Origin of the sequence: Nostoc sp. EspVER01 (assembly GCF_034530635.1) — a bacterium.
Taxonomy (GTDB): domain Bacteria; phylum Cyanobacteriota; class Cyanobacteriia; order Cyanobacteriales; family Nostocaceae; genus Nostoc.
Genome location: NZ_JAVRCS010000002.1, coordinates 173,015 through 288,357, shown reverse-complemented (window position 1 = coordinate 288,357; position 115,343 = coordinate 173,015). Strand labels below are relative to the sequence as shown.

The window sequence follows — 115,343 nt, the reverse complement described above, 5'->3', positions numbered from 1 at the left end:
TACCCTATTCCCTTCTTCACTCCCGACTCCATAGCACATCCAAAATTGCAAAAGGTATCAGACCCTACTTGACAAGGTAGACGTTATAGCGTACCTTCATTCGCAAATAGCTATTTTGTAAAAGCTTATGTTTTAGTTAAGACAAACACACTTCCCTCATTACCTCTGCCGATCCGCAGATCGTTATCTATATAAGTGATATCTAACCAGCCTTGCTGTTTGTCACTGTTTATGGCAACATCAATTCCGGGAAATTTTCTACCTTCTTCAATTTGTTGGATAAAAGTTACCGGAGAATTGTATTCTATTAAACGTTGTAAGCCGATAATAGAACGCTCAAATTTTACTTGGACACGCCGACCTGAAACAGGCTCAAATTTAGCAGCAACGCTGACTAATCCTTCTAAATAAGGTAAGCCATAAATCTCAGCTATGTTGTAAACACTGGTAGTCTCTACCCGGATACACTGATAGATTTGACCCAGTTTGCATAAAGGTAGACGATCTAAGTTTAAAAGAGCCTTGCTAGTGGTGTATAGTAATCGCCAATTGCCATCTAGCAAATTACTAGCTTCCACCGGACGGGGTGTAGGATTAAAGTCTTCTAAATTGGCGATCGCTGCTAAGATAGCTTGTTTCTGTTCTTCGGTCGCCAGTAGACCGCGATTTGTACCAGCGATCGCATCGATAAGAGCCGCTTTTCCCATCATCGCCTGTCACCTCAAAAATCACTCACTTTCCATCAGCATAAACAAGATATTAATGACATATATGTAGAGCCATAAAAATTACTAAGAATCGCTTGACTTAAGCCTTATGCTTATTAAATAAAAAAATTTCTATCTGAATGCGGATTTATCAACTAAAGGGTTGAAAAGATAACTAAATTAATCCGTCTCAAGTGATAGACTCTAAATGTCAACTTACGTAAACCTTTTCTTGACCTGACTCGATATGTTGAACTCTCCATTACGTGAAGCGGCTCGTAACCAACGAGCCGATGTCATCCCCCTAAAACCAGAGTCCTCTTTGTTGGACTGGTTACAAAATAACGGTCGCATCATTGCCCGTGACGTTCACGAACCGGATTTTCGAGATAACGAAGAAGGAATAGACTCCCTAATGGGTGTAGATGATGGAATTGGCTACGACCTCGATGATGATGACGATGATGATATAGGAATCGCTGAGAATTAGCCTTTTCAGGCTAGGGACTTGGTAGTATCCCTAGTTACTGGTATTCAATTTTATAAGTGTGGAGTGAAGGGAAACTTCTGTGGACGCTAAATTATCTCCTGAGCAAGGATTAAACATTTCTGGAATAGCTCTAGCCTCTTTATTAGCCGTAGGGTTAGGTACAACAGCATTTTTCTTGGATTCGATTGCCAATCGGCTACCGTGGCAAAGTATGTCGCTAACTCTGCCACTACTATTGTGTGCGTTGGGTTCGGGTGTAGTGGGCTATTGGGTAATACCTTTACTTCAAGCACTTAAAACTGGACAAATAATTCGCGAAGATGGGCCTCAAGCTCATCTCAAAAAGGCAGGCACTCCCACAATGGGCGGTATATTTTTTATACCTGTATCTGTGTTGATTGCCTGTATATTGTCTAACTTTTCTAAAGAGGTGCTTGCAGTTTCGGCTTTGACAATCAGCTATGGATTGATTGGTTGGCTTGATGACTGGCAAATTCTGCGCCGGAAATCCAATAAAGGTATATCTCCCCGTACAAAACTAGCTTTGCAGGTGAGTTTTGCGGCTGTGTTTTGTTTATGGCTGATGTTTAATCAACCTTCTAATATTACAAATATTGCTTTGCCTTGGGTGGGCTTCACACTACCATTAGGATTCCTATTTTGGCCTTTAGCAGGTTTTGTACTAGTTGCAGAAAGTAATGCGACTAATTTAACAGATGGTATTGATGGCTTGGCAGCAGGAACAGTAGCGATCGCACTTTTAGCATTAGGTGCTTTAGTCGCACCAACAGTACCAGGATTGATGGTTTTCTGTGCTGCTTTAAGTGGCGGGTGTTTAGGTTTCTTAGCCCATAATCGCAACCCAGCACGCGTTTTCATGGGAGATACTGGTTCCCTGGCACTGGGAGGAGCTTTAGCTGCTGTAGCACTATTAACAAACACCTTAGTAGGTCTGTTTATTCTCAGTGGTATCTTCTTTGTAGAAACCCTTTCGGTGATGGCACAGGTAAGTTATTACAAAGCCACGAAGGGGCCCGATGGCAAAGGCAAACGTCTCTTCAAAATGGCACCCTTGCACCATCATTTAGAACTTACTGGCTGGTCAGAATTGCAAGTGGTTGGAGTGTTTTATATAATCGCAGCGATTTTGGCTACTATCTGTTTAGCGATCGCACCTTTCTAAATGTTTTAAAAACTGCTTGAATATAAAAAAACAACTCCCACATCTTCAGGGAGTTGTTTTTTTATAGGGTAAATTTATAAAGTCATGGAGTCAATCTAAAATCTAAAATCTAAAATTGTTTGACTGCTTGCGGTATTCTAAATTCTTTATTCTTCAATTATAGGTATTTATATATTCTCTAACTCGATTCTTCCCTGTTCGCTTTGCCTCAAGCATCGCTTGATTTGCTCGATTTAGCAAATCCTTAACCGTAATTCCTGGTTCTGATACAGCTATTCCAAAAGAAGCAGTGATCCTTTCGAGGATCTGATCGCCGTCTCTCAATTGCATTTGTTCAATATCTAGCCTTAATTGTTCTACTCGCTTCCTGAGCGTTTCCAGTGTCATATTAGGCATCACAATCACAAATTCTTCACCACCCCATCTGCAAGCAATATCAAAAGAGCGAATAGATTTTAACAGTAACTTTGCTAATCCCTGGAGAACAATGTTGGCAGTCACATGACCATAACGCGAGTTGTAAGACTTGAAGTTATCGATATCAAGGAAAATAATACTAAGAGGTTGTCCCGATCGTTCGGCTTCTGCTAGCCTTTGTTCCGTTATGCTTTGCATATAGCTTTGATTGAATAGTTGGGTCATCCCATCCCGCAAGTTCTCATGGGTTAGACGTTGTTTTATCGATAAATTATTCAGTGCAATGCCTAATGTTCTAGCAATAATCTCAGAAGTTTGTTGATCTTCTGGACTGATTTCTTCAAGTGCATCAATGTGTAATATCCCAACTACTTGGCCTTGTGTAAACAATGGAACACACAAATGTGTGCCGCTAACTGGCTCTATTAAGTGACTGCAAATTAATCCTGAATTCCGAGGCGATGAAAGATTTAACTTTCCTCTCCGCAATGCCCAACAATCAGATAGTGAAAATATTTGTTTACTGCTTTTTTCACCTCCCCAAAAACTATTCATCTGAACATAATTTTTGGAATTAGCAATTATATAAATAGAACCACTCATATTCGGAAACAGCTTGGAACACGTTAAAGCGACTACCTGATACACCTCATCTTCAGACTCGCAGGAATAAAGCATATCCGCCATATCTGAGAGATATATAAGTTCTCGTTTTTTTGCTTCCAATTCCAGTGTTTTTTCTTCTAGCTGCCGATTTAAATCAGTGAGCGATCGCTGTGCTTCTATAGATTCTGTGATATCAATACTGATTCCCCCAATACGGTAAGCGCCCGTTGCGTAATCGCTAAACGGAAACTTAAATGATAGCCAGTAGCACGGCTGATTGTTACCAGATACTTTTACCTCTTCAATTAGCTTCAAAGGACGTAGAGTCTTCAAAACGATTCGATCGTTTTCCATTACTCGCCGCCCCTCTTCTGGATCTGGCAAGAATTCACTATCCGTTTTTCCTAACCATTCTTGTGAATTTACAGAAAATCTAGACTGTATTTCCTGGTTGTAGTAAAGCACTCTAGATTGCTCATCTTTGATATATGCTGCAAATGGCCCCTGATCTAGGAATAGCCGTTGCATCTGCTGGCTGCGTTGAAGTTCACGAGTATCTTCTTGATATCTGGCGATCGCCTTTACAACTAGATAAGCGGTTGGCGTCAGGTAGAGTAAGGCAGACAAGGAAATAAACGCCATTACATCAAGTACGCATAAGTGCAGCAGGGACACTGCCGTATATGGCTCAAAGATCGCCAAAAAGTGATGAAATCCGCAAAATAGTACGAATCCACCTGATAACAAAAAAGCTAGCCAAAACTTAGAAGGGATAGTTGCCTTAGTTTTGGCAAAGAAAACCCCTATTACTATGGGGATACCAAAATATGAAAATGCAGTGATGCTGTGAGCAATTATGCAATTCCAGTAAATAGGTTCCATTACTGACCTGATATTAATATTTCATCCGTTTGACTATAATTCTGGGTAGCCTCAATATGTAAGTAGAGAAAGGATGATTTCAGTACATCATGCCTTATTTTTACAAAATTTATCATGGTAACTATCTGAACTCCTGCTCATTTCAACTCTTACAAACCTGACTTACCAAGTGAGTGAGTTCGGGTAAAATGAGTTTTTCCATCGCCAGTCGCACAGCATTACTGGAACCTGGAAGCGAGAAGATTAATTTATCTTGATAAACACCAGCAACGGCACGAGAAGCGATCGCCCGCGAACCAATTTCTTGATAACTTAAAAAACGAAATAATTCACCAAATCCCGGCAAAGTTTTCTCCAGTAACTTCTCAATGGCATCGTAGGTAGTATCTCTTGGTGCAATACCTGTACCACCATTGATAATTACAGCATCCAAATTTGAGCTTTTACCCAGATTTTCTATCTGCCCTTGAATTTGTGTTGCTTCATCTTTGATAATCGTGTAGGCTCCGACAGCATGGTTAGCACCAAGGAGTAACTGCTGAATTAGCTGACCACTTTTGTCTGTTTCTAAAGTGCGTGTATCGCTGACAGTAACTACAGCACAAGTTACTAGAACTCCAGGCGAGTCTGGGTGGGGTTGTGGCATTATATGTCACTAATGAACTTTTAATAATGGATAATTGGGCATGGTAAATGGCGCATTGACAATTACCGATGCCCCATGTTCTATGACGCCAGTTGCTTCAACGGATAGCCCAGCGTTAGCGAGTACTCGATCGTCGGGAACCTCCGCAATGCACTGGCTCCCCTATGCCTCGTTTTTGCTCAGTCCCAGATCGTTTTCTTCGGCATAACGCTCCATGAACCGCATAAAGCGCTCCCATTCTTGAGCAGATTTCATTACGTAAAGTGCTTCTAATTCTTCCGGTTTCCCGTTAATAAATTTAGCTTTAACTTCACGGGTAATTATCTCGCCTTCTTCGTCAATCAAGTACATCCCGGTAATATCTTCGGTAGTACCTTGATCTAAAATTTTCGGATTTGTAAAAATAAACGTCGCTGTACCACTGTCTCCAGTGCGCGATCGCGTCAAGCGCACATCTGGAGTTACCTCTTCGTCAAGACCTCTAGAAAACTGGATTTTCGCCATGATGAATGAATTTAAACTTTGGTAATGGTTAATTTAATATTCTCTCATCAATTAGAACACCACGGTCTAGAGGCTACTGTTATTCATTTTTTTGGTATATATACTTAAATTGCTTCTTTTTCAAGTAACAAAGTTACAGGTCCATCGTTTTCAATTGCAACTTGCATCATTGCACCAAATTTACCTGTTTCTACCTGCAATCCACTAGCTCTTAACTTAGCAACAAAACTATTATACAAATCTTCTGCCGATTGGGGAGCGGCTGAACGGTCAAAAGAAGGACGGCGACCTTTGCGACAGTCACCGTAAAGCGTAAACTGACTAACTACTAACAAATCGCCACCTATTTCTTGTATAGATTTTTGCCATCGGTCGTCTCCTTCTTCGTCAGGAAACAACCGCAATTCTAAGCACTTACGCACCATCCAGGCAATTTCAACACCAGTGTCGGTATTCGCAATACCCACGAGTAAATTTAGCCCCCGCCCAATTTTGCCGACAATTTCACCATTAACTGTAACTTGAGATGATTTGACTCGCTGAATAACAACGCGCATTTTAATCTAAAGGTTTATTAACGTTTCAATTTTAGAGCGATTGCATTCTTAAACTGCAAACTAAATATAGAAAGAATGAGCGCTTACCATCTGAATAAAATCTCTTAATGTTCGATAACGTTTGTAAGTTCCTTGCTGAAACTTTCTCCAGTGACTTTGCCACTTGGCTGTTAGGAGAATCTATCAACCTGACTGAATTAAGTCCTTCTGAACTTTCTCTTGAACCAATCCGTGCCGATGCGCTGATATTGCTTCAATCCGATAAAGTTGTGCTGCATTTGGAGTTCCAAACCCAGCCCAATGCTGATATTCCCTTTCGGATGATTGATTATCGGTTGCGAGTGCATCGCCGCTTTAAAAATAAGCGAATGCGTCAAGTCGTGATTTATCTGCAACAAACCACATTCACTTTGGAAGAAAACTCTCATAGGTTCGAGGTAATTCGTCTTTGGGAGCAACCAACAAGTGTATTTTTGGAGCATCCAGGATTATTACCATTTGCAGTGTTAAGTCAGACAAATGATCGCACTGCTACATTACAACAAGTTGCTCAGGAAATTTCAGAAATTACCAATCAACGTATCCAGAATAATGTTGCAGCCTCAGCGTTCATTCTGGCTGGGCTAGTATTAGAGAAGGAGATAATTCAGCAATTGCTGCGGAGGGAACTTATGCAGGAGTCAGTAACTTATCAAGCTATCCTTGCTGAGGGTTTAGCCGAAGGTCGGGCGGAAGGTCTTGCTCAAGGAGTACGGCGTGTAGCGATAAATTTGCTCAAAGAGGGAATCTCAGTGGAAATAGTTGCAAAAGTGATGGGGTTAACCGTAGAGCAGGTGCAGCAGTTGGGAAATGAAGAAGATGGTAATGCAGGAGAGTGAGGAAGCGATGTCTACGACGGGCTGCGCCTACGCTATTTTCTCATTTTCCATTGCTCAAAATCGATGGCAGAGCCATTAAGAATACATTCCCAGGTTCCACCTGGGAACGAGTATTAAACTTTTAACTCTTGTACAGACGGGATTAATCGCCTCTCTCCTAACTTTTATTTGCCAAAACCTTTACCGCGAGAGGTTGAAGGTAGACAAATGCAGTTTTCGAGTTGACTAATTAAAGCCTCACGATCTAAATTTTGACCAATCAGCACTAGCTGATTTTTCAATTTACCTTTCCATTCATCATCATCCAAGGTAAAGCGTTTACCGCAAAGGTGGAAAATATGACGCTTCGGACTTTCATCAAACCACATAATCCCCTTGGCTCGGAAGATATTTGAGGATAGCTGGTTATCTAAGAAATACTGAAACTTCTTAATAGAAAAAGGCTTGTCACTTTGGAAAGAGATGGAAGTAAAACCATCATTTTCTAAATGGTCAGAATGATGGTGATGATCGTGATGATCGTGGTCATGGTCGTGATGATCGTGACCGCATGTTGAGTGATCGTGATCATCATGACCATGATGATCGTGTTCATCCACCACTGTGTCAAAATATTTATCTGACTCAAACAGACCAACACTCAAAATTAAAGGAAGTGGCACTTGCGATCGCGTAGCGCGAATAATTCTTGCTCCTTCCTTAACTTCATTGATTTTTCTTTCTAACTCATTCAAAGTGGCTTCATCAACTAAATCAGTCTTGTTCAGCACAATTACATCGCCATAAGCAATCTGGCTGTATGCTGCCTCAGAGTTAAATAAATCTAGGCTGTAATTGGCCGCGTCTACTACGGTAATAATCGAATCCAAGCGGGTTAAATCCCGCAACTCTGTGCCCAAGAATGTTAACGCTACTGGTAGTGGATCTGCTAATCCAGTTGTTTCCACTACTAGATAATCTAGATTTTCTTGGCGTTCTAAAACTTTGTAAACTGCATCTACTAAATCATTATTAATAGTGCAGCAGATACAACCATTACTTAGCTCCACCATGTTTTCACCAGTGGAAACAATTAGCTCGTTGTCGATGCCAATTTCACCAAATTCATTCACTAGAACAGCGGTTTTTAAACCCTGTTGGTTGTTGAGGATATGATTAAGTAAAGTCGTCTTGCCACTACCGAGGAAACCCGTAATGATTGTTACTGGCATTCCTTGTTTGGGCGTATCCATTGCGGAAGAGTCGGGTGTAACTGCTGATTGCATAGCGCTGTTATCAAATAGTCAAAAAATAGTAATGTAGCGCAGATAGTCCAGAAAACACTAGCATAGGGATGCTGGACTGTCATCCCAGCTGCCTTACCCTATTATTACGTATCTCCTTATTTCAGCATTACTCTGTTATGACCCTAACCCTTTACAATACCCTCACCCGTCGTCAAGAACCGTTTGAAACAGTCGAACCAGGCAAGGTTAAGATGTATTACTGCGGCGTGACGGTATACGACTACTGCCATTTGGGTCATGCGAGAGCTTGCATTGTTTGGGACGTAGTACGCCGATATCTCCAGTTTATCGGTTATGAAGTCCGATATATCCAAAATTTTACTGATATTGATGACAAGATTCTAAATCGATCGCGGCAAGAACATTCATCAATGGAAGCTGTAGCCGATCGCTTTATCAAAGCATATTTTGAGGATATGGCGCGATTGGGAATCAAAGAAGCTGATGAATATCCCCGTGCTACCCATACGATGAATGGCATTCAGAGGTTAATTCATGAGTTGGAAAATAAAGGTTTTGCTTACCCTGCTGACGGCGATGTGTATTATGCAGTACGGCAGTTTGCTGAGTATGGCAAGCTTTCGGGACGCAAGTTAGAAGATATGCAAGCCGGGAAAAGCGAGCGCGTTAACGTAGAAGATCCAGAGTACCAGAAAAAGAAAGACCCCTTTGATTTTGCCTTGTGGAAGGCAGCAAAACCGGGAGAACCCGCTTGGGAATCACCTTGGGGCGCAGGTCGTCCAGGGTGGCATATAGAATGCTCGGCAATGGTACGCGATCGCTTGGGTGATACGATCGATATTCATGCTGGTGGTGCTGACTTAATTTTTCCCCACCACGAAAACGAAATTGCCCAATCTGAGGCTGTAACAGGAAAACCTCTAGCAAATTACTGGTTACATAATGGCATGGTGAAGGTAGATGGTGAAAAAATGTCCAAATCTTTGGGCAACTTTACCACTATTCGAGACTTGCTGGATCGAGGAGTTGACCCGATGGCAGTGCGGTTATTCGTGCTAACGGCTCAATATCGCACACCCATAGATTTTACCGATGAAGCGATCGCCGCAGCAACCAACGGTTGGCACACCATTAAGGAAGGTTTACTGTTCGGCTACCAATACGGTAAACAACTAGGTTGGGGAGTGGGAACCGCTTCACTGCTAGCTGAAACTGTTGAACGCTTTCAAGAAACCGTAAATAACGACTTTAATTTTCCTGGTGGGTTAACAGTGCTGTTTGAATTAGCCAAAGAACTGCGCCGTGAGGGAAATATTATTGTGCATGAAGGGAAAACCGAAACATCAGCACAGGAGTTACAACTTCAATGGCAAACTCTCGTCACATTAGCTGGAGTTTTGGGTTTAGAAGCCGAGATAGAAGCCGAAACTCAAACAAGTAATGGTTTAAGCGATGGGGAAATTGAGGCGAAAATTCAGCAAAGGCAAGAAGCACGTCAAACCAAGAATTTTGCCGAAAGCGATCGCATTCGTGACGAACTCCAGGCACAAAGTATTACGCTAATTGATAGCCGTGATGGCACACGCTGGCACCGGAATTAGAGAGAGTGCGGAGTGGGGAAGAAGCAAGGGAGCAGGGAGCAGAATTTCCCCTCTGCACCCTGCCCCCGCCCCTCTGCCTCTTTTCAATGCCCAATGCCCGATTCCTTATTCCCCTAAATTATGTGGTCTGAACTTAGAAAAGCGATCGCTAGTTTCGATATACCCGCTGATTGGATTGGTATTAGAGCCGTAAAGGAGACTTCTACTAACCGTTTAGTCCGTGACGCCTTACCCCAACTAAACGGCAAATCCTTCACTGTCGGAGCCATGCTGGAAGTTTTGGTTAATGGCTGTCTGGGTTATGCAGCTACTAACTCTCTAGAACTGTCTTCCCTGCAAACCGCTGCCCAAACAGCCTACAAACAGGCACTAGCAGCCAGTGAATGGTGGATACATCCTTTCCGTGAAAGTGAGCGCCCTAAAGTCGTTGGTGAATATAAATCTCCATTTCTTGAGCCATTGGATGCTCTGAGTCCAGGGGAAATCAACGATTTACTGGTTCGTATTTGCCAAACGCTCAAAGTTGACGACAAAATTGTGCAAACCATAGCCAGTGCCAGCACCACTGAGAGAGAATCTTGGTTTGTTAGCAGCAACGGCTCAGAAGTTTATCAAAAAGTTCTATCTATAGGCACTCATTATGGAGCCACTGCCCAAGATGGAGCAGTTGTACAGCAGCGCAGCAACAACGGCTCCCAAGCAAACTGTTACCAAGGCGGACTCGAACTGTTAAAACAAGAAAACTTATGGCATCGGGTGCGGCAAATAGGTGAACAAGCAATAGAACTCTTGACAGCAGAAGAATGCCCAACCACCCGTACCAATTTAGTTTTAGCCCCAGATCAAATGATGCTGCAAATCCATGAAAGTGTTGGGCATCCCCTAGAAATTGACCGAATTTTGGGAGATGAGCGTAATTATGCTGGGGGCAGCTTTGTTAATAAAAGCGATTTTGGCAACCTAGTATATGGTTCGCCATTAATGAACATTACCTTTAATCCTACCGTGCCTGGTGAATTTTCTAGCTACGGCTTTGATGATACTGGTGCTGTAGCGACACGGGAGTATTTGGTTAAAGAAGGTGTACTGCAACGGGGTTTAGGCAGTCTAGAGAGTCAAGCAAGAGCAGGTGTAGCAGGAGTTGCCTGTGCCCGTGCTTCCTCATGGAATCGACCAGCGATCGATCGCATGGGTAACTTGAATTTAGAGCCTTTAAACGGCACTTTTGAAGACATTATTGGCGAGATAGAACACGGCGTTTACATGGAATCTAACCGTTCTTGGTCAATTGACGATCGCCGCTACAAATTTCAATTTGGTTGTGAGTACGCTAAATTAATTGAAAACGGTAAACTTACCAAAACTCTTCGTAATCCCAACTACCGCGCCACAACACCAGAGTTTTGGCATAGTTTAATTAAAGTCGGAGATGCCACAAACTGGCAAATGTATGGTACTCCTTATTGTGGTAAAGGAGAACCAAATCAGGCCATTTGGGTAGGACACGGTTCACCTGTCTGTGTATTTGCTAATGTCGAAGTTTTTGGTGGAGGAACTTGAAAAATACAATAGTTAGGAGTTGGTAGTTAGGAGTTAGGAATTTTCAATTAAGTAGGTAGGCATAATTAAACATCAAATAAAATTCTAGCTCGTAGTGAGCGATTCATCGCTCAAAAAGGATTATCAGGACTAAAGTCCTTACTACAAACTTTAATTGATTTACGCCTAGCTACTTATAAAAATTCTTTTAACTCCTAACTCCTAACTCCTAACTTTCTCCCTATTCTCTATTAATATTTAATATCTATGAAAATTGAGGAATTATCTGCGTTAGAAGTCAGCTTTAATCGACTGATTGAAAATCTGCTGATTAAAAAAGCAGAAGATGAACAATTCACTGTGAGACTTAGTAGTGAAATAAGTCAATTTACTCGTTTTAATCATGCGAAAGTGCGACAAACTGGTTGTGTTGCTGATGGTTGGATAGAACTGACTTTGATGCAAAATCAGCGCAACAGTGTTCGGCAGTTTCCCTTTACTGGAAATTGGGAGGTAGACTGGCAGTTAGCATATACTGCTTTGCAAGAACTACGTGACGAACTTATTTTACTACCCGTCGATCCATATCTGGTTTTGCCATCAGGAAATAATATCAGTCGAGAAATACATTCTGGAAATTTATTAGAGGCTGAAGCAGTAGTACCAACTGTACTAGAACTAGTTGCTGAATTGGACTTTACAGGGATATACGCAGGGGGAGTGGTAATTAAGGCTTATGGTGATTCTAGCGGTCAAAAACACTGGTTTGCGACTGATTCTTTTACCTTAGATTATTCTCTATTTTCTCCATCTGGACAAGCAGTTAAGGGCACGTTTGCCGGGAGTGATTGGGATGAATCTAAATATATAGCCAAAATTAACGAAGCTAAAAAACAACTAGAATTGCTGGCTCACCCAACAAAAGAACTGCCACGGGGACAGTACAAAACTTATTTTGCACCTGCTGCTGTTGCAGATTTATTATTGATGCTTTCTTGGGGAGCGGTAAGCGAAGCTGATATCCAACAAGGAAACAGTGCTTTAGCTGCTTTATCACGTCAAGAAAAACAACTTTCTCTAAGATTTAATTTAAAAGAAAATTTTCAGCGGGGATTAGTGCCGCGATTTAATGAATTGGGAGAAATGGCAGCACCGGAGTTACCTGTAATAGAAAAAGGATATTTGGTAAATACTTTAGTGAATTCTCGCACTGCAAAAGAATATCAAAAGATTGCCAACGGTGCTAATGGTTCAGAGACTTTACGAGCGCCAGAAGTGAGTCCGGGAAATTTAGTATTTGAGCAGATTATTCCGAGTTTAGATACAGGATTATATGTATCAAATTTGCATTACTTGAATTGGAGCGATCGCCACACTGGTAGAATCACAGGTATGACCCGCTATGCTTGTTTTTGGGTAGAAAATGGAGAAATTATCGCACCAATTGAGAACTTACGTTTTGATGAAAGTCTCTATCGCTTCTGGGGAGAAAATCTAATAGATTTAACTACTTTTCAAGAATTTATTCCTGAAGTAGGTACTTATGAAAGTCGCCAGCTAGGAGGTAGTTTAGTTCCCGGTATGCTGGTAGAAGATTTTACATATACTCTGTAATCATGTGCTGAGAGGAAATCAAAAGACAACAGATAAAAATAGGCTTTATCGCTCCCTTTATGATTCCTAATTAATATTAAATCCATGCTTTTTTAAACCTATTATCCTTATGCAGAATGGCTTTTGCAGTTTTCCAGCTTGGTATTTAATAATAGCGTAAGTCACTTTAGGATCAGGGGAGCGATAAAACCAAGAAATTTACCCTAAGAGGATGTTTGAAAAGTATTGCGCGGACAGTAATCGCTACTACACAAAAATTCGCGTAGCGTCCTGTAGATAATGTAGATAAGGGGATTTCCCTATGAACAACTGGCGCACGACTTATAATCGCCAAGGCTAGTAATAAATTAGACTTTACAAACATCCTCTAACAGGGAGGTGACATTGGAGCTAGCTAATGACAAACAAACTATTAAGCTAGAGCGACATAGACATCAGCATTTCCAAAACCAACAATATCATTGCGACCATCGCCGTTGATATCGCCAAGTTGACGCGGATATTGGTTAAAGCTAGTCCATCCGCCATCAACCACAGTAAAATTATTGTCCTGAGCGACAAATATCGAACCGAAAGTGCCATCACTTTGACCTAGAGCGACGTAGACATTATCACTTCCAAAACCGACAATATCATCGCGACCATCGCCATTGACATCACCAAGCTGACGCGGATATTGGTTAAAGCTAGTCCATCCGCCATCAACCACAGTAAAATTATTGTCCTGAGCGACAAATATCGAACCGAAAGTGCCATCACTTTGACCTAGAGCGACGTAGACATTATCACTTCCAAAACCGACAATATCATCGCGACCATCGCCGTTGACATCACCAAGCTGACGTGGATATTGGTCAAAGCTAGTCCATCCGCCATCAACCACAGTAAAATTATTGTCCTGAGCGACAAATATCGAACCGAAAGTGCCATCACTTTGACCTAGAGCGACGTAGACATTATCACTTCCAAAACCGACAATATCATCGCGACCATCGCCATTGACATCACCAAGCTGACGCGGATATTGGTTAAAGCTAGTCCATCCGCCATCAACCACAGTAAAATTATTGTCCTGAGCGACAAATATCGAACCGAAAGTGCCATCACTTTGACCTAGAGCGACGTAGACATTATCACTTCCAAAACCGACAATATCATCGCGACCATCGCCGTTGACATCACCAAGCTGACGTGGATATTGGTCAAAGCTAGTCCATCCGCCATCAACCACAGTAAAATTATTGTCCTGAGCGACAAATATCGAACCGAAAGTGCCATCACTTTGACCTAGAGCGACGTAGACATTATCACTTCCAAAACCGACAATATCATCGCGACCATCGCCGTTGATATCACCAATCTGACGCGGATATAGGTCAAAGCTAGTCCATCCGCCATCAACCACAGTAAAATTATTGTCCTGAGCTACAAACAACGAACCGAAAGTACTCATTATAATGCTCCTTTAAGCAATAATATTGCGCGTAGTAAAACTACGTACCTATTTAAGATTCAGTTTTAGTTCCAGAAACTACGCTAATCATTTACAAACCTTTACACCGTAATATTTTTATTGCAGCTTCTAACTACCAAGCGATGACTGATGAAGAGTTACGGGACTGGGTTCGCTAGCATCCCAAAGATGTAGAAGCTTTCCACATTCTCATGGATAGATTAGAGTAACGTCCAAAAATGATTTGTACCACAGATGAAGAAATTGAAGCCAAATTGCAAAAGCGAATTAACCAATCGCGATCGCAGTGAAGCATATTGGAGATTAGGTACTTTTCCCATTACCCAGTACCCATTTTTCTGATTTTTCAATGCCAATATTATTAATTAAATTCTCTCAATACTAAAGTCATCTATCTCTGTAAACTGCATTAATTACAATATCTTTGATGCTCAGGTAAAGAATTAATAGCAACAATAAAAATTGCTCAAATTGAAGAACTGGATCTAAACGCCAACCTTGATAATACAAGATTACTCCACTTAACAACATTATAATTGGCGTAAATATAAGTTGGATAAGGTAAAGGGCTAAAGCCCAACCTCTAAGGCTGGTTCCACGCTGGGATAGCCAAGCTACTGTTAAAATTAAGTAAATAATTGCCCAAAGCAAATAAATAATTCCAATTAAACCAGCTATATTTAATCCAAAATTCACTTGAGCAAAAGTAAGCATTTATTAAAAATCCTGCTTAATTAAAAGCTAAAATTTTAAATTTATTAGTAGGTAGATTCCCTAAAATTACTCCTTCATGAAAATTGTTGGGTTAAGCAATAGCGAAACCCAACCGATAATTTTTCCTCATCTCTGGTTATAACCTCTATCTTTTTTTACCTGGAGGTGAATTACGCTGGGTGAGGTTATCAATTTGCAATTGTTGCCGTCCGTTGGTGATAACTCGCAACATCTCTTTGAGATCCTGCTCGATATTTCCCAAAATGCCATCGGCATAAGCATCGGCACCATCTTCAATTTCTTGAGCATGAGCGATCGCATTTTGTCGCATCAGTTCTAACTCTTGCTGACAAGCATACCGCTTGCGGTCAATCTCGGCGAGGGTTTCTTGCATTATTCCCTCACACTCTTGTTGCACTTGTCGCCGCAGTCGTTCAGCTTCCTGTTCAGCCTGGTGAATAATATCGCTTTCAGCTAAAATTTGCGCTCTTTTTGCTTGTGCAGCCTCAACAACCTGCTGTCCATACTCTTCCGCTTCTAACAGAATTTCGTTCTTTTGGTCAAGAACTGCTGCTGCTTCTTGAAAAAGTGATGGTAAAGCCAGCCGGATGTAATCAAGCTGATCTAGCAACTTTTCTTCATCTATGAGTGTGCGTCCCGTTAGCGGAATCCTGAGACTAGAGAGAACCATTTCCTCTAGGCGGTTGAGTTCCTGCTGAATATCTATGCTTCCCTCTCCACCGAGATATTCTTGAGGGGGGGGATTGCTTCCGTTGAGATTGGGTTCAACATTGGAGATTTCTGATTGTAGCATTGGTATATATCTAGGGCAATGTGTGGGGGAACGAGATGATCGATAGAGCCACCAAACCTTGCAATCTCTTTTACCACACTACTACTTAAAAAACTATACTCATTTGAGGTTGCGAGAAAAACTGTTTCTATTTGGGTAGAAAGAGTTTTATTGGTGTGAGCCATTTGCAGTTCCACTTCAAAATCTGACACAGCCCGTAAACCCCGGATCAAAACTTGTGCTTGTTGCATTTGAGCATAATTGACGGTAAGACCATCAAAGCTGTCTACTTTTACATTAGGTAGATGTTCTGTAGAAAGACGGATCTGATCTAGCCGTTGCTCCACACTAAAAAGTGGCATCTTGTTAGGGTTCCGTAGTACAGCGACAATCACCTGCTCAAACAGCCGACTACTGCGCTGGATGAGATCGAGGTGTCCCAAGGTGATGGGGTCGAAGCTACCAGGATAAATAGCAATCACAATTTTAAATATATCAAAGTTGTTTAGGTGATTATATCGAAACCATTTTGTGTAACTTACTCAAATCTACCATCTTGCGCTCTCGGTAAGGATGGTAAACTCAATTGTTTTAGTGGCACAAGTTATGCTCAACTAGGCGTTAGGAACTAGACTCCTAAATATGAATACTGAATTTTTACTTACGTCTCCACAATGTTGTGGAAGATTCAAGTGTAGTTACAGTATTCGAGACACAAGAAACTCCGTACTTAGCAAAGTGCGCGGGTAGTTAACAAACTTTTCTAGGTAATTTTTCATGGTACTGGATCTTTCCACCTTACCTTTGGCGTTTCAATTTACTTCTCCAGGGCCGATTTTGCTGAAAATAGGGCCACTAACTATCCGTTGGTATGGCTTATTGATTGCCACAGCAGTGTTAATTGGCGTCATCCTTTCCCAGAATTTGGCAAAGCGCCGCAATGTTAATCCTGAGTTGTTAGGTGATTTGTTCTTTTGGTTGTTGATTGGGGCAATTCCTGGCGCACGGCTATATTACGTTTTCTTTGAGTGGTCCAAATATGCTTCAACTCCAGAAAAAATCTTTGCGATCTGGGAAGGAGGTATTGCCATTCATGGAGCGATTCTTGGTGGCGTTGTGGCTGCGTTAATCTTTGCCAAAATCAAGCAGGTTTCTTTCTGGCAACTGGCAGATTTAGTAGCACCTTCGCTGATTTTAGGACAGGCGATCGGACGTTGGGGTAATTTCTTTAATTCTGAAGCTTTTGGCGATCCTACTAATTTACCCTGGAAACTCTATATTCCAGCAGACCATCGTCCTTTAGACTATGTTAATTTCGATTACTTTCATCCCACCTTCCTCTACGAATCTCTATGGGATTTAATGGTGTTTACGCTACTAATAACGTTGTTTTTCCGGTCTTTAGCCGGTAAACCGCGTCTGAAGGTAGGCACCCTGTTTTTAGTTTACTGGCCAGCTTATAGCTTAGGACGCTTGTGGATTGAAGGCTTTCGCACTGATAGCTTGATGCTGGGGCCATTACGGATGGCACAAGTAGTTAGTAGTCTAGGAATTCTATTGGGATTAGTTGGATTAGCTTGGCTTTACTTACTCAAACGCCCTTTACCCGATGTAGTTCCTACTGCTAAGGGAAATGGGGAGATGAGGGGATGAGGGAGCAGGGGAGGCAGGGGGAGCAGGGGAAGCAGAGGAAGAAAGAATAGTAACTAATGCCCAATGCCCAATTCCCGATATCCAAAAATAAAAAATGCCCCAGAGTATTCTCTAGGGCTTAACCAGGGTGCATCTACCATTACTCTCTACTAGGGAAAGAGGGTGAATCCGGAAAGATACTGAGAAAATATCAAAAAAGTTTTTTGAGGGATTGCCGTGTGTTCTTCTAAAAGTGAATATACAGAAAACCTGAGTTATAAAAAAACGCTATATGCAATAGAACCATCTGTGTACATTGTCGGAGCAGGCCCTGGAGATCCTGATTTATTAACGGTAAAAGCGCAGAAGCTACTAGCTGTTGCTGATGTGATTTTATTTGCTGATTCTTTGGTACCCGAACAGATTTTAGAACTTTGCCGAAAAGATGCGGAGATCATTAAAACTGCGAATCAGACTTTAGAAGAGATTTTGGCGGTCATGATTGATAGGGTGCGATCGCAGCACAAATCTCTAGTCCGTCTTCATTCTGGCGATCCTAGTCTCTACAGCGCTATCCACGAGCAAATGCACCTCCTCGCAGAGGCAAATATTCCTTTTGAAGTAATACCTGGTATCAGCGCCTTTCAAGCCGCTGCTGCCAAACTCAAACTAGAATTGACTGTCCCTGGTTTAGTCCAAACCATCATTTTGACTCGCATCAGCGGACGTACAGAAGTCCCCGTCGCCGAAGAATTAGCCACTCTTGCAGCACATCAGGCTAGCCTCTGCCTATATTTAAGTGCGCGTCACGTCGAAAATGCCCAAGCTAAATTACTCGAACACTATCCAGCCGAAACCCTGATTGCGATTTGCTTTCGCATCGGCTGGCCCGATGAAAAAATCAGGGTTGTCCCTCTGAATCAAATGGCAGATTGCACTCATCAAGAAAAACTAATTCGCACTACACTTTATATAATCAGTCCAGCACTCTCGACAACAACAGGGCGATCGCGTTTATATCATCCCGAACATAATCACCTATTTCGCTCATCTCATAACTAAATAGTGGGCATTGGGCATGGATTATTCTCCTCATATCCCTTGTCTCCCTCATTTTCCTTGTGTCCCCATTCCCTCATTTACTCTGCGTTTCGGTAAACTTAACAGTGTAATAAAATCCAAAATTCCAAATCAGTACTATGCCTTTAATTAAAGTGCAAACTTCTGCATCTACTCCTCAAAAAGCTGAAATTGAGTCAATGCTTTTAAACCTCTCAGCCAGGTTAGCGAAACATTTAGGAAAACCAGAATCTTATGTAATGACTGCTTTTGAACCAGAAATTCCCATGACTTTTGCCGGGAATACAGACCCAGTTTGCTACATTGAAATTAAGAGTGTTGGCACGATGAAGCCAGATCAAACCGCAGCAATGAGTCAGGACTTTTGCCAACAGATTAATCAAACTCTAGGTGTGCCAAAAAATCGAATTTATATAGAGTTTGCAGACGCTAAGGGTGCAATGTGGGGCTGGAACGGCACAACTTTTGGCTAGTTTCTCGTCATCTTTAGTCAAGACTAACTCGATCTAGCAGGTGTAGGATAGAGATCCAACATCAACTCGTGATTTTTTTTATGTCTGCTACGCCTCTTGTATCTCAGGTTGACTTCAACTCAGAAAAATCAGAATTAATCCCTCCCCTTCTAGGTGCTTCTCTGGCAGAGTTAACTACTTGGGTGCAGCAACAAGGACAACCTGCTTACAGAGGAAAGCAGCTGCATGAATGGATCTATGACAAGGGAGTGCGATCGCTAGCTGATATTTCTGTCTTCCCCAAGCAATGGCGTGCAGAATTAGCAGAAGTTCCCGTAGGACGCTCAATTTTACATTACCGCTCTGAGGCTCCCGATGGTACGGTCAAATATCTTTTACGATTAGCAGACGGGCAAATTATTGAAACTGTTGGCATCCCCACCTTCGCAGAAAGGGGAGAAGGCCCAAAAGCCCGTCTGACAGTTTGCGTTTCTACTCAGGTGGGTTGCCCAATGGCGTGTGATTTCTGCGCTACTGGTAAGGGAGGCTACAAGCGGAACCTTGCACGGCATGAAATTGTCGATCAGGTGTTAACTGTGCAAGAAGATTTTCGGCAACGGGTTAGCAATGTGGTGTTTATGGGACTGGGCGAACCGTTGTTGAATACTGAGAATGTCCTCGCAGCACTGAAATCCCTCAATCAAGATGTCGGTATTGGGCAGCGATCGCTTACAGTTTCTACAGTGGGAATTCGCGATCGCATCCGTCAGTTCGCGCAAAATAATTTGCAAATCACTCTCGCTGTAAGTCTCCACGCACCCAACCAAGCACTCCGAGAAAAACTCATCCCCAGCGCCCGCGCCTATCCTCTCGAAGATTTACTGGCTGAATGCCGAGAATATGTGGAAATCACTGGCCGCCGCGTTACTTTTGAATATGTTCTCCTGGCTGGTGTTAACGATTTACCAGAACACGCACTGGAACTTTCAAAATGTATGCGAGGATTTCAAAGTCATGTGAATTTGATTCCCTACAATCCCATCCAAGAAGTAGACTACAAACGCCCCAACCGCGATCGCATTGAAGCATTTGTCAACGTCCTTAAGCAACAAAATACTGCTGTGAGTGTGCGTTATTCCCGTGGTTTAGAAGCCGATGCTGCTTGCGGACAATTGAGAGCAAGTAAGAATTAAACTTGTTGTAGTCAATTTTATGTATGAATGAATATGAAACCGCAGATAAACACAGATATGTCTTCAGATACATCTGTGTTTATCTATGGCGTAAAACTGCTTGAGATCCCTTTGTTAACTTACCCACCGCAGGTAGATTTACGGTAATCCGGCAAACCATGTCAAACATTTAAATGTATAATTTAATTAAGATGAATATCTAAGAAGCGACAGTTCTATGAAAAATCAAGAGAATGCACTGGATATAACCTTGATTTAGAAATCTATTCTCAATGCACTAATATGTAGAACACGTCACTGACTGAAGAATGTTGGCGTAGTCAGCCCTAAGCCTATAACGGTAAATAAAACATTAGCTTTAGTTAACTATTCCAAGCCCCTGTATTTATATATTATATAGGGAAATTCTGTTGACATTTTAAGGGTTTAGCGATCGCTCAACCCAACTTATAACAATTGAGGAAATAATTGTATGTTGAATCGCTTATCGTTGGTTAAAGTATGGCTACCATTGATTGTGCTTGCCAAAGCTTTATCGATTAATTTTCCTGCATCTGCACAAATAATTCAGACGAATCCCCAGACGCCAGATTCGCCTCAAGAAAGAATCAGACAACAGCAAGAGCAGCAAAATCAGCAAACACAAGAACGAATGAACCAAACATGGCTACGGCAAAATTTTCAACAACCACAACAACAGATAATACAACAGCAAGAATTTACACGACAACGGCAAGAAATGCTCCGCCAGCAACAATTTAGACTACAACAGGAAGAAACAAGACTACAACAGCAAGACTTTTCACAACAGCAACAACTGAGAATACAACAGCAACAACTTAGACAAGATCAACAAATTAGACAACAGCAACAATTTAGGTTGCAACAACAGATCCGACAGCAACAACTCAGACAACAGAATAATCTGTAAAGTCTTTAAAATTTATGACAAGTAAATTTATTATTAGAAATTAGAGAATGTTTTCTCTAATTTTGAGTTTCTGTTATCTAGCGCTGTGCATAAATTCCTGGTGCATAAGCCTCAATTACTTTGCCAGTGCGAGTGCAACTAATCATCAAGTAGTCACAACTAGAGCATTGTGTTCGAGTTAATTGACTATCAGAAATATAATAACGTTCTGCTTGGCTGCCGCAATTTGGGCAGTAAATCTTTTGTACTGTCTGCATTTTAAAACCCCTGGTTGTAATTTATTTTTTATTTGAGAAAACTGCCAGTTAAAGTAGAAAAAATTTTGGTTTGACCCAACTTAACAAACGACTTTAATATTGGCTAATTATTTTAAACAAAATTTCAGATTTGAAAAAACTTCAATTTCTCTCTATACTATCCTATAATTTAAGTGATTTTACCCTCTTACTTTAGGTACATAAATTATTTTTTAATGAAATGACGCTTAGAGATTTACTGATCCCTATAACGAATGCCTTGAGAGAGACTTATTTATAGTCATCTTGGACAGATACAAAAAAAAGCCGTTCTTGTATTCAAAAATTAAACTACAGAAAATACTGTATATTTAGTAACAAAATATTTATCTTAAGGATTAGTTAATATTTGCTGGTAATATTTATGAGGTGAAATTCTGGTGTGAAAATTTAATCAAAATTACCATAGTTATGAAATACTTGTAAATTTACGGTATTTACACATCTTAAATTCTCGCAGATAAACTTAACAGAATCCTCTGCGAGAGTGGAACTAATACTTTTTCAAGCTAGTTTTAAGGGTGTGTAGTAAGGACTTTAGCCCTTACTACAAACTTGTTTATTCATATATAAATTGAAATTTTACAGATTACTAATCTTCTCAAGCAGGATGAAAATAATCGTAAATTTCTTGAGCCAAACGCGGTCCGATTCCTGGAACCTCTGCAAGTTGTGGGGTTGTTGCTTGGCGAATATAATCAACTGAGCGAAAATGCCCTAGTAGCTGCTTTTGTCGATGATGTCCTAAGCCAGGAATTTCATCTAAACGCGATCGCTTCAATTTATCATTGCGCTGTTGACGATGGAAACTCACTGCAAACCGATGCGCCTCATCCCGCAACCGCCGCAATAACTGTACCCCTGGTTGTTCTGCATCAGTTGTCAAGGGTTTAGATTCTCCTGGTAAAAAAATCTCTTCTCGCTGCTTTGCTAAACTTACCACTCGCAAGTCTTCTAATAAATTCATCTCTTGCAAAACGGCGACAACTGATGATAACTGACCTTTACCACCATCAATCATGATTAAATCAGGCCAGTCAGGATTACCTAAACGTGTTAATTGCGGATTTTCCCCATACTTGCGAAACCGCCGCTGGATGACTTCAGCAAGACTAGCAAAATCATCTGAATGTCCTGCTGTCACCGTGGGATTTTTAATTTTGTAGTGGCGATAATGTTGTTTGGCGGGTAATCCATCGATAAACACGACTTGGGAAGCTACTGCATTTGACCCTTGAATATGGGAAATATCATAACCTTCAATGCGGTGGGGTACATCGGGTAAATCGAGAATGGTAGCTAAATCTTGCATTGCTTGGTGATTGCGATCGCCCAATTTCTGCATTCTTTGCAATTCATACTGAGCATTTCGCTCTACCATCTCAATTAATTCTGCCTTAGTTTGCCGCAAAGGAGTCAATATTGTGACTTTTTTGCCTTTACGTTGAGTTAAGACATCCGCCAATATCTCCGCATCTGGTAAATCATGCTGTACCAAAATCTCTAAGGGTATTTCCACCGAGTCAGCAGTTTGGTAATGTTCTTCTAAAGCTCGTTGTAAAATAGCTCCTGGTTCTGCATGAGCATCCGCTACAAAGGCTAAACGCCCTACCAATTGCCCAGCCCGAATCTGGAATAGTTGAATACAGGCGTGTTGTTCATCGGCTGCTAGTGCGATCGCATCCCGCGAAACTGTATCATCTGGTAAGGAAACTTTTTGGTCGGCTGTCAGTGACTTTAGCCCAGAAATTTGATCGCGAATTCGCGCCGCTGACTCAAAATTCAAGTTCTCAGCGGCTGCGTTCATCTGTTGGGTCAAAATATCAATCAGTTCTTGGGTTCGACCTTGAAAAACCATCGCGATTTTTTGGACAATTTTACGATATTCTTCTGGTGAAATCATCTGTTGACACACACCAGGACAACGCCCTAAATCAAAATTCAAGCAAGGGCGGTCTTTAAAAAGTGGTTGAGGTCGTTGTCGCTGTGGAAAAATGCGCTTGCAGATGCGGACAATTTCTCGTAATAAACCAGCATCAGTATAAGGGCCGTAAAATTTATCCTTTTCTTTACCGAATTGCCGCTTACGGGTAATAAAAATTCGCGGATAATCTTCTGACCAAGTAATGCAGAGATAGGGATATTTTTTATCATCTTTGAGCAACACGTTAAAGTATGGCTGGTGTTGCTTGATCAAATTGGCTTCTAGCGCTAAAGCTTCGGCTTCAGTATCAGTAACGATGAATTCAATTTCTGTCACCAACTTGACCATCGTGGCGATACGTTCAGTCTTGTTGTAGCCATCCCGGAAATAGGAACGGACACGCGATCGCAACTTACGTGATTTACCTATATATATAATGCGATCGCTCCTGTCCCGCATGAAATAAACCCCCGGTTCCGGTGGAATTTCGGCTAGACGATTTTCCAGTCGTTCCGGCTCTTTAACCAGTGGTAATATTTGAGTAGATATTGTCACAATCAAAATTAAGTAATCTTTCTCTATTTTAAGAAAAATTCTTTTTTCGTGCCGATTTCATAAATTATTTATCAAGTAAATATAAAGTAGCCGCTTCTAAGCTAAAGGCTTGCCAAAAACTTACTCCAAGTATCACAACTTTCGAGCAGACTAGAGTTTGTTTCGCTGTCACCTTAGTTATCGGCTGCTGCTGTCAGAATAAAAACTTTGCTTTTTGAATCTATAGTTAACATTTTGAAATTGGTAATCATTTATTATCTAAAACTTTATATGTTAGATTATATGATAATATTTTTGTATTGCTCTATATTATTTATTAATAGTAACTAGGCTTATATATTGCTTGTATAAACATTAAATAAAATCTTAATTTATTGACACTATTTATGTTTATTTATTGAATTTATAATATTAAGCGAATTAACGGATTTAGTCAGTTAAATTTATGATTATGATTGAGAATATATTTATTATGATGATTTCAGGCGAGAGCTAAACTATGAATTTACAAGATTTTGAAATCCAGTATCGTGAGGCTATGGCTGAAACTCTCAATGAACTGCAAACAGCAGTTTTGTTATTAGCGCAAGTACAACAGAAAATTTCAACAATTGGCAGTTCTGTACAAACTCTTAGTCAGTGCGTTGAAGAATTTATTGCCGATCAAAAAGCGGAATAAATACACGCCTAGCAAAAAAGTTATCTGTGGCGACAAGTAAACTGTTCTTCAATTGCAAGGATGAGATCCTTGAGTTTTAAAGGTTTGACAAAATAGCAACATGCACCCAAGCTCAGAGCTAGTTCTTGATCTGCTTTAAAAGCAAAGGCTGAAACCACAATGATAGGTATTTTTGACAAATGAGGTTTTTGCTGGACTTGTTTTAAGAGTGAATAACCGTCAATATCTGGCAATTTCAAGTCCAATAACATTAAATCAGGCTCGAATTTCTCTATGGTTGAGAAAAAAGCAGAGCCTTCTGATAAACTTTGGACTTCATATCCCCAGTAACTTAGATAGTCACTAAGTAACATCCGATTGAGGTAATGGTCTTCAACTAGTAAAATTCGTCTAACTTTGTGTGACTGCAATGGCTGATTTATATTGAGTAATTCTACTGTCATTGCTACCTATTATCTGATTATCTTAATTAAAAGCCAACAATTATTACGATAAACTAAAACAGTAGTGCATTTCAAAAGTAAAACAAATAGAAATTGTACTTATGTAGTCTAATGAAATATCTGAAGAAATCAAATTTAGCTGCACTACAATAATAAAATGATAGTATAATCAAATCTAATTAAATCAAAAATTAATCTTTTTTTTACGAATTTTTTATAATTTAGAGTATTAAATTTACATATTTTTTACAAATTTAATTTCCTAAATTTTATGAGTAAAACTACTTCAGTAATACTGGAACTAATATTGTGGTAATTGTCCTCACTAAACCTGTGAGAGTAAGTAATACTATTGTACGAAATCCATATTACAAAAAAATCAAGTTGCTAGGTGCATAGAGATGTAAAATCTTGCAACCGATTTATTTGTTGCACGCATTTTTAGAAACAGTATAACCTATAAGATTAAATTATCTTTTGGGTGCAAGGAATTATTCATCAAAAAAGGGAGCTAACAGCTCCCTTACTTATTTGTAGTTTTGAACCTGCACTTTTAAATAGATGCTTTTTTCAATTTGCGTTGCGTTACAAAGACGCCAGCAACACCCAGTAAACCAAGCATTACTGATGATTCTGGGACTGGAGTAGGGGTATATCCAGGTGTGTTCCAAGTGTAATATGCGTTGTAGGATGAACGGTCATCGGAAGCTGTAATTCCTGACACAGTGGGGTTAAAACTGTAAGCGTAGTAGGTTTTGCCACCAGTAACTACCTTGGCAATTTCACTAGCTCCGATTCCACCTTGGAAAACATTTAATGTCGCTCTGAAGGTGAGGAGATCTTTAAATGAACTCAGTTTTTGCTTGGTTGATAGGGACAGTGATGGAAGTAATAGAACCTTGTCAACATCTGAAGCGGTGACACTTTCTAGTGTTTTGCCTGGAAATAGTGATTTCACTCCTGGAGTTGATCCCACTCCATTCCAGCCTAGGGTAAGGTTATTATTAACTGTAGCTGAGAGTTTAGTCTTGACATCCAAATGACCAACCAATGTCAGTTCTACACCTCCATTTTGACCGAATTGGAAGCTACCAATGTTAGGATCTCCTATCCCCAATGAAGGAAAAGAATTTGTTACTAATAATTTGGTGCTGTCTGAAAACCCACTCCACACTGACTTAAATGGAGTATAGGTATTCAACAAATCACCCAGCCATTGCGAACCAAAACTATTCCAGTCATTAGCAGTGACACTGCTAACGCTAGCACTGTATTTTCCTTGTGTGGCGGTGAAACCAACATTAGAACCTGGGGTTTCGCTACTATACCAAAGCTCGACGTTAGAAGTGGGGTCGTTATCTGTCAAAGCTTTGATGGCAGCGTTAGTACCACCTTGTGCATTCCCATTGATGAAGCTACCATTTGAGCCACCAGTGTAAGTGTTAATTTCTCCTGTATTATTGAAGTCAAAAGATGTAGCGTGTGCTGGGGCAGTGGCAAGAGCGCTCACACCAATAGCCATTGAAGCACCAATTACAAGTTTCTGAAAAGTCATTTTCATTGTTTTCAAGTCTCTGTCAGTTTGGAAGTTAAGTTTTAAACTACTGCCGTTTTTAGGCTTGGGCTGTCTTGACCACGGGCTTTTTGGCAATACGGCTGCTTAAAAGCACGACCTGTATTTTTTAGCCGTCTTTGGTATCTGAGCGTACAAACCCAGTTTAAGAAACGGAGAGACCTGATTGGGTAAAGTTACTGCCGATTGTCAATAAAAAGATGAAGAATGTTTTGAGAGTTTTATACGTTTAATTACATATTTTAAGTATTTAGCATAGTTATAAAAGTAACTCTAGAAAATTTCAAGTTCAGTAAAATACGTAGGGACACACAAATATGCGTCCCTACTGTATGTTCCATTAGTAAACTTTGCCACTAAAAATCCTTGGCGTTCAGCTTGAGAAGGAATTTAATGAAGAAACTCAGCCATTCTTTCTACAGCAATTTCTAACAAAGGTGGCTCATGCACCAAGGCAAAACGGACATACCCTTCTCCAGATTTTCCAAAGCCAGCACCTGGAGAAACTGCTACACCAGTTTGTTTGACTAGCTGGGTACAAAATTCTACGGAGTTTTCACTCCAAGGTGAGGGCAATTTTGCCCAGATGTACATTGTGGCTTGGGGAGTAGGAACATTCCAGCCAATGCGATGTAAAGCACTGATAAAAGCATCACGCCGCTCCTGGAAGGTGGTAACAGAAGATTTTACGCCAGCTTGAGGGCCAGTTAGGGCAGCGATCGCACCATTTAAAATTCCCCGATACTGATTAAAATCAACGGCGGCTTTTACCTGGCGTAAGGCGTTAATTAATTGGGCATTACCAATGGCATAGCCAATACGGAAGCCGCCCATATTGTAGGACTTGGAAAGGGTGAAAAATTCAATCGAGACGCTTTTTTCTGGATCGGCTTGCAGAATTGAAGGGACTAAGGATTTTGGATTAGGAAAAGAATCTGCCCACTCCCTACTTTCTTGAAATACCAAATCTACGTAGGGGAAATCATGAACCAGCACGAGATTGTGTTGTTGGCAGAAGGCAACAGCTTCTTGGAAAAAAGATAAAGGTGCGATCGCAGCAGTGGGATTGTGAGGATAACTTAATACCATCATCCGCGACTGGGCCAAAACTGGGGCAGGAATATCAGCAAACACTGGTAAAAAATCGTTTTCTGCCAGTAGTGGCATCGGGTAGATTTGACCGCTGGCTAGGTAGACTCCCCCCGCATGGGATGGATAACCTGGATCGAGCAACAGGGCAAAATCTCCTGGATTAAGTATTGCTAGGGGTAAATGGGCTGTGCCTTCTTGAGAACCAATTAAAGGTAGTACCTCAGTTTGAGGATCGACTTTGATACCAAATTTTTGTTCGTACCAGTTGGCTGCGGCTTCGCGAAATTCTTGGGTACCGTTAAACAACAGATAACCGTGGGTACTGCGATCGTGGAGAGATTGGGCGATCGCTTCGATGACGTGTGCCTCGGCTGGTAAATCAGAAGACCCCAACGACAAATCTATTACTTGCTGTCGAGCGGCCAAAGCGATCGCCTTGGCTCTGTCCATATCAGCAAATACATTAGATTTTAGGGGTTGTAAACGTTTCGCAAACTGTATGTTAGTCATTTGTAATTTGTCATTAGTCATTTGTCATTAGCTATGGACTATTGACTAATTACTATTTAAGTGCGTATCTAAGAGTTCGAGTAATTTATCTTTGCCGATGACTCCCTCAGTGGATATCAAAACTTCCTGGCCTTGAAATAGTCTGAGGGCGGGTACACCTTCCACTTGGTACTGCTTAACAGTGAGTGGGTTGGGGTCGATTTCCATTTTAACGACTTTGAGGCGATCGCTATATTTGCTAGCAGCTGAGTTAATCAGGGGCGACATCAATTGACAAGGCCCACACCAGGAAGCCCAAAAATAAACTAATACAGGCTGCTCGGCTTTTAACACTTCGGTTTCAAACTCAGCATCGGTTATGGTGATTACAGCCTTACTCATTGCAGTCTCCATCAGGTGGCGATCAAAGTTGGCACACACAATACTTTATCCCAAAGTCGTCAATAGTCCATAGCTAATAATTTCTAGTGATTAGGATTGTTAACTATTGACTAATGACGTAAAATCCCACAGCCAACTGGTGTGGGACTAGCTTAAATAAGTTTTCTGTCAATTTTACAGTTGATCCAATTGCTTGCGTAGGGAATCCAACTCGGCGTCAACCACCTCATTAGATTTAGGAGTAGTGGTTTGTTGTTGCGGTGGCAGTTGGGCTTGATTTTGTGGAGCGGCGGGTGGTAGCATTTGCGCTTTCAAAGCTGCCAATTCATCATCAACATCGCTACTACCTTCCAACTGAGCAAATTGGCTTTCTAAATTTTCACCTGCTAACTCTCCTAGTGCCTGGGCCCGGGATTCTTGGATTAAGACTTTTTCTTCCATCCGCTCGAAGGCAGCCATTGCACTGCTGGTATTCATCCCACGCACCATACCTTGAAGTTGCTCTTGGGCTTTGGCGGTAGTGATTCTAGCTCTGAGCATTTCTTTCTTGGTCTTAGCCTCAGAAATTTTGCTTTCCAGCTGGATTAAGTTGCGCTTGAGGGTTTCAACTTGGGTGCTTTGCGTATCTAAACTAGCTTTGAGGGCAGCACTGGTGTCTGTATAAGTCTTCTTGCGCTCTAGAGCTTGCCGCGCCAAGTTCTCATCACCTTTTTGTAGCGCTAGTTGGGCATTGCGTTGCCACTTATTGATTTCATTTTGGGCGTCATTATACTGTTTCTCACTGCGTTTTTGGGAGGCAATCGTCTGGGCTACACCCTGACGCAGCTGTACCAAGTCTTCCTGCATTTCCAGGATGGCTTGCTCTAGCATTTTTTCGGGGTCTTCGGCTTTGTTAACCAGATCGTTGAGGTTAGAACTAACTACTCGCTTAATGCGATCGAATAATCCCATAACTTTGTTTTTCCTTGTGTGATTTACGCTTTTTGTTGGACAGTTAGCTTTTTCACTTTTTTATAGCTACCTATTTCAATGTAATCTTTCCAGTTTGAATCAGTACCTCCTAACAACTCTTAATTGTTAAGATATCGCCAAACTGGGGTAATTAGTAGAACTTTAAGAATCCTGAGTTTTGGGTAACTGCTGTTGGGGAGGCTGCTCTGTCTTTTGGCTCTCCTCAGTTAGGATTTTGTGCTGTGTGTTTTCTGACTGCTTGAAAACCTGTACCTTCATCGCTGCCAATTCGGTATCTACATCATTAGATTCCAAAGAAGTAAATTGTGTTTCCAAGTCGTCGCTACTAAGTTGAGCTATGGCTTCTGATTGAGCTTCTATCTGTGAAACTTTTTCTTCCATACGCTCAAAGGCACTCAGACTGCTAGTAGCAGAAACTCCGCCGAGCATTTCTTGGAGGCGATAAGACGCTTCAGCAGAACGGGCGCGGGCAATATACATATCTTTTTTAGTTTTCGCCTCGGCAATTTTTAACTCTAGCGATCGCATATCCTTTTTTAGCCTAGCAACTATCTCGTTTTGCTGCTCTATCTGCGAAAAGAGGGCTGTAGTAGTTTCTTTATAGGCTTGGCGCTTAGTCAAAGCTTCACGTGCTAGAGGTTCATTGCCTTGTTGCAGCGCCAATTGGGCGCGGCGATACCATTCTTCCGTTTGAGACTGGGCGGCCGCTGCTTGTCGTTCAGTGCGTTTCTGGGTAGCGATCGCTTGTGCTACACCCTGCCGCAATTGCACCAGATTTTCCTGCATTTCCAGGACAGCTTGCTCCAAAATCTTTTCTGGATCTTCTGCACCACCGATCAGACTATTGAGATTAGCGCGAATCACCCGCAGGATACGCTTGATTAATTCCATATCGGCTCTCCAACGAAATCCAGTTCTAAGTGCTGTTAGCAGGGCGTTTAGCCCGTGCTGAGTAATGAATTTAGTTATAGAGTGCTGAGTGCCTAGTTAAAGTACTGAGTATAGTAATATTTTTTGTCATAGGGTAGTTATGGAGTGCTGAGTGCCTAATAAAAGTTTTGAGTATAATATTTTTTGTTGTGGGGTCGTAAACAAACAATATTTTGTCTCTACCACTCAGCACAGGCTAAACCTTAGCTATCCGCTAACACAACTCAGCACTTATTGACTCAGGACTGTTATCTCATGGTATCGTAGATTTTTGCAATTCATGGCTGCTGAACTCGTGCCTTGATTCCCTTCGCTTCTAACAGTTTCATCTGTTGTTTTACTTGCTCTTTAGTTTTAAAAGCACCCAGATAAATCAATTCTTTGTTAGGCGATAAATAAGCATCAGGAATTACTTGCCGTGCTGAGGCAAAAGCTGCACCTTTATTATCAATCACTACATGATAAAACCCATCTGTTCCTGGCTTGATTTCTGCATCTGGCTTTGGTGACGTTGCGATTGGCTTGGGCGAGGTTTTTGTCGGTGAAGTGGGAGGTAAACTTAGGGGAGGCAATGATTGTAGCGTCGGTACTGGTGCTAAAGCAATCGGGTTAGTCGGTTGGGCTGTATTGGGGTTAGACAATGCCCCTTGAGGATTTACGGGGTTTTGGGGAACAACTGGATTAGGCACTACAGCGGGGGTTGGTTGGACTTTGGGTTTTAAGCCAACTACATCATTGGGATCTCTTACTTCAGGAAACTCTTCAGTAGCTAGATTGGGATATTTGGGTATAGATGTGCTTGGTGGCTGAATTTGAGGTTGGACATTACTCCCAACTTCTTCAGTATTTTCTGGTGTGGGAGAGGAGTTACCGTTAAATAAATTACCTAAATTCCATTGTGGCAAGCTTTTAGGATTGAAGACTGCATAACCCAAGATCAGACTAGCCACCAATAGTAGCAACATGGAGCCAATACCCAAAGGTGATAGCAGACTGTCGCTAGAATTGCTTGGTTTCTTGGTTTCTGGTTGTTCTTCTGTCAGACTTCGCAGCAGTGCTTCACTAGATTCTAAATAGTCATCTGGGTGCTTGGGGCTATCATCTTGCTGCAAGTGATTTTCGCTTTTAGTATTTTTAACGATCGCTGGCACAATGCTGCTACTAAAGTTGGGTGGTGGTGGTGGGAGTTGAGTTTGTGTTTTAGCTGCATTGGAGGTGGAGGGCAGATTCAGATTATTCAGTTCCTCAATTTTTGCCGTAGTTGGTGCTGGGTTCATCTCAGGATTCACAGCTACAGATGGGGGTGAGACATCAATTTTTGCCGTAGCTGGCGCTGGATTAATGTCAGGATTCACGGTTACAGATGCAGGCGATACGTTGGTTTTAATTTCCGTTGCTGATGACTGAGTTGCGCCCAATATTGTCGAAATGGTAGTTAACGGTTGGGGTTGTCCGCTGATGTAACTTGCAACACGGGACTGCTTAGATGACACCAAACCAGTTCGCGTGCGTCGGTATCGAGCTAACTCTTGATCTAGCGGCACCTCTAAACTTGCTAGTGCCGCTGCTAGTACTGGTTTCAACCCAGGTGTTTTAGACGATTGATGAGTACTGGAGTCGTTTAGGGGATTTTGAGTCATTGCCTTTGCGCCTCAAACGAAGATAACTGGAATTAACTTTTAGATATATTTTGTGACAATAGTAGCGGAAATTATTTAAATAGATTGGGGATTGGGGGAGAGGTGACGGGTGATAGGGAATAATCTGCACCCTGTAACCTGTAACCTGTACCCTATCCTATTCCCTTCTTCACTCGTCACTCAGCACTTTGAATAATGTCGTTGAAATCAATTAATGATGTTTTAAGGATTCTGGAAAAGCAGTCGAAATGGCAGGAGCAACCATTTCAACGTCTGCTCAAGTGTTGGGCAGAAGTTGTTGGCCCAGTGGTTGCCGCAAATACTCGACCATTATCGATTCAGCGTGATGTTTTGTCGGTAGCAACTTCTAGTGCTGCTTGGGCACAAAACCTGACTTTTGGTCGCACATCTCTACTTTTAAAGTTGAATAAAAAGCTGCCAACGCCTTTGGTTGATATTCGCTTCTCTACTGCTGGCTGGCAGAATCCGTCGGTGGAGAGAAAACAGCAACAAACGGTTTCGCCTCATGAGCATCCCAGTTACCTTGGTGATGAGATTAACCGCCCTGATGCTACACCCACTAAAGATGTAAATGCGGCTTTTGGACATTGGACGAAAATTGTGGGATCGCGATCGCATGGCTTACCCCTTTGTCCCCAGTGCCAATCTCCCACCCCTCCCGGTGAACTCCAGCGCTGGGAAGTCTGTTCTGTCTGTGCTGCTAAACAGTTTTCAAAGCAAAATAGTTGAGCGATTATTTCGTTGAGCAGAGTTTATCCTGAAATAACTTGCTGCTATTACATCAAATCTTTCTGATTCTTGAGAAAAAGTATAGTTTGGCGCTGAAATATGCCGAATGTGGTATATGGAACAGGCTATTTATGTGAAAATTTATGCCTTAAGCCATACTTAAGGAGGAATTTAAAAGGCTGAATAAATCAAAAGCTTTAGTTTTAGTCTTGATCCCTAATAAGTTTTAGACGATACCTATATGTAGCTGCTGTAGTAATTATTTAAATATATAACAAGATTATAAAAATATCCTGAAGTTTATTTTTTACTTGGGATCGCTGAAACCTATAGAAAATAATGACTTTTTGGCTTTTCTCCGTCTTTATATATAGAAGCAGAATATAAAGATGAAATTCAGCCAGAAACAACACTAAAGATGAATCCGAATGAAACCCATTAAAGTTTTAGCATCTGCCTGTAGATATTGCCGTCATTACCAGCCAGAAGGCCGCCGTGGTGGAACGTGCCAGCAGTTGGGCGCACCAGTTCAAGCGACTTGGAAGGCTTGCTCTTTGGCGCTCCCACCTTTTGCACCTTCTTGGGAAACCTTAGAAGATGCTTGGGGTTTACCAGATGCAGCTCCAGTTTTAACATCTTGTCAATCTTTAGCCTCAGATTTCGATAATGCTGCTCTTGCCCCTCTAGAGGAAATAACGGCCTCCATATCTGAACAGGTAAAAACTAAAGTAGTGGTCATTTAGTCATCCATTATTACTGGACTGAGTTTGTAGTCTGCTTAAAATAAGATTTGTTTTTAAGATTTTTAGTGCTGTAAAAGTTTATATTTACAAAAATCGCACCCTTTAATAAGATGCGATTTTTGCTATTCTAAGGCAACCAAGGAAAAGAGCGAAAATCTGGTGGTCGCTTTTCGAGAAAGGCTTGTTTGCCCTCAGATCCTTCTTCTGTCATGTAATAAAGTAGGGTGGCGTTGCCAGCGAGTTCTTGTAAACCAGCTTGTCCGTCACAATCAGCGTTGAAGGCAGCTTTGAGACATCGAATTGCGATCGGACTTTTTTCTAAAATCTCCTGCGCCCATTGAATACCTTCCGCTTCTAGTTGTTCCACTGGGACGACGCAATTAATTAAACCCATTTCTAGCGCTTGTTGGGCATCATATTGACGGCAGAGAAACCAAATTTCTCTAGCTTTTTTTTGCCCCACAATGCGGGCGAGATAGCTGGCTCCAAAACCACCGTCGAAACTGCCGACTTTCGGGCCAGTCTGTCCGAAAATGGCGTTGTCGGCAGCGATGGTAAGGTCGCAAATTAAGTGTAGGACGTGTCCGCCACCGATCGCATATCCCGCTACTAAAGCAATCACCACTTTCGGCATCGAACGAATCAGGCGTTGTAAATCCAGCACATTCAAGCGGGGGATGCCAGTATCATCCACATAACCCGCATGTCCCCGCACACTTTGATCGCCACCAGAACAGAAAGCATATTTGCCATCAGTGTGTGGGCCATAACCCGTAAATAGGACGACACCAATAGTAGTATCTTCACGAGCATTACAAAAAGCGTCGTACAGTTCAAAGACTGTTTCAGGACGGAAAGCATTGCGTTTGTGGGGACGGTTAATAGTGATTTTTGCAATGCCATCAGTTTTTTGATACAGAATATCTTCGTAGGTTTTGGCAGTTTCCCAGTTAATTTGCATTGTTATGGAGTGCGCTGTTGCTTCAAGAATTTTATCGCGGACGTAGGGACATCCGATACCTGCGGTGGTCACTGAGCTAAGTCGAAGTGTGGGCTACACTTACCCTAAAATTGGTATCTCAAGCCTTTACAATTTGGTAATTGCCTGGGTGTTGAGGAATAGAAATGCGACGTGACACCATCTTCTACAAATTATTTAAGCAATTTCCCGGTTTACTGTTTGAATTAGTAGATGAACCACCCTTAGAAGCGGAAAATTACCAATTTGAATCGGTTGAAGTGAAAGAAACGGCGTTTCGGATTGATGGAGTGTTTCTACCTCCCGCTAATGCAGTTTCCAAAACCGTCTTTTTTGCTGAAGTCCAGTTTCAGAAGGACGAAGACCTGTATCACCGCTTTTTCAGCGAATTGTTTTTGTTTCTCTACCGCAACTCTATCCGTTACGATGACTGGTTTGGGGTAATAATTTTTGCTTCTCGCAGTCTAGAACCTTCTAACTCAACGATTCACCGCGCTTTATTAGAAAGTGGTCAAATCAGGCGGGTTTATCTGGATGAGTTGGGGGATTTGCGACACCAACCTTTGGGATTGGGTTTGATGTTGCTGACAAATGTTACTTCTGAAACGGAAGCAATGGAAGGGGCGCGGTTTTTGCTGGAGCAAGCACGGCAACAATCGGAGCAAGCGATAATTGATTTAGTGACGACGATTATTGTCTACAAGTTTTCTAACCTTAGTCGAGAGGAGATTGCAGCGATGTTGGGACTGAATTTGGAAGAACCACGGGCGATTCGGGAAGCGAAGGAAGAAGGACGAGAGGAAGGAGAAAGAACGATCGTTTTACGACTATTAAATCGGCGTGTAGGTAATATTCCTGATAAACTTCTGTCCCAGATTCAAGGGTTATCGGTGGAACAGTTGGAAGCTTTAGGTGATGCTTTGTTGGATTTCTCTTCTCTTGCTGATTTGGAAGGGTGGTTACAAGATCAACTAAGCGTGTAAGTTTCACGCAGAGGAGGATGAGCGATCGCACTACAAATAAAGTTTCCCAAAGTGAAGAAGCATTTGCAGACACGCGGGTATATCAGAAGCAGTGGAAGAAAAAGTGCGATCGCTCATCCTCCGACTGTTAAAACGACTATCTGGGGAAATTGCTGAGGGACGTTGAAAGGGTTATCTTTTGAGTTTTTTTATAGAGTTATGTGTTTTATACTTAAAAGATTGTATCGATTATGGTGAGGGAGATTGTAATTTGAATTCATTCAGTAGCTACAAAGTAACTGCATCTAAGTGGATTACCATATTTGACTCACCATTCTACCCAGATTCTTTAGATGAAGCTAAAATGCTCTACGAGAAAGTTTTGGAGCGTTTCATAGAATTGGTAGACGAAGCAACCAACTCTGCAAATTTACTTGAAATTATTACAAAAGACCCAGATCCTTTACGTATTCAACTTCTGAGAGTATTTCGGAGGTATGTATCACCAGATACGACTGTAGAAATGACCAAGAAAAAACGTGATATTCCCACTATAATTAACGATTTTGGTGATAGATTTCGTAGCTTAGAAGAAGTTAGAAAAAATTTGCAAAGTCGTCCTGTACCCGATGAAACTCTGATGGCTCTTCTTTTAGAACAGAGTAAACGGGGGCAAAAAGGCTATGACTTGACAGAAGCGTTTTTCTTATGGTTTGACAGAGTATTTGGTAAAAACTATATAATTCGGGGGCCAGTTCGTGCTGGAAAAGATGTAATGCTTGATAAGGTTTTGGATAATTGGGAAGCTCAAACTCCAGCAGATATTTTTATATCTAGATTAGATGGAACCCCCTTAGTAGTTGGATTTGCTCGTTATGACTCTGATAGAGGAGGTTCTCAAGAAGATGATCGGACTGGTGGAAATCGAGATAAAGCAACTGATATTCTTAGATATGCTGATACATATAAAGTGGCTTTAAAAGTATTTTTTTTAAATGATGGCCCAGGATTGCTACTAGGATCTATGTGGAATGATTACGCTCGTCTAGAAAGTTATGGTAGTGGCAAAATAATAGTATGCACTCTGAAAATGCTTGATGAGAGATTTACACAAGATTGGCTTGAAAGTTGAGTTTGCTATCCCAATCATGTATTACAGTATCAGATATAAACTCTAATTCTGGTGTTTCTTCAATATATAAATCTAGACCACTTCGTAAAATTCTATTTATACCTATTAAGCACTTTTGTTCATGTTTAGCGGAACTATTTCCGTTAATAAAGTCACCCATTGCTTCTGTCCCTTTAACTAAACGCTGAACTATTGTAGCTATAGCAAGTTGGGAATTATCAATAGCTATCCATTTTCTACCTAACTCTTCAGCTATAGCAGCAGTAGTACCACTTCCAGCGAATGCATCTAACACAATATCTCCTTCATTAGATGAGGCTAGAATTATTCGTTTTATCATATCTGGATTTTTTTCTGTTGGATAGCCAGTAATTTTTATATTTTGATTGTGGGCATCCTTGAAATCAAGCCAAATATCTTGGACTGAAATACCCTGACTATTATCTAAATAAACTTTTCTTCTTGGATTTCCTGTTGGTGACCAGTAAATTTCTCCACGTGCATCCATTTCGTCTAAAGTTTCTGGAGTATATTGCCAGTGTTTACCAGGAGGAGGTAGCATTCCTCTCCAGGGTTGACCTGTTGCACCTTTTCTTACGCCAGGTGCATGAACAGGAACTTTCTTATAAACTCTTCCAGTCTCCTTTTCAACATATTGATATTCTTTCTTTGCAGTAGTTTCAGTCCAAGGGTTAAAAGGCTGATTCCATATATAATTATCTGTTTTTGTGTAAAATAGAATGTAATCAGCGGTGTTTCCATACTGTTTACGTGTATAGTTTTTTGGGTTACATTTTTTTCTTGTAATCAAATTGCGAAAGTTTTTAGAACCAAAAATTTCATCCATTAGAATTTTGATAGCACAAGCCATCTTGTCATCTAAATGTATATAAATAGAACCTTCATCTGATAAAAGTTCTCTTAGTAAAACCAGTCGTTGACGTAAAAACTCTAAATATTCTGCACCTTCCATTAGGTCGTGATAAGCATGGTCTCTTTGACGAGACTCAAAACTACTCCCTGTTGCATAGGGGGGGTCAATATAAATTAAACTAACTTTACCCGCGATAGTATCATCTTTCAAGAATGAACTAAGAACTCTTAAATTCTCTCCATAGATGAGTCTGTTTCTTGGATGTTCATCTATACTAATTATGCGATGTAACTTGGCGACAGGAATTTTTAATATATCTTCTATAGGAATTTTCCCTTCATATTCAAGACGAAAAGGAATGACATTTTTTTTTTGAGTTTTACGACTATTTTGACTAGTTATTCCTGTTGCCATTTGAGTTAATATCTTCTTCTGCTTGTTTTCTACTGTTATTTATTTGTAAGAACTCATCTAAGTCTTTTTGTCTGATACGCCAAATTCTTGGCCCCACTTTTGTAGCTTTAAGATTATTTGATGATATCCATCTTTGTACAGTTCTTTGGTGAACACGAAGAAGTTGAGCTACTTCAACAGTTGTTAAAAATGAAATATCTTCTTCACTATCATTATTGTTATGTTCTACATCTTGTCGCATTTGTCGCTAAATTCGCTAGAGTCGTTATTGTACTATTATTTTTAATATTTTGCAAGTTTCAGCACCACCACCAGTACTTGAAACGCTTTACACAAATCACTTTTAATTTTGACTCCATAAACATTTTGCAAGATTAATACTTTGCATCTCAGTATTTAGTAATATCTAACGGCAGAGTTAAATGACAATATCTGCTGCAAACTGTTGCAAATTCTCCTGTCGCCACTTTGCATCTAATTTCCGATTTGTCTGTAACTCTAAAACCCTAATTCCTTTAGCTGGTAGTGGGTTTAATTTTTGCTGCAACTGCTCCCAAGAAGTTATCAATTCATGCTGCACATTATAAGTAGCGCACAACTGGGCAAAATCAATATCCTGGGGAGTGCCAAAAAACTCTTCAAATGGTGGATCAAACTTGGCAATGGGTAACATTTCAAAAATCCCACCACCATTGTTATTGATTAACACAATCGTCAGATGTCCAACAAACTTATTGCGGATTAAAAAACCATTGGTGTCATGCAACAGCGCTAAATCTCCCGTTAACATCACACTACTTTGCTGGCGATGGGAAATTCCTAAAGCTGTGGATAACGTGCCATCAATGCCATTTGCACCCCGGTTAAAGTGCGATCGCACTCCTAAATTATTCGGCTTCCAGAAATATTCCACATCCCGCACAGGCATACTGTTGCCAATGAACAGAGGCGTTCCAGGCGGTAAAATCTGAGAAATTAACCAAGCTGCTTTACTCTCAATTATTTCATCTATCTGCCCCATCGTCTGATCAACAGCTAACCTCACCTTAGTTTCCGCATCACACCATTGCTGCACATATTTTGAGGATAAAGATAAATTTCCCTCCTCTACTTTTATGTCTTCTACAGATATCCTTAAATGCGTCGTTCTCCCGTGCAAAGGGTCGAGATTTTGGTCACTGGGGTCAATTATCCAGCGTCGCGGTTGCCTTGTATTTATCCAGCTACGTAGTTCTTTACTCGTAGGCATTTCACCCACCTGAATCACCATTTCGGGCGCTAACTGCTTTCCTAATTGCTGATTTCGCAAAATCAGGTCATAAGTGGAAATTAAATAAGGGTTGAGTTCGGCATAATTTCTCACTGGGGAGAGTCCCTCAGCTAGCACAGGCCATTGGAGAGTTTGGGAAAGTTGCGCGATCGCTCTACAATACTCTTCTGGTTGCTGCGGTTGAGCAACACCTGCGATAATAATGCCGCGATCGCATTCTTTCCACTCTTTGGGCATTGGGAATGGGGAACTTGTACTGAGCGCAGTCGAAGTATGGGGAATGGGCGATGAGTTTGCTATTCCTGCGAAAAAGTCTTCTGGGTGAAACTGCGATCGCAAATAACTCAAGTCGGTTCCATCAGGTACAGGTGCTAAGGGATCGCGAAAGGGAATATTCAAATGTACTGGCCCCTTTGTAGGAGTTTGCGCCCTTTCCCAGCTATGAATTACCGTTTGTCGCAGGTAAGCTAGCATTCCCAGATCGGCGGAGGGTAAGGCTAACTCTGTTTGCCAATTTGGGTAGTTTCCATATAATCTCAACTGATCTATAGTTTGCCCAGAGTGACAATCTCGCAATTCTGGGGGTCTATCGGTGGTTAATATCAACAGTGGTACGCGACTATATGACGCTTCGATGACTGCTGAATAAAAGTTGGCTCCTGCTGTACCAGAGGTGCAAACTAGTACCACAGGGCGTCCGGTTGCTTTCGCTTGTCCCAAAGCAAAAAAGGCGGCTGAACGTTCATCGAGAATGGAAATCGCTTCAATCTCAGGTGCTTGTTGAGCAAAAGCGATCGCTAAGGGTGTAGAGCGCGAGCCAGGACAAATGATGGCACAAGTCAATCCCAACCGCTTTAGCGTCTCTGTTAAAATATAAGCCCAAAGTTGATTAACATTTTTAAAGGCGATCGGCATTAAATTAAACATAGCTATAAAACAATCTTAAATTTTAGATTTCGTCTAGGGAAATTCAATTTAAAATCCATCAATGCGGTGATGGAACCCAACACTGTCAGGCGAGTTTCTGGGAAAGAAAATCTCCAAGCAAACTTGCTTCACTTTCTACAAAATGCCCAATTTGCTTTCAAACTTTTATGGACTGCATTCATTTAACGGGAATTCGCGGCTATGGCTACACTGGGTATCTACCAGAAGAACAGGTGCTAGGACAATGGTTTGAGGTGGATGTAAGGTTATGGTTGGATATCTCCACAGCGGCCAAGACTGACGCGATCGAAGACACTTTAGATTATCGCAGCGTCATTAGCTTGATACAACATCTGATCAAAACGTCTAAATTTGTTTTGGTGGAGAAATTGGTAACAACGATCGCAGATTCTATCCTCCAAGAGTGCGATCGTGTAACAAAAGTCCAAGTCACTCTCAGCAAACCTGCCGCACCTATTCCAGACTTTGGTGGCAAAATTAGCATTGAACTGACTAAAAGTAAGTCGAACCTTTAATTCACAAAATGTGTTTTTTTCAATATCTATCAGCTAGCAAAAAACTGAGGGTTTAGGTGGAGCTTGGAAGTGTCTCAAAATGAGAATCTTTTTTGCTATTGCCCTCAGTACCTGCTGATTACCAAAAAAATAAAATATACTGCGGGCTGCTGATGAACATTTCACTTGCATATTTTCAGAGGACAGGAATTGTGATTAAGTATTAACCAGAAGCTATGGGGCTAGTATTTTATTTTTAAAATACACGTAGTGGCGTGGTAAGGCTAAAATAGTGCATTAAAAATATATGAGTTATTGAGATTTGACAAACATAACTAATTTTTCTATTGCGCATATTTAGGCTTGCCATGCTATTACAAGACTAGTGGTATTTTTTTTTAAATAATTTACGATATTTATCTGAATATTTCTAAGTAATATGAGTTTACTCGTCATTAAAGATTTCAGACATTTGTAGTCCAGAATATGACCTAATTTGATATAATAACTATTTGTAATTAAATCAGCATTAAACTCTTTAATTATAGGTAGAGATTAATAGGACTTACGCAAGCACTATTTTGTCATTGCGACCGGAACATAGTGTAGGGAAGCAATCCCAGAGTTTTTGGCGATTACTTCCCTTCGCTCGTAATGACGTAAAATCGTAGTCAGTGCGTAAGTCCTGATTAATTATTAATAATAATCAGCTAACGTAATATTTAGTGTAATACATGCGACACACAGTAGATTTTTTTAACTTATATTCAAAGTAATATACTGTGATTTTATGAAATTTTCTTCTTGATTAATTTGTATATAGATATTATACTTAGTGTTTATACTTTCCCAATAGAAAATTATTGTATACATTTTTAAATCAGTTTTTGAGTGCTTGATAATTACATTCTAATTTGAATTTGAGGTTATTAGCATCATATTAGCTAAATGAATTAATCACAATTAGCTTTGATAAGCATACAAATTGCCAGAAATTAATAACATGATGCTATGTACCATTAGTCAGTATTAATATCAAGCAAGAATACATGGTAGTTAGAGATTGTTTATGATAAGATAAGCACTTTTGACTTGAGTTGACACTGACAACAAAAATCTGAACCTTAGCAAACAGGTTATCGTAACATGTTCGCCCGCAAAATCCTAGTGATTGAGGATGAAAAAAATATAGCCTCAAATATTAGAAAGAGTTTACAAAAATTAGGTTATTTAGTATCAGAAATAACTGAATATGGTGAAGAAGCAATAAAAAAGGTAGCAGAAACTCACCCCCATTTAGTATTAATTGATATCTGTCTAGCTAGAGAAATAGAAGGTCTCCAGGTCGCGGATATTATCCAGAATCACTTCCATGTGCCTGTAGTATATCTAACGGAGTGTTCGGAATATAAAACATTATATAAAAATCAGCTAAGTGAGCCTTTTAGTTATATAGCCAAACCATGTCTTGAAAGTGATTTACATTTTGTGATTGAAATGACCCTGTACAAACATCAGAGCAAAAAAATATTATACGAAGAAAAACAGAGGTTGATGTCAATTATTAATAGTATGGGTTGTGCAGTGATTGTGACGTATGCAAATGGGTGTATTGAAATGATGAATCCTATAGCAGAACTAATCACTGGTTGGAAGCAAAGTGAAGCATTCGGGAAAGATTTAATAGATGTCGTTAACTTAGTTAATAAAGATGTAGGAGAAAAAATTGAAAATTTGGCTACTTATGTCATCGAAGCAGGTGAAGTTTTTAATTTACCAGAAAACTGTGCATTGATTACCAAAGATGGCAAAGAAATAGCGATTGGGGATAATGTTGCACCTATCCGCGATCGCAATGGTAATATTACTGGTGCAGTTTTAGTTTTTCAAGACATTACTAAACGTAAGCAGACAGAGGCGCAACTGATCCGCAATGCGTTTTATGATGGGCTGACAGCATTACCAAATCGTGTTTTATTTTTAGATCGACTCAGACAAACTATTGAACGTAGCAAACGCAGAAGCGATTATTATTTTGCAGTTTTATTTTTGGATTTAGATGGCTTCAAAGAGATTAACGATCGCTTTGGGCATGGAATAGGGGATGATTTTTTAGTAGCGATCGCTAGACGTTTAGAGTCGTGCTTACGTAGTGGCGATACTGTAGCACGATTTGGTGGTGATGAATTTACTGTTCTTTTGGAGGATATTAAAGACATTACCGACGCTACCAATGTTGCCAAACGTATTCAAGATTCTTTACAATTGCCAGTGAATCTCAATGGATATCAATTATCTACTACAGCGAGCATTGGTATTACTTGGAATTTTAGTAGTTATGAGGAGCCAACAACTCTGCTGCGGGATGCTGATATTGCTATGTACCAAGCTAAACGCCAGGGAAAAGCTACTTATGCCATATTTAGTTAAGAATAAAATATGCTACTTTAGGCGCTACTAAGGTTATGGTAGAAACCGAAAAGCCCCATAATTCTGTCGTGGAAAAAACCAAAAAACAGAATTCAGGAGTCAGTAGCCAGAATGGGCTAAACCTTAGCTATCCGCTAACAGAATAGAATTCTTTATGACTGGCGGACTTAGACAAGCGCTCAGGCGAACGCTGAAAATAGGTTTAAGTTTGCCACTTTGATTCTGAATTCTAAATTCTGAATTCTGCATTATTCTTCAAAACTTATAACCTCTAGCAATCCAATAGAGCCAGTCTGCCATCGCTTCTTGAGTTTCACTGTCAGCATCAATGGCTACTACTTCAGATAATTTTGCAGAATATACATCATCATCCTTACCATTAATAGAAGCCACTTCTACATACATATCTTTTAAGCACTCATCATCTGGGGCCATTCCCAGTACTTCGACTTGTTTCTCCTCGACAGCACCTGATTTGCGTCCCTTCTTAGTCCATTTAGCCATAAAGGGAAAATTCAGAGTCTCTTCAAGGTAGTAGTACCAACCCATAGCCCGGTCTTCTTTGTCTTCAGCATCTACAACGATCTCGGTTTTAATGCGATGCTCTCGGTTTTCGTCGGCTTCAACACTAGGCATAAGATAACACTTTGCGTATAATTCATTTTGATAATACTACCAAAATGTTTCTAAAATCATACTTAAATATATCTATTATGTCCGTTTAATTACTTATTCACCTCTAAGAACCCCACCCTTTAATTCCCTCTTTGCAAACTCTTAGGGCAAGGTAGGGTGAAATCAATACTTTTCGGTTAAGGGGGAAAGGGGAAAGGTTAAGGGTTTGATATTTACCTTTACCTCTTTCCCTTTAACCTTTCCCCAGACCAAAACAGAGATTGTTGGGTTTATCCGAAAAGTATTGGGGGTGAAATGACTGTGGAAATCATAACTAATTATTTGGGATATAAACTCTACAAAAAACCACTTGTCATTGACAAGCGGTTTTCTAGTTATTGTTCTTAAGGGGAACTTATTCGTTGCACCAAGATGCAAAATTTATCAGAGATTAAACAAGTCTCAAATCAGGATAATTTGCTAACACATCATCAGATGTGAGTGTATCATTTTCAGCTTGAGGAGTCCAAAGAACTTCAATTGCTAGAAGCTTGTCGCTAGGGATACTACCAATTTGCCGCAAAGCTTGACGCAAATCGTCAGCACTATTAATAGCTGTGGGGATTTCAAACTTACCTAGTGTCGCCGCCAGCAAGGTGACGATAATGTATTCACCAGGACCTTCGGTAAATAGGCGGGTGGGGTTGTCGAGTTCACCAGCCGGAGGTAAAGCTTCTTTGGCAAGGGCTGCTTTGAGCTGGTTGTTGACGTTAGAAAGAGTTTCTTCGCTAAACTTGCTGCGTTCTGCCAGTGACAGCCGATTAAACTGACCTTCAGCTGAATTCAAGCTGGCTTGTTGAGTGCCACCACCTGCATATACAAAGTATTCGGGATGGCGGAGTAAAGCTAGGCTGGCTTCTTGGAGAATTTCTGCTCTGCCTTCTGGGGTGTTAGTATCAGCAGTTTCAGCAATGTGGTTGAGTTCATTTTGCAATTCACGGGCTTGAGCTAACAAACCTACTTGCAAACGAGTTACAGAAACAGGAGAGTTACTGCTGTAATCTGCTTCTGGAGTTTCACCGCTAGAGACACGGCGGAAAGTTTGCAATAAGAAATTAGCGATCGCCAAGAAAATTAAGATGGTAAATATACCACCAAATCCTCCCCCAATACCCCAGAAGGGAACTATGAAGGGAAAGCCAAAGCCACCACCAAAACCACCACCAGGGTAGTATCCGCCCCCGCCAGGAGGTGCATAGGTGCGCGGTGTATAGGTGCGGCTGGAAGGCATTCTAAAGGAGCCACCACCGATACGACCTCCACTGCGGGCTGCTAATGCGCCATCAGCGTGACCAAGAGCCAAAGCTAACACCAAGCTTAGGGCTAAGAAGGTTTTTAACAGCGGTTTGATGGTTTGTTGTAGTTTTTTACGCATAAGACAATCGCTTGAAAAACGGAGTTATTATTTATGATTTCTCCCGATTCTGGGAGCAGTGTTGCAGGATGTCGCTAAGGCTAGCCCGTAACAAGCAACTTTGTAGCATTCACGTAGCATTCACTTTTAGAGGCTACATATTCAATTTACCGCGTCTTATCTTGGGTAAGTAGCGATCGCAGGGGGGATTTCTCGACTGGGGAACCGTACCTGAAGACATGTTTATCCTCCAATAAATTGCGATGTCTACGACGGTCACTGAGCTTGTCGTACCCCTCCGGGGAAGCAAGCTACGCGGAGCGGGAGCGTCTCGTAGAGAAGTGCGGGCTACGCCTACGGGCAATGGTTTGCTATGCCTTGGATTAGAAGTTTCAGACTACAGTTTTGAATTATACAGATGATTTGAATTTATAGTGATTATTTTGACTAATTTTTTAATCCTTCACTGAATAAGTAGTACTAAGCTGAAACACATCTAATTTGCAGATGAAAATTTTCTCAATATCTTGTGGGGTGGGCATCTTGCCCGCCCTGATTATGCAACTTGAATGCTGATTAGCTTACTTCTGAACTTATTACTCAATATTTAGCATGGGCAAAACACCTTCCTACCGCCAATAGCACTCATTAATACATCTGGATGCTAAAAATTTACGTATACGTAGAAGGCTGGAAAGTGTCTGTAATCCTTGTCATTCATTACCAATGGACATCATATCGCTACTAAATAGTTACAAAAATTTTGGCATTTTGGCACAGTAGTCCAGGTTATTTAGGATATTCTATTGAACGTAGCTAAATTTCGGAATTTTCGCAGTAATTGTTCACTGAGCATTTTCGCTACAAGTGTTAGCTTTTATTTTTTGTTCATTATCCACAGATACTCTCAAATAATGATAGATTTGCAACAAAAATAAAATCAACACAATAAAAAAATAATCTTCCTGGCTAATCTTCTAAAATAGGCTTCCAATTTGTCTACCAAATTCGTTTTAAAAGAAATAAAATAATAATGATGGCTTTGAAAGTAATCCTAATTGTAAATATTAAAAACTATTGGAAATATAGTCATCAACTTTATTATGGAACATATTTCTCAACTAACAGCCGAAATCAGAGACAAAGCTGCATACCCAGATATCCTAGTCATATCCCGGATTTTCATGCCGAAAGAAGCTGTAATTGGGGAATATATCTACAATCGCTGTCTTCAAGATCCAGAACGAGTAATTGTGCTGGCAGCTAGTTGCTCAGGAGATCGAGTATTTGATGAAGGTCAACAGTTTCCTGTGTATCGCTGGTATTATCCTAGATGCTGGCGTAGTGGCTATGTGGGAAATATCCTCAAGCCTTTGGTCAATATCGTCTGCTCATTTGTCCTAGCAATTAAACTCTATTTTCGCTATCACTATCGTTATATAGAGTGGGGCCACGGCTATGATTTTCCTTCACTGTTGCTATTGAGCTATTTGTTACCTATTCGCTTTTTTATCTATCTGCACGGCAACGATCTTCTTTGTACTTTACACAATCCTGTGCTGCGATCGCTATTTAAATTAACACTCAAACGCGCCGAAGGTATTGTTTGTAATAGTTCTTATACAAGAGACTACCTAAGAACTTCTTTTCGATTAGATACTCCTACCCACGTCATTAACCCAGTAATCAGACCAGAAAAATTTGGTAATAATGTAGCCAGTCCCAGTAGTCTTGATGATTTACGGGTTCGCGTGCGTCAGGCATACAACATTCCTGATTCAGCAATAGTTATTCTCTCCATCGGCAGACTAGCAAAACATAAAGGTTTCGACCGAGTAATTGATAACATCCCAATATTGCTAACTTTTGGGGTTGATGTCCACTACATACTCTGCGGGCAAGGGCCAAGTGAGTCGGAACTGAAATCTTTGGCGCATCGTTTGCGAGTAGATAAGCGCGTACACTTTGCTGGATATGTGCCAGAGCGAGAATTAGCAGGTTATTATGCAGCTTGTGACATATTTGCAATGCTGACTTTATCGGATACTAAACCTAATAATATGGAAGGTTTTGGTATGGCTTATTTAGAAGCAAGTTACTTTGGTAAGCCGATAATCGCCCCTCGTTTAGGCGGTGTTCTAGATACAGTTCACCATGAAGAAAATGGGATACTGGTTAATCCTAATTCTGGTTATGAAGTTTTTCAAGCTTTCAATCGGTTGTGCAAAGACCAACAACTACGCGAGCAACTCGGTCGCAAAGGTAAAGAATTAGCCAAGCGTAGAACCCTTCATCGATCGCTTTATAAATCAGAGGGGAAAAACGCGATTTCGTGAAATGAATGCACATTGAGAAATCACCAAAATCTAATTATAGTAATCTACAGCAATCCTAAATCATTCGCGCTCCACAAGATTCCCGAATTATTAAATAAGTCGGGGATCTGTGGTTTGCAATTCTCGCTATAGCAGTCCTAAATCAGAAAATTCAAAAAATACTAACAATGGAAATTTGCTATAAGTTTTATTTATAAAAAGCCTTTAACAAATTGCTTCACAAATGAGCAAGATTGCAGTGTAAAATCTCGCTTGTGATGTGATTAAATGTGCAATGAAAAATATCTGGTTTCGCATAGAGCAATACCTTCGGCGTTACGCAAAGCACCGAATGCAATCTTTCGTGTTTACAGTCATTGGATGTCTTGCTGTAGTTAGTGTGATTACCTTTGGGACAATGTATGTTGTGGCTCAACCTGCTTCAACTTCATCTGAACGTCCTGTTGTGAAAGCACCAAATTTCGGGCGACATTTTCAAGAATTCGAGCGTGAAGGCTCTATCTTGATTTACGACTCAAAAAATAACCGCATCTATGAACACAATCCTCAACGTAATGCAACTGCGATCGCTCCAGCTTCGACATTCAAAATTTTTAACGCGCTGGTAGCTTTAGAAATAGGTATACTTCCCGATGATGTGGCGGTTCTCACTTGGGATGGAATTCACCGAGAAATTGATGCCTGGAATCATGATACAAATTTGCGTCAAGCCTTTAAAGATTCAACTGTTTGGTTCTACCAAGTACTAGCACGTAGGGCTGGATATGAACGGATGCAGCAATTTATTAACAAAGTAGGCTACGGAAACCGTCAGATTGGCACTGTTGCAGACATTGATCGTTTTTGGTTACAACCGCAGCTATTGCAAATTACACCCAAAGAGCAAATTAAGTTTTTGCAACGGTTATATCAAGGCGATTTGCCTTTCTCGCAACGGACAATAAATCTTGTCAAAGACATTATGATCCGCAAACAAACTCCAGACTACACACTGCGAGGAAAGACGGGATGGTTAACGAGTAGCAAACCAAATGTTGGTTGGTTTGTGGGTTACTTAGAGCAAAACAAAAACGTCTATTTTTTCGCCACAACCCTTGATATGCTTAAAGCAGAGGATGCACCCGCCCGCATCGAGATTACACGACGCAGCCTTAAAGATTTGGACTTGCTAGCTCAAATCAACTAGCCACCACCGACAATAGTTACTACTTCTAAGCGATCGCCTGGCTGTACCTTTGTTTGCGGCCAAAACTGGCGATGTAAAATTTCGCCATTATATTCTACAGCTACCAAACGGGGATTGAAACCCAACTGTTGGAGTAAATCGGGTAAAGAAGTTTGAAATGAGCAGCTATGGGTTTCCCCATTTATCTGAATCGTAATCTCATTAGACATAAATGTGGGAAATAGGAAATTGGGTATTGGTTACTCACTTTGGGCTAAGACAAATGACTCTTTTAAAGTTCTGGTTTAATGCGATTAAGTTGAGAGAGCAAATATTGTGTCACGAGGGTAGGCTGTTCGGCTTGCATGAGCGATCGCACCACAGCTACACGTTCGGCTCCCGCATCGATCACATCATTGATATTATTGGCATCTATTCCCCCAATCGCAAACCAAGGAATTGAGCAATTTTTTGCGGCATAGCTGACGTATTCTAGCCCTGTTGCTGCCTTACCTACTTTTGTGGGAGTTTCATAAACTGGCCCCACGCCAATATAATCTACACCTTCAGCAATTGCTGCTTGCATTTCTTCTTTATTTGTGGTAGAAAGCCCTATCAGACGTTGCGAACCCAATAATTGCCGAGCAACAGCAATAGGCATATCTTGTTGTCCCAGATGCACCCCATCGGCATCGACAGCTAAAGCTACATCGACGCGATCGTTAACAATGAACAAAGCACCGTAGATGTGGCATAACTGGCGTAATTTTCTCGCTTGTTCTAGACGCAAAGAATCATCGGTGGTTTTATCGCGGTACTGTAGAAGTGTTAATCCACCTTTGAGTGCAGCCTCAACATTGCTCAACAAACTTTCACTAGGGGAAGTCACAAGATACAAACGCGATCGCCACAACAATTGATGGCGCTGATGACCCATTAAACTACTTTCTAGGGTATAAACCTGATAGCGCATCTGCTTACAAGCTTTAGCCATATTTGGTTGGGTTAGCTTGCTGTATTCTTCCAACACCCGTAATGCTTCTTCTATCCGGCAAAAGTTAGCTTGCAAGACCGATTTTATACTAGCTCGTTGTTCTTCTTGAGGATGGGTTAATTCAGTCCCAGGATCGCCTGGTGTATCTCGCGCCGCCCGCAATTCTGGGGTATGCCACTTGGCTACCTCTTGTCGTAGCCGTTTGCATTCAAGAGCCAACTGGGCACTATTCAACCCAAACCGACACCATTCCTCGATAATTCGCAAGCCCTCACGAGCGCGATCTAAATTGGCATCTAAAATGCGGTAAACAACTTGCTGTATTTGCTCTTTTTGGCTGTATGGCTCGACCATTACAACAACCCCGTTAGTGCTTTCATCGAAGTGTGAATTATCATAAGTCCTAGTAACCATAAGTTAATTAATTTGCTTTTTTTTACTAATTTTTGCGGAATCTACGCAAAACAACGTAGTAGTGAGGGTTACGGTAAATTATCCCATGTTCCTATAGACAGTGATAAGGGTAGTTTGAGGCTACAGTTTCGCACTGAGCTTAGTCAAGTGTTTTACGATAGACAACAAGCTTACAAAGGACTGCAAAAAGGGAATACACCAGAAAATTCACAATTAAAAAAGAATGTAGAGACATAGCAGTGCTACGTCTCTACAAGGCTTCTGGATAACGCATATTTAATTTCACTCTTATATCTATTAGATAAATGATATAGGCATAATTCATGAATTGTGCCTAGAAATTATTTTGGGCAATGCATAATCAATTTCTGGAGATGTCTAATATCATTTATTACTATGTATTAAATATCGCCAATCGGTCAATATATGAGTAATATTATCGACATAATACTCTCTAGAGAGTATAAGAATCTATGATTACTTACAAGGAGTCGTGTTAGATATGATGCTCCCTCGTGTGTTTCCTGAGTACCGGAGAGTAGATGTTCTGTTTGCAAAGCTGAAGTTTCTGAAATCAGCAAGGCTTTTATTTTTTAGTTTTTCAGTATTATCTTTTACTGTAAGTATGGGGGCGGCAAGTATAACGTTCCTGGTTACAAGCCTGGATAGTGCGTTAGCGTTCGCGGAGCGTTCCGTAGGAAAGCCCACCGTTCGCGCAGCCTCTCGTAGAGAAGGTATCGCTCAGATTCCATCGACACCAGATTCAGCGCCTCTGAATGAGAAAACACCTTCTCAGGCTAATGTGTTATTTGTCAATCCTAGTGTTGGAGATGACAAGGCAGGCAATGGCAGCGAATCCACTCCTGTAAAGACGATTACCCAAGCGCTGCGATTAGCTAACGCCAATACTCTAATTATGCTTTCCACCGGCACTTATAGCGCCGAGACAGGAGAGGAATTTCCCTTAATACTGAAACCGGGTATTTCAATTCAAGGCAACCCCAGCAATCAAGGTAAAGACATTATTATTCAAGGAGGCGGTGATTACCTGAGTCGGAGCTTTGCCGGTCAAAATGTCACAATTGTAGGGGCAAATCAAGCCTTGCTTACTGGAGTGACGGTGACGAACCCTAATCCTCGTGGTTACGGTTTATGGATTGAATCTAGCAATCCGGTAGTCGCAGAAAATACTTTTACTGGTAGTACCCAAGATGGCATTTCTGTCAGTGGTAATGCTGCACCCACCATTAGTAAGAATTACTTCGATCGCAATGGAGCCAATGGCATCACAATTGCCGGTAATTCCAGTCCCCAAGTCAAAGAGAATGTCTTTCACCAAACGGGTTTTGGGATTAATATTGCCCAAAATGCTGCTCCTATACTTATAGGTAATCAAATTCAGAACAATAGATCGGGAATTATCGTACAAGCAAATGCCCGCCCGATTTTGCGGAATAATTCTATTCAAGATAATAAAGAAGATGGTTTAGTTGCGATCGCTCAAGCAATGCCAGATTTGGGTAGTGCATCCGAACCTGGGGGTAATACATTTCAAAATAATGCCCGCCACGACATTAACGCCAGCGCTGCTAAACAGGTGATTTCTGCTGCTGGTAACAACCTTGTGAGCGATCGCATCACTGGCAATGTAGATATTAATGGTACAACAGCACTAGCAACCCAAAATTCTCAACCCGCTCCCAACAACGTATTACGAGAAATACCACCAACTGGGGAAATCACCTTCTCATCTCCCGAAGTCTCTGAAACTACTAACGGGCAAACCAGCAACAGCATTTCAGCAAATAATCCTGTTTCTACACAATTAAATAGTCAACGGCTGCCATTAATGCCTGCCAATAATGTGCCGCCTTCCCCGCCTATATCCAAACAACCACCTACTTCTAGAGTCGCCGGATTTCCTACTCCTAGCAGCTTGTCAGGTAGACAAATACCAATTAATGCACAGCCACCTGATACACCACAGTTAAATTACGTGCGGATCGATCCTAATACCATTGAGTTTACTGCCCCTGAGTCCCCATCCAATTCAGTTGTACAGCCACCAGTTTCAAGTATGAGGAATCAAACACAGCAGCCATTACCAATACTAGAAACTGCTGCTCCTAGTGCTTCAGAACTTTTACCACTTCCCAATCCCAATATCCCCATTGTTAATACTGGCAATCTGCAAACAAGTTCTGCAAGTATTCCTTATAGTGGTAACTCTGCAACACAATCTGGTGTGCGGTATCGCTTAGTAGTGCAACTTGCAACTGATAAGGATCGAGATTTAGTGCGATCGCTTGCTCCTGGTGCGTTTCCCACAGTTTGGCAAGGTCAAAGAGTTATGCAAGCAGGAGTATTTAGTAGTGAATATAATGCTAAAGAAATGCTCAAAACACTTTCTAGTAAAGGTTTAAGAGTCATTATGGAGCCATTGAATTGATTAATAATGTTGGCTTACCTTCTACTTAATATGTGGTTAATGAAAACTGCATATATCGTTTTAATTCAAATCTGTTGTTAAGGAGATATCTGTAAACTACCCGCTTAATCCTGGCTCTAATAGACATCTCCGAAAAAGAATCTCAAGCCCTTATCCTATCTAGGTGAAAACTTAATTTCTGGAGATGTCTAATTTATTTTAGAATAATCATTACCTAAAACAATGACTATATCTGCTGTAGATTTATTGATTTGTATACGCCCATCACCATTAGGCAAATCTGGATATTTAACAGGATTTTTCAATTGATGCTCATAATCAATAACATCCTGAGATCCTGGCATCCAGCTTGCAATAGATAAAGCAGCATTAATACTTCGTTTTTTTAAGAAATAGATTCTGGTTTTAGACATTTTCCATCCGATTGAAGAAGAGTTAGGAACAACACAAATCTCAGTAAATCTTTTCAATAATGCTTTTTTAAAATCGTCATCTGCTTTCGGAGAAGCAAAATTAGAAGCATTAATAATACTGAAGTTAAGTTCTTTAGTAAATTTATACTTTGTTTCTAGCTCCTCTAGCTTCGGAATTAATTGGTCTTGAACTTCTTGCTTTGAAGTTACTTGAGGTGAGGGATTTACTTCTAAAGGTTGTCGAGTTGGAATATTTGGCTGTGATTGTTCTGGGGTTGAGGGACCTTGAGTATTTGGTAATGTACCAGCACTAGCCATACCATTCTTCTTTTCTATTAATTTTTGAATTTCGCTTATTTTTATTTGAATATCAGTTACAGATTTGTTTATTCCATTAAACAAGACACTTGTCAAAAGTAACAATACTATGAACTGAATAGCTAAACTTCCCCAAGCACCTTTTTTAATATTAGATAATCCCCATTGAACATAAACTTGAAAGACATATTTACTAGCAGATACAACCTGAGAACTTGTAATATTAGCTCGAGACATAATAATGCAATCCTATTTAAGTTGTGGAAATTATCGCTTAGTGGTGAGATAGCCCTTACTTCTTTGCAAGGCTATGAGCGTTAGGGCTTGCTGTAGGCTAGCGCCAAGATGCTAAAAAATTTATCTCACTTTTATCAGTACATACTGAACTACAAACTGAAGTTATTGCTTTTCGGATTATTTGCCAAGTTTTTCTGCAAAATTGAGATTCTTCCAATCAAAGCAATAGAGATTCCATCAATCATTTAAGACTGCTATTTAGGATTTTTATTTAATTTTTGAAATACACGAAAAATGGGTACTGCCTACCATATAAGAGCTTTGGAGAGCAATACCCACCCCAAAAAAATTAGGGAAACTTTAGCTAATTAACAATATTTTATATCTCTGAAAAGAGAAAATTAAGATGCCGATTTTGAATCTTTTTCAAAGTCTCACTTTATCAGCAAGGCAAAACAATTCTTGTTTGGAATCAAGCTAAGATTGCTATATATTGATTTATGGATTTTTTGATGGTGATGCTGAAGACGGAGATTCTATACCAGTTTGAGGGTTTTGCCCATTATTGTTCTGACCAAAAACTAAAGCCCAAGCTAACCCACCTAAAGCTAAAACAAAGATTAATGGAATAACGAGCTTTCCTATTGAAACTTGAACTACTCCATCGCCATTGTTATTCACCTGGCTATTTGTAATATTAGAGTTTGCAAAAGAGCCACGATCGTTATTCTTCGGGGGTTTAGTTGAAGACATAGGATAAAATTATAAATTTGACTTTTTCAACTTAATCAAACCCCGTCTATTTTGAAATCTGGAGTTTTTAGGGAGAGTATGTTATTCAATAGTTGCTTGAATTCTAAGCTTTACCCTAATTCCAAAAGAAACTATATCTTTCAAGGTAGACGCGGCTTATATGAAATTTAAGTACTCATATATTTACCTAAATACATTTACAGTTAATTATATTTTTTTTGCAATCCCTCTTTAGAAGTATTTACTAAATTAAATTTATGCAGAGTTAATTCCATTGGGTTCAGCAAAAATCCTGTGACATTTGTAAATAAGCCATTGTGCGCCAGTATTTAAGACCAAAAATCAGGTGATAAAAAATTTCTCACTTCTTCTCAATCATAATATTGACGAAATCCTAACTGATAGAGGGAAATAGCGTTCCTACCCTGGTTTATGATCTAAACGTGTGGCTTGCTCTAGGGCAGCTTTTTCTTTGGCTCGGCGGACATAGGGTTGTAACTGGGCGCGATCGCAAGCTGTAAAGATACTCAGGTTTTCCAAGGTAATCCCTCGCATTAACATTTCTACGCGCCAGGTTTGTTGTGCCTGGGCGATCGCTGGCGTTTGTCCTTGGGGAGTTAACAATCCTTCACTCCATGCTTGCCAACGTGTCTCAAGTTCTGATTCTGAGATGGGTGTACCTGTTTCATTCAGAAACATCGCTGTTTGAGTATCTTTACGACTTTTCAGCCATTTGATTAGGGGATTATTGGTAAAAGAACCGTAGCGTTTGCCCAAAATCCATTGATTCACAGGCACTTGACGGACAAATCCGGGAATTGTGATTTGCAGGAAGTGCCCTTGAGTATCGTAGATTTGGTGCGATCGCTCCAAGCTAATTATTTCTGTGGCAGATAATCCAGCCCCAAATAACACATAAGCCAAAGCATAATCTCGTACTCCAAATTTCCTGGCTTGTTGCAGAATTTCGTGAACTAAACTAGCTGGTAAATCAGCGACTTCTGTGGTGGTGAACCCTCCTTGTAAGGAGTTTGTTGCTAATTCTGCTGAAGATGACATGGCTCCATGTAAAAACAACTCCACCAAATTTTCCAGAAAATCATCCCGATCCTCCCAAAGTTCGTGAAATTCACTGGTGAACTCAATTACGGCATATCCCAAGATCATCCCATTCAGCAAACTGGCTAATTTTTCTGCCGGTAAGTAGGTATTTAAGTGTCCTTGCTGGATTACAGTAGCTAAATACTGAGCTACATAACGGTTTGCCTCTGTTACTCCCCTGCCTAGTGCGCGGCGATTTTCTGCCGGGAATTGGTCGGCTTCACCTACCACAGATCGGACAAACTCTGGCACTCGTTCTAATGTATGTAAAGTGTCACTTGCATAATCTTTAAGAGCTTGGTAAACATTGCCGGGAGGTGTTGCCCGTCGCACCAGCGACTCACCTAAATCCTTGAAGGCTGCGGACTCTTCCAACACAGCCAAAAGCAGCCCATGTTTATTGCCAAAATTCCGAAATAGAGTCACTTCGTTGACTTCGGCTTTTTCAGCAATTTGGCGGGTTGTGGTAGCGCTAACTCCCTGAGCCGAAAACAACTCAAGTGCAGCTTGAATCAGGCGTTGACGAGTGGAAATCAGTTGAGATGACATAGAAAAATGCAAGTGGCACTTGCAGGGGGTATCAGAGTTCTGCTAGCATAACAAATGTAAGTGATACTTGCTTTACTCTACTGTAACTAACTAGTGAGAGGGTGGATAAATCCTTAGTGGGATTATGCCCAATAAAAAGTAAATCACTGCATCATCCATCAACAGGAATTTTTATGACCGCAAATTTTGGGGCGTTCGCTCCTGAGAGAGGCAAGTCACCTCAACTCAGTTGGACAAATGTAGTATTTTTTGCTACATTTCATGCTTTAGCACTTCTGGCTCCTTGGTTTTTCTCCTGGCCAGCATTAGGTTTGCTAGTGTTTCTCCACTGGTTATTCGGGAGTATTGGTATTTGCCTGGGATATCATCGACTACTGAGCCATAAAAGTTTTCAGGTTCCTAAGTGGTTAGAGTATGCGATCGCCCTCATTGGAGCGCTGGCTTTGCAAGGGGGGCCAATTTTTTGGGTAGGTGGACACCGCCAGCATCACGCCCACACAGAAGATATCAATTTAGATCCCTATTCTGCTCAAAGAGGATTTTGGTGGAGCCATATATTGTGGATTTTTTACCCACGTCCAGAATTTTTTGACTATGACACCTATAAAAAATATGCCCCTGATTTAGCCAGACAACCCTTTTATTGTTGGCTAGATCGCTACTTCTTGCTATTGCAAATACCCTTCGCACTGCTCCTATATGCATTAGGAGGATGGCCTTTTGTATTCTACGGAGTGTTTCTCAGATGTGTCTTACTTTGGCATTCAACCTGGTTTGTGAACTCAGCATCACACCTGTGGGGTTATCGCACCTTTGATGCCAATGATGGCGCTCGTAATCTTTGGTGGGTATCCATCGTCACTTATGGAGAAGGCTGGCACAACAACCATCATACTTATCCCCACATGGCGAAATCTGGGTTGTCTTGGTGGGAAATTGATGTTACTTGGTGGAGTATCTTAGTGTTGCAGACTTTGGGTTTAGCTAAAAAAGTTGTCTCGCGTCCTCCTCAAGGTGCAACTCACGGCTAAATTGCAACTAAATTATCATCAATTTGTTATGCCGATTGCTTCTCGCAATCGGCTTACTAATTTTTATCAGTAGTATTTCACGGTAAAATCTAACTGATTAAATCACCGCAATACATCAAGTGTGAAAACTGACAGCATTTTTTATCGTCTTTTTCAAGAACTTCCTGGCATTTTTTTTAAATTAATTGGCAATCCACCCCAAACGGCAGAGACTTATCAAGTCTCCTCAATTGAAATCAAGCAAACGCTTATTTTCAGAAATTTTTGGCGTTGCTGAATTAAGGGATGATTCTTGTGGGGTGGGCATCCTGCCCGCCCCGAAATACAAGGGACGCTCATGTTGCCTATCCCACAAAAATAGTAAAATCATTCCGCAAATATGCAACCCAAAATTTCTTTATACTTACGCCAAAATAAACCGAAAAATTCTTGGCGAGGAGTAGTTATCTATCCCAATCGCAGTTTAGATACAGCAGATATCAAGAATTACAGTGAATTTTTCGCTAGCCAGCGCATCAGTCGCATTTATCTTAATGAATTAGGTGAAACTGCATCATTGCCAGTTGGAATTGCTACGATGAAATTAGTCGTCGATGAAGAGGAGACAACTATTATCGCTGCTAGGCAGTTAATAGAGAGAACCCAGCAAGAAATCAATATCGAACCACAACGGCGGCAGTTACTAGAATTGATAGAGACAATATTAGTCTATAAGTTTCCGATGATGAGTCGAGAGGAGATTGAAGGTATGTTTGGGTTAAGTGATTTGAAACAAACACGAGTTTATCAAGAAGGCAAGCAAGAAGGTAAACAGGAAGGCAAGCAAGAAGGAGCGCGTGAAGAAAAGTTTAGAATGATACCTTTGTTGTTGAGATTGGGATTGAGTTTTGAAGAAACTGCGAAAGAGTTAGGTTTGAGCCTAGAAGAGATTCGACAAGAAATGCAAAAACAGCCTCCAAGTCAGGATACGTAATCTACAATTACAGCAGAATTCTGAATTCAGAAGTCAGAAGTCAGAAGTCAGAAGTAAAACAGGCTTTATACCTGGCTTTGAGACTTAGCTTGTGTACCTAACTAACTTAAATTTTACTGTATCCTTTATCACGGATTTATCTACATATTTTTACTATTTCTCATTCCCATAATTTTTAATTTTTTCTATGATTTCCATCTCTCCTATTCTTCAAGCTAGACTCTCCCAACCCTTAAAGATTGGCTCCTTTGAGGTAAAAAGTCGGGTTCTCCAGTCGCCTCTATCTGGAGTGACAGATATGGTGTTTCGCCGTCTCGTGCGTCGCTATGCGCCAGATTCGATGATGTATACCGAAATGGTTAATGCTACGGGGTTGCATTATGTCAAGCAGTTACCCAAAATCATGGAGGTAGATCCAAATGAACGCCCAATTAGCATTCAACTATTTGATTGCCGTCCAGATTTCCTGGCAGAAGCAGCTATAAAGGCAGTTGCCGAAGGTGCTGATACTGTTGATATCAATATGGGTTGTCCGGTTAATAAAATCACTAAAAATGGTGGTGGTTCTTCGTTGTTGCGACAACCAGAGGTAGCAGAGGCAATTGTGCGGGAAGTGGTAAAAGCTGTTGATGTTCCTGTGACAGTAAAAACTCGTATTGGCTGGAATGACAACGAAATTACTATTCTCGACTTTGCCAAGCGGATGGAAGATGCTGGGGCAAAAATGATTACGGTACATGGACGCACCCGCGCCCAAGGGTACAATGGTAATGCCCGTTGGGAATGGATTACCCGTGTAAAAGAAGTGCTTTCTATCCCAGTGATTGGGAACGGAGATATTTTTTCCGTTGAAGCGGCAGTTAAATGTTTAGAGCAAACTGGCGCTGATGGCGTCATGTGTTCCCGTGGGACTTTGGGTTATCCGTTTTTGGTGGGAGAAATCGATCATTTTCTGAAAACAGGGGAGATATTACCATCACCAACCCCAATTCAGCGTTTGGAATGTGCAAGAGATCATTTACAAGCCTTGTGGGAATATAAAGGCGATCGCGGTGTACGTCAAGCCCGTAAGCACATGACTTGGTATGCTAAGGGTTTTGTTGGTGCTGCCGAACTCCGAGGACAGCTAAGTTTAGTTGAAAGAGTAGATCAGGGTTTGGCAATGATTGACCAAGCAATTGAAAAATTGGCTAATGGTTATGAACTAGAGGAAGAAGCAGAAGGTAGTTTGGTAATGCTTTAATAAGTTGATTTTAACCTAGCTTGGGGTGATATTGCTGGTTGCAAAAAGTGATGCGATCGCTTGAATACCACTATTTCAATTAGGGTTTAAATCTCTTTATGTAACTCTTTTTAATTTTGAATGTTTAACTAGCCAAAATGGAGGCTCACAATGTTAGTTTCCAAACACAATGATGTTGTAATCGTCCCCGAAATCCTCTCATTAGAAGACTTCATGGCAAATCCTCCAGAGGGGATGGAGTGGGTAGACGAGCAACTGGTAGAAAAAACAGGAATGACATTAAAACATAGCGAAATTCAGTTTAATATTGGTTTTTACTGGAGAAGTTACATCAACTCCAATCAACAAGGTGGGAAAGTTTATACTGAAGTACCTTGTCGCACATATAAACAGGGTCGCCGTCCTGATGTGGCTTATCTTACGCCTGAATTGGTAGCTCAGTTTGGTGATGTTCCTACTTTGCCACAAAGTTTCCCACTAATTGCTGAAATAGTTTCACCCACCGATTTAGCTGGAGAATTATTTCTCAAAGCACAGGAGTATTTGCAGTCTGGTTGCGAGGAAGTTTGGCTAGTATTTCCTGAAAGTCGGTTAGTTTTTATTATGACTGATAATCAGGTTTGCGGGTTTAAAGCTGGTGATGTGGTTAGCACTCAAAAAGTATTACTGGGTTTTAGTGTAGCCATAGACGAATTGTTGGGTTGAAAAGGCGATCCATATAATAGGAGATTTTAGTTAATTGCAATATTACGGCATAAATATTGTGCTTCTTAGGCTACACGTTTCAATCCCTAATAGGGATTTTATTAAATTGCAATCCATGTTTCATCGGCGGCCAATTCTTTAATTTCTAAGTTTCAATCCCTAATAGGGATTTTATTAAATTGCAATCGCTCGTCACGGATGCTAAAAAAATTCTCTTGCGTTTCAATCCCTAATAGGGATTTTATTAAATTGCAATGCGAAAATACGCTCACAGATGAAGAAGTGGTAGGTTTCAATCCCTAATAGGGATTTTATTAAATTGCAATCGGTGGGCATACTGAAACTAGATATTGATGGTGTGTTTCAATCCCTAATAGGGATTTTATTAAATTGCAATAATTACACCGGGTATTCTTGGCTAGGTGATGTACAGGTTTCAATCCCTAATAGGGATTTTATTAAATTGCAATTTTACTGGCAACATCAACAGCTTGGGGCAACTTGATGTTTCAATCCCTAATAGGGATTTTATTAAATTGCAATGTGCGACCGGGTAGCTGTCGGTAGTATTCGTTGGCTAGTTTCAATCCCTAATAGGGATTTTATTAAATTGCAATTTGCGGACAGCGAACTCACCAAAAAACGGTCTGTTTCAATCCCTAATAGGGATTTTATTAAATTGCAATGCTGGAAGAATGAATCGCCCACCATGCCCAATATGTGTTTCAATCCCTAATAGGGATTTTATTAAATTGCAATTTGATAAAAATCGGGTGCTATCTCCAACAGATCCGTTTCAATCCCTAATAGGGATTTTATTAAATTGCAATACAGAAGCCTGTGTATCCTGCTCCCGAACAGTTGAGTTTCAATCCCTAATAGGGATTTTATTAAATTGCAATCAGAAGTACCTCAGCAAAAGCCTTCTACAGTGTTTCAATCCCTAATAGGGATTTTATTAAATTGCAATACCTCGAAGACCGACGCTTTAAGCCGACTGGTAGGTTTCAATCCCTAATAGGGATTTTATTAAATTGCAATAATGTGTACGGGCAGCCCGGAAACGTATTTGGTTGGTTTCAATCCCTAATAGGGATTTTATTAAATTGCAATAAGAAAGCAAGGTCACGTACGTTTAATAGAAAAAGATGTTTCAATCCCTAATAGGGATTTTATTAAATTGCAATCGCTGCCTTCTGAAAGCGCTGCTGTATTTGGTTTTCAAGGTTCAGTTGCGCGAATGAGCAAATCATAACACAGGGAATAGTGATATCACAAGATGCAAATCGCTGAAACCCAATTCCCATAAGGTGCGCGGATGGTTTGAAAGTACCATTGCCCTCAAAGTCTTGTATAGATGGAGCGTAGAGCCTTTTTCGCTCCTTCTCATTTTGTACATCTACCCATCCGCGCATTTGGTAAGAAAATGAGTCTGATTGGCGATCGCTACCTCTATTAAAATAAGCGATCGCCTAATCCTTGAACATCTTAATTTACCAAATCAGGGAACACTTCTTGCACAGCAGGATGCACTAAGCGATGATTCTGCACATTCACACCCTTAGCTAATGCTGGGTTAACCTCCAGTGCCAAAATTCCCAAATTTGCCAACTGGACGACATAAGGTAATGTACTATTATTAAGTGCCTGAGTTGCTGTCCAAGGTACTGCTCCTGGCATATTAGGAACGCCATAATGCACCACACCTTCTTCAATGTATACCGGATTTGTATGGGATGTTGGGTGTAAAGTTTCTATGCAACCGCCTTGGTCAACGGCTACATCAACTATTACCGAACCAGGACGCATTTGTTTAACCAATTCGCGGGATACTAGTATTGGCGCTCTACGTCCTAACACTAAAACTGCACCGATGAGCAAATCGGCTTCTTTGACTGCGGCTTCAATATGAGCAGAGTTGCTGTAAAGCAATTCAACTCTAGAGCCAAAAAGGGTTTCTAAGTAAGATAAACGCTCGACACTCACATCTAAAATCTGGACGATCGCACCCATCCCTACGGCAATTTTAGCTGCTTCTGTGCCGACAACGCCGCCACCTAAAATTACTACTTTACCTGGTTTGACTCCAGGGACACCGCCCAAAAGAACTCCTCTACCACCTTGCTGACGTTCTAGGAATCTGGCCCCAAATTGTACTGCTAGCCGACCGGCAATCACGCTCATGGGGGTGAGCAAAGGTAGTCTGTTAGCACCAGGTTGTTCTACAGTTTCGTAAGCGATCGCAGTTGTGCCACAATCAATTAAATGCTCTGTCAACTTGCGATCGGCTGCTAAATGTAAATAAGTAAATAATACCTGCCCTTTTTGCAAAAATTTATACTCAGATGTCAGCGGTTCTTTGACTTTAACAACCAATTCCCGATTCCAAGCTTTTTCTGATGTGGAGACAATTTCGGCTCCAGCAGTTTTGTAGTCGTCATCGGAGAATCCAGCACCATTACCTGCTTGTGTCTCGACGAAGATACTATGACCATTTTCTCGCAGCACCCGCACACTAGAAGGACTTAACCCTACCCGAAACTCTTGATCCTTATTTTCCTTGGGAACGCCGATTTCCATATATCGCCTCTGATAATTTTTTTGTTTAACTGTAGCCTTCCAATCTCAAGCTTGCTACTTCCGTCTTGCTAGTTCCGTATTAGAGATAGCTGGATTAGAGATACCTAATCTCTGTTCTAACTTTCTTAATTCAATCTGAGTAGCCCAAACTCTTACCCTTGACTATTGCCCCAGTATTTATACAATATATAAAGAATAGTAACAATTTATTAAAAAAGCGATTGTATAGCTCTTGACTAGGAAGCTTTTGCTGAATTTCTCAAGTCATCTTGGCATTCCAGCATTGCAATCAGCTTTTAAGTTAACTTGACTTTTCAATGTCATCTGAAAACTTCAAAGTCTCTCTCTTAGAAGGAGAGAGATTTATAGAGGGGTTTTCTAGACACCATGAAAAGCAAGTAGCGATTATCCCCACTTTCTGTGACTTCTACCAGAAGTCTGATATCAAGTCCCGTTTGCCAAAAATAAGGTTTCTTAAAAAATGACACAAACACAACCAACAATTACACCGAAACTAGAAGAGCCTAAATTTGGCTTTAACGAATACGCCGAACGCTTGAATGGTCGAGCTGCAATGATTGGCTTTGGTTTGATGCTGGTGATTGAATATGTCACCAATCAAGGGGTGCTATCATGGCTGGGTCTGAAGTAGTGCCATCAACAAGCACGATCTTGAAGTTGTAAGCTAGTAATTAAAAGAGTTACAACCAGCTGGAACAACCAGTTGGTTTTGACTTCAATAATTTATAGTGGAGTACTTCGCCCTAGATACATTAATTAGACTTATTCATAAATAACTGCCATAGAATGTAAGCAAGAGAGGAATCGAAATACCTATTAGTGATTGAAATATCATAGACTTGCAACTAATATGTGCAAGGCGATTAATGAGTAAATTTCCTCCCCCTACTAAAAAAATCATAAATTAGTGTCTGCCTTAAATGAGAAAGGCAAATTATGGGTGAGGTATTCTTGGTAAATATACACAAAAGGTGAACTGGAACCAACCAAGCTGTGATGAATGCTGTATTACCTCGTTTTTTGAAGTCAACCTACCGAAAAGACCCACTAATCAGTGTACTGATGACGATGGGCGTTATGGATGCCCTGATTGGCGGATTGAATGATAGCTGGTCGTTGTTTGCTTTTGGTTTGGGAACGGCAGGGATAGCGCTAGGCTTTAAGTTGTGGCGTTTTCAGCAACGTCGTCCTTTACCAGAAGAGCCTGTAGTGCAACATTATTTGCCCTCTCGTTCTTCTAGTGCGCCTTTACCAATGTTAAGCGTTTCTAAGAAAAAACCACCTCTTTAGGATATGCAGAGTTATGACTTAAAATAACTCTGCAAAATTTATTGGGTTTAACTGTATCTGTAAAAGTGAGGAAAAAGAGTGAGTAGTGAGGGAAGAGGTGGCGGTAATTTTCTGCGGCCGTATATTATCCTGGCATTTATGGCAGCTGTTGCCCTTCCAGTGAGTACCTGGGAAGGGTTTTATATTCATCAAGCTCATGCTGCCATTGAAGAAGTAACGCCAAGCTCCCCCCCAGTTAACACTAACTTTGCTAATGCTCAACTAATTTACACACTCAAAGGGCATAACGGAACTGTTAAATCCCTCGCTTTCAGTCCAGATAGCAGAATGCTTGTGAGTGGAGGTGCAGAAAACGAGGGTGTCATTCGCTTGTGGAATTTAGCAAAGGGCAAAAAATTAGCGACTATTAACAAAGCACACAAAGCAGCTGTAGAATCTTTAGTGATTTCACCAGATGGGCAAACCCTCGCTAGCTGTAGTGATGACAATACGATTAACCTCTGGAGCCTGAAAAATTTTAAATTTAGCCGCTCTTTTGTCGGACATACTAGTAACGTCTTATCTTTAGCGGTATCTCCTGATAGTAAAGTTCTTGTCAGTGGAGCTTTGGATGGGATTCGTCTCTGGGATTTGCTACAGCAGCGCCCTCTAGGAACTATAGTACGCTTTGATAATTTGATTTATACTCTGGCCATTAGTCCTGATGGACAGACCTTGGCTAGTGGTGATAATAAGGGTGTAATCAAGCTGTGGAATTTGAGTACTGGTAAATTAATCAGTGAATTGGTAGCTCATTCTAGTGCTGTTAGCGATGTGATTTTTACACCAGATGGACAAACATTAGTTAGTGCTAGCCACGATCGCACCATAAAATTGTGGAATATTAATACTGGAGAATTAGTCCGCACCCTTACAGGACATAATAACTGGGTAAATGCGATCGCTCTTAATCCCGATGGACAAACCCTTGCTAGTGCTGGTAGAGATGGGATTAAATTGTGGGATTTAACTACAGGGGAGTTAATAAATACACTAAGTGGACATACAGACTGGGTAAGTGCGATCGCTTTTAGTCCAAATGGTAAAGTTCTTGCCAGTGGTGGATTCGATCGACTAATCAAGATTTGGGGGATTCCAACAAAACGAAAGTAATTGCGATCGGGCAAAATAATCGTGAAAGAATAGACTATATCCCCGATTTCTTTTAAGAAGTCGGGGATATCATTTTGACGCTCCTTTTAAGGCTTTGTGACTTGCCATAGCTCAAATTCTCACGTCATATAGAAAGTCAGGCTATCGCTAACACCGAAAAATTCCCCAATCATTTCCCGTATCTGCTAAACTTTGGTCTTGCCTTTTTAGAGTTTTTGTAGTAAAAAATCAACCAAAGCTCAGATCAAATTTTGCTATAACTAGTCAAAATCAATGATGGTAACAACCAATAGTTATGTCTACGATGGTCACTGAGCTTGCCGAAGTGCGGGCTACGCCTACCAAAATCTTGAAGAACTGTGAATACTTGATGAAAATACAGCCGAACTAATATCTTATCCAGCAAATTACTGTAAGTATAAACATAGGTAATTTCAAATTAATCTGTGCAGTTACTTGCCCTCTAGATAGGAACAATTTCTGAACTTAGACAATCTTAGAAATGGTCATCGTCAGTAAATGCACTCAGTTAAAAGTCACAAACTCGTGTGAAGCCAAGGTTTGTAGTGCTTAACCGCTATTTTTAAGATAGGATAACTTGCTACTTAAATTATGTTTAATTTTCCCGAACTGCTTTTGATCCCCATTTCGATAGAATGACTAGGCAGAACCCTAAAACTAAAAACCGCTTTTGACTGCGACGCACATGAATCAACTGAACAATGGTTTTACGCTATTTTTAAGTCTGCTAGTCGAGGCGATGCCTTTTTTGCTTCTTGGGGTTTTATTCTCCAGTTTGCTGCTATTTTTTGTTGATGAGCGCAAACTAGTAGAAAAAATGCCCAAAAACCCGCTGTTGGGTGCTTTAGTTGGCAGCATGATCGGCTTTTTGTTTCCGGTGTGTGAGTGCGGGAATGTACCGGTAGCGCGGCGATTCCTGATTCAAGGAGTACCCACACCAGTCGCAATTGGTTTTTTGCTAGCAGCACCAACAATTAACCCAGTTGTAATTTGGGCCACTTGGACAGCATTTCGAGATCAGCCAGAAATAGTAGTCTTACGAGTCGTATTTTCCCTAACAATTGCCACAATTATCGGGTTTGTTTTCAGTTTTCAAAAGGACTTAAATCCCATAGTCCAACCTGCGATCGCTCGTTATATGAAGTTTAATCCACCCGCGCAACCCCAAACCAAACGCCGTGGTAAGCCTTATCAAGGACAACAAGAAGAAACAGTACCGAATCTGTTGCAATCCGGGACTTATATCTTAGGAGGAAAAGCAGGTATCCCTCTACGGATAGATCCTAATTTAGCACCGCCTACCTCAGTCTCTACTGCTGATAAACCACTGGCAGCTAAACTGCGCCTAGTTGTGGATAATAGCATCCAAGAATTGCGAGAATTGGGCGGAGTGATGATTTTAGGAAGTGCGATCGCTGCTGCTATTCAAGTCCTAGCTCCCCGTGAATTAATTCTCAGTTTGGGTGCTGGGCCCATTAGCTCAATTGTGGTCATGTTGATATTAGCAGTAGTGGTATCAATTTGTTCTACAGTCGATTCTTTCTTTGCCTTATCTTTTGCCTCAACCTTTAGCAGCGGTTCATTGCTGGCATTTCTGGTGTTTGGCCCAATGATTGACATCAAAAGCGTTGGTTTGATGTTATCTATTTTTAAACCCAAAACTATCTTTTACTTGTTTGCGTTAGCAGCACAGTTGACATTTCTGTTCACTCTTTTTCTGAATTTACACGTCTTTTAAAAAAATATTTGTCATTTGTCCTTTGTTAATGACCAATGACTAATGACCAATGACTAATGACCAATGGCTAACAAAAATCCCAAATCTAAAATCCCAAATCTGTTACTCCCTTGGCTGGATGCCCTAGCAATTACTGCTTGGGGTATTTTGATGTTGAGATATTGGCTAACTAACAAGCTGAACCTGTTGATTCACCCAAATTACTTTTGGTTGGTGATTGTGTGTGGTATCAGCTTCATCATTATTGGTTTGTTCAAGATGCAGGAACTTTGGCAACGGCGTCGCCGTGATGTTATGCCAAACACCCAGCATATTAGTTTATTTCCCCCTGGTTGGGGGAGTGGTTTATTGTTGACTACAGCAATTCTAGGTTTTATCATTACACCGCAAGTTTTTGCTAGTGACAAAGCACTCCAAAGGGGTGTGACGACTGATTTATTGGGAAGCACACGTGTCAAACCCCAAGCCTTTCGGGTTACTGTTCGTCCAGAAGAGCGATCGCTTGTAGACTGGGTACGCACTGTAAATGTCTATCCAGAACCAGACGCATATACAGGACAAAAAGTCAAGGTGCAGGGATTTGTGATCCACCCGCCCGATATAGGAAAAGAATATTTGTTTTTAGCACGATTTGTCTTAACTTGCTGTGCAGCAGATGCTTACCCTGTGGGATTGCCCGTTAAACTACAAAATAATCAAGAGCGTTACTCTCCTGATACCTGGCTAGAAGTAGAAGGACAAATGGTGACAGAAAATTTGGCAGGTAAACGCCAACTTACCATTGCCGCTACCTCTTTTAAAAAGATTCCTCAACCGGAGAATCCTTATAGTTATTAGTTATTTGTTGATGACAAATGACAAATGACAAATAACAAATGACAAATGACAAATGACTAAATCTAAAGCATTCCAACCACTGGATCGTATAGCGATCGCACTAATGCTACTGCTGAGTGTGCTGATTGGGTTAATCATTTTGCAAGGTGATGTGGTAACTGCTCGTGTCCGGGAATTTACCTGGCAAAATCAACAAATTGGGGCAGAAGATAATTCCTTCACCCTCACCTTCAGCCGCCCAATGGAAGCAAAAAGCGTCGAGGATAACTTGAAAATTGAGCCACCCCTAGCAGGTAAATTCAGTTGGGCAGGGCGGCGGATGGTTTATACACTGGTGACACCAGCACCTTATGGCACAAATTATAAAGTGCAGTTACAAGGAGCTAAAGATAAGTTTGCGGAGCAAGAAGGTAAAAATCGGGTCATACAGCCCTTTACAGGTAGTTTCCGTACACGCGATCGCGTCATCCTTTATATCGGAACCGACAAAGAAGAACAGGGACGCTTGGTTCTTTACAACTTAACCCAAGAGCAAAAAAGGGTACTTACCCCCAAAGACCTGATAGTAATCGACTTTGAGTCATTTCCTGATGGGGAGAAAATTTTATTTTCTGCTCGCGCCGCAAACAATCAAGACTTACTTTCAGCCCAACTGTATACGGTGACAACTGGCGTTTCTGCTAAATCTGGACAAAAAGCAGAACCAGAAGGCAAAGTTGACCTGACTTTAGATAGTAAAGATTATCAAAACCTGAAATTTGACTTATCACCTGATGGGCAAACTATTGTCATCCAGCGGGGAAATAAAAATAATCCTGGCGATTTTGGGCTATGGTTTATGCCAGCAACCAGTGATGGTTCAGCAGAAAAACCCACCCCGAAACGTCTAAAAAGCCAGCCGGGAGGAGACTTTATGGTGACACCAGATAGTAAAGCCGTAGCAGTTGCTCAAGGACAGGGAGCAGCGATTTTACCACTGCAAGGTGATGCCAGTAAACCTTTGGATTTTCTGCCACAGTTTGGTTTAGTACAGGCTTTCTCCAAAGACGGCTCTCAAGCCGCGATGGTAAAGTTTAATACAGATTACACGCGAGATTTGTTTTTGGTAACAAACCAAGGTGTGCAGAAACAGCTATTAAAAACAACAGGTTCAATTCTCAGTTGCCAATTTGACATCGCCTCACCCACCCTCTACTGTTTGTTAACACAGCTAGTATCCAAGGAACAATACATAGAACAGCCCTATGTGGTGGCAATTGATTTGAAAACTGGGCAACAGAAACCATTGTTAGTACTGCCTCCTGCTCAACGGAATGTGCAAATGAGTTTATCTGCTGATGGTTTGGGCTTGTTATTTGACCAAGTAGTACCGCAGACAAATCCCCCAGCATCATTACCCACAAACACTTTGAAAACTGATGATGGAGATGCGATCGATACCAGTAGCCTGTGGTTAATGCCTCTGTTGCCCATCGCTGATGCTGCAACTGTTGAAATTAGACCAGAACAACTGCCCTTAGCTGGGTTTCATCCCCGGTGGCTACCTTGAGCGAATAATTCGTAATTCGTAATTCGTAATTGTGATTAGCAATAACTGTAGGGTGGACACTACTACAAACATCAAATTTAGGTTGCCTCGTTCTCACCAATGGACTAGGAATAACCCTCATTGAGGCTCCGCTCCGCCTTCCTGACTTTGGTAGTAGCACAATGAGTAACATTTCCAGCCTATGGCTGGCTGGAAACAAGATTTGAAAATCGTTTTAGCTTAAGTGAACACCTACGATCATTGCTATTTCACTACAAGGTATGTGGTGAAAATAAATTAAACCTGCTGTAATTATACGAATTACGAGTTAATAATGATTTGTTGATAATTTATCCAAGCTTCCCAAAAAATATAAATTGATAGTATTCCTAAGAAAATACGAAGCACTAAACTCACAGTATAATCTGGTAGTTTTGGCAATGTGCGAGTACTCATTTGAACGCCTAAAAGACCGCCACATCCCAGAACTATACCTTGAGTAAACAGAATATTTCCTTCTAATGTATGTCCTGTACAAGCAGCTAAAGCAGTGATGACAATCACGCCCAAACTAGTCTGAATTGCTACTTTAATTTCTTCTCCCAGTAATAACATTTGCAGCGGAACCATAATCGTACCGCCACCTAAGCCGAATAAACCTGCTAAAATTCCTGCTGCTCCCCCAGTGCCAATTTTAGAAACTAATGGGTTAAATACTGGGACTGTATCTTCTTTTTCCTGGAATGACAGTTGCTTGCGAAGCTCAATCAGATAGATATTAGCAAGTAGTATGATGCCAAATGTAAAGAGTATTATATAAGATGGAATTTTATTGGCGAAATATACACCTATTCCAGTAGTTAGAAAAGCTGGAATTCCTAAATATATTACTCGTTTAAAGTCAAAGTAGCCCATCCACCAATTCTGCAAACTTCCAGAAATTGAAGTAATCACAATAGCAAGGCTACTAGTAGCGATCGCCTGAACGGGAGTATAACCTAGTGTGACTAAAAGAGGAATTGTGATAATACCGCCACCTATTCCTAAAAGTCCAGCTATGACTCCAGATATTAAACCCCCACTCACTAAAATTAACCAACTAAAATCAATCATAAATAATTCTTTTTCTAAAGACTGACTTGGTGTGATTAACCTTGTACTGTCACCGGATGGCTAACAACACCTCCGTAAAGCAATCCAGAGTCATTCCACGGAACTGTACTCGGTTGTGTATTACCTAAATTGTCAGTAGCACGAGCCTGGAGAAAATATTCCCCAGGAAGTGGATTCCATTCAATGTCCCAGCGTACCCACGCAAATGGAAAATTTGGTTCTCTCAGTCGTGCAAATTGCCAAGTTTTACCGCCATCTAGGCTGACTTCTACACGGACAATCTTTCCTTTCCCAGACCAAGAACGTCCGCGTAGTAAGTGGGTTTTAGCCGAAAGCGTAGCTGGCCAAGCCAACTCGAAAGCGCTCTTAACATTTTGATAGGTAATCAGTTTACCTTTATAGGGTGCGATCGCTGGGTAGTCTGCACCAACCAGCACCATCTGCTCTGTCACCCACTGGGTATATATCGGTGTTTCAGAAACTTCAATCCGCTCAATCCATTTAACGTTGGCGTTTCCTCCCCAACCAGGGAATAACACACGGCACGGCTGACCATGATCTGGAGGTAATGGTTCTCCATTCATGGCGTAGACGACAAGCGAGTTATCTGCTAATGCTTTGCTAATTGGAACTACACTGCTGAACTTGGATTTATTTGTTTCCTTTGAGTCCAACGAATCCACATCTGCACCCTCAACGAGTACATCTTTTGCTGTGGATTTCAGTCCAGATCGTTCTAATAACATACCAAGTGGTACACCAGTCCACTCAGCCACACCAATAGCCCCAAGTCTCCACCGTGTTCCAGGGAGTGGTGTGTTGTAAGCTTCTTCAAAGAAGCGCCGACCGTTAGCAGCACACTCAATAGCGCAAGTGACTGAGATGGATGGCATGGCGATGATTTCATCGTAAGTAAACTCGCAGGGGGCAGAAACGCCAGTTCCATGAATTTGCAAACGCCATGTAGATGGCTCAAAGGTCGGCGGTGCGCTGCGGTTGTGAACATAGAACCAATCATTTGGTACTAAATAGCCACGCCCATACATCGCTTCCCAGTTCATCTCTAATGTGCCTTTGCTATGAGAGATGTACCCTGGTGGTAATGGCTTAAGTATTTTGCTGCCTTTAGTTTTAATAGCTGTCTGACTCTGAGCAGGTGCAGGTTTAGCTAACCCTGCAATGGCTGTGCCACCAACCATAGTGGCAAGTATTTTCAGAAAGCGCTGGCGCGAAATACCCGCATCTGTACTTTTTTGCCAGATGCACTCATCAACCCGTGCCTGTAGATAATCTTCCTGGTCAAAGAGGTTTTTATCACTCAAGCTATTACCCCCTTTTAATTCGTAATTCGTAATTAAGAATATAGAGAATGAAGGAGTAGGGGAGAAGTTGCAGTAAGTCTTTCCCCTCTGCGCCTCTGCCCCTCTGCTTCTTCCAATGCTCTGAAAAAACTAGCTGTTTATCGCTGTCCAAACACCAGTTATCTGATCTTGGGTATAGTGTGGCAAATAGTGAGCCAATCCGTTTTTAGCTATTTGAGCGATCACATTTATAAAGCGATCGCAATCTTCTAATGTATTATATACAGCAAAACTGGCTCGGATAATACTAGGAATATTACGTGTAATTCCTCTATCTACTTCCTCAGCAATCTCATAGTCTTTCTCGTCTGAAACATTCTTGAGTTTGCGAATATATTCATAAGTGCAGAAAGCCCCAGCCCGAACGCCAATACCGTATTCTTGTGCCAAAATTTCTGCTACTAAGCGTCCATCAAATCCATCAATATCGAAGGGAATAACATGGGCTAAGTTATCTCCGGGGATATGTATTTTGACACCAGAAATCAGCCCCAGCCGTGTATATGTAAATTCAACTAGAGAGTGTTCATACTGAGCAATGCGATCGCGCCCCACTTCTTCGATAATTTCAATCGCCTTGGCAATGGCGATCGCACCCATTGCATTTGGTGTTCCGGGGTCATGGGCCCGTTCTGTATAAAAACGCTTAATCTCTAGGTTTCTGGTGATATAAGGCAGGTTTCCACCCCCAATTTGATAAGGGTAGGAACTATCAAAAAATTCCTTTGGCCCCAGCAAAACCCCGGTTCCATAAGGGGCATACATCTTGTGTCCAGAGAAAGCCACAAAATCTAAATGACATGGGTCATCATCAGCACGCATATCAACTCGTTCATGCTGAATTAACTGACACACGTCGGCAAATATCTTCGCACCATACCGATGTGCTAAAGCTGCAATTTCGTAAATTGGGGGTCTGTAACCTGTAATTGTCGAAGCACCTGTAATAGTTACTAACTTAATTTGCTCGGCTTCGGGGAGATTTTGGTGTGCTTTAAAAATATCTTCAATTTCTGCGACATTTACACTTCCATCGGGCTGGGTTCTGTACTGCACAACTTCGTCTCTAGTAACCCAAGGCAGCAGGTTAGATGAATGCTCAATATCAGAAACTAAGATTTTCCCAGGTTTTTTTGCCCACAGTGTGGCGGCTCCGTTAATTGCTTCTGTTGTATTCTTCGCAAAGATGACATAGTTGTCTGAAGATGACCCTACAAAGTCCCGAATCACGTTCCGACTAGCGTCATATTCTCGTGTAGTGATGATGGATTTTTGCCCAGAACCTCGATGTACACTGCCATAGGTGTCAAGCATTTCGTCCACGTATTGCTTCAGGGTTGCAAATGGTGTGGTTGTAGCTCCATTATCCAAGTTGACGTACTTGACATAGTTTCCGTTAAGAGTTTTCACCTTGAAAGATAGAGACTCATCTGTAAATAACGGTCTGATTTCTTTGTCCCAAAAGCTGTCACAATTTTCTACAAGCAGCGGCAATTTAGCAGTCTCTTGCTTGATATTTACGCCCATTCCAAGTACATCAGTCATCTTTAGCACCCCTATTTGAAATTTTGATTTTTTTGAAAAAGCCTAACTGCCGCAGCACTTTATTTCGCGCTACAACCAGATAAATTGCCAGTAATTATGGTCTTTATAATTACTTTATTTCTAATAGAAAACGCGGTTATTACGATTATTCTTTAATAAAATAATTAAAATGAGTATCCGTAGTAATGCTCAAATTCAATATTTTTATCGTAAATTAGTATACAGTGTAAACAATATTTCTAAGTAGTAAAGTATACTTTAAACGATTTTATTCCAGTCATTAAACAAACTTGACGTATTGAAGATAAGTCGATCGAAAAGCTTATAACCAATAAAACCTGCAATTGCTTACTGGCAATGTATTTATCGAGAAAAAAGCCCTAACTAAGTTGAGATTACTCTTTAAAAAAGTTTTATATTTTACTTAGACGACTTGTTACGTCTTTGTTAAGACTTTATAAGTATTTACTCGCGTATTTCGGGATCTCTTAACATTGCAGTTATAGCGAAAGCTCTTAGTTGTTTGCTGACATTAAATAGCGATCGCTTAAAATTACAGAATTATCATTGAACAGTAGATACTTGTACGGATATCTATATTTAGGTACTAAATAAGGCATTACAAAATGTATTTCAGGAGACAATCATAATTTATCTCTTAAGACAGATGCGATTATAAAAAATAAAGTATAAGGTTAGGCAGTTTTTTCATGTCAAAAACTTCCTCAGCTAGCCAATACAGTTTAATTTTTAATGTATCGGGTTTCTCCTCCCTCCCACCTATCCTCGAAGGCGGCCAGAGTTCCCCTTATACCTCTTCTTGACGGGGCAGAGCATCATAGTGTTATAACGGCATCAGTCTAGATACAAAATGGGGAACACCAATTGATAATTAATTGCTGGTGCTTGGAGAGAGTTAAACTTAGCTTCTAGAGCAAACCCTGATTAGACACAGTTTATAAGCAATGCTAATGCCAGCGCTGCTGAATATTTTTAAGCAGGTGAGTCAAGAGTGATGAATGAAGCTGACACCTCAAACAAGGGGGTTGTGATGGAATCCCTAAATTCTGCTAATTCGCCACAATCAGAACAGGCGAGTTGTCCCTTTTACTCAGTTGTGCCTAATGACAATATGACAGTTAAAAAACTGCCACTCCTCATGCCAGCTGAAGATAGACAATTTTCACAAGATACCACCCAGCAGGACTGGGTTGCAGAGCCTGAAAGCGGCAAACAAGCACTTATTGACTCGGAATTTCAGAACCTGCTGGCATTGAACGAAGAATTACGTGCGGCTAACAATAATTTGTATGCACAAGTGGAGCAGCTAAAAGACAACCTAGCTGAGTCAGAAAAGGTTTTGCAGTGGCAGAAAACGCGTTCTAGCGTTAGTGAGTCGATGCTCAACCAACACACTCAGGAACTAGCTGCGGCTCAAGAACAGATAAAATCTTTATTTCAACAATTAGAAACTGCTGTACAAACTGTTCAACGTCAGGAAATTTTCACTGATACTTATAAAGCACAGCTACAAATTAGCCAACAACGCCTGGCCCAGTTAGAGCGAGAATGTACGTTGCTACACACTAATAACAACGAACAATCTCAGCAGTTATTGCAATCAGAAAATGTTTGTCGGGAGTTACGTACAAGACTGATGCGACAACAACGCCAGACGCTGCAATTCAAAGCAGCTTTGGAAAAATGTCTAGATACATCGGTTCCTAGCTATGACTCCTTAGAGGATGCTGCAAAACATCCTAAAGACATAACTAGTAGCCAAGGAAGATTTTCTAGAAAAGCTCGGTCTTTATTTCCTAACGCACAGCCAATTCAACCTTGGTCAGCAGAAGAAGAATCCTTGAGTAACGATCTAGATAATTCTTGGGGTGAACCTTCAGCACCAATCCCCTTCCAAAGAAATGAAGCCTCTGCGACGCCGCCATCATCTCCTTGGAACTGGACAGTTAAGAAAGACACGCCAACACCAACACAACCTGCGCCATCTGCACAAGTTGATGATTCTCCAGAAACAACGGAAGCGGTTTCACCTTCGGGTTCATCAAATTTAGATCAGCAATTAGATAGTCTAATTCAAATGTTTTTCACCTCCCAGCCTGCATCTACATCACCACCACCTGCTGCGAAAACGGATGTTAGTGATGTTCCTATTTGGGAGACTTTAGCAACAATCTTAGAAGACGATGAGGAACTAGAAAATCCACAGGAGGAAGATTTGGAGGCAGAAATTAATCCTCCTGCAACTACCTCTACCTCTTGGACGACGGATTCTGTGCTTTCACCAGCCAATAACTTACTGCTTTCCTCTAATCCATCTCAAACCGAAACGCCTGTTGGAGAAACTGAAGACTACTGGTCAGAAGTTTCACAATTGTCAGCAAGTGATTTGTCCTCAGAGTCATTAGGTGATAGCACCAATGATGACAATTCACCTTCACCAGTAGTTTATCCCCAGCGTCCACCCAAGGGGCGTAAGTCATTGGCATCTGTAGAACTGCCGAATTTTCGCCCCAAGAGTTAGGAATTAGTTGTCATTAGTCATTTGTCTAATACTAATGACTAATGACTCATGACTAATTCAGAATCCTTGCTTCTGACTTCGGAATTATGGCTTCTGGGTTGCTTTTTGCTACCTGACTTGGCGATCGCGGTTTGCCTGTGGCGATCGCATAATTAATCGCCAATAGCCACAGCCACAAGCCTGGATTCCGGGGTTCTAGCCAAAAACCTACCCGGTTTAAGAAGTGCGGGAACCACGGACTTAATAAAGCACTAACTAGGGCATGACGACCAAAGTTGAAATAACTACCAAGCCATCTGAGCAAATCCCTGGGCCCAGCAAGTTCCCAAATCCATAAAAGCAAGGCAGGATTTTTTCTAGCGGCTTTGAGTGCTAGGCGGTTAAAGGTTAACCAATCACACCGATCTTTGATAAAGTTATCTGCTACCTCTGGCGGTTCGTCTGCTAACAGCCCAAAGAAGGTGTTGAGCATAGAGTTAATCCGCTGGGGTGGTAAAAATTTCCCTGTGGGAACCATCATCCCTTTGGAAAATAGCCAAGTCACGGAAACGTTGCTTTGGTAGGCGCGAATTTGGTTCAGGTGGCGGAAACTCAACAAGTCATGTTTGAGGGCAGTATCCAACAGCGTTGTTAAGCGCTCTAAGTTGCGAACTAGGGAACCAAAACCGGTGAAAACGAGGGGAGACTGGAGTGATGCTGCATCACCGATCGCAATCAATCGATCAAAGGCAACTGTGCGATCGCGACTTCCTACACTAAAATGCCCTGGTATATACCCAAATGTCGGCTTCTTCCACACCAATTTGTCCATATCGCACCTGCGATACTCTGGCAAAATTGTGAAAAAGTCCTCGTACATCTCCAGCAAGGAACCAGGATTTTCAGCATTGACTTCGTGGTAATGAAATAAATAAATCGTCAGTTCATCATCAGCTGCGGGAAACAATTCCCAAATCAACTGCCTTCCCCGCGAAATATCTCCATGACTGTAAAGAACGTCCCCATATTGGGAATCCCATACTCCCGGCTCAAATCCGCTCTCAATTGCCGCTCCCACTGTCGGACAGACACTATCAAAGGCACGACCACCATTTAATTGCCAAGCAATGGGTGACGCAGTTCCCATTGCATCTATTAGCAGTCGTCCACTTACTTGCTTCTCAATTTGACTGGGCAAGTGCTTGACTTGCAAAACTACCTGTGATATATCAATATCTGCACGGATAAATTCTGTTTCATCCCAAATTTCACCGCCTGCCGCTTGCAGTTTTTGCCCACACATTTGGAGCCATTTTTCGGAATCTAAACCTAAATTTAGGACTGTGGGTGTGTGGAGGACGGGCGATCGCAGTTTGGCTGGATTATTAGCATCAAAAAACTTATTGAATCCATCTTTGTATTCCCTGGCAATGATGGTTTCTAACTCAGCGGGGGTGACTAAACCCAAGTTAACCAAGCTTTGAATCTCGTCGCGCGAAATATTCCATTCTCGGTTCATCCGCCCAAAGGGCATTCGTTCCACTAGCAAGACTTTATATCCGAGTTTTGCCATCAGTGCCGCATGGATTGCACCGAGTGCGCCACCGACATAGATAATGTCGTACTGAGTATGGGACACAAGGGGCAGAGAGGAAAGCCTTCCTGCTACTTCTCCTCGGTCACTGAGCGAAGCCTCTCGTAGAGAAGTGCTGCTCCCTGGCGAAAACACCACTTGACGAGGCTGCTGCGGATTCCGCACCCCTTCGCGCCATCGTTTTTCCCACCAATAGGCACGAGTTAGGTCATATTCACCGTTGGGCATTTTCTGAAAATACTTGACGGTAAGGGGGTAAGTCGAGCCTAGTGCGTCAAATATTGATTGCTGGGATAAATCAATTGTTGGCGGTTCTGGGTAATGATGCGGAAAACGGCTTCTAATTTCCTTGGTCAACCGTTGCAGAATTTTTCCTTCACCGGGAAAGGGTTTTTCTGCCCAGCGAAACACTTTCAGATAGGTAGTTCGTTGCACCGACCAGACAAATACCGAAAGTTCTGTAGGCAAGTTTTCGGAAAGACTCACTCCAGTATGTGTAGTAGCACTGGGTATTTGAAGGCGAAAACCTTCCGAGGTAAGTACTTTTTCTCCATTTCCAGGTTCAAAATCTGTTTGTAACCAACTACGCACAGTTTCTGTTTCTGGAGTTGGAACTTCTAAATAAAGGATTTCTTTCATGTTTTCCTGACATCTCCCATCAATCTACTCACTAAGACAGATTTTCTTAAGGCACAAAGTAGGGTAAACTCCGCCCTATTAGTTTCATAAAGATTCAGTGAAGAAATTTTAAGAGTTTGTCAAATTTATTGTTCATTTTGTATTTCTGTAAACCCACGCCATGAATTATCCCATTCCAGACAGTCCCCAAGAAATTATTGCCCTGCGACAACAACCGATTGATGAAGAACTAGTTGCCAGTGCGATCGCTGGAGTAATTAAAATTGTCCGCGCTCAGGGTCAATCTTTGGAAGAATTGACCGCTCAGTTGTTAGCAGACGATCCACTGCTGGATCAGCAACAACGTCGCTGGTTAAGCCAATTAGTTGCCCAATCCTGGGAAAAGTTCTCCTAAAACCTTGCATAACGATGAAGTTTTAGTCGCAGCATTAGATTTCTAGGTCTGTACCTAAATGTTGGCGAACGCATTTCCGGTATAGGAGTAATAAGAATGGTCAGTATGGGATTGGCAATTGGGTTGATATTTTTGCGTTCATGGCACAGAAGCCATTAAATTAACCATATCAGCGTTTTACGTTGCTTATGAATTTTACAACGTTCTGCAACAGAAAGACCTCTGGCGCAAAGCAGAGGTCTTTTTTTTGGGAGCAATCTTCATGCTGTTTGAACAACGCCTCGGCGCATAATTTTATTGAGCGATCGCTAACTAGGTGAGGATAAATCAATACAAATGTACTATCAAAATAAATATATTTGAAAGCCTTGAAAATGAATAATCGTAGTCAGCGACTCTAGCCTTTTAAAATCTTATGCAGAGCGATAAATCGCTCACTACGAACAAAAGTTTTATTTTAGATTTAATTATGTCTACCTACTTATCCACTGACGATCACTTTCAACCCATCAATCTTTTTGAGTACGAAAAGCTAGCAAAAGAATATCTGTCTCAAACGACACTTGATTACTACAGTAGTGGTGCTTGGGACGAAATCACATTGCGAGATAATCGTGCTGCCTTTGAACGAGTCAAGCTGCGACCTCGGATATTAGTCGATGTAAGCGATCGCAATCTAAGTACCTCCATTTTAGGACAACCCCTGCAACTACCTTTGTTAATTGCACCGATGGCTTTTCAATGTCTAGCCCATCCAGACGGAGAAGTTGCCACGGCTTTAGCTGCTGCATCAGCTGGTGTGGGTATGGTGTTAAGTACAATGGCCACAAAAAGCATTGAAGAAGTGGCGACTGCATGTAATCAGTTTCCAGATTCTCTGCGGTGGTTCCAGCTTTACATCCATAAAGACCGGGGATTAACTCGTGCTTTGGTAGAAAAAGCCTATACAGCAGGCTACAAAGCACTTTGTCTAACTGTAGATGCACCCGTTCTCGGACAGCGTGAGAGAGATAGACGTAATGAGTTTGCCTTACCCCAAGATTTACATCTGGCTAATCTTGCTAGTATCTCAGGACTAGATATTTCCCATGAAAAAGGCGAATCTGGTTTATTTACCTACTTTGCCCAACAACTAAACCCAGCAGTTACTTGGGACGATTTGGAATGGTTGCAGTCTTTATCTCCACTACCTTTAATTATCAAAGGAGTTTTACGCCCAGATGATGCTGTGCGGGCTGTAGAATATGGAGCTAAAGCAATTGTTGTTTCTAATCATGGTGGCAGACAACTCGATGGTGCGATCGCTTCTTTAGATGCCCTAGCTGAAATAGTAGCCGCAGTGGACGGTAAAGTAGAAGTAGTGTTGGATGGAGGCATTCGTAGAGGCACAGACATTCTCAAAGCTCTGGCATTAGGGGCAAAAGCAGTACTAATCGGACGACCTATTTTGTGGGGACTAGCGGTAGCAGGACAAATCGGCGTATCTCATGTCATCTCACTGTTGCAAGATGAGTTAAATGTGGCAATGGCACTTAGCGGCTGTGCCAAAATACAAGATATTGACCCTAGTTTATTGACCCTGCCACACTTTAAGCCGGAAAATTCTTAGAAATGTTATTCCAGCAAAACTTTCAGAAATAATTTTCAGACTTGTCACAAAATCTCTTAATTTAAAGTATACTAGTTAAGGTTAGATACAAGGGCGGGTGGCGGAATTGGTAGACGCACCACACTCAAAATGTGGCGGCCTTACGGTCATAGGAGTTCGATTCTCCTCCTGCCCACTACCAAACAAGTGCTAAAGAGGTGAAAAACTTATGCGCCTGAAAAGATGGGAATCTCCCCGTAAAGAAGGCAGAAATGATAAAGGTAGAGGCGGTTCTGCTAGGAAGCGTCAACTGAAAAAACAAAGGCAAATGTTACGCCAAAGACTTAAAGAAAATAACAAGCCAGACAATAACAAAAACTATAGAGCAGGGAAAGATAAATTTATCTTTCCCTTATTTTTTGGGCTTTTATTTCAGAAAAAAATAAAATTTAGAGATTTTTCAATACAGAGACTAAATTAAATCTGTAATAAATTTGGAAATTATAAGAAAAAATTATTTTTATTAAAATATACTAATTTTAATTCAACCTCTTAAGCGCATATTTACGTATAATATCTGCATATTAAGTGGCTATTATTTTGCATTTCTACTTAAGCAATTAAGTAGTATATACTACTGGATATACAGCTTCTCTCTAGGAATTTATCGCAATTATAATGCTTGGATGAACTAACCAAAAATTAATTATGAAGGAAGTATGAATTTTGTCAAGCAATGTCTAAAATCCTTAACATAAAACAGTAAGCTAGGACACAGCAGTAAATAATTCTAGTATTACCGATTAAGCCAAAAGTATACTAAAAAGGCAATTGCACCTCCATGTGTTAACTTCCAACAATGACACAAGCCTACAAAAAGTCAGGAGTCATCAATCCGAATATTAAGTCATTGGGATTGGTCTAGGTAATCTATGAATTGTTTTCTTGGATACAGGAGTTATTGATGGTGGCGAGAGTGCTTCTACCTACTAAAAAAGTGCTTGATTTTCCTATTACTGCTTTACGGTTTGACGACCAGATACAAACAATAGTGAAGTGGGCGAGTAGGCGTGAGAGTAAAACTGTATATGTAGCCAATGTACACATGCTCATTGAAGCCCATTGGAATCCAGAGTTTGCCACCATATTGCGAAATGCAGATATAGTTACTCCTGATGGTATGCCTCTGGTGTGGATGATGCGAAAAATGGGAGCGCTTTACCAAGACCGCGTGGCAGGGATGGATATTTTTCTCGCATTGTGTCAGCTAACTCAAACACAAAATCTGAGCATCTTCTTTGTAGGTTCCCAAACGGAAATTCTGTCTAGGATGCAAAACAGGTTAGAGAAGGAATTTCCGCAGATAAAGATTGCGGCAATGGAACCTCTACCCTTTCGCCCCCTAACTGAAATTGAAGACGAAGCCTTGGTTCAAAAGATTAATTCTAGTGGTGCTAGCGCTGTCTTAGTGTCACTGGGATGTCCCAAACAAGAAAATTGGATAGCTCAACACAAGGGCAAAATACAAGCTGTAATGATTGGACTGGGTGGAGTTTTCCCAGTTTATGCCGGAATTCATAAGCGCGCACCCCGCATAATTCGAGACTTAGGACTTGAATGGCTATATCGATGGATTCAAGAACCGCGCCGACTTTGCGGCCGCTATGCGAAGACTATTCCACTCTTTATATGGCTGGCTACTAAGCAACTACTATCATCAAGTCGGATTGCAGGGGTCTTCCTTCACGAGACTGGAGACTAAAGAAAAAGAAGTAGATGAGACTGACTCTAAGGCGTCGATCATCAAGTAAAGCAGATTTGAGATGCGAAGGAAAGAATTTTATGCCTTAAGCATGAAGACTGAAGGTTTCAACCTCAAAATGATAAAAGATTCTAAGTTTAAGGATTCTGAGCCATTAATGTCCTGCTGTAAAAACCCATTATCTGAAATCAACTATTAAAGTACTTGACATTAACCCAGGAATAAGTGTTATATTAGTCATAGTGAAATTGTTGGGGCGTCGCCAAGTGGTAAGGCAGCGGGTTTTGGTCTCGCCATCCCTGGGTTCGAATCCTAGCGCCCCAGTTAATCTGAAGACAGGTTATTATGCCTGTCTTTTAGAGTATTTAATTGCATTTTTCAGATGTGTCTCAATGCATCTAGTTCTGTAAATGTTACTTATCAGGGGATTTGAGAGCTTGATCTAGAGTCTGCCTAGCTAGTTCTGCTTTAGACCGCGCTTCTTGGTAACGCACATTAGCTTGAGCAAAATTTTTGAGAACTTTAAAACCTTCCTTGAGTCGAGTAATTTCCTCTTCAGTCACGGAGTCATCAGTAAACAAAATATCAACAGCTTTGCGAATTTCCAACGCTTCAGCTCGTGACTCCTGAACTTTCAGCTTGAGCGTAGCCAGGTTACTCAGAATCTGGACAGCTTGGGTAATACTATCCTCACCACTAGCAGTATCAATATTTGACTCTTTTACCTCAATTAATTGTTGAGGGCCAAATCCTTCTTCCAGTTCTGTGGGTAACTTACCTGCATCCATCAGTTCCATTAGCTGATCCATTGCTTTATCACGGGCTTTGGCTGAATCTTTTCCAGAAACGGTAAGGATAATTTCTGGGCTTTGAGCGAGAGTGTATTGAACCATATTTGAGCAGAAAATTTGCTGATTTTAACCAAGCTGAGGCAAGTAATTATATCATTTTGCGTGTCAGTCATTTGTCGGTTTATGGACTTTAGTATTGGTTTACCAAATTCATGTAAAGATTTCGTTAATGAACAGCAACTACCTACAGCAGCATTAGCTACTATTCAAACGTTTTCAAAACCTTTAACGAGTTGCCGAGCATTTTCCCGTAAGGCTTCAACGAAATATCCACCCTCTTGCACAAATAGTGTTGGTAGATTCAGAGAGCGAATCATTCTACCGATTTTATAGTAAGAATTAGACTCCAGCGCAAAGCAACCCAGGGGATCAGATTTAAAGGTATCGAAACCTGTCGCCACTACCAAAGCTTCAGCCTTAAACGATAATACCCTGCTGACAGATTTTTCTAGAGCTTTTAGATAAAAAGCCTCATTGCTTCCTTTTGGCAGTGGAATGTTCAAGTTATATCCTTCGCCATCGCCTGAGCCACATTCGTTTTCACATCGGGGTGTTCAACGAAGCGTCCTCTTTGAAGAAATTGCGAAGGGCCTTGAGCTTCAAAGTATGGACTGACAATGGCTTTCATATAGATAAAATAGTAAGAATTTCTATTTTTAATGATTTCATGCTTTATTCCTACCCCTGCTAAGTCGCTCAAAATAAAACTTTATACTTAAGAAAAGGAATAATTTTCAATAGGAGGGGAGAGCAATGGCTCCCAGTCCCACCATCATGCAGGCTGTGGAACAACTGGGCTACCGTGTCACCGTTGGTGATGTGGCAACTCAGGCAGGATTGAACGTCGCTGAAGCTAATCAAAGCTTGTTAGCCCTGGCATCTGATGCTGGCGGACATTTACAGGTAGCGGATTCAGGTGATATAGTTTTCCTTTTTCCACAAAATTTTCGAGCAATTTTGCGTAATAAATACTTCCGGCTACGATTGCAGGAATGGTGGAAAAAAGTCTGGAGTGTTCTGTTTTACCTGATTCGCATTTCTTTTGGAATTTTCTTAACTGTTTCCATCGCTCTGATAACTGTTACCATCTTCATGATCATTACTGCTGCCAATTCAGATCGTGACGGCGACAATCAGGGCAGTAATTCCGGCGGTGGGGGCTTCTTCTATTTTCCAAATTTATTTTGGTATCTTAGCCCAAATTATGACACCCACTACCAGGAAACGCGACGTGGAAGCCGGGAAGAAAGCAATCTGAATTTCTTTGAAGCTGTATTTTCGTTTTTGTTTGGCGATGGTAATCCGAACGCCAACTTAGAAGAACGTCGCTGGCAAGAAATTGCTACGGTGATTCGGAGTAACCGTGGTGCAGTTGTAGCAGAACAAATTGCCCCATATTTGGATGACATAGGTGAGGGATACACAAGAGAGTACGAAGATTATATGCTGCCCGTTCTGACGCGGTTTAATGGGCAACCGGGAGTAAGTCCAGAAGGGCAAATTGTTTATTATTTCCCAGAGTTACAGGTGAGTGCAGTTAAAAAGCGCCGTTATGCAATATCAGATCACTTAGAGGAATTTCCCTGGCGTTTTAGTGCCGCAAGTTCTGGGCAGATTATGCTGAGTGCTGGGTTAGGTGTATTAAATTTTGTTGGTGCTTTGGTACTGGGAAGGTTGTTAAGTGATGGAACTGTTGCCATCCAATTAGGCGGACTGGTAGCTTTTGTACAAGGAATTTATTGGCTGCTATTGGCTTACGGAGCAGGTTTTTTAGGTATACCATTATTACGTTATTTCTGGATTCAGTGGCGTAATCGCAAAATAGGCGATCGCAACCGCGATCGCCTTTCCAGAGCAAGGCTATTGGCAAGTCCTGACACACTTTTGCAACAAAAAATCAACTATGCTCAACAATTTGCAACAGAAAAAGTCATTGGCAACGAAGATTTAGTGTATTCTAGCGAAACTGACTTACTTGACCAAGAAGTTGAACGTTCTACACAAATTGACGCTGAATGGCAACGGCGCTTGGAACGGGGGAGTGGGGAATAGGAAGCAGAGGGGCAAGGGAGCAGGGGGAGAAGAATTAATAATCAGTCCCCAATGCTAAATGCCCAATCTCTGATTACTTCGCCTGAATTGGTGTTAGAGCTACACCTTGATAATAATGTCCCAAAATTTGCAGGTGGTTTACTCCTTGCCGAGCCAGATTGTACGCCCCCCACTGACTCATGCCTAAACCATGACCATAGCCAAGCCCTTGCAGTACAAAACTACCATCAGCCCCCTTGGTGACGCTAAATTTGGTACTTTTTAACTTGAGGGCTGTTCGCACTTTCTCGCCTTCTAGCAACTTCGTGCCCTTGTTGCCGACAATTTTTAAAACTTTAACACTGCGGAAAGGTGAGTATGTCTCTGGAATCATCGCCGTCACACTGCCCACCTCAGGAAATTTAGCGCTAATTTCACTGGGCGAGAACGTTTTCACCCAATTACACTCGCGGATATTTTGATCGTAGTCTTGAACAGCACGTAGGTAAGGGAGGGTATTTCCCCAAACATCTTCTACGTTTTCAGTGTGTCCTCCAGAACAAGCATGAAAGACTGAGAGAATAATCCGATTTTTATAAGTTAGCACCTGTCCCAAAGTAGAATCCACTGCGGCGTAAGTCGCAGGAGATTCACTGATGACACCTTTGTAAATTTGCCAGCGATCGGGGGTATTGCCTAAATCGTAAACGGGATTATTTCGTTGTTTTTCTCGTTCGTAGAGGGCGTAAGTGCGGGCTGCGATCGCTTGGGCTTTTAGTGCTTCTTGGGGCCAGCTAGCATTCATTTCGCCACCAAGAACGCTGTAGAGATATTCTTGATCGTCAACCCAGTTAACAGCCGTTAAGCCTTTTTCTGTGGGGACAACCAGAGTTCTGCCTCGATACCAGCGATCGCCAATATAAACAAATCCTTTACCAGTTGGCTCAATCCAAAATAAACCAGACTGCCACTTATCTAAAGCAACTCCGCCAGGAACGGCTTGGGCATAATATGCACTCATTGCTGGCAACTGTCCAAGAGTCCGGCCAGTACTATCCTTAACGATCCCAGTGGTGGAACTGCCCACTTTTACCTGATTAACGCCCCTCTCAATTGCCACGCGCAGGATTACAGACGCTTGGGCTGGGGCAACCAAAGCTATCCACAAAAAGATACTTAACCACCAATGACGTACTTTAATCTGGGAAAATAAAGAGCCTAAGTAAAGTTGGAATTTCATACCGATCATCTAATCACACTAGTATCTAATTGACGCTCTTAACTATGGCGTCTACTACTTTAAGATGAGACAGTTCTCCAACGCGGGAGGTTGCCACCTCCTACTAATTATGCATTTTACTTTAGCTATCAGGTAGAAATCAGGTGAAGGAGGCAGGGGGAGAATTTCTCTCCTCTACTTGTTTCCAATGCCCAATGCCACTAGCTTTTTTTCTTGTTAGGCATTGCATTAACACCTGCTAAATTAATTGAGTGAAAGCGGAGCAATGGACAGTATAAAATTCTCATAATTGAGATTAAGTGTAAGATAAATTACCTTATCATCTTCTTCGCTACTTCATTTAAGCCACCTTCTTTAACACAGGTTGCACCGAGATTTTCTGTGTAAGCAGCATAGTCATTGTAATGTTGTCTCTTAATTAACATGACGTTATTATCGTTCCATTTGCCTTTAATTTGGCTGATTTTAAATGTTTTAGGATTAAGAAAATGGTTCAGGTTTCCGCTTAGTTTTCCCCACCAGTAAGAGGCCCCAACCATTCGCGTATCAGTAAACTTAACATTAGACATTTTAACGACTGAATTAGTCTTAGTGTTAAAAGAACATGCAGTATTAGTCTTATTATCCAGTACGATGATCAAATTGTTATTGCTCTCGAAGAATGACAAGTCGTCATTTGTGCTGCTAGCTACAGCAGTTAGGGGCAATAAAAGTACCAAAATATTAAAAGTTACAAATAGTTTTTTCACTAGCTTTGTTTAAATGTGTTAAACAGTTTACTATCTCAGTCGTCCATAGCACATCAGTATATTTATTTACTTACTTTATATCCAGAATAGTAGCCTGAATATTGCTAACTGCCAGTCAAAAAAGCTCTGACTGACCTCTTTATCTTAAATATGAGCAGATGCAATCACTAAGTGATGGCGCAAGCACCCACCGAAAGCGATCGCATTGCTCAAATATATTCCGATTCGGTTGAAGATAGAGTCAAAAATCTGTTGCGGTAATTGGGTAAAGTGAATCGTCCAAATCTTACTGCTGTGGAAGAGAAACTTTTCTTCTTCAATTTACGATGCCAATACCTTTTGAGAATTACTCACCTCATTAGCAATAATTCCAATTAAATTCAACTTACTCAAAATTTCTGTTGCTTGAGTCAGTTCAGTTCGAGTCACTTTTCCCATGCGCTCTACCATGACAATACCACTGCAAAAAGATGCCACAATCCTGGCATCAACCGTGCCTAAAATAGATGGAGCGTCTATTAGTACTAGGTCATAATTTTGCTCAAACACCTCTATTAGTTCTTTCATCCGTCGAGAACTGAGCAACTTCACTGTGTCTTCTGGTTCTGGGCCAGCAGTCAAAATATCAATGGAGGGATGAATGGGCTGGATGTAATCTTGAAAATGAGTAGTTGTCTCATCAACTAATAACAGAGAGAGTCCCCAGTCATTGGATAGTTCCAAGATTTTGTGTAGGCTAGGATTATGTAGATTAGCATCAATTACCAATACCCGTCTATGCATTCGGGCAGCGCTAGCTACAAGCCCTAATACTAAGGTTGTCTTTCCTTCCCCTGGTAGTGCTGAAGTAAACATCAGCGACTTGAATGGTAAGGGATATTTTAATATTTGAATATTTTGGTAGATCATGTCCAAAGTTTCATGGACTGGCAATTTGTTGCTGGCTTCTATTACAGAAGAATGTGAGCTTCCTCGGTTGTTCCAAGGCAGCCCCATCTGCCGTTTTTTGACACCACATGTCGGTAGTTTTGGTACCGATCCCAATACACGTAGGTTCGTCAGTTTCTTTAAATCTCCGGCACAATAAATAGCGTCATTAAACTTTTCCCAAATCAGAGATGCTAAGATACCTAAAATCGGCCCAATGACTGCTCCTCCAACCAAAAATAATAATCTGTTGTTACCCATATAAATACCGGGAGAAGGTTCTGCCAAAACTTGCCAGTTATATCCTTCCTGAGCAATTTTCAGCCCTAATGACTGTTGCGCCTGTATTAGTTGTTCAAGATTTTTGCGACTAGTTTCTACCTTTGGCAGCAGACGATTATATTCTGCTATTAAACTTGGGTATTTGTTTATCTCGGAGCGTAGTTGCTGTTCTGACTCGACGAGATTTTTTTCATTGGCAGTTAGTCCTAAAACACTTGTCTGTACTAAAACAAACTCATCTACTAACGTTGGATCGACCCCTAACACTTGTCCTTTGAATAAAGGCTTCTCCTGACTAGTATTAGTAATAGTTTTCACCTCTTCTCGTAAGAGGGAAAGTTGACTTTGGCGTTGCTGTTTTAATTTTTGTACCGATGGATAATCATCTGTATAGCGGAGCCGCTCTTTAGCCAATGCTAATTCAGTCTTTTGAATTTCACTTAATAACGCTTGATAGCGGCTTGACTGATTTAAACGAGAAGAAAGTAGTGTATTCTGCTGGGACGAAGATGCTATTAGTTGCTCTAGATTATCGTAGCGAGCGTTTAAATCTTGAAGGTTGGCACGAGTGGTTTGTAATTGTTGTTGAATATCGGCTAGAGATTCTAGCAGAATTTTACTTTGGACTTCTGGATCGAGTATTTTATGCTTTTTGCGAAACTGTTCTAAGTTTTTCTCAGCTTTACTTACCTCTTTTTTTATCTCAGGTAAACGAGTATTTACAAAAGCTAATCCCTGATTCAGACGTTCTTTTTGCTGCTGTTTGTTGTAGTTTTGATAGACTTTCTGTAGCGCTTGAAGTACTCTTTGTGCTTTGACTGGATCGTCATCATGAAAAGAAACTTTAAATGCCTGATTAAAAACTTTATTTGCTCCTATGCCTCCTGCTTCTGGAGTGACTTCTAAAGGTGCTTTTTTGTTATGTTCTTTTTGACCATTGATATCTTGTAAAGTAAGATCGGGATAATCGGAATGGAGTAAATCTACAGCTTTCTGAAGCAACTTAGAACTCAGCATGAGTTTCATCTGAGTAGTGGAATCAACAACTTGAGAATTTGAATCAATAACCTGAGTATTTGACTGTGCCCCTTCAGATAAATTGGAATTCACCAATATCTGCATATTGCTCTGGTAAGTAGGTTTGGCATTGATAGCCAAGAGGCTAGCAACTGACATAACGACACAGGAAACTCCAAAGATCAGAAAGCGTCGGCGAAGCAAAATAGTAGATAGTTGTCTGATGTCAACTGCGCCTTGTGCTGAAGTAGTAACCTGTTGCTCTTGATTCAGACTAGTCTTAGCCACTATTAAACTCCTCTAATATCGAAACACTATATTTATTTGGAAGATTTATGATAAATATGAAATGATTTTTTTTACACCTAATAGCTGCGATCGCATACTTAATTCTTCTTCCAACAATGACAAGCTAATTTGGCATAATATTATGCCAACTGGCGCTTTCATGTTCATCAATTCATGCATATAAATTCTGAATCAGTGTTAGAAGGATAAATTTTTAATAAATATTTTATTTAAGGAATAAAAATCTTGACGAAAAATTAATTATTTTTCCTAAGCATTTGAGTATAAAACTATCAAACTCACAATCTTACTAGATATATTAAAGTGATTTTGATAACTTGTAATATAAAAAACACATTGATAAAATATTTAAACCATACTATTTATATATTCTTGATACATCTAGTTAACCGTAAATTGTTGGTTAAATAGTTGACTTACTCGGAAAACGAAGCTACTGTTTATTTGCTTGATCTTATGATTGAGACTATTAAAATCTAAGATAGAACCTGGTTAATTTTAGATTTTAGATTAGAAGCGTTCAATAGGAAATCTAAAATCTAAAATCGTTCAACTGAGCGTAGCCGTACTCCTTCCCTACGGGACGCTACGCGTAGCGTTCCGCAAGAAAGTCCAAAATTTAAACGCTTACCTTGGTTAACTCTATTTCCCGTCGTCTGGGTACTTCATGAATCATAAAATCGTGAGCCATATCAGTACGGGGAAAAATAGCACGAGCTTCCTTGAGAAGATCCTTTAACTCCAAGGTATTTCCGGGAGCATAGCGGGGACTGAAATGACTCATAATCAGCCGACGCGCCCCAGCAGCTAAAGCTGTTTGCGCTGCCATTGTCGTTGTAGAATGCAACCGTTGGAAAGCCATATCTGCATCTTGATGGGCAAAGGTTGCTTCGTGAATTAATACATCTGCATCATGAGCTAATTGCACTGCACCATCACAATAAATTGTGTCTGTACAATAGGCAATCTTTCGACCAATTTCTGTAGGGCCGCACAATTGGGTGCCATCAATCACCCGTCCGTCCGCAAGAGTAACAGTTTCACCGCGCTTGAGTTGACCGTAAACCCGGCCAGGAGGAATTTGCAACGCCTTGGCTTTTTCCACATCAAAGCGTCCGGCTCGGTCTTTTTCGGCTACGCGGTAGCCGAAAGCTGTAATCCGATGATGCAAATTACCACAGCTAACGGTGAAGTCATCGTCTTCATAAATTACCCCTGGACGGATGGCGTGAACTTTGATTGGGTAAGAAAAGTGTGTGTAAGAGTAACGTGAAGCGGATTGAATGTAATCATTTAATCCAGGTGGCCCATAGATATCAATTCGTTCCACATTACCAGCCAAGCCGCAAGTAGCAAGAAGTCCCATCAAGCCAAAGATATGGTCGCCGTGCATGTGGGTGATAAAAATTCGGGAGAGTTGACTCATTTTGAGTTCACTCCGCATAATTTGATGCTGAGTACCTTCGCCACAGTCAAATAACCAGAGTTCTGCCCTCTGGGGTAATCTCAGAGCGACACTGGAAACATTGCGCGATCGCGTGGGTACACCGGAACTCGTCCCTAAGAATGTTATCTGCACAATGTTCTTTAGTCTTCCTATTGCTCAATTTGCAGCTCTATTTTCTATAGTGCCACGGTTATTGAGCAAAATACTTAGGAATTTGGGCATTGAGCATTGGGTATGGGGCATTAGTTACTAGTTATTCTCGTAATTCAGTATCCACAAGTAACTAAATAACAAGTTGATAAATACCAAATAACTGCTGTATTATTAATTTTGTTATGACTTCTTCTTTGGAGAGAAGTACATCTCTTAATACAAACATAAACTTGCACTCAATACTTGATTTTGGGCTGAAACAGATAGATTGTTTTTCTTAGCCAAATGGCTTGAAAAAAAACTTCAACTTTTTTGCTTCTCATATCTTCGGAATGGCGCTCCAACTGAGTTAAGTCTCTATTTGCAATTAAGGAGAATGTTCATGAGTTCTTTCCGAAAAGTCTTGCAAGCGCTATGCTTTATCGTTTTTCTTGCATTGTGGCTTCCTTCAGGAATCGCTCATGGTGTACAAGTTACATCTTTGGTAGGAAGTCCTACGCAATTAACGATTACCACCTTTAACGTCGAAAACCTCGATCCTAAAAAGGAAAACGTCTCTAAGGTTGATGGTGGGTCGGCCAGAAATGTAGATGATGATGTAAAAAACGGTAAGTTTGCAGCTTTAGCAAACCAGATTGTTACTAATCTTGAAGCACCAGACATTATTGCTTTGCAAGAAGTACAAGACAATGATGGAGCTGAGTTAAGTTCTGTAGTTGATGCTACTCTGACTGCTAACACTCTCATCAGTTCTATCCAATCTGTAGGAGGCCCAGCCTATAAATATCGGGAAATTCCTCCTCAGAACGGACTTGATGGAGGCCAACCAGGTGGCAATATCCGGGTAGGCTTTTTGTTCAATCCTCAACGAGTTAAGCTACAAAAGCTTGAACGCTTTGCGGACGATCCAGCTTTTTTAAAAAGTCGCAAACCTTTAGTGGGTGAATTTACTTTCAACGATATTCCTATCACCCTGATAAACAATCACTTTGCGTCCAAAAGCGGAGGAGCAGCTTCCGACCCAAAACGGATACAGCAGGCAACAATTGTGAACAAATTTGTCGAAAATCGCTTAACTACTGACCCCAATGCAAATATTGTCGTTCTTGGCGATCTAAACGATACTCCAGACTCCCAGGCGATTAAAATCCTTGAAGGAAATCAGCTGAAAAATTTGGTAAACAAAATTCCTCAAGATGACCGCTTCTCTTATGTCTTTCGAGGAAATAAGGAACAAATTGACCAAATCCTGATTACCCCAAACTTGTTTAACAATGGAAATCCTGAGATCAATGCTGTTCACGTTAACGCAGGGATTTCTAGAGTAGTCAGCGATCACGACCCTGTGATTGCTCGATTTAGTCTATCAGCTATTAGTGGGACTACTCCCATTTCATCAGTCCCAGTTAGCAGTCCTGAACCAGCAGTTACACCAGGCACAATTCTTTCTGGTGTCACAGGAGATGATTTACTGGAAAAATTAGATAGCCTTTACTCCCCTCGTGCTAGCCTCGGATATGGTAGTGCCCGTGATTTGCTCTACACCAAAATAGATAACCAAAGCGGTACAGTAACGGACATCTACGCTGGTTATAGTGTTCCGATTGACCCAAATGCAGATAAACCCAGAGAGGAAGCTGCACAACGCAGAATTAATGCTGAACACGTTTGGCCACAGAGTATGGGAGCTGAAGGCCCAGCAAAAAGTGATTTGCATAACCTCTTTGCTTCACGTGTGGAAGTTAACAGCGATCGCGCCAACTTTCCATTTGCAGATATTCCTGATAATCAAACTACGTCTTGGTATCTCGATGATGATGAACTAAGTTTCAAACCAAATCCGCAGGATATTGACAAATACAGTGAATTCAAACGGGGATTCTTTGAACCACGGGAGGCAAAGAAAGGAGATATTGCTCGCGTAATTTTCTATTTCCGCACAGTCTACCCAGAACTGGCAAATGCAAGCTTCTTTGAAGCACAAAAGGATACTCTCTGTAAGTGGCAAGCAGACGATCCAATTGATGCTGGTGAGGTAGCACGCAGTCGTGCGATCGCTAAAACACCCCAAGGTAATGATAATCCCTTCGTGTTAGATTCTACCCTGCCACAACGAACCTACTGCAACTAAAAAGTACAGAGGTCTAATCCGCATTTCTCACAAGCTTAAGGCGTTTGATGGAGCAGAGGAGAAGTAATGAGTAATGAGTAATGAGTAATGAGTAAAAACTTCTTACTTCTTACTCATTACTTCTCCCCGGCACAAGCGCAGGCTTTAGGAGGTGTGGTGAGAAATCCGGGCTAAACTCTATCCTGGTTGAAAGAGTTTTAGACCTCCGTTTTTGAGAAATTGAGTAGATGAGTTTTTCGACAGTCGTTGAAGTTGCTGACTGTTGACTGTAGGATATTTTTTTATGCAATATTGTCTAAAAGCCGATCGCGAATTGTTTGGAGTTGGTCTTGAGTTTTAATTGGCTCTCGCGGTGCTGGCAATTCAGTATTCGGCCAGTTAGGTAAATCATTACAGGGACATAACAACGCCGGCATCCCGACGTTTCGCGCGGCTACTGGCATACTGCACCGACCACAAGGCAGCATATCCCATGCTGGTGTCAACAATTCAGCAATGGTTTCATGAGTACCCTCTAGGTAACAATCACCCGATTCGGCTGAAATAATTTTTTGCCAGCACTCTTCAAATTCTTCACTATAGCGATCGTCATTTAGCACCGACTGGGGCAAAAAGCTTGCCTCGCCGTTGCCCGTAATCACTTTCTTACCCAACTGAAACCAGTAGGCAAGGTATTTTCTAACTTCTTGTTTGGTTGCCATAAGACAATTTTAGATTTTAGGTTTTGGATTAATTTGGATCAAAAGTTAAGAATCTTGACTCCTGAATGTTCCAGGATCACCTCTCTTTGGCAATGGCGAACCAAGGATGCTGAGATTGAGAACATGACCACCAGTTACTAAATAAACAGTTTCGCTGAGTGTACTTAGCTGGCGTACTAAAGAACCGAGGCGATCGCGGAACGCCCTTCCAAGGGGATAAGCTGGTATCACACCCCAACCCACCTCTTCTGCTACAAACAGCATATCAGCAGCAACCAATTCCACCGTCTCTAAAAACTCTGCAAGGGTATTTTCCCAGCTAGATTCGTCCTGTTCTAGGAGATTGGCAACCCAAGTCCCTAAAGAATCGACTAAAAGACAGGTATAGGGTTTGGCATCAGCAAGGGTAGCAGACAGTTCCACAGGTACAGATAGAGTTACCCAGTCTTGGGGACGACGTTGTTGGTGTTCTAAAATGCGTTGATGCCATTCTTCATCGTCTGGGTTATCGGTGGCTGTTGCTATATAAACAACTGCTTTTCCTGACTGTATAGCTAAAGCTTCTGCCCATTCACTTTTACCAGATCGTGCTGGTCCTGTTACTAAGATGATTTTACCCAAAGTTTTTTACTGAGTATTTTTACAATAGAGGCAGGAGGTAGAAGGAATATTGCCGTCGCCTCCTGTTTTTACTTTATGGGTGAGATTTTTTGTTTCAAATAACTTTTAAGGGATAAAATTAGCACCAGCATCATTACATGCTACAACTGGCAAAAGCCAAAAATCCCAACTACCCCATTCTTAATTATTCAATACTACTGGGGACAGCAAACTTTAGGATGTCTTTATGAACGCAGGCTTAAAACGCATTGAAGCAACTCTACACGATTTAGGGAATCGCGGCACTGACTCTACTGCCGAAACAACTGATTCGACGACAAAACGGCCTTTCTCTTTTAGAATCAGCGTTGGAGCTAACGAATCTACAGAAAGTACACAAATTCCATCTTCTCAGGATGGGGAAGTAAAGTCACAAGGACAAACAGTTGACTTAAATGTAAATACTGAGGTTGATTATCCTTCTGACCAAAATTTCTTTCCTCATCATGAATCTGTGCAGACCTTTCAAGCAGAAGAGAATGGTAACAGAACACCCAGCCTACCCAAGTTAAAAACTCCGACCTTTAGTAGCCATCGCCACGGTGCGAATCCAGCATTGGCGATGAATCTATTGCAAGAAATTCAGGAAACTGTCGCTGGTTGGCAAACAGAATTGCAAAATATTTTGAAACAAATTCAGGATATTTACTTAGAAGGGCCAATTGTCAATGGCTGGTTAGAATCTAATCCCACCGAACCAGAACCAGGAGGAACTGCGACACTGCGCCATGCAGAGGTTGACCGCCTGATGAACTACGTAGAAGAAATTTGTGCCACTGGTGGAAAAGTATCTTATCAATCATCTATTACTGGCTATCGCCTCTGTGGTGTAGACGATACTGGTAAAGTTTGGTCGCGTCTATGTCCACCGGATCAGGTTCCCAATGTTAGTATGGCGATCGCTCGTTACCAAAAGTTACGTCAACTGTTAGGGCGCAAGCAATCTTTGGAAACCCGCCTTAGTCAACTGGCGCAAACTCTTGTAGTTTTACACAGTCATATTCAACAAACGTAAAGTTTTAAAGATTATTTCCGAAGAAACTCGGTTGGTAGGTCGGTAACTTTTGGTTTAGATTAACTCTCAGCAGTTATAGCGTTGGATTTAGATTTTAATCTAAAATCGTTCGACTGAGCGACTTGCCTTGAGCGTATCGCTAAAGCGAAAGCTCCGCTAACGCGTAGCGTCTCGTAGAGAAGTCGAAAGGAGCCGAAGCCCCAAATCTCAAATCCAAAATTAAATCTATGCCAGACACTCAAATCTCTGCCATTATCTGTACTCACAATCGAGATACCTATTTAGGGGCTGCAATTGATAGTCTTTTAGAGCAGGATTTTGCTGCTGATTTTGAAATTGTAGTAGTTGATAATGGATCTAGCGATCGCACCCGTGAGGTTGTAGAAGAAAGGGCCCACAATCCGCGCCTGAAGTATGTTTTTGAACCCACCATTGGTTTATCTGTCGCCCGCAACACGGGTGCAAAGGTAGCCAGTGGTGATATTCTTGCTTATCTAGATGACGATGCCGTTGCCAGTAAGGGCTGGCTACAAGTTTTATATTCTGCCTATTACAATAATTCTAAGCTAGCGATCGCAGGTGGCAAAGTCACTCTCCTGTGGCCTCCAGGAATTCAACAACCACGATGGCTATCTCCAGGGCTAGCTGCAAATCTGGGTGCATACGACTTAGGTGACAGTAACATCTACATTGAGCAACCTGGCTTAACACCCAGAGGCTTGAATTACTCCATCCGCCGCAGTTTCCTAGAAGAAATTGGCGGTTTCGATCCTCATCTCGGTCGAGTGGGTAAAAATTTATTATCTAACGAAGAACTGCAAATGACCGAATTCGCCCTACAGCGTGGTTGGCAAGTCGCTTATCTTCCCGAAGCACTCGTCGCTCACAATGTAGCTCCAGAGCGCCTCCAACGCTCCTGGTTTTTAAACCGGGGCTGGTGGCAGGGTATCAGCGAATGCTATCGAGAACAACTCGCTGGTAAAGCTGGGATCGCTCAATTACAGCGAGGTAGCGAAAGATTTGTGCGAGGCTTGTATAAGGCTTTACAGTATTTCTCCGATCCAGCAGAACGGTTTGACAAACTGGTGTATGCTTACGGTCAGATTGGTTACTTAAATGCTGCTATTCAGGGTCTTTTATCTACATCCAATAAGAAATAACTAGTAACATAATTTCTACTCAATATGTCATCTAAAATACCAGTTTCAGTCCTAATTCCGGCAAAAAACGAACAAGCTAACTTGCCTGCTTGCCTTACTAGCCTCAGCAGAGCAGATGAAATATTTGTAGTAGATTCTCAAAGTACCGACAACAGCATTGAAATTGCTAAAAGTTACGGTGTAAATGTCGTACAATTCAACTTCAATGGACGCTGGCCTAAAAAGAAAAATTGGTCTTTAGATAATTTGCCTTTTCGTAATGAATGGGTGCTAATTGTAGATTGTGATGAGCGCATCACCCCTGAACTTTGGTCAGAAATTGAACAAGCAATTCAAAATGATGAATATACAGGTTATTATCTCAACCGTCGCGTATTTTTCTTAGGAAAATGGATCCGTTATGGCGGTAAATATCCTGATTGGAATCTACGTTTATTTCAACATAAAAAAGGTCGCTACGAAAATCTAAATACAGAAGATATTCCTAATACTGGTGATAACGAAGTTCACGAACACGTGGTTTTGCAGGGTAAAGTTGGGTATCTCAAAAATGATATGCTCCACGAAGACTTCCGCGACCTTTACCACTGGTTAGAACGCCACAACCGATATTCCAACTGGGAAGCCAGGGTTTATTTTAATATTCTTACAGGCAAAGATGATAGTGGTACTATCGGCGCTAATCTATTTGGCGATGCCGTGCAACGCAAACGATTTTTGAAAAAAGTCTGGGTACACCTACCATTTAAACCCATTTTGCGGTTTGTTTTATTTTATATAATTCAACGCGGTTTTTTAGATGGCAAAGCGGGATATATCTACGCTCGTTTACTGAGTCAATATGAATATCAGATTGGCGTTAAACTTTACGAATTACGCAACTGTGGTGGTCACTTAAATACTGCAACTATCCCGAAGGAGGGAGCAGAGGAACAGGGGAGCAGAGAAGCAGAAGCAAAGCTATTGACCATTGATTCCTGATAATGACTAATGACCAACCTTTCGTAGATTTACGCAAATATGACCAATCTTGGTTTGACCGGGGGCGTCCAAGTTGGTATGTTTTATTATGGTGGTTTGTACAAGCGATCGCCTTTCCCCTCACTCCTCAACCGTTAAATATTCTGCGTTGTGCTTTGCTACGATTATTTGGCGCTCGTATCGGTAAAGGTGTATTAATTCGACCTACAGCCCGCTTTACCTACCCCTGGAAAGTCACCATTGGCAACTACAGTTGGATTGGAGATAACGTAGTTTTATATAGCCTCGATCAGATCCATATCGGCGAACATTGCGTAATTTCCCAAAAAAGTTACCTGTGTACTGGTACTCACGATCTCCAAGATCCTGCCTTTGGGTTGAAAACAGCGAGTATCACCATTGAAAATGGTGCATGGGTAGCAGCAGATTGTTTTGTTGGGCCAGGAGTGCAAATCGGGGCTAATGCTGTGATTGGCGCTCGTAGTAGTGTTTTTACTAATATGCCTTCTGGACAGGTTTGTTGGGGAAGCCCTTGTCGCCCCAAAACGGCTCGGATAAAACTCGATCCCTCCACAACCCCGTGATTTTATAGATTAAACGTAGTAAGGGCGTGCAGCTAGCTGTGCGCCCCAGCCCTACACCTCAAGCGACTTGTTAAGAAATTGACAGATGGTCATTAGCACAAAGTAGAGTTTGTCATTTGTCATTAGTGAATAACCAATGCCCAATGCATAAGTAAAATGGTAAGGATCGTGGATTTAATAACCTGTGTAGGTTGGGTTGAGTCTGCGAAACCCAACATCTCTGGGGCGTTGGGTTTCGTGCCTCAACCCAACCTACAAAAGTCGATGTTATTTAATTCTCATTCCTAAGTCGCAGTGGTAATATGTTTTCATGGCTGCTCTAATCCTTTCTATTGATGAACAAACTATTGGATGAAACGCTGTCAATCAAAATTGCTGAACAGATAAACAGCAGAGCTAGCACTCCGTTTGATAATGCTTATAAAGCAGCATTATCTACTGAGGGAGCAAAGTATATTCAGGGATTTTTAGCTTTTGCTGGGAAGCCATATAGACCGATTGAACACAGTTGGATTGAGCTAGACGACGCCTCTGATGTTCGCATTATCGATCCCACATTACCTCATCTAAACAAAAATCCCCAAGAAATCTGGTATTTTGCAGCACATAGTCTGACTGTTAAAAAACTGAAAGCTATTATTGAAGAATCAAAAGAAGATTATCCAGAAGATGATCCATTGCCAATTTATGGCGAACCACCTTATGAATATTACGGTGATGTAATGTTGGGTGGTCAAGACTATCTGGCAGCATATCAAGCCGCAGAGGTTAAGTGCAGAGAAATCAACGAACTCAACCCTGAGAGTAACTAATAAAAATCAATTAAATAATTCATAATTACGACTTATTTAATACGATTTACCATCGCTGCCAAAGTATTCCCTATAGCCACAAATTTTGTCTTCACGCACATCAAAAGAAACCGCTACCCGATTTCTGTAAGGCTGTCCGAATAAATAAAAGTCCCTTGTCCCGAAACTCCAAGACAGCAGTCGTTTCATTACTGGTAACACGGTCTAGACCAGTCAGCTTCAACCCAGGACTAAAGGATTCAGAAACGTACTCGAAAAATTCTCTAGCTCGCTCTTTTCCGACATTTCAACCGGGGAATTTTGCCATTTACTTACACACTCAAAAATCAAATTAATTCCATTGAAATAGAGACTTATAAGTAGAACGATGTGGAAAAACCAAACTATGTTAAGAAAAATTAAATAGACTTAAACCCTCTTCCCTCCTGCCTCCTGCCTCATCCCAACAATAAATATTCACACTGACCTACTTAAGTAATTATTTTTACTTTTTCTGTGCTAATGTCTGTAGCCATTCAATCAGTGGTCTTAAGGTTCCTGGCAATGCTGACTCACTGACGGTCACAGTATGCTGCTTGCCGTTATCTTCTACTGTTAATTTATATTGAAAGCGATCGCTCTGGGGATTTGGCGAAGTAATTAGTTCCGGTAGCCTAAATAAATCAGCAACTTCCACCAGTCGAGGAAGTGTGGCTGCTTCATGTGGCGGAAGACTATCTGTATCAACGGTTGTCCTCTTGCTAATTCCAGCAAAGCCACCTGTGCGTTCAAATGATACTCGCATTTTTTTTTTGCTCTCTGTTGTGTTATTTGGTTGAGATAAATGCAAATACTGGGAGATGATAACTATCATCTCCCACCTTAACAACAACAAACAACAGATTAATCAGTCCTGAGTACTGAATGAGGCAGTGGAAGGTGTTGAACATTTATTCCTAACTCCTAACTCCTCACTCATCACTCCTAACTTCTAGATAACTCCTACCTTTTGCCAAGCATTCTGCACAGCTTTTTGCTCATTACTATCATTACCGTAGAGTTCGCCAGCAACTTGAATGGTGACGTTGGCAGCCTTTTTAAAATCTGCTTTGGCACGCAAGCGATCGCGTAAAGCTATATACCATATTTTGCCAGCTTTTTCCCAAGCATATCCACCAATCTCAACAGCCGCTAGATAAAAAGCATGGTTAGGGATTCCTGAGTTTATATGCACTCCAGCGTTATCTTCAACACCAGTATATTTATCTTTCATGTGGGCTGGTTGGGGATCTTTACCCAATACCGAATCATCATAAGCTGTTCCCGGTAATTTCATTGACCGGAGGGCAACACCTTTGACAGTCGGTACTAAAAGACCTTCACCAATCAGCCAGTCTGCCTCTTGTGCAGTCTGATTTTTGGACTTTTGTTTCACCAAAGAACCAAATACATCAGAAAAGGATTCATTTAGTGCCCCTGGTTCGCCATAATACTGTAAACCCGCTTCATACTGAGTTATCCCGTGAGCTAGCTCATGCCCAATCACATCAATTGACTTTGTGAAGCGTTGAAACATTTCTCCGTCGCCATCACCATAAACCATTTGGTCGCCGTTCCAAAAGGCGTTGTCGTATTTAAGGCCATAATGCACGGTGGAGTCTAAACGTAGTCCTTTGTCATCAATAGAATTGCGATCGAATATTTCATGAAATAAGTCATAAGTAGCACCAGCAGCATCGTAGGCTTCATTCACTGCTACATCACTGCTTGGTGGATCTCCTTCACCACGCACCAATGTGCCAGGTAGTTGCTGTCCATATTTGGCATCGTAGATGGTGCGCCGCTTTTCACCCGGTGAAGGTGCAAAGGAAACACTACCTATGACATCTCTGCGTCCGCGAAGCTGTGCCGAAACATTTAATGTATGAAAAGCCCAACTCCGCTGCTGAGGATTGCCATTCACCACGACATTTTCCAGCATGTGGGGCGGGATAATACAACAAATAGGGCATCTAGAGACAAGTGGATGCTCATACTTAAACCCGGCCGATTTCTTTTTATTTCGAGCCATCCAAGATATTCTCCTTTTGAAACTAAGTGATGGTAAACAGTGGCTTTAACTCCACTGGAGAAAGGAGCAGAAAAACGAATTCAAATTGCGTGTCCCTGGTTTTTTCTGAAGGAAATTTTCTACTCTGTATTTTCGGATAGGTCTGTAGAGGATTGATAGTATCCTCACAGGTACTTCTGATGTGGAAATATTGTATAAAAACACCAAGTCAGCTAAATTAACACCAGTTTTAGCTAAAAGCCTTGTGTGAGTTAGCAAGACCTCCTTTACAGACCTAATGCGTTTATATATTAGTTCTTATCAACAGAAATAATATTATTTATTGCTGTTTTGTTACTATCAAATTGTTAATGCTATAAATGCTTATTGGAGACAGGGGAATCTCAAATTTAGGCATCCAAAACCTAAAATTTTCACAAACAACCACCAAACACCGCCAGACCATAATATTTCCAAGGTAAAGCTAAAGAAAACCTCAAGAAGCATGGAATTAGCTTTGAAGAAGCAAAAACTGTATTCAATGACCCGTGGCAATCAATTTCTGTGTACCTATTGCATCAATAGTAATGATGCGCCTCTGCGGTTCGATTCCTAAATTGGTGCGTTACACTGCGTTAACGCACCCTAGTAATTGAGACACCTACTCGTCGATTTGACCAACGCGGCGGATATTCAAAATGTCGCTCATTTTCTTAATTTGGACGAACACTTGCTCTAGTTGAGAGCGATCGCGTATATCTATTCCTAAGTCGATCAATGCAGGTTGGCCAGTAGAGGTTTTCACCTGGGCATGACGGACGTTGATCCCTTGGTCGCTTAACCGTGACAAAATATCCTTTAGTACCCCTACACGGTCAAGGGCTTCAATTTGAACATCTACTGGGTACGTATGCGGACGACCACTACTTTCGGCGGCTGGGTTCCACCTAACTGGTACTAAGCGTTCATACTCCACAGTCTCCAGATTATGGCAGCCTTGGCGATGAATTGAAATCCCCCTACCTCGCGTCACCACACCAATAATTGGTTCGCCAGGAATCGGGGTACAACACCCAGCTAGATAATATACCAAACCTTCCACCCCAAAAATTGGCGAATCCGTGGAACGTGAGGTAGTTGCAGGTGCATCTCGCAAAGCTTTTGAGGTACTTGCTTCTTTAGGGATAAATGGCGACACAGTGGAAACTGGTTGTTGTCCCTTTGCTACTTCTCGCCAGCGATTTAGCACTAGGTTCAACGTAATTTCTCCGTAACCCAAACCTGCGAGTAAATCTTCCACGCTATGGTAGTTACACTTTTCAGCAACAATCTGCATCGCATCCGACTTCAGCAGACTATCAAAACCAGTTTTACCAAGTTCCTTTTCTAACAACTCCCGTCCACGGGCGACATTTTCTTCCCGGCGCGATCGCTTGTACCATTGTTTAATCCGATATTTTGCTGCCGAAGTTCTGACAAAGTTCAACCAATCTAAACTCGGATGGCAGTTCTTTTGGGTGAGAACTTCTACAATATCGCCATTGTGCAGCCGCGTTGACAGTGGCACCATTCGCCCATTCACCCGCGCCCCTGAACAGTGGTTTCCGACTTCTGTATGAATGCGATAAGCAAAATCTACAGTGGTAGCACCAGGACTTAAAGGAACAACATCCCCCTTAGGGGTGAAGACATAGACATCATCTTCAAATAAATTATCTTTGACGCTATCAAGATATTCTTGTGCATCCTTAAGATCGGTTTGCCATTCTAGCAGTTGCCGCAGCCAAGTAAATTTGTCATCTGTGCCTGTCAAATGGCTAATGCTAGAACCACCTGTTTCTTTATACTTCCAATGAGCGGCAATCCCATACTCGGCGATATGATGCATTTCGATTGTCCGAATTTGCACCTCTAAAGGACGGCCAGTTAATCCAATCACCCCAGTATGCAATGACTGGTAACGGTTAGGCTTTGGCAGTCCAATATAGTCCTTAAATCTCCCAGGAATTGGGCGAAAAGCATCATGAACTACCGCCAACGCCCGATAGCATTCTTCATTGGTTTGAACAATTATTCGCAGCGCTGCCAAATCGTAAATTTCATGAAATTCCTTTTGCTGGCGGTGCATTTTTTGGTAAATGCTATAAAGGTGTTTGGGACGACCGCTGATATCTTGAAAGTGGATTCCGGCTTGCTGCAAACGTTCTCGCAAAATATCTGTAGCTTTGGCCAACTTCTCTTCTCGCGCCGTCCGTTTTTCGGAAACATGCTCCTGCATTTCGCGAAAAGCTTCTGGTTCCAAATATTTAAAAGCCAAATCTTCCAGTTCCCATTTAATTCGCCAAATCCCCAAGCGATTGGCTAAAGGTGCGAATATATCTCGCGTTTCCTGGGCACTGCGGCGGCGGCTGGCCTCTGACATATATTGTAAAGTTCGCATATTATGCAAACGATCTGCCAATTTCACCACAATTACCCGAATATCTTGCGCCATTGCCAAAAACATCCGCCGGAAGTTTTCGGCTTGGCTTTCGGTTTTGCTAGTGAAATTGATTTTAGAAAGCTTGGTGACGCCTTCAACCAATTGCCGCACTTCTGGGCCAAAGCGTTCTTCTATTTCTTGACTTGTAACTTCTGTATCTTCAACGACATCATGGAGAAATCCAGCTGCTATCATAGCAGCACTGCCTCCCAAGTCACGCAGCAATTCAGCCACAGCAATGGGATGAGCGATGTATGGTTCTCCAGATTTGCGGTATTGACCTTGATGTAGTTGGTAAGCAAATTCAAATGCCCGACCAATTAAGACGGCATCATTATGCCTTCGGTCATCTTCTCCTGCGCCGCTACTTGTCGATGACTCCTTCAAACATTTTTTTAACCATTCGGGAATGGCAAGGTCAACTGATGAATTTATCGCTATACTGCTCATACAATTTGGGTTTAGAGAGGATCGGTAGATAAGTGAATGATAATAAAACTAGCAGCATCGCCCTGAAAAGATGCTGTTGCCTAAAAAAGGGTGAAAAAGCAGTGTAAGGATTTCTCCAATTGCAATAGCGTAGCGTTAGGTACGCAGGAGCGTCTGGTAGTCATCCAGTTTGAGTTTCAAGGATCGTTAAAGAAAGAAAATCCATTGATGGCAAACAAAGCCCCAAATCACGATTTGAGGCTTTTAATGCTGATAAGTCTTTAAGAAAGTTTATTGTAGAAGAAAAATTACTTGACATTAATACTATCTTAACTAGCACTGGATGTCTTTAAACCGTGATAAATATCTGGCATTCGTAACTTTATTAGAGCAATTACGCTCCGATGCCACAACTACCCAAATCGTTGCGCCAGAACTGCGGCAGCATGTAGCCACGTTGCAGCAATTTTTCGGGCAACAGATTGTGCCTTTGGCTGATGAAAACTGGCGAGTGCAGTCTTATCAAACGGAGATGAGCAAGCAATTGCGCCTTTTGGCAATAGATGTGATGTTTTTGCAAGGAGCGCGGCAAGCATCTACTGTACAAACGAGACTTCAAACGATTAGCGATCGCTTGACAACCCTCATTCAATACTGTGATGCCATTCTGCAACCAGAAGCGGAAGGAGAAAAATAACAATTGTTCACCTTTTTCTCTAATTTCTCCATCATCTCATTTATGACCTATGATGGAAAGTTATTTTGGCAACAAGTTGGAATTGGGGAATTGGGCATTGATCAATAACAGTTCTTCTCCCCCTGCTTCCCTTGCTCCCTGATCTCCCCATACCTGTTTCAAGGCAACCCCAAATATTACGGTATTATAGACAGCATTAGAAACTTTGAGCAGATGCTTGGCTGACAAAGCGCTACGCCAAAGACATGGCTTCTGGTGATGGAATAATAATAATTTGGAAATCTGAGGATAAGGCGGGGATTTATGCGATCGCAGAGATTATCGAGTCCCCTAAGATTATCACTAACCCCCCAGATATTGGCTATTGGATTGATACCAGTCGCGTTGGTGTTAAACCTTTCGCCAAGATTCGCTTTACCAGCAAGTTGGTAGAAAAGCCACTGCTATGCTAAGACCTCAAGCTTGATTCTATGCTAAAGACTTTGATGGTAATTCGTCAGCCCAACTGTATAAACTATAAGGTGACACAACAAGAGTGGCAGCGTGTATATGAATTGAAAGGATAACAACACAGTTTAAAAAGTGTATATAACGCTATTTTCCTTTGAACTCGGCATTAAAAAAGCCAGTTCCCTGCATATAACAAGAGATATCTAATAAATTTATCTTTTCTCCTAGAAGCCCACTAAAAGTAACACTAGCTCTTATGGGGACATTTGTTGACATGTCATTGCTTACACCATACTGATGCTTTTTAGATCCAAAAGTAGCTTGAGAGGCAACTAGTTCATTACCTGCATCATCTATTATTCTTGTTTTATTCACTACAATCTGAAGTGTTCTTTTTTCCAGTGTGTTCTCTACTGCTAAGTCACATTTAGTTATATTATATCCACCTGATTTACATCCTATCAGTTCAAATATAAATCCTTCCACCTCAAAAAGTTTAGGATTGTTTTCCTTCGTAGTTTTTTTTTGAAACCCGATTTTAGCTAACGTTGCGAGAGAATTTTTGCTATTGAAATTAGGAGACAGTATTTGATATTTATCAAAAGATGACTGCGTAAAGCTTACTAAGCTAGGAATCAAAGAAAAAATTAATGCGCTTTTAAACATTTTTCCCTTTCTGCTTATTACCTTTTGATCGTTAAATTTTCAAAAGTTGGATATGATTGCGGTAGTTTTTCATCTGAAATCAATGATTCCTTTCTTATTGGTGATCTATCTATCACAAAAGGGTCTTGAGTATTTTTAATCAAACCTCTTGATGGCGATGAAAATGGAGCATCTTGGAGGAGATTTATAGTTCCTCCATTATGATTGTTAATTATTACTCCTCCTTGATTCGTACAAACAGCACCATAAGCTAAATTACTGCCAGGACAATTAATACTTCTTTGCTGTGCATAGGCAATACCAGTCAGAGAAAATAGGAGTAGTGATGAAAAAGTAAAAATCATACTTCCCTTTTTTTTCATTTTTGCTACTCCTATCTTTACCTTATAGTTAGAAATTATTCGTCACACTGCCATTATTCGTACAAAGAGAACCTCTATCCAGTTTTGCGCTAGGACAGTTTTCATTATAAGTTTCAGTGTTAATTTGTCGTCCATTTATCTTGTTAGTATTGCGATTCTCAGTATAATTTGTAGTGTTAACTTGTCGCTCACCCACATTGTTTATAGTGCGGTTATCATCGCGCCCCACAATGTTACTGTTTGGAGCTTCTACTTTCGCTGGGCTCTTATTACCGCTTGTACTAGCATTAATCGCCGTGCTATTTTCACTGACTGTAGTAACAGTATGATTTGCAGGTTGCTCAACCTGACTAGATGGCTGAGTATCGCCATTAGAAACATTTACAGTAAAATAAAGTGCGCCAGCCGAAAGAGCAATACTACCAATCCCAATCAAGCTACCAATTAACTTACCCAACTGTTTAGCCATTATGATGGATACCTTTTGCTTATGGATGATTAAGCAGAAAATTACATACCTAAGTACAGTATATTCTACATTTTGTAAAAAGTGAGTTCCAGACAAATTAGTAAGTTGGCGAGAATAAGTCAAGGTAAATTAAGTAATGTAACAAATCTTGAGATTATTTCGTAGTGAAGGCTGAAGCCCTCACTACGAACCTTGAATTATTCACGCTGCTCTACTTAATGTGAACTTCGACATTAAAATTTGTCTTAGTTAGCTCTATTTAATAACTTTCGCCAGATAAAAATTTACGGGACGATATTTTTAGGTATCTATCTTGTATGAAGAAATATTATCTCAAGACACTCAAAGTCAACACCCTACCCTACTCCCTAATCCCTACTCCCTTCATCAGAAGATTCATGGTGCGGCGCATGTATGCTTCTACTGGCTCCGTTGTGGGTTTGAAGATCAGTGCATAATATAGTGACCCGCTTACAAGGTCGATAATTAGTTCTACGTCTGCATCCTTGTGAATTTCGCCTCTGGACTTGGCACGCTCAAGTATTTTAGAAAAGGCTTCACGTCGGAGTTTTGTATATTTTGTCCAGTAAACCTCTGCAAACTGAGGATTGCTAGATGCTGTACTAATTATCAGCGCAAGTGTCTGACGACCAAGGGGACTATCTATTTTTTTGGCGGCATTATTAATCAGGATATCCATGTCTCCCCAAAAGCTATCAGTATCGGGGATCACTAAATCATCTCTCAAACTTTCGATCGCGTCTGCAACTAATTCTTCTTTGGAAGTGTAACGCCGATAGATGGTCGTTTTACCAACTCCAGCACGGGAAGCGATCGCTTCTATACTCATGCTTTCATATCCTACCTCTGCAAGCAAATCTAGGGTCGCTTGCAGAATGGCTTGGTCGGCGTGGATGCTACGTGGGCGTCCAGAAGAACTTGACATAGGGAATAGGGAATAGGGAATAGGGAATGGGGAATGGGGAATGGGGAATGGGATCGCTGCTGCTTTCCTTGACCTTTTTTATATGATACGCTACCGTATCGTATAGATGGAGTACCTATTTTTAGCTTTGCGATCGCTCTGATACTAATTATCGAAAAGAAAGTTGGATTTCATCTGGGCTTCTTAATTACAAATTAGTATTATTGATGGCTACCAACATTAAACGTTCTAGTTTTGACCAATTTGGTTATGTCCACGGGCCATTGAAGTGGGCGATCGCTTTTACGGCTTCCCTTGGTGCGATCTTAGAAGTAATTGATACCAGTATTGTTAACGTTGCCCTGACAGATATACAGGCTAGTTTGGGTGCAACTGTCAGTGAAGTCGGCTGGGTAGTAACTGGATATGCGATCGCAAATGTCGTCTTAATTCCCTTATCTGCATGGCTGGGAGATTACTTTGGACGCAAAACCTACTTTATTTTCTCGTTGATTGGCTTTACCCTGGCCTCGGTTTTATGCGGGTTGGCATTTAATCTGCCGATGCTAGTTTTTTCTCGAATTCTTCAAGGTTTATGTGGTGGTGGGTTGCTAGCTAAAGCCCAAGCGATTTTGTTCGAGACTTTTCCACCTGCTGAACAAGGTTTAGCACAGGCAGTTTTTGGGGTAGGTGTAATTGCTGGCCCAGCCATCGGCCCGACTTTAGGGGGATTTTTGGTAGATGGTTTGGGCTGGCGGTGGATTTTCTTTGTTAATATTCCCTTCGGGATCGTTGCAGTGGCGATGTCATTGGTATTTTTGCCCAAAGATAAAGACAAAAGCGAGACACAAAGCCAAGCCGTCGATTGGTTCGGGATTGGGTTTTTGGTGATTGCTATTGGTTGTATGCAAACTTTGTTAGAGGAAGGAGAGAAAGAAGACTGGTTTTCCTCCGGTTTCATCACCACATTAGCGATCGCCAGTATTATCGGATTGGGATTATTTATTTGGTACGAGTTGAAAATAGACCATCCTGCCGTTGACTTGAGAGTTTTACGTCACCGTTCTTTAGCTGCTGGAAGTGTGTTATCTGCCGTGGTAGGAATGGGGCTTTATGGCACACTCTTTGCTGTGCCGATATTTGCTCAGAGTGTGCTGCACTTTACAGCAACGCAGACAGGACTATTGTTAGCACCTGGGGCTTTAGCATCTGCGATCGTTATGGTTTTATTAGGCAAGCTGTCCACCAAAATTGATGCCCGATTTTTAATTGCAATGGGTGCTGTGGGATCATCTGGAGTCATGTTTCAACTCGCAGCAATTACCCCACAAACTGGCATAGATGATTTATTTTGGCCATTGGTATGGCGTGGGGGTTTTACTGTGTTGATGTTTCTCCCTTTGAGTTTGGCAGTTTTAGGCCCGCTACCCAAACCGGATATTTCTGCCGGCTCTGGTTTCTACAACCTCACCCGACAACTAGGTGGTAGCATTGGCATTGCTCTACTCACCACTTTGCTTGACCGACGAGAAGCTTTTCATCGAGCCATCCTATTAGCAAAACTTAGTCCTTATGACCCAGAAACCAGTATGCGCCTCGATGCACTTAATGGGGCACTGCAAGGTCAAGGTATGGATGCAACAACAGCTCAACAACAAGCACTAGCTTTATTAAGTCAAACAGTAGATACCCAAGCTGCGGTTTTGTCTTACGCAGATTGCTTTCGGGTGGTAGGGGTAGGGTTCCTTTGCTCATTACCTCTGTTGCTATTTCTGGGTAAAGGCGGTGCAGGAGTGAAAGCGCCAGTTGGTCACTAGGGTAAAGGAAATAGTGGTCAGATCCCCGACTTCTTGAAGAAGTCGGGGATCTCGTAGCCCAGCAAAATTAATGCGATACCTATTCTAAATTCTCTGACTGCAAAACTGCGTAATAACACGGCTTCAGAATTATTTTCTGCCGAAAGTCACAGCAAAAAATTAATACACACGGATTGATCTAGATGAAAAAAGTAAAAGTCCCACTCAGTTTTGAGCGGGACTATATGAAGTCTTATTGCTAAAATGAGAAATATTGATCTTAGAAAAAGTTCATTATTGTAATAATACCAACGCTAGTTAACACCATCAAAGCGCCCATAATTATAGACTGGCCTAATGGATTGCTGAATTTTGCATTGTTCATTTAAGTAAAATCCCTTTTATTAATAGTCCCTTAACCATATCAAAATCAGTATAAATAGCTATAAAAATAATGTAAAACTTAAATTAGCGTAAAATTTCTTAGTAAATACTTATTTTTGGACTTAAGTATCAATTTTTACTTTTAATGATTTGTTCTTCTGGTCTGCCGACTTCCCATTCTCCAGTTCCAAAACGTAGTAATTTCCGAACAGAATAAATACCTGAACTCCGAGCGGAATACGTGCCTTGATGGGATAAAATAAATCTTAATCAAGGTAAAAATATTTTGAATAGAAGATTATCATGACAGCATCCACGGAATCTAGAAACCAAGCGATCGCTTTTGACCTAGAAAAATTAAATGAGCAATTTGAAACTGCCACTCCCAAAGAGATACTGGCATGGTCTATAGAAAATATCCCAACGGGACTGGTGCAAACAAGCGCCTTTAACGTGGATGACATGATAATTACCCATATTCTTTACAGTGAACTGAAGCATCCCGTTCCTGTGATCTTCCTCGACACCTTGCACCACTTCCCTGAAAGCCTAGAATTAGTAGCCAAAGCTATACAAATCTACAACCTGGATTTGCAAACTTTCAAAACTCCAGATGTAGACACCCGCGAAGCCTTTGAAGCCAAATACGGCGACAAACTCTGGGACAAGGATATTGCCAAATTCCACCACATTACAAAAATTGAACCACTACTACGGGGTCTGGACGAACTCAACAGCGTCGCTTGGATTACCGGACGCCGCCGTGACCAAGCAGTAACCCGTGCGAATATGCCCATATTTGAATTTGATGGTAAAGGTCGGCTGAAAGTAAATCCTATAGCTACCTGGACACGCAAAGAAAGCTGGCTTTACGTGGCTGAACACGGAGTTGTCTACAACCCCCTCCACGACCAAGGTTATCCCAGTATCGGCGACCAACCCATCACCACCAAAGTAGCCGAAGGCGAAGACGAACGCGCCGGACGCTGGCGGGGAAGTGATAAAACAGAATGCGGAATCCACATTTAAGCATAAGTGGGGGGTAGAGATTAGGGAGTGGGGAATATAAGAAAAGAAAAATTTCCCCAAACTCTCCCCTTCTCTGCTTACTCTGCACCTCTGCGGTTGGTTGTATAACAGCGTTACACAACAAATTTAAAGACTAGTTTATTGACCATTTTGCTGGAAAAGCTGCTCTAGAGAAGCTAATTCAGCTTCTGTCGCTGCGTCAAGCGGTGGTAAAGCTCGCTGCATAATTGAGTGAAGCGATCGCTTTTGCACTTTTGCACCCTGTAAGCCCAACTCCTGCAAAAAAACTTTAATTTTCCCTATCATCTGCTGACGGTCAGCTTTAGTAATATCAGAACTGCGGTAAATTTCAGTTTGAATAGCTGGTAATATAAATTTTTTAACCTTTTCATATTCCCCTGATAAAACAGCATCTTGGGCTTTAGCAACTAACTCTTTTATGGTTGTTAATGACTCCCAATCTTGCTGTTTGCGCTTTTCTATACGAAATAACATATAGCTGTAACCTTTGAAAGGCTTACTATCACGGACAAATACTTTAGTACTTCCAGGAGAGCCAAGCCGGAGGTTATCATTGACGACGCAAAGATTTTCACTGCTAATTTCGTGTTCCTCCGCTAAAATTACGGCAAAATACCCCTCTCTGAAGAAGTTACTACTACCACCATCAGCATCAGAAAAAGTTTGTTGATAACCTAACTCTAATCGGCGTTCTCCAATATCGAGTAAATCTTCAATTCCGCGATATACCGGTTCTGCTAAATTCAAAACACTTGAGAGTTGAGGTACAGGTAACAATTTGGCAAATCTTCCCATTGTTTCGATAAATTTGCCGATGGAGTCACTCGCAGCCATGCTGAATAAACCAGCTTGAAACTCTACTAAACCTTGATTAAATGGAAACAGAGGAGTAAGAGGATATCTGTCTTGAATGACTTTATCCAAATTGTTGCTTCCCAAATCTTTTAATTGACCGGGCGCAGCTAAATAAGGAATAGTTACTAACTTAGAGTCGTAATGGAAACGGACAGCAGCATGAACAACAGGATACCGTTGTTTGAACCAGTCTACATCTTTAGCTATATTCATATCCTCTAGCCAGATACGACAATAGGCATCACCTGCACGAATAGGTGTATCATCGCAGTCTATATCAACTCGATGTTTTGGCAGGAAAAGAGTTGTATATTTTTTAGCCTCTCGGCTGAAAGTATCAGATAAATTCTGGAAAAAGCTCATGAAATTATTCCTCTGTTACATCAACCTAGATGCGGTGAAATCTGATTCCAAATAGCACGAATGGGAATACCTCCCATTGAACCTAGAGTCACGGTACGTCCTATACCGGGATTTCCTTGATGAATTGCAATCAATTCCCATTGGCGATTAAAAATTGGTGCGCCAGAGGAACCGTCATCAGTTTTCACATTATGGTCAATGTAATCTTCTCCTACTTGCGTAATTTGCCCAAAGTCGGAAATTATCACTGGGTTTCCTTGGGGATGATGGATAATACGAATATCTTGACCGCTATCTAATATAGATGTTTCATTAATAAAAATGGCTTTTTGTTGTTGAGGATTATTTTTGATTTTGACTAAAGCGTAGTCAGGGCGATTATGATAGATGATAAAAGCCATATCTAGTTCAAAGAAATTATTGTCTAACTTACGGCTGTCAGCATTGTAGTTAAAACGTACCCAAGCTTGTCTAACTTGAGTTTTGCTAAAAATGTGATTGCAGGTTAGTAATAAATTTCTACCTATCAATACTCCTGTCCCAATACCCATTCCTTTGGGTGATTCGATTCTGCAAACAGTATTACAAGCCTTTAAAGCGTTGAGATTTTCCTGACCTCGTACAACTAATTTAGTGAATAATTCTATATCTTGGTCTTCAAACTCATAACTTTCTTTTCTATTTAGTAGATACTGTAACAATTTCACCATTGGGTGATGATCTATTCGCTGATTAGAGACTTTATAATCTTTAAATTTTGCTACTACTCTGTTGCTGAATTCTACAGGATTGTTAATAAAAACTAGAGGTCTAATAAACGAATCTTCAACACCTGATGAGCTAAATACGCTTCTCCAACTACTTGCATTATCAAACTTTGTAGCAAAGAATTTTTCTAGACTATACTCTAAACATACAACATCATTTTGCTCTAAAAATATTTCCGGCTTCATGACGTTCTCATTTGTCAGAATTAAACTATAGTTTTCAGTTGTAAATAACGAATTTTCAAAAGATTGAGTAGCTGGGACAGAAAATGAATCAGCTATAGGTTCTGATGTTTGTTGCTGAAATCTCTCATCTAATTTTAGATTAGATGTTTGAACGTTTTTGCTTAAAATTGGGGTTAGAATTATAGAATCTGTATTAACCTGGATATAAGTGGACTGATGAAATCTATCCTTCAAAAGTTGAATAAATTCTTGTATAGAATAACTTGGGTTAGAGCGGTATTGTCTTAATGCTTTTTCTATCGGTTTGACAACATTTACATAAAGATTATAAATATATTCACGTCGTGCAGTCTTTGTATTCTCTATCTGCTCTGAATAGAAACTGTACCATTGCCAAAGTGAGCGAAACTGATTGGTGTTTGAGACTGATATTCCTGTTTCTCTAAAAATCTCTATTTTAAACCAAACTTCTTGATATAGCTTTCTGTAATTCTCATCATTATACTGAATTAAAGAAATAGTATTACTTTCAGTAGCTACCTCTATCATGATTTCTTGTAGCTTTTCTATTTTGGCTTTTAATTCCTCAATTTGTGTTGGTTCTAACTCATTATTTAAGACTTCTGGTGAGGTAACTTTGACATAATTTTTGCATAAAGCAATATAAATTTGATTGCAGAAATTTTGATAAAGGTTATGAATATAACCTCCCCGGAAAGCAGATTTACTTAACTTAGATTTCCAATGCCTATACCAGTCCCATAGTGAGTGAAAATTGTTTGGATTTTGTATAGAAAATCCTTGGTATTGAAGGTCTTCTATTTGTGATGTTATTTCTTGATAAAGTTCAGTGTACTCGTCTTCTTTATCCTGAATTCGATACTCTTGGGAATTAGTAGCAACTGCAATCATTATCGATTGCAGTTTTTGAATATTTGTTAATAATTCTTCAAGTTTTGTTAATTGCATACAAAAATTACAGGATGCTGCCAATGTCATCTTGAAAGACTACACTAGCACCTTTGTCTATTCCTGATTCAGTAAATGTTTTATGTGTTCCACTAGTAGCTTGATCTGACTGTCTCTATTCCAATACCACTCGCTAGACCAAATTCTGTAAATGTTCCAACCTAAGCCTTTCAGAATTTCGTGGCGAAGGCGATCGCGCTCCCGTGCTGTAGGATATTTATGATAAATAGTTCCATCACAAACAATACCCAACAAAAACTCTTCTGTTTCTTGTCGTCGTTCATCTATTACTGCTAAGTCTATGGGATAGGCTGAACGACCTACCCGTTTTTTCACCCTGTATCCTTGCTGTGTTAGAGCTTGATATACATCCTCTTCAAAAAGAAAATCATATTCGGAAAAATTATTATCAAAGTGCGTTTCTAATTTTTCACCACCCTTTTCAGCAAATTCAAAATATTTTTGTATCAGCCTCACTTCCTCATTATCCGAATCAAAATTTATTGCTTTAATAGAAGCTACTAAAACAAACTTGCTTTTTGCACGAGTTACTGCTACATTTAAGCGTCGCCTTCCTCCTGAATTAGTAAGAGGCCCAAATTTATGGATTAGCTTCTGGCTGTTTTCATAAAACCCAAACCCAAAGCTAAAAATAATTATTTCTCGCTGGTCTCCTTGAACTCTTTCTAGTGGTTTAATAAAGAAATTACGCGAGTCTTCTTGACACAATTCTTGAATGCTTGGATAGTCTGAACTAAGTTGCTGTAGTTTGTCTCGAATCATTTCTTCTTGAGATTCATTTAACGTAATAATTCCCAAAGAAAGTTCAGAAAGATCCTTATGTTCTCGACAATGTTCTAGACAATGCTGTATTGTCAGTTCTGCTACTTTTTGTGCTTCGCGGATATTATATTTTCCATTATCACCGGGGGTGTAGATTCCATCTGAAACGTACTCAAAATGAACGCCTAGATTAGGATTTTTTGCTGGATTTGGGAAAGTCAAAAGCTCTAAATCATAAAAGTTTTGGTTTGAGAAGGCAATTAAACTCTCGTGTTTACTGCGATAGTGCCATTTCAGCGTAAATTTATCTGGGAGTGACCAAGATTCATCGAGCAAGCTGTCATATATTTCTTGCTCCTCATCTTCACCACCTGAAGCATTGCTTTTAAAGAAATAAGTTGGCGGTAGTTGCTTTCTGTCACCAACAACTATTACCTGCTTTGCTCGCATAATTGAAGGTACTGCATCTTCGGTACAAACTTGGGAAGCTTCATCGAAAATTACTACATCGAACTCTACAGCTTGCGGTTCTATATATTGACTAACAGCAAGCGGACTCATTAGCCAAAAAGGTTTTAAGGTAGTCACAAGTTTAGAAGCTTCTTTGATGAATTGACGGATTTTTTTATGCCCTTTTTTTAATGTGTTTTGTTGTTCGAGTAATTGTATTTGCTTCCTTGCTTCTGGTTGTACAGACCACTTTTGCCAGCGTTCAGCGTGGAGTTGTCTCAAACGCTGTATTGCTACTTGATATTGTTCATTATCAAGCTGAGAAAATTCTTCTAATTTCTGCTCATGCCTTTTTTGGTTAAAATTCCGCAATTCAGTACTATCTAAGATGTATCCCAACCAGTCCTTATAAATACCTTGTTGTAGAACTAAAAACCAAAAAATTGGTTGAATATTAGACTCTCTTAGTTTTAATAAAAAATCTTTAGCTCCAATATTTTCTAGTTTCTTTACTAGCTGTTCGCAGTCTAACCATTTCTGGAACCAATCTAGCTCTTTTTGGGCTTTATTAAGGAAATTTTCTACTTCATATAAAGGTTTTCTTTCTAATTCACCAGGTTTTGCCATTGGTTCCTGGTGAAAATGTTGTTTGAGGA

General features: G+C 41.0%; 100 protein-coding genes, 2 tRNA genes, 2 pseudogenes and 1 CRISPR repeat array (1 of these 105 cut by a window edge). Of the genes and pseudogenes, 49 read left to right on the top strand and 55 right to left on the bottom strand.

Annotated elements, in window-relative coordinates; all coding sequences use genetic code 11:
* Positions 1–125 precede the first annotated feature (125 nt).
* The gene (locus RMX69_RS03285; RefSeq protein WP_289795287.1) at positions 126–710 is read right to left on the bottom strand and encodes a PAP/fibrillin family protein; all 585 of its coding nucleotides are present in this window, start codon (positions 708–710) and stop codon (positions 126–128) included.
* Positions 711–954: 244 nt separating this feature from the next.
* Here RMX69_RS03285 and RMX69_RS03280 point away from each other — a divergent pair, with 244 nt between their 5' ends.
* The gene (locus tag RMX69_RS03280) at positions 955–1,197 is read left to right on the top strand and encodes a DUF3134 domain-containing protein (protein WP_289795286.1); all 243 of its coding nucleotides are present in this window, start codon (positions 955–957) and stop codon (positions 1,195–1,197) included.
* Between the two features lie 79 nt (positions 1,198–1,276).
* Positions 1,277–2,380, top strand: a complete 1,104-nt coding sequence (mraY, locus tag RMX69_RS03275; protein WP_322636506.1) for a phospho-N-acetylmuramoyl-pentapeptide-transferase — start codon at positions 1,277–1,279, stop codon at positions 2,378–2,380.
* A 153-nt stretch (positions 2,381–2,533) separates the two neighbouring features.
* Here mraY and RMX69_RS03270 read toward each other — a convergent pair whose 3' ends face one another.
* The 4 genes from RMX69_RS03270 to dtd all read right to left on the bottom strand — a co-directional run bounded on the left by RMX69_RS03270 (position 2,534) and on the right by dtd (position 5,992).
* The gene (locus RMX69_RS03270) at positions 2,534–4,285 is read right to left on the bottom strand and encodes a diguanylate cyclase (protein WP_289795284.1); all 1,752 of its coding nucleotides are present in this window, start codon (positions 4,283–4,285) and stop codon (positions 2,534–2,536) included.
* Between the two features lie 142 nt (positions 4,286–4,427).
* Positions 4,428–4,931, bottom strand: coding sequence for a molybdenum cofactor biosynthesis protein B (locus tag RMX69_RS03265; protein WP_409878100.1), 504 nt, complete (start codon positions 4,929–4,931; stop codon positions 4,428–4,430).
* 162 nt (positions 4,932–5,093) lie between these two features.
* Positions 5,094–5,435 (bottom strand): photosystem II reaction center protein Psb28, encoded by a 342-nt coding sequence (psb28, locus tag RMX69_RS03260; RefSeq protein ID WP_194042354.1) that lies wholly within the window; start codon positions 5,433–5,435, stop codon positions 5,094–5,096.
* Positions 5,436–5,539: 104 nt separating this feature from the next.
* Positions 5,540–5,992, bottom strand: coding sequence for a D-aminoacyl-tRNA deacylase (dtd, locus tag RMX69_RS03255; RefSeq protein WP_322636505.1), 453 nt, complete (start codon positions 5,990–5,992; stop codon positions 5,540–5,542).
* Positions 5,993–6,099: 107 nt separating this feature from the next.
* Between dtd and RMX69_RS03250 the strand changes: the two genes are divergently transcribed.
* Positions 6,100–6,870 carry an Rpn family recombination-promoting nuclease/putative transposase gene (locus tag RMX69_RS03250; RefSeq protein WP_322636504.1) on the top strand — a complete coding sequence of 257 codons (771 nt, stop codon included), beginning with the start codon at positions 6,100–6,102 and terminating at the stop codon, positions 6,868–6,870.
* 164 nt (positions 6,871–7,034) lie between these two features.
* On the opposite strand, the gene RMX69_RS03245 is transcribed toward RMX69_RS03250, so the two are convergent.
* On the bottom strand, positions 7,035–8,135 hold the full coding sequence (locus RMX69_RS03245; protein WP_322636503.1) for a GTP-binding protein: 1,101 nt from the start codon (positions 8,133–8,135) through the stop codon (positions 7,035–7,037).
* A gap of 137 nt (positions 8,136–8,272) precedes the next feature.
* Here RMX69_RS03245 and cysS point away from each other — a divergent pair, with 137 nt between their 5' ends.
* From cysS to RMX69_RS03230, 3 genes are all read left to right on the top strand, one after another.
* On the top strand, positions 8,273–9,718 hold the full coding sequence (gene cysS, locus RMX69_RS03240) for a cysteine--tRNA ligase (RefSeq protein WP_322636502.1): 1,446 nt from the start codon (positions 8,273–8,275) through the stop codon (positions 9,716–9,718).
* Between the two features lie 120 nt (positions 9,719–9,838).
* The gene (locus RMX69_RS03235; protein ID WP_289795279.1) at positions 9,839–11,278 is read left to right on the top strand and encodes a TldD/PmbA family protein; all 1,440 of its coding nucleotides are present in this window, start codon (positions 9,839–9,841) and stop codon (positions 11,276–11,278) included.
* 246 nt (positions 11,279–11,524) lie between these two features.
* Entirely contained in the window at positions 11,525–12,871 is a 1,347-nt protein-coding gene (locus tag RMX69_RS03230; protein ID WP_322636501.1) for a TldD/PmbA family protein, read from the top strand.
* A gap of 412 nt (positions 12,872–13,283) precedes the next feature.
* Here RMX69_RS03230 and RMX69_RS03225 read toward each other — a convergent pair whose 3' ends face one another.
* The 4 genes from RMX69_RS03225 to coaD all read right to left on the bottom strand — a co-directional run bounded on the left by RMX69_RS03225 (position 13,284) and on the right by coaD (position 16,334).
* Complete coding sequence (locus tag RMX69_RS03225; RefSeq protein ID WP_322636500.1) at positions 13,284–14,324, bottom strand: VCBS repeat-containing protein; 1,041 nt, start codon at positions 14,322–14,324, stop codon at positions 13,284–13,286.
* Positions 14,325–14,732: 408 nt separating this feature from the next.
* Positions 14,733–15,059: a Ycf66 family protein gene (locus RMX69_RS03220; protein ID WP_322636499.1), complete on the bottom strand. Its 327-nt coding sequence runs from the start codon at positions 15,057–15,059 to the stop codon at positions 14,733–14,735.
* Between the two features lie 145 nt (positions 15,060–15,204).
* On the bottom strand, positions 15,205–15,873 hold the full coding sequence (locus RMX69_RS03215; protein WP_289795277.1) for a DivIVA domain-containing protein: 669 nt from the start codon (positions 15,871–15,873) through the stop codon (positions 15,205–15,207).
* Positions 15,783–16,334: a pantetheine-phosphate adenylyltransferase gene (gene coaD, locus RMX69_RS03210; RefSeq protein ID WP_094349553.1), complete on the bottom strand. Its 552-nt coding sequence runs from the start codon at positions 16,332–16,334 to the stop codon at positions 15,783–15,785. Before coaD ends, RMX69_RS03215 begins: the two co-directional genes overlap by 91 nt.
* Positions 16,335–16,629: 295 nt before the next feature.
* On the opposite strand from coaD, the gene lgt reads away from it, so the two are divergent.
* From lgt to RMX69_RS03185, 5 genes are all read left to right on the top strand, one after another.
* Entirely contained in the window at positions 16,630–17,505 is an 876-nt protein-coding gene (gene lgt, locus RMX69_RS03205; RefSeq protein WP_322636498.1) for a prolipoprotein diacylglyceryl transferase, read from the top strand.
* A gap of 216 nt (positions 17,506–17,721) precedes the next feature.
* The gene (gene cobM / locus RMX69_RS03200; RefSeq protein ID WP_322636497.1) at positions 17,722–18,546 is read left to right on the top strand and encodes a precorrin-4 C(11)-methyltransferase; all 825 of its coding nucleotides are present in this window, start codon (positions 17,722–17,724) and stop codon (positions 18,544–18,546) included.
* Between the two features lie 137 nt (positions 18,547–18,683).
* Positions 18,684–19,037, top strand: a complete 354-nt coding sequence (locus tag RMX69_RS03195) for a phenylpyruvate tautomerase MIF-related protein (RefSeq protein WP_289795274.1) — start codon at positions 18,684–18,686, stop codon at positions 19,035–19,037.
* Between the two features lie 80 nt (positions 19,038–19,117).
* Positions 19,118–20,209, top strand: a complete 1,092-nt coding sequence (rlmN, locus tag RMX69_RS03190) for a 23S rRNA (adenine(2503)-C(2))-methyltransferase RlmN (protein WP_289795273.1) — start codon at positions 19,118–19,120, stop codon at positions 20,207–20,209.
* A gap of 472 nt (positions 20,210–20,681) precedes the next feature.
* Complete coding sequence (locus RMX69_RS03185; protein ID WP_322636496.1) at positions 20,682–21,140, top strand: hypothetical protein; 459 nt, start codon at positions 20,682–20,684, stop codon at positions 21,138–21,140.
* Between the two features lie 77 nt (positions 21,141–21,217).
* Here the strand turns inward: RMX69_RS03185 and RMX69_RS03180 are convergent, their stop codons facing one another.
* Together RMX69_RS03180 and uvrC are read right to left on the bottom strand one after the other, a co-directional pair.
* Entirely contained in the window at positions 21,218–21,397 is a 180-nt protein-coding gene (locus RMX69_RS03180; protein WP_118168842.1) for a replication restart DNA helicase PriA, read from the bottom strand.
* 640 nt (positions 21,398–22,037) lie between these two features.
* Positions 22,038–23,915 carry an excinuclease ABC subunit UvrC gene (gene uvrC / locus RMX69_RS03175; RefSeq protein ID WP_322636495.1) on the bottom strand — a complete coding sequence of 626 codons (1,878 nt, stop codon included), beginning with the start codon at positions 23,913–23,915 and terminating at the stop codon, positions 22,038–22,040.
* A 499-nt stretch (positions 23,916–24,414) separates the two neighbouring features.
* Between uvrC and RMX69_RS03170 the strand changes: the two genes are divergently transcribed.
* The gene (locus RMX69_RS03170) at positions 24,415–24,594 is read left to right on the top strand and encodes a hypothetical protein (protein WP_289795270.1); all 180 of its coding nucleotides are present in this window, start codon (positions 24,415–24,417) and stop codon (positions 24,592–24,594) included.
* A gap of 20 nt (positions 24,595–24,614) precedes the next feature.
* Here the strand turns inward: RMX69_RS03170 and RMX69_RS03165 are convergent, their stop codons facing one another.
* From RMX69_RS03165 to RMX69_RS03135, 7 genes are all read right to left on the bottom strand, one after another.
* Positions 24,615–25,037 (bottom strand): response regulator, encoded by a 423-nt coding sequence (locus RMX69_RS03165; protein WP_289795269.1) that lies wholly within the window; start codon positions 25,035–25,037, stop codon positions 24,615–24,617.
* Between the two features lie 553 nt (positions 25,038–25,590).
* Positions 25,591–26,598, bottom strand: coding sequence for an NF038130 family PEP-CTERM protein (locus RMX69_RS03160; protein ID WP_289795268.1), 1,008 nt, complete (start codon positions 26,596–26,598; stop codon positions 25,591–25,593).
* 402 nt (positions 26,599–27,000) lie between these two features.
* Positions 27,001–28,212, bottom strand: a complete 1,212-nt coding sequence (locus tag RMX69_RS03155; RefSeq protein WP_289795267.1) for an LL-diaminopimelate aminotransferase — start codon at positions 28,210–28,212, stop codon at positions 27,001–27,003.
* Between the two features lie 45 nt (positions 28,213–28,257).
* Positions 28,258–28,593 (bottom strand): thioredoxin family protein, encoded by a 336-nt coding sequence (locus RMX69_RS03150; protein WP_289799889.1) that lies wholly within the window; start codon positions 28,591–28,593, stop codon positions 28,258–28,260.
* 174 nt (positions 28,594–28,767) lie between these two features.
* Positions 28,768–29,544: a PspA/IM30 family protein gene (locus RMX69_RS03145; RefSeq protein ID WP_289795266.1), complete on the bottom strand. Its 777-nt coding sequence runs from the start codon at positions 29,542–29,544 to the stop codon at positions 28,768–28,770.
* Positions 29,545–29,706: 162 nt separating this feature from the next.
* Positions 29,707–30,456 (bottom strand): PspA/IM30 family protein, encoded by a 750-nt coding sequence (locus RMX69_RS03140; protein ID WP_289795265.1) that lies wholly within the window; start codon positions 30,454–30,456, stop codon positions 29,707–29,709.
* 317 nt (positions 30,457–30,773) lie between these two features.
* Positions 30,774–32,135, bottom strand: a complete 1,362-nt coding sequence (locus tag RMX69_RS03135) for a hypothetical protein (protein ID WP_289795264.1) — start codon at positions 32,133–32,135, stop codon at positions 30,774–30,776.
* A 195-nt stretch (positions 32,136–32,330) separates the two neighbouring features.
* Here RMX69_RS03135 and RMX69_RS03130 point away from each other — a divergent pair, with 195 nt between their 5' ends.
* Positions 32,331–32,885, top strand: coding sequence for a DUF721 domain-containing protein (locus RMX69_RS03130; protein WP_322636494.1), 555 nt, complete (start codon positions 32,331–32,333; stop codon positions 32,883–32,885).
* 428 nt (positions 32,886–33,313) lie between these two features.
* A complete protein-coding gene (locus tag RMX69_RS03125; RefSeq protein ID WP_289795262.1) occupies positions 33,314–33,628 on the top strand; it encodes a hypothetical protein in 315 nt (104 codons plus the stop codon).
* 127 nt (positions 33,629–33,755) lie between these two features.
* Here the strand turns inward: RMX69_RS03125 and menB are convergent, their stop codons facing one another.
* Complete coding sequence (menB, locus tag RMX69_RS03120) at positions 33,756–34,589, bottom strand: 1,4-dihydroxy-2-naphthoyl-CoA synthase (protein ID WP_174712449.1); 834 nt, start codon at positions 34,587–34,589, stop codon at positions 33,756–33,758.
* A 164-nt stretch (positions 34,590–34,753) separates the two neighbouring features.
* Here menB and RMX69_RS03115 point away from each other — a divergent pair, with 164 nt between their 5' ends.
* Positions 34,754–35,590, top strand: coding sequence for an Rpn family recombination-promoting nuclease/putative transposase (locus RMX69_RS03115; protein ID WP_322636493.1), 837 nt, complete (start codon positions 34,754–34,756; stop codon positions 35,588–35,590).
* Between the two features lie 250 nt (positions 35,591–35,840).
* Positions 35,841–36,701 carry a hypothetical protein gene (locus RMX69_RS03110; RefSeq protein ID WP_289795260.1) on the top strand — a complete coding sequence of 287 codons (861 nt, stop codon included), beginning with the start codon at positions 35,841–35,843 and terminating at the stop codon, positions 36,699–36,701.
* Here RMX69_RS03110 and RMX69_RS03105 read toward each other — a convergent pair.
* The 3 genes from RMX69_RS03105 to menD form a co-directional block, all read right to left on the bottom strand.
* Positions 36,676–37,989: a site-specific DNA-methyltransferase gene (locus RMX69_RS03105; RefSeq protein ID WP_289795259.1), complete on the bottom strand. Its 1,314-nt coding sequence runs from the start codon at positions 37,987–37,989 to the stop codon at positions 36,676–36,678. The genes RMX69_RS03110 and RMX69_RS03105 overlap by 26 nt on opposite strands.
* A complete protein-coding gene (locus RMX69_RS03100) occupies positions 37,970–38,230 on the bottom strand; it encodes a helix-turn-helix domain-containing protein (RefSeq protein WP_289795258.1) in 261 nt (86 codons plus the stop codon). The genes RMX69_RS03105 and RMX69_RS03100 overlap by 20 nt, the downstream gene beginning before the upstream one ends.
* Before the next feature lie 177 nt (positions 38,231–38,407).
* The gene (menD, locus tag RMX69_RS03095; protein ID WP_409878130.1) at positions 38,408–40,174 is read right to left on the bottom strand and encodes a 2-succinyl-5-enolpyruvyl-6-hydroxy-3-cyclohexene-1-carboxylic-acid synthase; all 1,767 of its coding nucleotides are present in this window, start codon (positions 40,172–40,174) and stop codon (positions 38,408–38,410) included.
* 179 nt (positions 40,175–40,353) lie between these two features.
* Here menD and folB point away from each other — a divergent pair, with 179 nt between their 5' ends.
* Together folB and RMX69_RS03085 are read left to right on the top strand one after the other, a co-directional pair.
* Positions 40,354–40,722 (top strand): dihydroneopterin aldolase, encoded by a 369-nt coding sequence (folB, locus tag RMX69_RS03090; RefSeq protein WP_069073964.1) that lies wholly within the window; start codon positions 40,354–40,356, stop codon positions 40,720–40,722.
* Positions 40,723–41,847: 1,125 nt separating this feature from the next.
* On the top strand, positions 41,848–43,131 hold the full coding sequence (locus RMX69_RS03085) for a diguanylate cyclase domain-containing protein (protein WP_322636491.1): 1,284 nt from the start codon (positions 41,848–41,850) through the stop codon (positions 43,129–43,131).
* 255 nt (positions 43,132–43,386) lie between these two features.
* On the opposite strand, the gene RMX69_RS03080 is transcribed toward RMX69_RS03085, so the two are convergent.
* The gene (locus RMX69_RS03080; RefSeq protein WP_289795255.1) at positions 43,387–43,767 is read right to left on the bottom strand and encodes a calcium-binding protein; all 381 of its coding nucleotides are present in this window, start codon (positions 43,765–43,767) and stop codon (positions 43,387–43,389) included.
* 430 nt (positions 43,768–44,197) lie between these two features.
* Positions 44,198–45,181 (bottom strand): DUF1517 domain-containing protein, encoded by a 984-nt coding sequence (locus RMX69_RS03075; protein WP_289795254.1) that lies wholly within the window; start codon positions 45,179–45,181, stop codon positions 44,198–44,200.
* Positions 45,182–46,263: 1,082 nt separating this feature from the next.
* Here RMX69_RS03075 and RMX69_RS03070 point away from each other — a divergent pair.
* The gene (locus tag RMX69_RS03070) at positions 46,264–47,496 is read left to right on the top strand and encodes a glycosyltransferase family 4 protein (protein ID WP_322636490.1); all 1,233 of its coding nucleotides are present in this window, start codon (positions 46,264–46,266) and stop codon (positions 47,494–47,496) included.
* A 331-nt stretch (positions 47,497–47,827) separates the two neighbouring features.
* A complete protein-coding gene (gene blaOXA / locus RMX69_RS03065) occupies positions 47,828–48,682 on the top strand; it encodes a class D beta-lactamase (RefSeq protein WP_322636489.1) in 855 nt (284 codons plus the stop codon).
* Here blaOXA and thiS read toward each other — a convergent pair.
* Positions 48,679–48,891 (bottom strand): sulfur carrier protein ThiS, encoded by a 213-nt coding sequence (gene thiS / locus RMX69_RS03060; RefSeq protein WP_289795252.1) that lies wholly within the window; start codon positions 48,889–48,891, stop codon positions 48,679–48,681. The genes blaOXA and thiS overlap by 4 nt on opposite strands.
* A gap of 62 nt (positions 48,892–48,953) precedes the next feature.
* Positions 48,954–50,009, bottom strand: coding sequence for a thiamine phosphate synthase (locus tag RMX69_RS03055; RefSeq protein WP_289795251.1), 1,056 nt, complete (start codon positions 50,007–50,009; stop codon positions 48,954–48,956).
* 562 nt (positions 50,010–50,571) lie between these two features.
* On the opposite strand from RMX69_RS03055, the gene RMX69_RS03050 reads away from it, so the two are divergent.
* Complete coding sequence (locus tag RMX69_RS03050; protein ID WP_322636488.1) at positions 50,572–52,518, top strand: DUF1565 domain-containing protein; 1,947 nt, start codon at positions 50,572–50,574, stop codon at positions 52,516–52,518.
* Between the two features lie 188 nt (positions 52,519–52,706).
* On the opposite strand, the gene RMX69_RS03045 is transcribed toward RMX69_RS03050, so the two are convergent.
* From RMX69_RS03045 to RMX69_RS03035, 3 genes are all read right to left on the bottom strand, one after another.
* Entirely contained in the window at positions 52,707–53,486 is a 780-nt protein-coding gene (locus RMX69_RS03045) for a hypothetical protein (RefSeq protein WP_322636487.1), read from the bottom strand.
* A gap of 498 nt (positions 53,487–53,984) precedes the next feature.
* Complete coding sequence (locus RMX69_RS03040) at positions 53,985–54,239, bottom strand: hypothetical protein (RefSeq protein ID WP_322636486.1); 255 nt, start codon at positions 54,237–54,239, stop codon at positions 53,985–53,987.
* Positions 54,240–54,659: 420 nt separating this feature from the next.
* Complete coding sequence (locus RMX69_RS03035) at positions 54,660–55,889, bottom strand: TetR family transcriptional regulator (protein ID WP_289795247.1); 1,230 nt, start codon at positions 55,887–55,889, stop codon at positions 54,660–54,662.
* A gap of 173 nt (positions 55,890–56,062) precedes the next feature.
* Between RMX69_RS03035 and RMX69_RS03030 the strand changes: the two genes are divergently transcribed.
* The 4 genes and pseudogenes from RMX69_RS03030 to RMX69_RS03015 all read left to right on the top strand — a co-directional run bounded on the left by RMX69_RS03030 (position 56,063) and on the right by RMX69_RS03015 (position 59,841).
* A complete protein-coding gene (locus RMX69_RS03030; RefSeq protein ID WP_289795246.1) occupies positions 56,063–56,920 on the top strand; it encodes an acyl-CoA desaturase in 858 nt (285 codons plus the stop codon).
* Between the two features lie 121 nt (positions 56,921–57,041).
* Positions 57,042–57,893, top strand: a pseudogene (locus RMX69_RS03025) (Rpn family recombination-promoting nuclease/putative transposase).
* Between the two features lie 187 nt (positions 57,894–58,080).
* Positions 58,081–59,136: a tRNA dihydrouridine synthase DusB gene (dusB, locus tag RMX69_RS03020; RefSeq protein ID WP_289795245.1), complete on the top strand. Its 1,056-nt coding sequence runs from the start codon at positions 58,081–58,083 to the stop codon at positions 59,134–59,136.
* A 150-nt stretch (positions 59,137–59,286) separates the two neighbouring features.
* Positions 59,287–59,841 carry a Uma2 family endonuclease gene (locus tag RMX69_RS03015; RefSeq protein ID WP_322636485.1) on the top strand — a complete coding sequence of 185 codons (555 nt, stop codon included), beginning with the start codon at positions 59,287–59,289 and terminating at the stop codon, positions 59,839–59,841.
* 76 nt (positions 59,842–59,917) lie between these two features.
* Positions 59,918–61,028: a CRISPR direct-repeat array (repeat unit 37 nt; unit sequence GTTTCAATCCCTAATAGGGATTTTATTAAATTGCAAT).
* Positions 61,029–61,329: 301 nt separating this feature from the next.
* Here RMX69_RS03015 and ald read toward each other — a convergent pair.
* Positions 61,330–62,421, bottom strand: a complete 1,092-nt coding sequence (gene ald, locus RMX69_RS03010) for an alanine dehydrogenase (protein WP_322636484.1) — start codon at positions 62,419–62,421, stop codon at positions 61,330–61,332.
* Between the two features lie 481 nt (positions 62,422–62,902).
* Between ald and RMX69_RS03005 the strand changes: the two genes are divergently transcribed.
* From RMX69_RS03005 to RMX69_RS02980, 6 genes are all read left to right on the top strand, one after another.
* Positions 62,903–63,073 (top strand): hypothetical protein, encoded by a 171-nt coding sequence (locus RMX69_RS03005; RefSeq protein ID WP_099099534.1) that lies wholly within the window; start codon positions 62,903–62,905, stop codon positions 63,071–63,073.
* 365 nt (positions 63,074–63,438) lie between these two features.
* The gene (locus tag RMX69_RS03000; protein ID WP_289795243.1) at positions 63,439–63,732 is read left to right on the top strand and encodes a hypothetical protein; all 294 of its coding nucleotides are present in this window, start codon (positions 63,439–63,441) and stop codon (positions 63,730–63,732) included.
* Between the two features lie 78 nt (positions 63,733–63,810).
* Complete coding sequence (locus RMX69_RS02995; RefSeq protein ID WP_322636483.1) at positions 63,811–64,884, top strand: WD40 repeat domain-containing protein; 1,074 nt, start codon at positions 63,811–63,813, stop codon at positions 64,882–64,884.
* Between the two features lie 706 nt (positions 64,885–65,590).
* Positions 65,591–66,643 (top strand): permease, encoded by a 1,053-nt coding sequence (locus tag RMX69_RS02990; protein ID WP_322636482.1) that lies wholly within the window; start codon positions 65,591–65,593, stop codon positions 66,641–66,643.
* A 63-nt stretch (positions 66,644–66,706) separates the two neighbouring features.
* Entirely contained in the window at positions 66,707–67,480 is a 774-nt protein-coding gene (locus tag RMX69_RS02985; RefSeq protein ID WP_322636481.1) for a TIGR03943 family putative permease subunit, read from the top strand.
* 52 nt (positions 67,481–67,532) lie between these two features.
* The gene (locus tag RMX69_RS02980) at positions 67,533–69,029 is read left to right on the top strand and encodes an Ig-like domain-containing protein (RefSeq protein ID WP_322636480.1); all 1,497 of its coding nucleotides are present in this window, start codon (positions 67,533–67,535) and stop codon (positions 69,027–69,029) included.
* Between the two features lie 300 nt (positions 69,030–69,329).
* On the opposite strand, the gene RMX69_RS02975 is transcribed toward RMX69_RS02980, so the two are convergent.
* From RMX69_RS02975 to RMX69_RS02965, 3 genes are all read right to left on the bottom strand, one after another.
* The gene (locus tag RMX69_RS02975; RefSeq protein WP_322636479.1) at positions 69,330–70,121 is read right to left on the bottom strand and encodes a sulfite exporter TauE/SafE family protein; all 792 of its coding nucleotides are present in this window, start codon (positions 70,119–70,121) and stop codon (positions 69,330–69,332) included.
* A gap of 35 nt (positions 70,122–70,156) precedes the next feature.
* Complete coding sequence (locus RMX69_RS02970) at positions 70,157–71,443, bottom strand: sulfite oxidase (RefSeq protein ID WP_289795237.1); 1,287 nt, start codon at positions 71,441–71,443, stop codon at positions 70,157–70,159.
* A 129-nt stretch (positions 71,444–71,572) separates the two neighbouring features.
* Positions 71,573–73,027, bottom strand: a complete 1,455-nt coding sequence (locus RMX69_RS02965) for an aminotransferase class V-fold PLP-dependent enzyme (RefSeq protein ID WP_322636478.1) — start codon at positions 73,025–73,027, stop codon at positions 71,573–71,575.
* Positions 73,028–74,042: 1,015 nt separating this feature from the next.
* Between RMX69_RS02965 and RMX69_RS02960 the strand changes: the two genes are divergently transcribed.
* Complete coding sequence (locus RMX69_RS02960; protein WP_289795235.1) at positions 74,043–75,569, top strand: hypothetical protein; 1,527 nt, start codon at positions 74,043–74,045, stop codon at positions 75,567–75,569.
* A gap of 52 nt (positions 75,570–75,621) precedes the next feature.
* Here RMX69_RS02960 and RMX69_RS02955 read toward each other — a convergent pair whose 3' ends face one another.
* Positions 75,622–77,781 carry an NAD(P)/FAD-dependent oxidoreductase gene (locus RMX69_RS02955; protein ID WP_289795234.1) on the bottom strand — a complete coding sequence of 720 codons (2,160 nt, stop codon included), beginning with the start codon at positions 77,779–77,781 and terminating at the stop codon, positions 75,622–75,624.
* Between the two features lie 160 nt (positions 77,782–77,941).
* Here RMX69_RS02955 and RMX69_RS02950 point away from each other — a divergent pair, with 160 nt between their 5' ends.
* The 6 genes from RMX69_RS02950 to RMX69_RS02925 all read left to right on the top strand — a co-directional run bounded on the left by RMX69_RS02950 (position 77,942) and on the right by RMX69_RS02925 (position 81,849).
* Positions 77,942–78,175: a hypothetical protein gene (locus RMX69_RS02950; protein WP_094349603.1), complete on the top strand. Its 234-nt coding sequence runs from the start codon at positions 77,942–77,944 to the stop codon at positions 78,173–78,175.
* A 469-nt stretch (positions 78,176–78,644) separates the two neighbouring features.
* A complete protein-coding gene (locus RMX69_RS02945; protein WP_322636477.1) occupies positions 78,645–79,784 on the top strand; it encodes an alpha-hydroxy acid oxidase in 1,140 nt (379 codons plus the stop codon).
* A 91-nt stretch (positions 79,785–79,875) separates the two neighbouring features.
* Positions 79,876–79,959, top strand: a tRNA-Leu gene (locus RMX69_RS02940).
* A gap of 33 nt (positions 79,960–79,992) precedes the next feature.
* Positions 79,993–80,244, top strand: coding sequence for a hypothetical protein (locus RMX69_RS02935; RefSeq protein WP_289795232.1), 252 nt, complete (start codon positions 79,993–79,995; stop codon positions 80,242–80,244).
* Between the two features lie 483 nt (positions 80,245–80,727).
* Entirely contained in the window at positions 80,728–81,525 is a 798-nt protein-coding gene (locus RMX69_RS02930) for a WecB/TagA/CpsF family glycosyltransferase (RefSeq protein WP_289795231.1), read from the top strand.
* Positions 81,526–81,777: 252 nt separating this feature from the next.
* Positions 81,778–81,849 (top strand) — tRNA-Gln (locus RMX69_RS02925).
* 89 nt (positions 81,850–81,938) lie between these two features.
* Here RMX69_RS02925 and RMX69_RS02920 read toward each other — a convergent pair.
* The 3 genes from RMX69_RS02920 to RMX69_RS02910 all read right to left on the bottom strand — a co-directional run bounded on the left by RMX69_RS02920 (position 81,939) and on the right by RMX69_RS02910 (position 83,076).
* A complete protein-coding gene (locus tag RMX69_RS02920; RefSeq protein ID WP_289795230.1) occupies positions 81,939–82,418 on the bottom strand; it encodes a hypothetical protein in 480 nt (159 codons plus the stop codon).
* 164 nt (positions 82,419–82,582) lie between these two features.
* Positions 82,583–82,879, bottom strand: a complete 297-nt coding sequence (locus tag RMX69_RS02915) for a hypothetical protein (RefSeq protein ID WP_289795229.1) — start codon at positions 82,877–82,879, stop codon at positions 82,583–82,585.
* Entirely contained in the window at positions 82,876–83,076 is a 201-nt protein-coding gene (locus RMX69_RS02910) for a hypothetical protein (protein ID WP_289795228.1), read from the bottom strand. Before RMX69_RS02910 ends, RMX69_RS02915 begins: the two co-directional genes overlap by 4 nt.
* 53 nt (positions 83,077–83,129) lie before the next feature.
* On the opposite strand from RMX69_RS02910, the gene RMX69_RS02905 reads away from it, so the two are divergent.
* Positions 83,130–84,428, top strand: a complete 1,299-nt coding sequence (locus RMX69_RS02905) for a hypothetical protein (protein ID WP_322636476.1) — start codon at positions 83,130–83,132, stop codon at positions 84,426–84,428.
* A gap of 73 nt (positions 84,429–84,501) precedes the next feature.
* On the opposite strand, the gene RMX69_RS02900 is transcribed toward RMX69_RS02905, so the two are convergent.
* The 4 genes from RMX69_RS02900 to RMX69_RS02885 form a co-directional block, all read right to left on the bottom strand.
* On the bottom strand, positions 84,502–85,647 hold the full coding sequence (locus tag RMX69_RS02900; RefSeq protein WP_289795226.1) for a SpoIID/LytB domain-containing protein: 1,146 nt from the start codon (positions 85,645–85,647) through the stop codon (positions 84,502–84,504).
* 311 nt (positions 85,648–85,958) lie between these two features.
* Positions 85,959–86,396 carry a hypothetical protein gene (locus RMX69_RS02895; protein ID WP_289795225.1) on the bottom strand — a complete coding sequence of 146 codons (438 nt, stop codon included), beginning with the start codon at positions 86,394–86,396 and terminating at the stop codon, positions 85,959–85,961.
* Between the two features lie 321 nt (positions 86,397–86,717).
* Complete coding sequence (locus tag RMX69_RS02890; RefSeq protein WP_322636475.1) at positions 86,718–88,910, bottom strand: polysaccharide biosynthesis tyrosine autokinase; 2,193 nt, start codon at positions 88,908–88,910, stop codon at positions 86,718–86,720.
* 640 nt (positions 88,911–89,550) lie between these two features.
* Positions 89,551–90,510, bottom strand: coding sequence for a ribonuclease Z (locus RMX69_RS02885; protein ID WP_289795223.1), 960 nt, complete (start codon positions 90,508–90,510; stop codon positions 89,551–89,553).
* Between the two features lie 403 nt (positions 90,511–90,913).
* On the opposite strand from RMX69_RS02885, the gene RMX69_RS02880 reads away from it, so the two are divergent.
* Positions 90,914–92,662 (top strand): endonuclease, encoded by a 1,749-nt coding sequence (locus RMX69_RS02880; RefSeq protein ID WP_322636474.1) that lies wholly within the window; start codon positions 90,914–90,916, stop codon positions 92,660–92,662.
* A 281-nt stretch (positions 92,663–92,943) separates the two neighbouring features.
* On the opposite strand, the gene RMX69_RS02875 is transcribed toward RMX69_RS02880, so the two are convergent.
* Together RMX69_RS02875 and cobU are read right to left on the bottom strand one after the other, a co-directional pair.
* Positions 92,944–93,363, bottom strand: coding sequence for a hypothetical protein (locus tag RMX69_RS02875; RefSeq protein WP_289795221.1), 420 nt, complete (start codon positions 93,361–93,363; stop codon positions 92,944–92,946).
* Between the two features lie 45 nt (positions 93,364–93,408).
* Positions 93,409–93,984 carry a bifunctional adenosylcobinamide kinase/adenosylcobinamide-phosphate guanylyltransferase gene (cobU, locus tag RMX69_RS02870; protein ID WP_289795220.1) on the bottom strand — a complete coding sequence of 192 codons (576 nt, stop codon included), beginning with the start codon at positions 93,982–93,984 and terminating at the stop codon, positions 93,409–93,411.
* 226 nt (positions 93,985–94,210) lie between these two features.
* Here cobU and RMX69_RS02865 point away from each other — a divergent pair, with 226 nt between their 5' ends.
* From RMX69_RS02865 to RMX69_RS02845, 5 genes are all read left to right on the top strand, one after another.
* On the top strand, positions 94,211–95,038 hold the full coding sequence (locus RMX69_RS02865) for a hypothetical protein (protein WP_289795219.1): 828 nt from the start codon (positions 94,211–94,213) through the stop codon (positions 95,036–95,038).
* A gap of 227 nt (positions 95,039–95,265) precedes the next feature.
* Positions 95,266–96,198 (top strand): glycosyltransferase family A protein, encoded by a 933-nt coding sequence (locus RMX69_RS02860; RefSeq protein ID WP_322636473.1) that lies wholly within the window; start codon positions 95,266–95,268, stop codon positions 96,196–96,198.
* A 24-nt stretch (positions 96,199–96,222) separates the two neighbouring features.
* Positions 96,223–97,179 (top strand): glycosyltransferase family 2 protein, encoded by a 957-nt coding sequence (locus RMX69_RS02855; protein ID WP_322636472.1) that lies wholly within the window; start codon positions 96,223–96,225, stop codon positions 97,177–97,179.
* A 2-nt stretch (positions 97,180–97,181) separates the two neighbouring features.
* Positions 97,182–97,763 (top strand): hormogonium polysaccharide biosynthesis acetyltransferase HpsU, encoded by a 582-nt coding sequence (hpsU, locus tag RMX69_RS02850; RefSeq protein WP_322636471.1) that lies wholly within the window; start codon positions 97,182–97,184, stop codon positions 97,761–97,763.
* 335 nt (positions 97,764–98,098) lie between these two features.
* Complete coding sequence (locus RMX69_RS02845; protein ID WP_289795215.1) at positions 98,099–98,575, top strand: hypothetical protein; 477 nt, start codon at positions 98,099–98,101, stop codon at positions 98,573–98,575.
* Between the two features lie 36 nt (positions 98,576–98,611).
* Here the strand turns inward: RMX69_RS02845 and RMX69_RS02840 are convergent.
* The 4 genes and pseudogenes from RMX69_RS02840 to RMX69_RS02825 all read right to left on the bottom strand — a co-directional run.
* Positions 98,612–98,861 (bottom strand): annotated as a pseudogene (locus RMX69_RS02840) (nuclear transport factor 2 family protein); the annotation flags it as partial.
* 198 nt (positions 98,862–99,059) lie between these two features.
* Positions 99,060–99,359 (bottom strand): protealysin inhibitor emfourin, encoded by a 300-nt coding sequence (locus RMX69_RS02835; protein ID WP_322636470.1) that lies wholly within the window; start codon positions 99,357–99,359, stop codon positions 99,060–99,062.
* A 186-nt stretch (positions 99,360–99,545) separates the two neighbouring features.
* The gene (locus RMX69_RS02830) at positions 99,546–100,625 is read right to left on the bottom strand and encodes a M4 family metallopeptidase (protein WP_289795213.1); all 1,080 of its coding nucleotides are present in this window, start codon (positions 100,623–100,625) and stop codon (positions 99,546–99,548) included.
* Between the two features lie 640 nt (positions 100,626–101,265).
* Positions 101,266–103,536 (bottom strand): RelA/SpoT family protein, encoded by a 2,271-nt coding sequence (locus tag RMX69_RS02825; RefSeq protein WP_289795212.1) that lies wholly within the window; start codon positions 103,534–103,536, stop codon positions 101,266–101,268.
* A 322-nt stretch (positions 103,537–103,858) separates the two neighbouring features.
* Between RMX69_RS02825 and patD the strand changes: the two genes are divergently transcribed.
* Positions 103,859–104,212, top strand: a complete 354-nt coding sequence (gene patD, locus RMX69_RS02820) for a heterocyst frequency control protein PatD (RefSeq protein ID WP_322636469.1) — start codon at positions 103,859–103,861, stop codon at positions 104,210–104,212.
* Positions 104,213–104,457: 245 nt separating this feature from the next.
* Entirely contained in the window at positions 104,458–104,664 is a 207-nt protein-coding gene (locus tag RMX69_RS02815) for a hypothetical protein (RefSeq protein WP_322636468.1), read from the top strand.
* Between the two features lie 142 nt (positions 104,665–104,806).
* On the opposite strand, the gene RMX69_RS02810 is transcribed toward RMX69_RS02815, so the two are convergent.
* The 4 genes from RMX69_RS02810 to RMX69_RS02795 form a co-directional block, all read right to left on the bottom strand.
* Positions 104,807–105,328, bottom strand: a complete 522-nt coding sequence (locus tag RMX69_RS02810; RefSeq protein WP_322636467.1) for a hypothetical protein — start codon at positions 105,326–105,328, stop codon at positions 104,807–104,809.
* 17 nt (positions 105,329–105,345) lie between these two features.
* Positions 105,346–105,690, bottom strand: a complete 345-nt coding sequence (locus RMX69_RS02805) for a hypothetical protein (protein WP_322636466.1) — start codon at positions 105,688–105,690, stop codon at positions 105,346–105,348.
* A 28-nt stretch (positions 105,691–105,718) separates the two neighbouring features.
* Complete coding sequence (locus RMX69_RS02800; protein WP_322636465.1) at positions 105,719–106,159, bottom strand: hypothetical protein; 441 nt, start codon at positions 106,157–106,159, stop codon at positions 105,719–105,721.
* A gap of 361 nt (positions 106,160–106,520) precedes the next feature.
* On the bottom strand, positions 106,521–107,105 hold the full coding sequence (locus RMX69_RS02795; RefSeq protein ID WP_322636464.1) for a TetR/AcrR family transcriptional regulator: 585 nt from the start codon (positions 107,103–107,105) through the stop codon (positions 106,521–106,523).
* A 206-nt stretch (positions 107,106–107,311) separates the two neighbouring features.
* Between RMX69_RS02795 and RMX69_RS02790 the strand changes: the two genes are divergently transcribed.
* Together RMX69_RS02790 and cysH are read left to right on the top strand one after the other, a co-directional pair.
* Positions 107,312–108,901 carry a DHA2 family efflux MFS transporter permease subunit gene (locus RMX69_RS02790; RefSeq protein WP_322636463.1) on the top strand — a complete coding sequence of 530 codons (1,590 nt, stop codon included), beginning with the start codon at positions 107,312–107,314 and terminating at the stop codon, positions 108,899–108,901.
* A gap of 666 nt (positions 108,902–109,567) precedes the next feature.
* Positions 109,568–110,293, top strand: coding sequence for a phosphoadenosine phosphosulfate reductase (gene cysH, locus RMX69_RS02785; protein ID WP_069068674.1), 726 nt, complete (start codon positions 109,568–109,570; stop codon positions 110,291–110,293).
* 138 nt (positions 110,294–110,431) lie between these two features.
* Here cysH and RMX69_RS02780 read toward each other — a convergent pair whose 3' ends face one another.
* The 3 genes in view from RMX69_RS02780 to RMX69_RS02770 are tightly spaced (at most 57 nt apart) and all read right to left on the bottom strand, a layout consistent with a single transcriptional unit that may run on beyond the window.
* Positions 110,432–111,532, bottom strand: a complete 1,101-nt coding sequence (locus RMX69_RS02780) for a hypothetical protein (protein ID WP_289795206.1) — start codon at positions 111,530–111,532, stop codon at positions 110,432–110,434.
* A 20-nt stretch (positions 111,533–111,552) separates the two neighbouring features.
* A complete protein-coding gene (locus tag RMX69_RS02775; protein ID WP_322636462.1) occupies positions 111,553–113,454 on the bottom strand; it encodes a trypsin-like peptidase domain-containing protein in 1,902 nt (633 codons plus the stop codon).
* Positions 113,455–113,511: 57 nt separating this feature from the next.
* Positions 113,512–115,343 carry the 3' portion of an AAA domain-containing protein gene (locus RMX69_RS02770; protein WP_322636461.1) on the bottom strand. Its footprint extends 2,188 nt past the window's final position, so only the last 1,832 of its 4,020 coding nucleotides appear in the window; its start codon lies off the right edge, out of view — the gene reads right to left on this strand; its stop codon occupies positions 113,512–113,514.

Bases quoted from the DNA above. Each gene is read 5' to 3' on its own strand.
- RMX69_RS02815 (WP_322636468.1), top strand. From the start codon at position 104,458: ATGGCTTCTGGTGATGGAATAATAATAATTTGGAAATCTGAGGATAAG.
- RMX69_RS03140 (WP_289795265.1), bottom strand. From the start codon at position 30,456: ATGGAATTAATCAAGCGTATCCTGCGGGTGATTCGCGCTAATCTCAAT.
- RMX69_RS03150 (WP_289799889.1), bottom strand. From the start codon at position 28,593: ATGAGTAAGGCTGTAATCACCATAACCGATGCTGAGTTTGAAACCGAA.
- RMX69_RS03185 (WP_322636496.1), top strand. From the start codon at position 20,682: ATGTTGAATCGCTTATCGTTGGTTAAAGTATGGCTACCATTGATTGTG.
- RMX69_RS02930 (WP_289795231.1), top strand. From the start codon at position 80,728: ATGGTGGCGAGAGTGCTTCTACCTACTAAAAAAGTGCTTGATTTTCCT.
- RMX69_RS02935 (WP_289795232.1), top strand. From the start codon at position 79,993: ATGCGCCTGAAAAGATGGGAATCTCCCCGTAAAGAAGGCAGAAATGAT.
- RMX69_RS02900 (WP_289795226.1), bottom strand. From the start codon at position 85,647: ATGAAATTCCAACTTTACTTAGGCTCTTTATTTTCCCAGATTAAAGTA.
- ald (WP_322636484.1), bottom strand. From the start codon at position 62,421: ATGGAAATCGGCGTTCCCAAGGAAAATAAGGATCAAGAGTTTCGGGTA.
- RMX69_RS03035 (WP_289795247.1), bottom strand. From the start codon at position 55,889: ATGTCATCTCAACTGATTTCCACTCGTCAACGCCTGATTCAAGCTGCA.
- RMX69_RS03085 (WP_322636491.1), top strand. From the start codon at position 41,848: ATGTTCGCCCGCAAAATCCTAGTGATTGAGGATGAAAAAAATATAGCC.
- hpsU (WP_322636471.1), top strand. From the start codon at position 97,182: ATGACTAATGACCAACCTTTCGTAGATTTACGCAAATATGACCAATCT.
- RMX69_RS03215 (WP_289795277.1), bottom strand. From the start codon at position 15,873: ATGCTACAATCAGAAATCTCCAATGTTGAACCCAATCTCAACGGAAGC.
- RMX69_RS03155 (WP_289795267.1), bottom strand. From the start codon at position 28,212: ATGACTAACATACAGTTTGCGAAACGTTTACAACCCCTAAAATCTAAT.
- cysS (WP_322636502.1), top strand. From the start codon at position 8,273: ATGACCCTAACCCTTTACAATACCCTCACCCGTCGTCAAGAACCGTTT.
- RMX69_RS03105 (WP_289795259.1), bottom strand. From the start codon at position 37,989: ATGGCAACAGGAATAACTAGTCAAAATAGTCGTAAAACTCAAAAAAAA.
- cysH (WP_069068674.1), top strand. From the start codon at position 109,568: ATGACAGCATCCACGGAATCTAGAAACCAAGCGATCGCTTTTGACCTA.
- RMX69_RS02955 (WP_289795234.1), bottom strand. From the start codon at position 77,781: ATGAAAGAAATCCTTTATTTAGAAGTTCCAACTCCAGAAACAGAAACT.
- RMX69_RS03165 (WP_289795269.1), bottom strand. From the start codon at position 25,037: ATGACAGTAGAATTACTCAATATAAATCAGCCATTGCAGTCACACAAA.
- RMX69_RS02945 (WP_322636477.1), top strand. From the start codon at position 78,645: ATGTCTACCTACTTATCCACTGACGATCACTTTCAACCCATCAATCTT.
- RMX69_RS02865 (WP_289795219.1), top strand. From the start codon at position 94,211: ATGAACGCAGGCTTAAAACGCATTGAAGCAACTCTACACGATTTAGGG.
- RMX69_RS02960 (WP_289795235.1), top strand. From the start codon at position 74,043: ATGAATGAAGCTGACACCTCAAACAAGGGGGTTGTGATGGAATCCCTA.
- RMX69_RS03145 (WP_289795266.1), bottom strand. From the start codon at position 29,544: ATGGGATTATTCGATCGCATTAAGCGAGTAGTTAGTTCTAACCTCAAC.
- RMX69_RS03050 (WP_322636488.1), top strand. From the start codon at position 50,572: ATGATGCTCCCTCGTGTGTTTCCTGAGTACCGGAGAGTAGATGTTCTG.
- RMX69_RS03000 (WP_289795243.1), top strand. From the start codon at position 63,439: ATGAATGCTGTATTACCTCGTTTTTTGAAGTCAACCTACCGAAAAGAC.
- RMX69_RS02875 (WP_289795221.1), bottom strand. From the start codon at position 93,363: ATGGCAACCAAACAAGAAGTTAGAAAATACCTTGCCTACTGGTTTCAG.
- RMX69_RS03080 (WP_289795255.1), bottom strand. From the start codon at position 43,767: ATGCCTAGTGTTGAAGCCGACGAAAACCGAGAGCATCGCATTAAAACC.
- RMX69_RS02845 (WP_289795215.1), top strand. From the start codon at position 98,099: ATGAACAAACTATTGGATGAAACGCTGTCAATCAAAATTGCTGAACAG.
- RMX69_RS02825 (WP_289795212.1), bottom strand. From the start codon at position 103,536: ATGAGCAGTATAGCGATAAATTCATCAGTTGACCTTGCCATTCCCGAA.
- psb28 (WP_194042354.1), bottom strand. From the start codon at position 5,435: ATGGCGAAAATCCAGTTTTCTAGAGGTCTTGACGAAGAGGTAACTCCA.
- thiS (WP_289795252.1), bottom strand. From the start codon at position 48,891: ATGTCTAATGAGATTACGATTCAGATAAATGGGGAAACCCATAGCTGC.
- RMX69_RS03005 (WP_099099534.1), top strand. From the start codon at position 62,903: ATGACACAAACACAACCAACAATTACACCGAAACTAGAAGAGCCTAAA.
- dusB (WP_289795245.1), top strand. From the start codon at position 58,081: ATGATTTCCATCTCTCCTATTCTTCAAGCTAGACTCTCCCAACCCTTA.
- blaOXA (WP_322636489.1), top strand. From the start codon at position 47,828: ATGCAATCTTTCGTGTTTACAGTCATTGGATGTCTTGCTGTAGTTAGT.
- RMX69_RS02830 (WP_289795213.1), bottom strand. From the start codon at position 100,625: ATGGCTCGAAATAAAAAGAAATCGGCCGGGTTTAAGTATGAGCATCCA.
- folB (WP_069073964.1), top strand. From the start codon at position 40,354: ATGGACTGCATTCATTTAACGGGAATTCGCGGCTATGGCTACACTGGG.
- RMX69_RS02810 (WP_322636467.1), bottom strand. From the start codon at position 105,328: ATGTTTAAAAGCGCATTAATTTTTTCTTTGATTCCTAGCTTAGTAAGC.
- RMX69_RS02880 (WP_322636474.1), top strand. From the start codon at position 90,914: ATGAGTTCTTTCCGAAAAGTCTTGCAAGCGCTATGCTTTATCGTTTTT.
- RMX69_RS02985 (WP_322636481.1), top strand. From the start codon at position 66,707: ATGGCTAACAAAAATCCCAAATCTAAAATCCCAAATCTGTTACTCCCT.
- RMX69_RS02800 (WP_322636465.1), bottom strand. From the start codon at position 106,159: ATGGCTAAACAGTTGGGTAAGTTAATTGGTAGCTTGATTGGGATTGGT.
- RMX69_RS02965 (WP_322636478.1), bottom strand. From the start codon at position 73,027: ATGACTGATGTACTTGGAATGGGCGTAAATATCAAGCAAGAGACTGCT.
- patD (WP_322636469.1), top strand. From the start codon at position 103,859: ATGTCTTTAAACCGTGATAAATATCTGGCATTCGTAACTTTATTAGAG.
- RMX69_RS02805 (WP_322636466.1), bottom strand. From the start codon at position 105,690: ATGAAAAAAAAGGGAAGTATGATTTTTACTTTTTCATCACTACTCCTA.
- RMX69_RS03135 (WP_289795264.1), bottom strand. From the start codon at position 32,135: ATGACTCAAAATCCCCTAAACGACTCCAGTACTCATCAATCGTCTAAA.
- RMX69_RS02990 (WP_322636482.1), top strand. From the start codon at position 65,591: ATGAATCAACTGAACAATGGTTTTACGCTATTTTTAAGTCTGCTAGTC.
- RMX69_RS03180 (WP_118168842.1), bottom strand. From the start codon at position 21,397: ATGCAGACAGTACAAAAGATTTACTGCCCAAATTGCGGCAGCCAAGCA.
- RMX69_RS03075 (WP_289795254.1), bottom strand. From the start codon at position 45,181: ATGCGTAAAAAACTACAACAAACCATCAAACCGCTGTTAAAAACCTTC.
- RMX69_RS02920 (WP_289795230.1), bottom strand. From the start codon at position 82,418: ATGGTTCAATACACTCTCGCTCAAAGCCCAGAAATTATCCTTACCGTT.
- RMX69_RS03230 (WP_322636501.1), top strand. From the start codon at position 11,525: ATGAAAATTGAGGAATTATCTGCGTTAGAAGTCAGCTTTAATCGACTG.
- rlmN (WP_289795273.1), top strand. From the start codon at position 19,118: ATGTCTGCTACGCCTCTTGTATCTCAGGTTGACTTCAACTCAGAAAAA.
- RMX69_RS03280 (WP_289795286.1), top strand. From the start codon at position 955: ATGTTGAACTCTCCATTACGTGAAGCGGCTCGTAACCAACGAGCCGAT.
- RMX69_RS03225 (WP_322636500.1), bottom strand. From the start codon at position 14,324: ATGAGTACTTTCGGTTCGTTGTTTGTAGCTCAGGACAATAATTTTACT.
- RMX69_RS03055 (WP_289795251.1), bottom strand. From the start codon at position 50,009: ATGGTCGAGCCATACAGCCAAAAAGAGCAAATACAGCAAGTTGTTTAC.
- RMX69_RS03030 (WP_289795246.1), top strand. From the start codon at position 56,063: ATGACCGCAAATTTTGGGGCGTTCGCTCCTGAGAGAGGCAAGTCACCT.
- menB (WP_174712449.1), bottom strand. From the start codon at position 34,589: ATGCAAATTAACTGGGAAACTGCCAAAACCTACGAAGATATTCTGTAT.
- RMX69_RS03160 (WP_289795268.1), bottom strand. From the start codon at position 26,598: ATGAAAATGACTTTTCAGAAACTTGTAATTGGTGCTTCAATGGCTATT.
- menD (WP_409878130.1), bottom strand. From the start codon at position 40,174: ATGCCGATCGCCTTTAAAAATGTTAATCAACTTTGGGCTTATATTTTA.
- lgt (WP_322636498.1), top strand. From the start codon at position 16,630: ATGGTACTGGATCTTTCCACCTTACCTTTGGCGTTTCAATTTACTTCT.
- RMX69_RS02905 (WP_322636476.1), top strand. From the start codon at position 83,130: ATGGCTCCCAGTCCCACCATCATGCAGGCTGTGGAACAACTGGGCTAC.
- RMX69_RS03070 (WP_322636490.1), top strand. From the start codon at position 46,264: ATGGAACATATTTCTCAACTAACAGCCGAAATCAGAGACAAAGCTGCA.
- RMX69_RS02980 (WP_322636480.1), top strand. From the start codon at position 67,533: ATGACTAAATCTAAAGCATTCCAACCACTGGATCGTATAGCGATCGCA.
- RMX69_RS03220 (WP_322636499.1), bottom strand. From the start codon at position 15,059: ATGCTTACTTTTGCTCAAGTGAATTTTGGATTAAATATAGCTGGTTTA.
- RMX69_RS03285 (WP_289795287.1), bottom strand. From the start codon at position 710: ATGATGGGAAAAGCGGCTCTTATCGATGCGATCGCTGGTACAAATCGC.
- RMX69_RS03040 (WP_322636486.1), bottom strand. From the start codon at position 54,239: ATGTCTTCAACTAAACCCCCGAAGAATAACGATCGTGGCTCTTTTGCA.
- RMX69_RS03245 (WP_322636503.1), bottom strand. From the start codon at position 8,135: ATGCAATCAGCAGTTACACCCGACTCTTCCGCAATGGATACGCCCAAA.
- RMX69_RS02975 (WP_322636479.1), bottom strand. From the start codon at position 70,121: ATGATTGATTTTAGTTGGTTAATTTTAGTGAGTGGGGGTTTAATATCT.
- RMX69_RS02855 (WP_322636472.1), top strand. From the start codon at position 96,223: ATGTCATCTAAAATACCAGTTTCAGTCCTAATTCCGGCAAAAAACGAA.
- RMX69_RS03015 (WP_322636485.1), top strand. From the start codon at position 59,287: ATGTTAGTTTCCAAACACAATGATGTTGTAATCGTCCCCGAAATCCTC.
- RMX69_RS03130 (WP_322636494.1), top strand. From the start codon at position 32,331: ATGTCGTTGAAATCAATTAATGATGTTTTAAGGATTCTGGAAAAGCAG.
- RMX69_RS02950 (WP_094349603.1), top strand. From the start codon at position 77,942: ATGAATTATCCCATTCCAGACAGTCCCCAAGAAATTATTGCCCTGCGA.
- RMX69_RS02790 (WP_322636463.1), top strand. From the start codon at position 107,312: ATGGCTACCAACATTAAACGTTCTAGTTTTGACCAATTTGGTTATGTC.
- RMX69_RS03235 (WP_289795279.1), top strand. From the start codon at position 9,839: ATGTGGTCTGAACTTAGAAAAGCGATCGCTAGTTTCGATATACCCGCT.
- RMX69_RS02775 (WP_322636462.1), bottom strand. From the start codon at position 113,454: ATGCAATTAACAAAACTTGAAGAATTATTAACAAATATTCAAAAACTG.
- dtd (WP_322636505.1), bottom strand. From the start codon at position 5,992: ATGCGCGTTGTTATTCAGCGAGTCAAATCATCTCAAGTTACAGTTAAT.
- RMX69_RS03045 (WP_322636487.1), bottom strand. From the start codon at position 53,486: ATGTCTCGAGCTAATATTACAAGTTCTCAGGTTGTATCTGCTAGTAAA.
- RMX69_RS02780 (WP_289795206.1), bottom strand. From the start codon at position 111,532: ATGAGCTTTTTCCAGAATTTATCTGATACTTTCAGCCGAGAGGCTAAA.
- RMX69_RS03265 (WP_409878100.1), bottom strand. From the start codon at position 4,931: ATGCCACAACCCCACCCAGACTCGCCTGGAGTTCTAGTAACTTGTGCT.
- RMX69_RS03115 (WP_322636493.1), top strand. From the start codon at position 34,754: ATGCGACGTGACACCATCTTCTACAAATTATTTAAGCAATTTCCCGGT.
- RMX69_RS02860 (WP_322636473.1), top strand. From the start codon at position 95,266: ATGCCAGACACTCAAATCTCTGCCATTATCTGTACTCACAATCGAGAT.
- RMX69_RS03270 (WP_289795284.1), bottom strand. From the start codon at position 4,285: ATGGAACCTATTTACTGGAATTGCATAATTGCTCACAGCATCACTGCA.
- RMX69_RS03100 (WP_289795258.1), bottom strand. From the start codon at position 38,230: ATGCGACAAGATGTAGAACATAACAATAATGATAGTGAAGAAGATATT.
- RMX69_RS02795 (WP_322636464.1), bottom strand. From the start codon at position 107,105: ATGTCAAGTTCTTCTGGACGCCCACGTAGCATCCACGCCGACCAAGCC.
- RMX69_RS03170 (WP_289795270.1), top strand. From the start codon at position 24,415: ATGAATTTACAAGATTTTGAAATCCAGTATCGTGAGGCTATGGCTGAA.
- RMX69_RS03195 (WP_289795274.1), top strand. From the start codon at position 18,684: ATGCCTTTAATTAAAGTGCAAACTTCTGCATCTACTCCTCAAAAAGCT.
- RMX69_RS03125 (WP_289795262.1), top strand. From the start codon at position 33,314: ATGAAACCCATTAAAGTTTTAGCATCTGCCTGTAGATATTGCCGTCAT.
- RMX69_RS03250 (WP_322636504.1), top strand. From the start codon at position 6,100: ATGTTCGATAACGTTTGTAAGTTCCTTGCTGAAACTTTCTCCAGTGAC.
- RMX69_RS02835 (WP_322636470.1), bottom strand. From the start codon at position 99,359: ATGCGAGTATCATTTGAACGCACAGGTGGCTTTGCTGGAATTAGCAAG.